Origin of the sequence: Tsukamurella sp. M9C (assembly GCF_020169415.1) — a bacterium.
Classification (GTDB): Bacteria; Actinomycetota; Actinomycetes; order Mycobacteriales; family Mycobacteriaceae; genus Tsukamurella.
Genome location: NZ_JAIULG010000015.1, coordinates 1 through 81340, shown reverse-complemented (window position 1 = coordinate 81340; position 81340 = coordinate 1). Strand labels below are relative to the sequence as shown.

70 protein-coding genes and 3 tRNA genes are annotated in these 81340 nt (G+C 71.3%); 26 read left to right on the top strand and 47 right to left on the bottom strand.

Annotation, left to right across the window (positions count from 1 at the left end; genetic code table 11):
* The first annotated feature begins 35 nt into the window (after positions 1-35).
* Positions 36-2171 carry an RNA degradosome polyphosphate kinase gene (locus LB823_RS09870; protein ID WP_224646825.1) on the top strand — a complete coding sequence of 712 codons (2136 nt, stop codon included), beginning with the start codon at positions 36-38 and terminating at the stop codon, positions 2169-2171.
* Positions 2168-3115, top strand: coding sequence for an NUDIX hydrolase (locus tag LB823_RS09865; protein ID WP_224646821.1), 948 nt, complete (start codon positions 2168-2170; stop codon positions 3113-3115). Before LB823_RS09870 ends, LB823_RS09865 begins: the two co-directional genes overlap by 4 nt.
* A 34-nt stretch (positions 3116-3149) precedes the next feature.
* Here LB823_RS09865 and LB823_RS09860 read toward each other — a convergent pair whose 3' ends face one another.
* From LB823_RS09860 to leuC, 3 genes are all read right to left on the bottom strand, one after another.
* Positions 3150-3869 carry an HU family DNA-binding protein gene (locus LB823_RS09860; RefSeq protein ID WP_224646820.1) on the bottom strand — a complete coding sequence of 240 codons (720 nt, stop codon included), beginning with the start codon at positions 3867-3869 and terminating at the stop codon, positions 3150-3152.
* A gap of 169 nt (positions 3870-4038) precedes the next feature.
* Positions 4039-4626 carry a 3-isopropylmalate dehydratase small subunit gene (leuD, locus tag LB823_RS09855; protein ID WP_224646818.1) on the bottom strand — a complete coding sequence of 196 codons (588 nt, stop codon included), beginning with the start codon at positions 4624-4626 and terminating at the stop codon, positions 4039-4041.
* 33 nt (positions 4627-4659) lie between these two features.
* Complete coding sequence (leuC, locus tag LB823_RS09850; protein WP_224646824.1) at positions 4660-6093, bottom strand: 3-isopropylmalate dehydratase large subunit; 1434 nt, start codon at positions 6091-6093, stop codon at positions 4660-4662.
* Positions 6094-6180: 87 nt separating this feature from the next.
* Here leuC and LB823_RS09845 point away from each other — a divergent pair, with 87 nt between their 5' ends.
* A complete protein-coding gene (locus LB823_RS09845; RefSeq protein WP_224646815.1) occupies positions 6181-6903 on the top strand; it encodes an IclR family transcriptional regulator in 723 nt (240 codons plus the stop codon).
* A 4-nt stretch (positions 6904-6907) separates the two neighbouring features.
* Here the strand turns inward: LB823_RS09845 and LB823_RS09840 are convergent, their stop codons facing one another.
* The 4 genes from LB823_RS09840 to LB823_RS09825 all read right to left on the bottom strand — a co-directional run bounded on the left by LB823_RS09840 (position 6908) and on the right by LB823_RS09825 (position 10275).
* The gene (locus tag LB823_RS09840; protein ID WP_224646814.1) at positions 6908-8047 is read right to left on the bottom strand and encodes an AAA family ATPase; all 1140 of its coding nucleotides are present in this window, start codon (positions 8045-8047) and stop codon (positions 6908-6910) included.
* Positions 8048-8050: 3 nt separating this feature from the next.
* The gene (locus LB823_RS09835; protein ID WP_068521441.1) at positions 8051-9088 is read right to left on the bottom strand and encodes an aliphatic amidase; all 1038 of its coding nucleotides are present in this window, start codon (positions 9086-9088) and stop codon (positions 8051-8053) included.
* 54 nt (positions 9089-9142) lie between these two features.
* Positions 9143-9790, bottom strand: coding sequence for an AmiS/UreI family transporter (locus LB823_RS09830; protein ID WP_224646813.1), 648 nt, complete (start codon positions 9788-9790; stop codon positions 9143-9145).
* A gap of 104 nt (positions 9791-9894) precedes the next feature.
* On the bottom strand, positions 9895-10275 hold the full coding sequence (locus LB823_RS09825; protein ID WP_224646812.1) for a MarR family transcriptional regulator: 381 nt from the start codon (positions 10273-10275) through the stop codon (positions 9895-9897).
* Positions 10276-10383: 108 nt separating this feature from the next.
* On the opposite strand from LB823_RS09825, the gene LB823_RS09820 reads away from it, so the two are divergent.
* On the top strand, positions 10384-11430 hold the full coding sequence (locus LB823_RS09820; protein WP_224646811.1) for a substrate-binding domain-containing protein: 1047 nt from the start codon (positions 10384-10386) through the stop codon (positions 11428-11430).
* On the opposite strand, the gene LB823_RS09815 is transcribed toward LB823_RS09820, so the two are convergent.
* Both LB823_RS09815 and LB823_RS09810 read right to left on the bottom strand, forming a co-directional pair.
* Positions 11417-12709, bottom strand: a complete 1293-nt coding sequence (locus tag LB823_RS09815; RefSeq protein ID WP_224646810.1) for a DUF2235 domain-containing protein — start codon at positions 12707-12709, stop codon at positions 11417-11419. The genes LB823_RS09820 and LB823_RS09815 overlap by 14 nt on opposite strands.
* 45 nt (positions 12710-12754) lie before the next feature.
* A complete protein-coding gene (locus tag LB823_RS09810; protein ID WP_224646809.1) occupies positions 12755-15379 on the bottom strand; it encodes a LuxR family transcriptional regulator in 2625 nt (874 codons plus the stop codon).
* 280 nt (positions 15380-15659) lie between these two features.
* Here LB823_RS09810 and LB823_RS09805 point away from each other — a divergent pair, with 280 nt between their 5' ends.
* Genes LB823_RS09805 through LB823_RS09795 form a run of 3 tightly spaced genes read left to right on the top strand, consistent with a single transcriptional unit; the run spans position 15660 to position 18486 of the window.
* Entirely contained in the window at positions 15660-16460 is an 801-nt protein-coding gene (locus tag LB823_RS09805; RefSeq protein WP_224646808.1) for a hypothetical protein, read from the top strand.
* On the top strand, positions 16457-18067 hold the full coding sequence (locus LB823_RS09800; RefSeq protein ID WP_224646807.1) for an N-acetylmuramoyl-L-alanine amidase: 1611 nt from the start codon (positions 16457-16459) through the stop codon (positions 18065-18067). The genes LB823_RS09805 and LB823_RS09800 overlap by 4 nt, the downstream gene beginning before the upstream one ends.
* A 20-nt stretch (positions 18068-18087) precedes the next feature.
* Positions 18088-18486 carry a hypothetical protein gene (locus LB823_RS09795; RefSeq protein ID WP_224646806.1) on the top strand — a complete coding sequence of 133 codons (399 nt, stop codon included), beginning with the start codon at positions 18088-18090 and terminating at the stop codon, positions 18484-18486.
* Positions 18487-18538: 52 nt separating this feature from the next.
* On the opposite strand, the gene LB823_RS09790 is transcribed toward LB823_RS09795, so the two are convergent.
* The 12 genes from LB823_RS09790 to iolC all read right to left on the bottom strand — a co-directional run bounded on the left by LB823_RS09790 (position 18539) and on the right by iolC (position 29846).
* Positions 18539-18611: transfer RNA gene (locus LB823_RS09790), tRNA-Glu, on the bottom strand.
* Positions 18612-18680: 69 nt separating this feature from the next.
* A tRNA-Glu gene (locus tag LB823_RS09785) sits at positions 18681-18753 on the bottom strand.
* Between the two features lie 38 nt (positions 18754-18791).
* Positions 18792-18863 (bottom strand) — tRNA-Gln (locus LB823_RS09780).
* A 92-nt stretch (positions 18864-18955) separates the two neighbouring features.
* Positions 18956-20482: a glutamate--tRNA ligase gene (gltX, locus tag LB823_RS09775; RefSeq protein WP_224646805.1), complete on the bottom strand. Its 1527-nt coding sequence runs from the start codon at positions 20480-20482 to the stop codon at positions 18956-18958.
* 36 nt (positions 20483-20518) lie between these two features.
* Positions 20519-21394: a sugar phosphate isomerase/epimerase gene (locus LB823_RS09770; protein WP_224646804.1), complete on the bottom strand. Its 876-nt coding sequence runs from the start codon at positions 21392-21394 to the stop codon at positions 20519-20521.
* A gap of 8 nt (positions 21395-21402) precedes the next feature.
* Positions 21403-22425, bottom strand: coding sequence for a Gfo/Idh/MocA family protein (locus LB823_RS09765; protein ID WP_224646802.1), 1023 nt, complete (start codon positions 22423-22425; stop codon positions 21403-21405).
* Between the two features lie 56 nt (positions 22426-22481).
* Positions 22482-23426 (bottom strand): sugar phosphate isomerase/epimerase, encoded by a 945-nt coding sequence (locus LB823_RS09760; protein ID WP_224646801.1) that lies wholly within the window; start codon positions 23424-23426, stop codon positions 22482-22484.
* 45 nt (positions 23427-23471) lie between these two features.
* A complete protein-coding gene (gene iolD, locus LB823_RS09755; RefSeq protein WP_224646800.1) occupies positions 23472-25421 on the bottom strand; it encodes a 3D-(3,5/4)-trihydroxycyclohexane-1,2-dione acylhydrolase (decyclizing) in 1950 nt (649 codons plus the stop codon).
* The gene (gene iolB / locus LB823_RS09750) at positions 25418-26362 is read right to left on the bottom strand and encodes a 5-deoxy-glucuronate isomerase (RefSeq protein ID WP_224646799.1); all 945 of its coding nucleotides are present in this window, start codon (positions 26360-26362) and stop codon (positions 25418-25420) included. The genes iolD and iolB overlap by 4 nt, the downstream gene beginning before the upstream one ends.
* 59 nt (positions 26363-26421) lie before the next feature.
* Positions 26422-27930: a CoA-acylating methylmalonate-semialdehyde dehydrogenase gene (locus tag LB823_RS09745; RefSeq protein ID WP_224646798.1), complete on the bottom strand. Its 1509-nt coding sequence runs from the start codon at positions 27928-27930 to the stop codon at positions 26422-26424.
* 34 nt (positions 27931-27964) lie between these two features.
* On the bottom strand, positions 27965-28876 hold the full coding sequence (locus tag LB823_RS09740; protein ID WP_224646797.1) for a deoxyribose-phosphate aldolase: 912 nt from the start codon (positions 28874-28876) through the stop codon (positions 27965-27967).
* Entirely contained in the window at positions 28869-29846 is a 978-nt protein-coding gene (gene iolC, locus LB823_RS09735) for a 5-dehydro-2-deoxygluconokinase (protein WP_224646796.1), read from the bottom strand. Before iolC ends, LB823_RS09740 begins: the two co-directional genes overlap by 8 nt.
* 279 nt (positions 29847-30125) lie before the next feature.
* Here iolC and LB823_RS09730 point away from each other — a divergent pair, with 279 nt between their 5' ends.
* Positions 30126-30866 (top strand): GntR family transcriptional regulator, encoded by a 741-nt coding sequence (locus LB823_RS09730; protein WP_224646795.1) that lies wholly within the window; start codon positions 30126-30128, stop codon positions 30864-30866.
* On the opposite strand, the gene LB823_RS09725 is transcribed toward LB823_RS09730, so the two are convergent.
* Positions 30863-31891, bottom strand: coding sequence for a LacI family DNA-binding transcriptional regulator (locus tag LB823_RS09725; protein WP_224646794.1), 1029 nt, complete (start codon positions 31889-31891; stop codon positions 30863-30865). The genes LB823_RS09730 and LB823_RS09725 overlap by 4 nt on opposite strands.
* Positions 31892-32024: 133 nt before the next feature.
* Here LB823_RS09725 and LB823_RS09720 point away from each other — a divergent pair, with 133 nt between their 5' ends.
* The 3 genes from LB823_RS09720 to LB823_RS09710 are packed head-to-tail and all read left to right on the top strand — an operon-like array spanning position 32025 to position 35453.
* Positions 32025-33215 (top strand): phytanoyl-CoA dioxygenase family protein, encoded by a 1191-nt coding sequence (locus tag LB823_RS09720; protein WP_224646793.1) that lies wholly within the window; start codon positions 32025-32027, stop codon positions 33213-33215.
* Complete coding sequence (locus tag LB823_RS09715; RefSeq protein WP_224646791.1) at positions 33212-34000, top strand: SDR family oxidoreductase; 789 nt, start codon at positions 33212-33214, stop codon at positions 33998-34000. The genes LB823_RS09720 and LB823_RS09715 overlap by 4 nt, the downstream gene beginning before the upstream one ends.
* Before the next feature lie 40 nt (positions 34001-34040).
* Complete coding sequence (locus tag LB823_RS09710; RefSeq protein WP_224646789.1) at positions 34041-35453, top strand: MFS transporter; 1413 nt, start codon at positions 34041-34043, stop codon at positions 35451-35453.
* Positions 35454-35486: 33 nt separating this feature from the next.
* Here the strand turns inward: LB823_RS09710 and LB823_RS09705 are convergent, their stop codons facing one another.
* The 9 genes from LB823_RS09705 to LB823_RS09665 all read right to left on the bottom strand — a co-directional run bounded on the left by LB823_RS09705 (position 35487) and on the right by LB823_RS09665 (position 44851).
* Entirely contained in the window at positions 35487-36503 is a 1017-nt protein-coding gene (locus LB823_RS09705) for a Gfo/Idh/MocA family protein (protein ID WP_224646787.1), read from the bottom strand.
* Positions 36500-37501 carry an inositol 2-dehydrogenase gene (gene iolG, locus LB823_RS09700; RefSeq protein ID WP_224646785.1) on the bottom strand — a complete coding sequence of 334 codons (1002 nt, stop codon included), beginning with the start codon at positions 37499-37501 and terminating at the stop codon, positions 36500-36502. The genes LB823_RS09705 and iolG overlap by 4 nt, the downstream gene beginning before the upstream one ends.
* Positions 37498-38448, bottom strand: a complete 951-nt coding sequence (locus LB823_RS09695) for a sugar phosphate isomerase/epimerase (protein WP_224646784.1) — start codon at positions 38446-38448, stop codon at positions 37498-37500. Before LB823_RS09695 ends, iolG begins: the two co-directional genes overlap by 4 nt.
* A 1-nt stretch (position 38449) precedes the next feature.
* The gene (locus LB823_RS09690) at positions 38450-39625 is read right to left on the bottom strand and encodes a Gfo/Idh/MocA family protein (RefSeq protein ID WP_224646782.1); all 1176 of its coding nucleotides are present in this window, start codon (positions 39623-39625) and stop codon (positions 38450-38452) included.
* Between the two features lie 27 nt (positions 39626-39652).
* Entirely contained in the window at positions 39653-40810 is a 1158-nt protein-coding gene (locus tag LB823_RS09685; protein ID WP_224646780.1) for a Gfo/Idh/MocA family protein, read from the bottom strand.
* Between the two features lie 4 nt (positions 40811-40814).
* Positions 40815-41627 carry an ATP-binding cassette domain-containing protein gene (locus LB823_RS09680; protein ID WP_224646779.1) on the bottom strand — a complete coding sequence of 271 codons (813 nt, stop codon included), beginning with the start codon at positions 41625-41627 and terminating at the stop codon, positions 40815-40817.
* A 4-nt stretch (positions 41628-41631) separates the two neighbouring features.
* Positions 41632-42690 (bottom strand): ABC transporter permease, encoded by a 1059-nt coding sequence (locus tag LB823_RS09675; RefSeq protein ID WP_224646778.1) that lies wholly within the window; start codon positions 42688-42690, stop codon positions 41632-41634.
* Positions 42690-43712 carry a substrate-binding domain-containing protein gene (locus LB823_RS09670; protein ID WP_224646777.1) on the bottom strand — a complete coding sequence of 341 codons (1023 nt, stop codon included), beginning with the start codon at positions 43710-43712 and terminating at the stop codon, positions 42690-42692. Before LB823_RS09670 ends, LB823_RS09675 begins: the two co-directional genes overlap by 1 nt.
* 119 nt (positions 43713-43831) lie before the next feature.
* On the bottom strand, positions 43832-44851 hold the full coding sequence (locus LB823_RS09665) for a LacI family DNA-binding transcriptional regulator (RefSeq protein ID WP_224646775.1): 1020 nt from the start codon (positions 44849-44851) through the stop codon (positions 43832-43834).
* Between the two features lie 110 nt (positions 44852-44961).
* On the opposite strand from LB823_RS09665, the gene LB823_RS09660 reads away from it, so the two are divergent.
* Complete coding sequence (locus LB823_RS09660; protein WP_224646773.1) at positions 44962-46176, top strand: Gfo/Idh/MocA family protein; 1215 nt, start codon at positions 44962-44964, stop codon at positions 46174-46176.
* Positions 46177-46211: 35 nt separating this feature from the next.
* A complete protein-coding gene (locus tag LB823_RS09655; RefSeq protein ID WP_224646771.1) occupies positions 46212-47240 on the top strand; it encodes a sugar phosphate isomerase/epimerase in 1029 nt (342 codons plus the stop codon).
* A gap of 47 nt (positions 47241-47287) precedes the next feature.
* Here the strand turns inward: LB823_RS09655 and LB823_RS09650 are convergent, their stop codons facing one another.
* Positions 47288-48463, bottom strand: coding sequence for a Gfo/Idh/MocA family protein (locus tag LB823_RS09650; protein WP_224646770.1), 1176 nt, complete (start codon positions 48461-48463; stop codon positions 47288-47290).
* A 161-nt stretch (positions 48464-48624) separates the two neighbouring features.
* Between LB823_RS09650 and LB823_RS09645 the strand changes: the two genes are divergently transcribed.
* Positions 48625-50079 (top strand): sugar porter family MFS transporter, encoded by a 1455-nt coding sequence (locus tag LB823_RS09645; protein WP_224646768.1) that lies wholly within the window; start codon positions 48625-48627, stop codon positions 50077-50079.
* A 28-nt stretch (positions 50080-50107) separates the two neighbouring features.
* Complete coding sequence (locus LB823_RS09640) at positions 50108-50461, top strand: universal stress protein (RefSeq protein ID WP_224646766.1); 354 nt, start codon at positions 50108-50110, stop codon at positions 50459-50461.
* A 21-nt stretch (positions 50462-50482) separates the two neighbouring features.
* On the opposite strand, the gene LB823_RS09635 is transcribed toward LB823_RS09640, so the two are convergent.
* Positions 50483-51256 (bottom strand): fumarylacetoacetate hydrolase family protein, encoded by a 774-nt coding sequence (locus LB823_RS09635; RefSeq protein WP_068521507.1) that lies wholly within the window; start codon positions 51254-51256, stop codon positions 50483-50485.
* 90 nt (positions 51257-51346) lie between these two features.
* Here LB823_RS09635 and LB823_RS09630 point away from each other — a divergent pair, with 90 nt between their 5' ends.
* Positions 51347-52576, top strand: coding sequence for an MFS transporter (locus LB823_RS09630; RefSeq protein WP_224646764.1), 1230 nt, complete (start codon positions 51347-51349; stop codon positions 52574-52576).
* A gap of 104 nt (positions 52577-52680) precedes the next feature.
* On the opposite strand, the gene LB823_RS09625 is transcribed toward LB823_RS09630, so the two are convergent.
* From LB823_RS09625 to LB823_RS09615, 3 genes are read right to left on the bottom strand one after another with little or no spacing between them, the layout of a single operon-like run.
* On the bottom strand, positions 52681-53700 hold the full coding sequence (locus tag LB823_RS09625) for a 3-isopropylmalate dehydrogenase (RefSeq protein ID WP_224646763.1): 1020 nt from the start codon (positions 53698-53700) through the stop codon (positions 52681-52683).
* Complete coding sequence (serA, locus tag LB823_RS09620; RefSeq protein WP_224646762.1) at positions 53697-55283, bottom strand: phosphoglycerate dehydrogenase; 1587 nt, start codon at positions 55281-55283, stop codon at positions 53697-53699. The genes LB823_RS09625 and serA overlap by 4 nt, the downstream gene beginning before the upstream one ends.
* A 13-nt stretch (positions 55284-55296) precedes the next feature.
* Positions 55297-56733 carry an MFS transporter gene (locus LB823_RS09615; protein WP_224646761.1) on the bottom strand — a complete coding sequence of 479 codons (1437 nt, stop codon included), beginning with the start codon at positions 56731-56733 and terminating at the stop codon, positions 55297-55299.
* A gap of 153 nt (positions 56734-56886) precedes the next feature.
* On the opposite strand from LB823_RS09615, the gene LB823_RS09610 reads away from it, so the two are divergent.
* Complete coding sequence (locus tag LB823_RS09610; RefSeq protein WP_224646760.1) at positions 56887-58107, top strand: LLM class flavin-dependent oxidoreductase; 1221 nt, start codon at positions 56887-56889, stop codon at positions 58105-58107.
* Positions 58108-58116: 9 nt separating this feature from the next.
* Entirely contained in the window at positions 58117-59481 is a 1365-nt protein-coding gene (locus tag LB823_RS09605; protein WP_224646758.1) for an NtaA/DmoA family FMN-dependent monooxygenase, read from the top strand.
* Here LB823_RS09605 and LB823_RS09600 read toward each other — a convergent pair.
* The gene (locus LB823_RS09600) at positions 59478-60698 is read right to left on the bottom strand and encodes a helix-turn-helix domain-containing protein (protein WP_224646756.1); all 1221 of its coding nucleotides are present in this window, start codon (positions 60696-60698) and stop codon (positions 59478-59480) included. The two genes, LB823_RS09605 and LB823_RS09600, sit on opposite strands and share 4 nt — an antisense overlap.
* Positions 60699-60846: 148 nt before the next feature.
* Between LB823_RS09600 and LB823_RS09595 the strand changes: the two genes are divergently transcribed.
* Genes LB823_RS09595 through LB823_RS09580 form a run of 4 tightly spaced genes read left to right on the top strand, consistent with a single transcriptional unit; the run spans position 60847 to position 65916 of the window.
* Complete coding sequence (locus LB823_RS09595) at positions 60847-62319, top strand: class I adenylate-forming enzyme family protein (protein WP_224646754.1); 1473 nt, start codon at positions 60847-60849, stop codon at positions 62317-62319.
* A gap of 27 nt (positions 62320-62346) precedes the next feature.
* Complete coding sequence (locus LB823_RS09590) at positions 62347-64131, top strand: DUF3556 domain-containing protein (RefSeq protein ID WP_224646751.1); 1785 nt, start codon at positions 62347-62349, stop codon at positions 64129-64131.
* The gene (locus LB823_RS09585; RefSeq protein WP_224646750.1) at positions 64128-65540 is read left to right on the top strand and encodes an NAD(P)/FAD-dependent oxidoreductase; all 1413 of its coding nucleotides are present in this window, start codon (positions 64128-64130) and stop codon (positions 65538-65540) included. The genes LB823_RS09590 and LB823_RS09585 overlap by 4 nt, the downstream gene beginning before the upstream one ends.
* 52 nt (positions 65541-65592) lie before the next feature.
* The gene (locus LB823_RS09580) at positions 65593-65916 is read left to right on the top strand and encodes a DUF4286 family protein (protein WP_224646748.1); all 324 of its coding nucleotides are present in this window, start codon (positions 65593-65595) and stop codon (positions 65914-65916) included.
* An 18-nt stretch (positions 65917-65934) separates the two neighbouring features.
* On the opposite strand, the gene LB823_RS09575 is transcribed toward LB823_RS09580, so the two are convergent.
* The 6 genes from LB823_RS09575 to LB823_RS09550 form a co-directional block, all read right to left on the bottom strand.
* Positions 65935-66942: a diiron oxygenase gene (locus LB823_RS09575; RefSeq protein ID WP_336672173.1), complete on the bottom strand. Its 1008-nt coding sequence runs from the start codon at positions 66940-66942 to the stop codon at positions 65935-65937.
* 98 nt (positions 66943-67040) lie between these two features.
* The gene (locus LB823_RS09570) at positions 67041-67409 is read right to left on the bottom strand and encodes a DoxX family protein (protein WP_224646744.1); all 369 of its coding nucleotides are present in this window, start codon (positions 67407-67409) and stop codon (positions 67041-67043) included.
* On the bottom strand, positions 67406-68005 hold the full coding sequence (locus tag LB823_RS09565; RefSeq protein WP_224646743.1) for a TetR/AcrR family transcriptional regulator: 600 nt from the start codon (positions 68003-68005) through the stop codon (positions 67406-67408). The genes LB823_RS09570 and LB823_RS09565 overlap by 4 nt, the downstream gene beginning before the upstream one ends.
* Before the next feature lie 90 nt (positions 68006-68095).
* Positions 68096-69142, bottom strand: coding sequence for a ketol-acid reductoisomerase (gene ilvC, locus LB823_RS09560; RefSeq protein ID WP_224646823.1), 1047 nt, complete (start codon positions 69140-69142; stop codon positions 68096-68098).
* Positions 69143-69150: 8 nt separating this feature from the next.
* A complete protein-coding gene (ilvN, locus tag LB823_RS09555; RefSeq protein ID WP_013127475.1) occupies positions 69151-69654 on the bottom strand; it encodes an acetolactate synthase small subunit in 504 nt (167 codons plus the stop codon).
* A complete protein-coding gene (locus tag LB823_RS09550; protein WP_224646741.1) occupies positions 69651-71603 on the bottom strand; it encodes an acetolactate synthase large subunit in 1953 nt (650 codons plus the stop codon). The genes ilvN and LB823_RS09550 overlap by 4 nt, the downstream gene beginning before the upstream one ends.
* 304 nt (positions 71604-71907) lie before the next feature.
* Here LB823_RS09550 and LB823_RS09545 point away from each other — a divergent pair, with 304 nt between their 5' ends.
* Positions 71908-72423, top strand: a complete 516-nt coding sequence (locus LB823_RS09545) for a PH domain-containing protein (protein WP_224646740.1) — start codon at positions 71908-71910, stop codon at positions 72421-72423.
* 85 nt (positions 72424-72508) lie between these two features.
* A complete protein-coding gene (gene ilvD / locus LB823_RS09540; RefSeq protein ID WP_224646738.1) occupies positions 72509-74350 on the top strand; it encodes a dihydroxy-acid dehydratase in 1842 nt (613 codons plus the stop codon).
* A 66-nt stretch (positions 74351-74416) separates the two neighbouring features.
* On the opposite strand, the gene LB823_RS24030 is transcribed toward ilvD, so the two are convergent.
* Positions 74417-75571 (bottom strand): DoxX family protein, encoded by a 1155-nt coding sequence (locus tag LB823_RS24030; protein ID WP_224646736.1) that lies wholly within the window; start codon positions 75569-75571, stop codon positions 74417-74419.
* A gap of 77 nt (positions 75572-75648) precedes the next feature.
* Between LB823_RS24030 and LB823_RS09530 the strand changes: the two genes are divergently transcribed.
* Together LB823_RS09530 and LB823_RS24025 are read left to right on the top strand one after the other, a co-directional pair.
* On the top strand, positions 75649-76770 hold the full coding sequence (locus LB823_RS09530) for a sorbosone dehydrogenase family protein (RefSeq protein ID WP_224646735.1): 1122 nt from the start codon (positions 75649-75651) through the stop codon (positions 76768-76770).
* A 90-nt stretch (positions 76771-76860) separates the two neighbouring features.
* Positions 76861-78066, top strand: a complete 1206-nt coding sequence (locus tag LB823_RS24025) for a diguanylate cyclase (protein ID WP_224646734.1) — start codon at positions 76861-76863, stop codon at positions 78064-78066.
* Here LB823_RS24025 and gatB read toward each other — a convergent pair.
* The 3 genes from gatB to LB823_RS09510 all read right to left on the bottom strand — a co-directional run.
* On the bottom strand, positions 78043-79554 hold the full coding sequence (gene gatB / locus LB823_RS09520) for an Asp-tRNA(Asn)/Glu-tRNA(Gln) amidotransferase subunit GatB (protein WP_224646733.1): 1512 nt from the start codon (positions 79552-79554) through the stop codon (positions 78043-78045). The genes LB823_RS24025 and gatB overlap by 24 nt on opposite strands.
* A gap of 23 nt (positions 79555-79577) precedes the next feature.
* Positions 79578-80798: a hypothetical protein gene (locus LB823_RS09515; RefSeq protein ID WP_224646731.1), complete on the bottom strand. Its 1221-nt coding sequence runs from the start codon at positions 80796-80798 to the stop codon at positions 79578-79580.
* A gap of 69 nt (positions 80799-80867) precedes the next feature.
* A partial coding sequence (locus tag LB823_RS09510) for a 6-phosphofructokinase (protein ID WP_224646729.1) occupies positions 80868-81340 on the bottom strand: 473 nt, incomplete at its 5' end.

The following is an 81340-nucleotide window of genomic DNA, read 5'->3' as shown; positions in this document are numbered from 1 at the left end:
CCTCCGCCGAACCGACCCCCGCCCCGAGCGCCGCGGTGGCCGAGCCGGCCGTTCCGCCGTCCGGACGGCCGACGGCGATCCCGACGGCGCCCCCCGCGGCACCGACCGAGGTGCCCAGCGACCTGCCCGCGGACCGCTACCTCAACCGGGAACTGAGCTGGCTCGACTTCAACGCCCGCGTGCTGGCGATGGCGGAGGACGCCTCGCTGCCGCTGCTGGACCGGGCGAAGTTCCTGGCGATCTTCGCCTCGAACCTGGACGAGTTCTTCATGGTCCGGGTGGCCGGGCTCAAGCGCCGCGACCAGATGGGCCTGTCGGTCCGATCGGCCGACGGCCTCACGCCCCGCGAGCAACTGCGACTGATCTCCCAGCGGACCCAGGAGCTCTCGCACAAGCACGCCCTCGTGTTCAGCGACGCCGTGCGCCCGGAGTTGGCGGCGCAGGGCATCTCGGTGGTCAGCTGGGCGGATCTCTCGCCGGCCGAACGCGAGGACCTCTCCGCGTACTTCCACACGCAGGTCTTCCCCGTGCTCACGCCGCTCGCCGTCGATCCCGCGCACCCCTTCCCGTACATCTCGGGCCTCTCGCTCAACCTCGCCGTGGCGGTGGTCGACACGGCCACGGGTGGCGAGCATTTCGCGCGCGTGAAGGTGCCGGACAACGTCGCTCGGATGGTCTCGGTCCGCAGCGAGCGGATGGACCACGCGGTGCTCCCCCTCGAGGACCTGATCTCCGCGCACCTCGACGTCCTCTTCCCGGGGATGACGGTGTCGGAGCATCACGTCTTCCGCATCACGCGCAACGCGGATTTCGAGGTCGAGGAGGACCGCGACGAGGATCTGCTGCAGGCCCTCGAGCGGGAGCTCGCGCGGCGCCGGTTCGGCTCACCGGTGCGCCTCGAAGTGGCGGAGGACATGTCCGAGCACATGCTCGAGCTGCTGCTGCGCGAGATGGACGTCGACCCGGCCGATGTCATCACCGTGCCCGGCCTGCTCGACCTGAACTGCATGTTCGAGCTGTACGGCGTGGACCGGCCCGACTTGAAGGAGAAGCCCTTCGTCCCCGTGACCCACCCCGCGTTCGGTGAGCGGGAGACGCCCAAGAGCGTCTTCTCCACACTCCGCGAGGGCGACGTCCTCGTCCACCACCCGTACGACTCCTTCTCGACCAGCGTGCAGCGGTTCATCGAGCAGGCGGCCGCGGATCCCCACGTCTTGGCGATCAAGCAGACCCTGTACCGCACGTCGGGCGATTCGCCGATCGTCGACGCGCTGATCGACGCCGCCGAGGCCGGCAAGCAGGTCGTGGCCCTGGTCGAGATCAAGGCCCGCTTCGACGAGCAGGCGAACATCAAGTGGGCCAGGAAGTTGGAGCAGGCCGGGGTGCACGTGGTCTACGGGCTGGTGGGCCTGAAGACCCACTGCAAGACCTGCCTGGTGGTCCGCCGCGAGGGCTCGACGATCCGCCGGTACTGCCACATCGGTACGGGCAACTACAACCCCAAGACCGCGCGCCTGTACGAGGACGTCGGCCTGTTCACCGCCGATCCCGATCTGGGCGCGGACCTGACGGATCTGTTCAACCGGCTCACGGGCTACTCCCGCAAGGAGGAGTACCGCAACCTGATGGTGGCGCCGCACGGCATCCGGTCGGGCATCGTGGAGCGGATCGATCGGGAGATCGAACTGCAGCGCGCGGGCAAGCCGGCCGGCGTGCAGCTCAAGGCGAACGCCGTGGTGGACGAGCAGATCATCGACGCGCTGTACCGCGCGAGCCAGGCGGGCGTGCCCGTCGAGGTCGTCGTCCGGGGCATCTGCGCGCTGCGGCCCGGCGTCCCGGGGGTGAGCGAGAACATCACCGTCCGATCGATTCTCGGGCAGTTCCTCGAGCACTCCCGGATCCTGCACTTCCGCGGCGCGGACGAGTTCTGGATCGGCAGCGCCGACATGATGCACCGCAACCTGGATCGCCGCGTCGAGGTGATGGCGCAGGTGAAGGACCCGCGCCTCGCGCGGCAGCTGGGCGAGATGTTCGACTCCGCACTCGATCCCGCCACCCGCTGCTGGGTGCTCGACGGTGACGGGAACTGGAACGCCTCCCCCGTCCCGGGCGAGGCCGTCCGGGATCACCAGCGGGAACTGATGCGCGCGCACCGCGCGAGCCTGCGGTGAGCGGCGGAGGCGAGGGCGCGGTCGTCCGCGCCTCCGGGGGCGTGCTCTGGCGCCCCACCCCGGACGGTCCGGAAGTGGCCGTGGTGCACCGGCCGCGGTACGACGACTGGTCGCTGCCCAAGGGGCATGTGGAGCCCGACGAGAACCCCGTCGTGGCCGGGCTGCGCGAGGTCGTCGAGGAGACGGGCTTCTCCGCCCGGTTCGTGCGCGCCGTCGGCCAGGTCTCGTACGACGTGCCCCGGCGCAAACGGCACGGCCCGGGTGGGTCGACGGTGCGCAAGCGCGTCGGATACTGGTCGGCCCTCGCGGGTTCCGGTGTCTTCGCGCCGAACGAGGAGACCGACGAGCTGCGCTGGCTGTCCGTGCGGGCCGCCACGGCCCTGCTGAGCTATCCGATCGACCGGCGGATCCTGCGGGCCTTCGGCAAGCAGCCGCGGTCCACGGCGACGATGCTGATCGTCCGGCACGCCAAGGCCGGTCGGAAGCAGGGCTATCAGGGCGACGACCTGGCGCGGCCCCTGGACCGGAACGGGCGGGCCCAGGCGGAGGCCCTCGTGGACCTCCTGGGGGCGTTCGGGCCCGGCCACCTGTTCTCGGCGCCGCCGGTGCGGTGCACGCAGACCCTGGAGCCGCTGGCGGCTGAGACGGGCCTGCCTCTGACGGAGGAGCCGACGATGTCGGAAACGGCCTACGCCCGCGATCCGGCGGCTGCCCGTCGCCGGATCCGCGAGATCGCGCGGATGGGCGAGGAATCGGGCACTGTGCCCGTGGTGTGCAGCCAGGGCGGCGTGATCCCCGACCTCACCGCGTGGTGGGCGGGGGCGGACGACGCGCGCCTGCCCGCGGCCCGCAACCGCAAGGCCAGCGTGTGGGTGCTCACCACCGAGGGCGGGCGCCTGCTGACCATGGACCACATCGACAGCCCGCTGCCCCTGGAGCACTGAGGCTCCAGGGGCAGCGGGGCTCGACGGGCGTCGTCTACTTCTTGGCGGCCTTCTTGGCGGGAGCCTTCTTGGCCGGGGCCTTCTTGGCGGGGGCCTTGGTCGCGGCCTTCTTGGCCGGGGTGGCCTTCGCCGGAGCCTTCTTGGCGGGGGCCTTGGTCGCGGCCTTCTTGGCCGGCGTGGCCTTCGCCGGAGCCTTCTTGGCGGGGGCCTTGGTCGCGGCCTTCTTGGCGGGAGCCTTGGTCGCGGCCTTCTTGGCGGGAGCCTTGGTCGCGGCCTTCTTGGCCGGCGTGGTCTTCGCCGGAGCCTTCTTCGCGGGGGCGGCCTTGGTCGCCTTCGCCGGGGCCTTCTTCGCGGCCGCCTTGGTGGCGGTCGCCTTGGCGGCCTTCGCCGGAGCCTTCTTCGCCGCCGCCTTCTTGGCGGGCGCGGCCGCCGTGGCCGAGCTGCGGCGGACGGCGGGACCCGAGGCCGGCAGCTTGGCCGAGCCGGAGATCACGGCCTTGAACTGCGCACCGGGACGGAACGCGGGCACGGACGTGGGCTTGACCTTGACGGTCTCGCCGGTGCGGGGGTTGCGGGCGACGCGAGCGGCGCGCTTGCGCTGCTCGAAGACGCCGAAGCCCGTGATGGTCACCGACTCACCGGAGTGGACGGCACGGACGATCGTGTCCACGATCGCCTCGACGGCGGCGCCGGCGGTCCGGCGGTCGGTGCCCAGCTTCTCGGTGAGCGCCTCGATCAGTTCTGCCTTGTTCATGGACGATCTTCCCTCTGTGGTCGGAGGCTCACCGCTGAGCCAACTAGGGACACCGTAAACGCAGAATTGCATTCAATCCAAGAGCCACGCCAGATTTGATCGAAGATGTGTCGGAATGACAAGTGGCGGCACCGGTTCGATCCGATGCCGCCACTGACGGGTTTTCGACCTACAGGGTCACGGGTTTGTATGCGGGCCTGCGGCTTTCAAACTCGGCGATGGCCTCGTCCTGCTGCAGAGTGATGCCGATGTCGTCCAGACCGGCCATCAAGCGGTATCGGACCGGGTCGTCGATCGTGAAGGGAACTACCAAGTCCCCGGCGGTCACCGTCTTGTCCTCGAGGTCGACGGTGATCTCCAGCCCGGGATCGTTCTCGAGGGCCTTCCAGAGCAGCTCGACGTTCTCCTGCTCGACCAGAGCGGCCACGAGACCCGCCTTGCCCGAATTGCCGCGGAAGATGTCCGCGAACCGCGACGAGATGACTACCCGGAAGCCGTAGTCCATGAGGGCCCACACGGCGTGCTCGCGGGAGCTGCCGGTGCCGAAGTCCGGTCCGGCGACGAGCACCGAGCCGCGGTCATAGGGCGGGGTGTTGAGGATGAAGTTCGGATCGCCGCGCCAGGCCGAGAACAGCCCGTCCTCGAATCCGGTGCGGGTCACGCGCTTGAGGTAGACGGCGGGGATGATCTGGTCGGTGTCGACGTTGGTGCGGCGCAGCGGCACGCCGATGCCGGTGTGGGTGACGATGGCTTCCATGCTCGTTCTCCTTGGACTGCGGACGGGCGGGCGCTACGCGCCGGCTACGGGGGCCAGATCGGCCGGGGCGGAGAGGGTGCCGCGGACGGCCGTCGCGGCGGCGACCGCCGGCGAGACCAGGTGCGTGCGGCTGCCCTTGCCCTGGCGCCCCTCGAAGTTGCGGTTCGACGTGGACGCGGAGCGCTCGCCGGCGGCGAGCTGATCCGGGTTCATGCCCAGGCACATCGAGCAGCCGGCCTGCCGCCACTCGGCGCCGGCGTCGAGGAAGACCTGCCCCAGGCCCTCCTCCTCGGCCTGGGCGCGCACGCGCATCGACCCGGGTACCACGAGCATGCGGACGCCCTCTGCCACCTTGCGGCCGCGGAGGATCTCGGCGACGGCGCGCAGATCCTCGATCCGGCCGTTGGTGCACGAGCCGACGAAGACGGCGTCGACGGCGATGTCGCGCAGCGGGGTGCCCGCCTCGAGGCCCATGTACTGCAGCGCCTTCGCGGCGGTCTCCTTCTCGCCGTCCGAGCCGAAGGACTCGGGATCGGGCACCGAGGCGCTCAGCGGCAGGCCCTGGCCGGGGTTCGTGCCCCAGGTGACGAAGGGAGTGAGCGCGCTGCCGTCGATGTCGACCTCGGCGTCGAAAACCGCGCCCTCGTCGGTGCGAAGGGCGTCCCAGGCCTCGATCGCGGCGTCCCAGTCGGCGCCCTTCGGCGCGTGGTCGCGCCCCTCGAGGTAGTCGTAGGTGATCCGGTCGGGCGCGATCAGGCCGGCGCGGGCGCCGGCCTCGATCGACATGTTGCAGATGGTCATCCGCGCCTCCATCGAGAGCTTCTCGATGGCGCTGCCGCGGTACTCGAGCACGTAGCCCTGGCCGCCGCCGGTGCCGATCTTGGCGATGATCGCCAGGATCAGGTCCTTGGAGGTGACGCCGGGCTGCAGCTCGCCGGAGACGTTGATGGCCATGGTCTTGAAGGGCTTGAGCGGCAGGGTCTGGGTGGCCAGCACGTGCTCGACCTCCGAGGTGCCGATGCCCATGGCGATGGCGCCGAAGGCTCCGTGCGTGGACGTGTGGCTGTCGCCGCAGACGACCGTCATGCCCGGCTGGGTGAGACCGAGCTGCGGTCCCATCACGTGGACGATGCCCTGCTCGCCGTCGCCCATGGAGTGCAGGCGGACGCCGAACTCGGCGCAGTTGCGGCGCAGGGTCTCCACCTGGGTGCGGGAGACCTCGTCGGCGATGGGTTGGACCAGCGTGTCGGTGGGCACGTTGTGGTCCTCGGTGGCGATGGTGAGGTCGGGGCGCCGCACCGGCCGGCCGGCCAGGCGCAGGCCGTCGAAGGCCTGCGGGCTCGTCACCTCGTGCACGAGGTGCAGGTCGATGTAGATGAGGTCGGGCTCGCGCGAGGCGCCCTCGCCCTCCCCCTTGACGACGACGTGCTGATCCCAGACCTTCTCGGCCATTGTGCGCGGCTGCATGCTTCCCACCTGCTCCATGATCTTCGCTCCGCCGGTGGACGCGGGCTGCGCGTTGAATCCCACCATGCGAGAGCCTAGTATCGAACTATGGGAAATGATACCGCACCGTCGGACACCCCCGAAAGCCTCACCCCGGTGAGCGGGATCGGCGTGCTCGACAAGTCGGTGGCCGTGCTGCGCGCGGCCGCGGAGGAGCCGGCGAGCCTCGCCGAGCTGTGCGGCCGCACCGGCCTGCCGCGGGCGACGGCGCACCGTCTGGCCGTCGGGCTGGAGCTGCACGGCCTGCTCACTCGGGACGGGGACGGCCTGTGGCGGCCCGGGTCCGCGCTGCGCGAGCTCGCGGCCAGCACCGCCGACGCGCTCGTCGACACGGCGGCGATGGTCCTGCCCCGGCTCCGCGAGATCACCGGGGAGTCGGTCCAGCTCTACCGCCGCGAGGGCGATCACCGGGTGTGCGTCGCCGCCGCCGAGCCGCCCTCGGGCCTGCGCGACACCGTACCGGTGGGATCCCGGCTCCCGATGACCGCCGGCTCGGGCGCGAAGGTGCTCGCGGCGTGGGCGGATCCCCGGACCGACTCCTTCTTCAGCGACCGCGCGCTCGCCGAGGTCCGCAAGCGCGGCTGGGCGCAGAGCGCCGGCGAGCGCGAGTCGGGCGTCGCCAGCGTCTCGGCGCCGGTCCGCAATCCGCGCGGCGAGGTGATCGCGGCGATCTCCGTGTCCGGCCCGACCGACCGCATGGGCCGGCGGCCCGGCGCCCGGTGGGCCGCCGACCTGTTGCAGGCGGCGGAGGCGCTGCAGCGCCGGATCTGAGCCGTTACGCCGCCGGACCGCCCACCCGGCAGCGCACCGCGGCACAGTCGACCACGAGGACCGCGGAGACGCGGCTCGTCGTGTCCGCCATGCGCGCCGCGCGGTGCGCGATCACGGCCTCGGCCACCATGGGCCAGACGTCGTGCCGGATCGCGCGCCGGACGGAGCGCGCCCCGTACACCGGGTCGAAGCCGGTCTCCACCAGATGGGCGGCGACCGCGTCGTCGATCGTCAGGTCCACGCCCCGCTTGCGGGCCCGGTCCGCGAACATCTCCAGCTCGTGCCGGGCCACCTCCACCGCGGTGTCCTGGGAGAGCTCCTCGAAGAGCGTCACCTCGTCGATCCGGTTGAGGAACTCGGGATCGAAGAACCGGGCGATCGATTGCTCCGAGATCCGGTCGAGGCGCCCCTCCAGGACGCGGTCCACCCGCTCCCCCGCCGGCGCGGGCAGCAGCCGGGAGACCGAGCGCCCGGCCCGGTGCCACGGACGCTCCTGCTCGGCGCGCAGCTCGCGGCTGCCGAGGTTGGAGGTCATGAACACCAGGCAGTTGCGGAAGTCGTAGCGCTGCTGCCCGTTCGCCAGGGTCAGCTGACCCCGGTCCAGCACGTGCAGCAGGGCCCGCAGCACCGTGGTGTGCGCCTTCTCGACCTCGTCGAAGAGCACGATCCCCGGCATGGAGACGGTGCCCTCGATGCGGTCGCGGTCGAAGACGCTGAGCCCCTCCTTGGAGCCGGAGTAGCCGGGCGGCGCCCCGGCGAAGGACGCGGCGTAGTGCTCCTGCGCCATGGCCGACATGTCCACCTGGCAGAAGTCGTCCGGCCCCGTCCGCAGCGCGGAGGCCAGCTGGCGGACGATCTCGGTCTTGCCGGTCCCGGTGGGGCCGACCAGCAGGTGACTGGCGAGCGGACGGGTCTTGTCCGTAAGGCCCGCCTGCACCACCGAAAGGGTCTTGAAGATCGACTCGATCGCGTGGTCCTGTCCGAAGACGTTGGCGCGCAGCTGCGCCAGGATCCGCGCCGCGTCGACCCGCCCGACCGCCGCCTTGGCGAACTCGGCGTCGGTGGGGCGGGACTCGGAGTGGCCGGACGCCTGGCCGCCGACGGCGACGCCCTCGGCGGCCAGGCGATCGGTGATGAAGGGCACGGTCTACGCCTCGCGGGTCTTCTCGGTGGGCAGGGTCCCGACGGGGCAGTCGGCGACGCCGATCGTGTCGCGCGTGAAGGATTCGACCTGCTCCCGCGCGGCCTCGGCGTCGGTGACCCACAGCTTGTAGAAGTCGAAGGGGCACTCGGCGACGCCCTTGTCGCCCTCGCCCGCGGCGTGGATGCCCGTGTAGCCGCGGTGGAGGATCTTGAAGAGGTGGTTCTGCGACTGGTCGTGCTTGCGGGCGTCGCGGATCGTCGAGACGGAGAGCTGCGCGTACTGGATGCCGTACTCCTCCTCGCCGGTCTCGCCGAGCGTGCGGCCGTCGAAGCCGATGATCGCCGAGTGGCCGAAGTAGGAGTAGACGCCGTCGAAGCCGGCGGCGTTGGCGACGGCGACGTAGACGTTGTTGGCCCAGGCCATGGCCTTGGCCATGAGCACCTGCTGATCCTTCGACGGGTACATGTAGCCCTGGCAGCGCACCACGAGCTCCGCGCCCTTCATGGCGCAGTCGCGCCAGATCTCCGGGTAATTGCCGTCGTCGCAGACGATGAGCGAGACCTTGAGCCCCTTGGGGCCGTCCACGACATAGGTGGAGCTGCCGGGGTACCAGCCCTCGATGGGGGCCCACGGGATGATCTTGCGGTACTTCTGGACGATCTCGCCCTGGTCGTTGATGAGGATCAGGGTGTTGTAGGGCGGCTTGTTCGGGTGGTCCTCGTGCTGCTCACCGGTGATGGAGAAGACGCCCCAGGTGCCGGCCTTGCGGCAGGCGTCGGAGAAGATCTTCGTCTCCTCACCGGGGATCGCGGCGGCGGTGGCGTACATCTCGTCGGGGTCGTACATGATGCCCTGCGTGGAGTACTCGGGGAAGACGACGAGGTCCATGCCCGGCAGGCCGGCCTTCATTCCGACGATCATCTCGGCGATCTTGTGACAGTTCTCGATGACCCCGGCACGGTCGTGCAGGCGCGGCATCTTGTAGTTGACGACGGCGACGCCGACGGTGTCCGGGCTGGAGGAGATGTCTCCGTGACGCATGGTGGGACCTTTCGTTGATTTCGTTGATGTCGTTGCAGGGCAGGGATTGCAGGATCAGGCGGCCTCGGGCGCGGCGGCCGCCGGCACGGACTGGAGCGCGGACGCCGGAGCCGGCAGCGACGGCAGCACCCGCGCCGCCACGGCGCTCAGCACCAGGAGCGCGACGGCGATCACCACCGCCCACAGGGCCGCCGACGTACTGGTGGGCCAGTTCCCCCGCCAGATCAGCAGCGCGGGGACCGTCGCGGTCAGGTGCGAGCCGACGAGGATCAGCCAGCCGGTGAAGGGCATGAGCGAGGTCTTCCCGACGGCCAGGATGAGGAAGAACAACAGCCACATCACGGCCCAGACGAACCAGATGACGCCGAAGACGGGGTCCGACGAGAAGGAGAAGACGCCGAAGACGATCGCCATGGCGGACACGAAGAGCGAGTACCAGCCGAGGCCGCGGCCGTCGTTGCCCATGAGGTTGTTGACGCCGACGTAGAGGTAGGTGAGGCCGAACAGGTAGCTCGACCCCGCCCCGAAGACCCCGCCGAGGTCACCGTCGGCGGCGACGACCGCGAGCGTCGGTAGGACGACCTGTATCGCCCCGACGAAGAGGTTGAAGACGCCCGCCTCGCGGGCGGAGATCGCCCCGAGGAACCAGGCCCCGTTGACGAACAGAACGGCTCCGACGAAGAGCAATCCGAGTGTGGTCATCGCGACTCCCGATTTATTACCGATTCGGCACTATCTCTGATCGGTAGTATTCGCGGACAGCTCGATGCGCGCAGCGGAATCGGTGAAAACGCAGGTAGGGGTTGCTACGACAGGCGCAGGACGAGCGACTCCCAGACCTCACGGCCGGTGTCGGAGAGCGTCAGCAGAACACTGCGCCGGTCGCCCGGAGCGGGTCGCCGGTACGCGAGGTTGCGCTCGACCAGGCGGTCGACCAGGCGGGTGGTGGACGACGGAGTGGTGCCGGTCCGGGCCGCCAGCTCACCGACGGTGGCACCTTCGACCGCGGCGAGCAGGCGCAGCGCGCGGAAGTGCTCGACGGTGAGGTCGTGCTCCGCGAGGGCCGGGGTGAGGACGTTCATGACGAGATCGTCGGCCTCGCAGACGGCCGCGAAAGCGGTGCGCGCCGGCGCCTCCCGCAGGTCCGCGCTCGCGTCCATGTCCGCCCCGATCCTCGACTGTGTCATCGCAATCCGCGACCACTGTATCGCGTTCTTCCCCGGCTGCGGGCGCGCTCCGCGTAGGCTCGTCTGTACACCGGTCCGTAGGGCAGGACTTCAGACGAGCGGACGTCCATGAGCGAGTACACCGTTGGGTTGTTGTACCCCCGACGTGGCCCCGCGGGCCTGTTCGGACCGTCGTGCCTCAGTTGCACGACGCTGGCCGCCGACGACATCAACACCCGGGGCGGGATCCTCGGGCGCGAGTTGACCGTGCGCCCCATCGACTCCGCCACCGGCGTGGCGAACGTGACGCGCGAGGTCGAATCCCTGCTGGCGGCGGGCGAGATCGACGCCATCGTCGGCTGGCACACCTCCGACGTGCGGCGCGCGCTCTCCGCGCGGCTCGACCTGCGAGTGCCCTACGTCTACACCGCGCTCTACGAGGGCGGCGAGTCGACGGCCGGCGTCTTCCTCACGGGCGAGACGCCCGAGGAGCAGATCCTCCCCGCCCTCGAATGGCTCCGCCGGGAACGCGGACTGCGCCGGTGGTGGATCGTCGGCAGCGACTACCTCTGGGCCCGCGACAGCGCGAAGGCGTGCGTGCGCTTCGCGCGCCGCCTCGGCGACGATCTCGTGGGCGCGCGCTTCGTCCCCGTCGGCACCGAGGACTTCTCGTCCGTCGTCACCGACATCGCGCGCTCCGACGCCGACGGCGTGCTCATGCTCCTCCTCGGGCAGGACGCGGTCGAGTTCAACCGGGCCTTCGCGGCGGCCGGCCTCGACGGTGCCTTCGTGCGCTATTCGCCGCTCATGGACGAGCACATGCTGATGGCCTCGGGCCCGGACGCCACGCGCGACCTGTTCGCCTCGGCGGGCTACTTCGACTCCGTGGTGACGTCCGAGTCGATGGAGTTCGGCGCCCGCTACTTCGGCCGCTTCGGCCCCGACGCCTGCACCCCGACGTCGATGGGCGAGTCCTGCTTCGAGGGCATGCTCCTGCTCGAGTCCCTGTTGTCGACGGTGCGCAGCACGGACGTCCGGGACATCATGGCGGGGGTCGGCGGCGTGCACTACGAAGGGGCCCGCGGCAACATGGCGCTCCGCGACGGCCACGCGCATCAGCGGATGTACCTGGCGCGCGCGGAGGGATGCGACTTCGACGTGATCAGCCAGCTCTGAGCGTCCCACTCGCGGGCGGCGCGCTGAGGGCCGCGAAGGTGGGGACCTCGGTGTAGAGATTGTCCAGCGCGTGCACGTCGGCCGGCCCGGTCGAGCCGTCGGGCTTCAGGCTGAGGGCGCCGCGCACCTCGGCCACCCAGATCGCCGTGTTCGGGTTGATCCCGCGCTGGGCGGCGCTGCGTTCGAGGTGGACGTCGTAGGCGCGGCCGTGCGGATCGTTCACGCTCGGCGCGGTCGGCGCCATGGTGCGCCACCCGCCGGCGAAGACCGGCACGACGCCGGGCCCGGGCCGGCGCCACAGGTCGCGGATCGCCGCGAGGGCGTTGGCGATCCGATATCCGAAGCCCAGCGAATCGTTCTCGACGGGGCCGGTGGAGCACAGGCCCGGCCCGAGCATGGACCAGTCGAAGCGCAGCCCCGGATAGTCGTCGTAGTCCTCCGGCCGGACGGCGGCCTTGGGCCGCACGGACTCCCGCAGCCGGCCGCGTTGCGCCACCTCGCCGACCATCCAGAGCAGGGACCGGTCCGAGTAGAAGGAGTTCTCGTACCCTCCGCCCACGTCGAGGTGGACGCCGTCGAACCACACCTGCCGGATGTCCCGGTGCGCGCCGCCCCACAGGCAGGGCGCGAAGGGCCGGCGGCGCTCGCCGAGCGCGAGGGCCTGTCGGGCGCGGTTCACCTTCGGGCTGAGCTCGACGTCGTGGAACCGGTACTTCTCGCGGGCGATGCCGGGGAGGCCCAGGGCGCCGACGGTGTCGAAGACGCCCAGATTGTCGATGGTGACGACGCCCTCGTCATAGCAGTACGGCTGCAGCCTCGCGAGGTCCGCGTCGTGCTTCGGGTCCTTCTTCTCGCCCGGCGGCCGCGTCCGGTACACGGACATCGCCTCGGGCAGCTTGTCCTGCGCGACGCCGTCCGGGGTCAGAAGGCCGACGTGGGAGATCATCCCGATGAGGCTTCGCGCCGTGTAGGCGCCGCGGCTGAAGCCGAACACCGAGATCCGGTCGCCCGGCTCGTAGTTGAGCGCCAGGAAGCAGTAGCAGTCGAGGATGTTCGCGTCGAGCCCGAACCCGAAGGCACCCGCGAGAACGCGCTCGATCCGGCTGCCGGCGGAGCCCACGCCGCGCTGGTAGTAGACGATCTGGGGCTCGCCGTCGTGCCCGACGGGGGCCACGCCGCGGGCGATCTTCTCCACGTTCGAGACGTGCTTGTTGTCGGGCTTCTGCCACGTGCCGTCGCAGCAGATCACCAGGGTCTTCGGCTTCCGGATGGCGTTCATGGTCCGACCGTACGAAGCGGGCGGACAGCGGTCACGAGTAGTGGGCTACTCGATTCGGGCCGCATCGCGGCGCCCCCGCACGAGCGCGGACGCAAGGCCCGCGCGATCGGTCGCGTCCACCTTGGCGCAGGCGCGGTAGATGTGCCCCTCGACCGTCCGGACCGACAGGAACAGCCGGTCCGCGATCTCCTTGTTCGTGAGTCCGGCGGCGATGAGATTCGCGATCTCCCGCTCCCGGGTGGTGAGCGGGAGCGGGTGGGCGGACTCCGCGAGTGCGGGCGTCCGCAGGCCGCCACAGGCCGCGGCCAGACGGTCCGCGGTGGCCGCGGAGGCGTGCATCGCGCTCCGTGCGTCCGCCAGTGCGTGCATGCTCGCCGCCGCAGCGGCCGCATCCGCTGCCGAGGGCAGGGCGCCGATCCGCTCGAACTCCGCCGCGCAGGCGTCGAGGCCCGCACCGTCCCGGTCGGCCAGCGCGCGGGCGTGCCGGGCGTACACCGGGACCAGCACGCCGTCCAGTCGTTCCGCGAGCGCATCGAGGCGGTCTGCGATCCCGGGCTCCGCGTCACCGAGCCGCGCGGCGGTGTGCAGCGCCTCCGCCTCGAGGGCGTGCTGCCCGCTCACCCCCGCGGCGTCGGCCGCCGCTCGGGAGGTGGCGATCGCCGCGGACGTGGTCCCCGCCGCCGCCTCCTGCCACGCCTGCGCGATCATGAGCTGGTGGCCGAACACCGCCACGTTGTCCCCGAAATGCCGGCGGGCGTCGAGCATCGCCGCGGCCGCCGCCTCCGCCTCGCCGAGCGCGGCGTACGCCTGCGCCAGCTGGAACCGCGCGGGGAAGACCCACGAGACGTCGGGGCGGTCGCGGACCGTCGCCAGGGTCTGCTCCGCCTGCTGGACGACCCGCGCGTAGTTCCCCTCCGCGAGGTCGACCGCGCTGACATGGATGCCGGAGAGCGCCCACGCGAGGAACTGCCCCGCGGAACGGAACTCGACGTAGCGCTGCGCCGCGGCGCGGGCGCGCTCGAAGGCCCCGGTGAGCGTCAGCGCGAGGATCTCCCCGTAGCCCGCGGGGAACCGCAGCACGCCGTCCGTGTGCGGTTCGGCCTCGCGGCCACGCACCGCGAGCGCCGCCACCTCGTCGCCGCGGCCGGCCAGCGCCCGCGCGAAACCGCCTGCGAAGACGGCCCATTCCACGGCCCAGGGCGTTGCCGCGGGCGACCCGATGACGCCGTCCGCCAGCTCCAGCGCCCGCGGCAGGTCGTCGGTGAACGCGGCGCACGCCGCCCCGATGCCCTGCACGATGAGTGCGAGGACGGGCGCCTCGACGCGCTCGGCCAGCAGCGCTAGCACCTCGTTCGCGGCGGCCACGTCGCCGACCGCCCAGAACAGGTTCCCGATCCGCTGCGCGCCCCACAGCACGAGCTCGACCTCGTCGAGATCGTCGGGGTCGAAGGCCCGGAGCACCCGGTCGGACTCGGCCGCCTCGCCCTGCCACATCAGCGCGCGCGCCAGGAGGCACGCGGCGGGCAGCCCGGCCCCGCCGTCCAGCGCGGCGCGGGCGAAGCGCTCCCCCATCGGGACGTTCGCGAGCATCAGGGCGTCGCGGGCGGCATCGCACAGGAGGCCCGGTTCGAGGTCGGCGTCGCTGTCGAGAGCCAGTCCCGCGAGCCGGATCCGGTCCGACGCCGAGGAGACCTCGCGCCGCCCCAGCGCCTCGACGAGGTGCCCGCGCAGCCGCCGCGACGCGGCGAATCCCAGCCGGCCCCGGATCACCTCGCCGAAGAGCGGATGCGCGTAGCGGACCGAGAGCGCGCGGCCCTCGCGGGCGATCCGGATCAGCCCCTCGGCCTCGGCCTTCTCCACGGCGTCGTCCCCACCGAGGTCGGCCAGCACGTCGAGGTCGATCGGCTCGCAAAGCGTCAGCAGCTTCAGCACGTGCAGCACGGCGTCGTCGAGGTGATCGACGCGCCCGTCGAGGAGCGAGGCCAACTCCGAGGTCACCGCCGCCCGTCCGCGCATCTGCCACACGCCGCCGACCTCGCGCAGCGCCCCCGATTCCAGCGCCCCCTGCACGAGGTGCTTGAGGTAGAGCGCGTTCCCACCGGAGGCCTCCCACATCAGGCGCGCGGACAGGCCCTCGAGGCGGCCGCCGACCGCCGCCTCGACCAGCTCGACGCTCTGTTCCAGCGTGAAGGGATCCAGCGCGATCCGGACGACGTGGCCGTCCTTCCACAGGCTGGTGATGGCGTCGGGCACCGCCTCGCCGCTGCGGACCGTCGCGATGAGGTGGACGGCGCGGTCGATGGCGAGTTGGTGCAGCAGGGTCGCCGAGAGCTCGTCGAGCAGATGCGCATCGTCCACGCCGACGACGAGGTGCCCGTCCGCGAGCAGCGATTCCCGCGCCGCCGACAGGTAGGTGACCGGATCGGTGGAGGTGGCCGGGCCGACGAGATGCGCGAACACCCCGAGGGGGATCCCGCGCGCGGATTCCGTTCCCGCGACCCACTGCACGTGCAGCTTCGAATCCGCCGCGACCGACCGCGCGAGCGTCGTCTTGCCGACGCCGGCGTCCCCCGTCACGATGACCCCACAGCCCGCGGACCCCGCATCGAGCGCCGCGCGGACGTCGTCGTACTCGCGCCCCCGCTCGACGATCCGCAACTGCTGTCGCATGAACACCTATTCTAGTCCCGGTGCGGCCCGACTGCGCAGGTCGAATCTCCCGGGTCTTCCTGCCCGGCACGTCGATTCGGGTACTAATGGTCGAAAATTCGATGTTTGCGATCCGCCGCGGCTGATCTCGCACCGCCGTCCACGGAGCCGGCGACAAATCAGGTAGTGCGCTACTCGTGTGCTCGGCGTCGCTGCTGCGCAGACTTTCCTTCAGATCGCCGTACGCACCAGCGGAATCCCTCTCCCGCCCCGGCGATCTCCGCACCGAAGGAGCGAGCGAATGTCCGTTTTCGTCTTCTGCGCCCGGGGCACCGGCGAACCCGTGTCGGGCAACATGCTGGACAACGTCACCCGGCAATTGCGCGAGGTCACCGTGGAACAGGTGATCTACAGCGCCGCGATCAGCCTCGACAACGCCGCCCGCGATCCGCTGGCACCGTCGGGCGACAACAGCGCGACGCAGGTGGTGGACTGGCTCCGCAGCCGGACCGCGGCGCTCCACCCCGGGGACCGTTACATCGTTCTCGGCTACTCGCTCGGCGCCGTCGGCGTGAACCGGTGGCTCAAGACGAGTGCTGACACGGCGGGTTGCCTGATGGTCGGCACCATCGCCGACCCCAGCCGGCGGGCGGGCGTCTCCTACGGGCTGCCGATCGCGCCGAACCGCTTCGGCATCTACGCGACGGGCGGCACCGGGACCGTGCCGAACGACCAGCGGTCGCCGGTGCCGTTGTTCGAGATCGCCAGTCCCGGCGACGTGATGACCTCCTGCCCCGCCGTATCGCCCCTGCACGCCTTCGCCGGTCCGGTGATGGCATTCACCCTGACCGACCCGAACCGCCTGATCGCGCAGCTCGTCGACGACGGGATCGAGGACGTCGTCTCCGATCTCGCGAACGTCGGGCACTGGTTCGACCCGGGGTGGTGGTCCTGGCCGGCAGATCTGTCGGGCTTCGCGAGCGGACAGCACACCACCGCGTACGGCCTCCCCATGTGGCGCGACAGCGCGAACCGGCCGGTCTCCGGGATCGACCTGCTCGCCCGTGTCTGCAGCTGGAAGAAGTCGGTAGTGCCGGTATGAGCGCGTACACCCGCGATGCGGTCGCCGCCGCGTTCATCGCGGAGGGGCGCCGGTCCGGCGTCTCCGAGCGCGGGATCGTGATCTGCCTGGCGACCGGCCTCGTCGAATCGAACCTCACCGTCTACGCCAACGCCGCCGACCCCGATTCCCTCAAGGAACCCCACGACGCCGTCGGCTCGGACGCGAACAGCGTCGGGCCCCTGCAACAGCGGGCGCCGTGGTGGGGCTCGAGCGCGCGGGAGCGCATGGACCCCACCCTGAGCTCGCGCCTGTTCTACACGGCACTCAAGGCGCAGCCCTTCGACTCGCCCGCCCACACGCCCGGCTGGTACGCCCAGCAGGTCCAGCGCTCGGCCTTCCCCGATCGCTACGACGAGCGGATGGCGCAGGCGCAGGCGATCTACGACCGCTTGGCCGCGGCCGCCCCGTCACCCTTTCCCGACGACGCGAACGGAGTCGCGATGTCCCCCGCACCCGCCTACACCGAACTCGACCGGATGGGCGGTTCCCGCTCGTCGCGCAACGGCGCGGTGATCCGGAACTTCCTCCTGCACACCGAGGAGGGGAACAGCACCGCCGAGCGCCTCGCCGCCTTCTGCAACGACGCGGCGCACGGCGCCAGCTACCACTACACCGTGCGGGACGGGGTCGTGTGCGACGTCGTCGACACCGACTTCGCCTCGTGGAGCGTGCTCAGCGCCAACCCGTACACGATCAATCTGTGCTTCGCGGGCAGTCACGCCGGGTGGTCGCGCGCCGATTGGCTCGAGCGCCGCGCCGACCTCACGATCGCGGCGTGGCTCGCGGTGGCGGACGCGCGCAAGTACGGCTTCGCCACGACCGTCGTCGCCCCGCCGTACCGGGTCACCGACGGCATCAGCGACCACCGGTACGTCACCCGCGCGCTGGGCATCGGCGACCACACCGACGTGGGCGACGGATTCCCCTGGGACGTCTTCGCCGCGGACGTCGCCGTGTTCAGCGGCGCGGCGGCTCCCGCGGACGCCGCCAAGGCCGACGCTGCCGCAGCGCCGGCCGCCGCGGGCCCGGTGCCCGTCCCCCCGCCGGTCGACGCCGCGGCACAGGCGGAGGCCGCTATCGGCGCCGTCGCGGCCCGGGCCGCCGACTGGCTCGGCCCGCGGAAGGACCTCGTCGCGGTCGCCTGTCCCGACGGGCGCGGCTGGTTCGCGGCCTTCCGGGGCGGCACCGTCTACTGGACCGCCCTCACCGGGGCGCACGCCGTGCCGACCCGGTTGCTGGAGTCCTACACGTCCTACCAGCGGGAGAACGGCCCCCTGGGCTACCCGGTGGTGGACCACACGGAGCTGCCGGACGGGCAGGTCGAGGCCTTCGAGCGCGGGGTGCTCTACCGGCGACGTGACGCCGCACAGGGCTTCTTCGTGGCGGGCACGATCGGCGCCCGCTGGGCCCGCGACGGCTACGAGAAGGGGCCGCTGGGGTGGCCCGTCTCGTCGGAGATGAGGCTCGCCGACGGCGGCGTGCGGCAGGACTTCGAACACGGGCGGCTGTACTGGTCGCCCGACGGAACCACGGTGGTCGGCGCGGCCGGCGCACCCGATGCGGCCGGCGCGGCGCCGGCCGCCTGACACCGGAAGAGGTGGAGATCATGGAGGAGAACAGGAGCCGGATCCTCCCGCGGAGGATCCCCGAATCGGTCCGGCGCGCGCTGTACGCCACCGCGGGCCCGCTCGTCACGCTGTTGGCCGCGGGCGGCCTCATCCCGGGGAACCAGGCCGCGGCCTGGACCTCGCTGGTGATCGCAGCCGTCACACTGCTCATCGCGGTGGTCAACTGCGAGTCCCGCTGGCGCAACGCCGTCTATCTGACCACCGCGGCACTCCAGGCCGTGCTGCAGGGCTACGGCATCGGCACGGACGCGACGTGGGCGGCGATCAGCGGCATCGTGGTGTCCCTGCTGGGGATCGGGCTGGCCGCGGCGTTCACGCCGTCGGGGCTGGCCGAGGAGAACCGCACCGCAGCGCCGCGCGCCGTGCCGGTGGGATAGCTCCGGGGAGGAACGACGAAGGCCCGGATCGCATGATCCGGGCCTTCCGTTGTACCCCCGATGGGATTCGAACCCACGCTACCGCCGTGAGAGGGCGGCGTCCTAGGCCGCTAGACGACGGGGGCCAGAACTATTGCCGATGCGCACGAGGCGCCTCGACGATGTCGATGAAGGTAGCACACCTGCATCGAACGTACCCCCGATGGGATTCGAACCCACGCTACCGCCGTGAGAGGGCGGCGTCCTAGGCCGCTAGACGACGGGGGCTAGGACTGCGCCCTCCGCACGCGGAGGGCGCTGTCACGCTGGCCTACCAGGACTCGAACCTAGAACAACTGAACCAGAATCAGCCGTGTTGCCAATTACACCATAGGCCACTGACTCAGTTCGAAGTCGTTTCCGACCTCGTTTTGAGCCGCGATCCAGCTTACCCAGCCGCACTGGGAACGCCAAATCGCCAGGTCATCCCCTACTGCGGGGCGGCACCGTCGGCGGGCACCAGGGCGCGGGCGGCCACGAGCCGGCTCAGCGTCCGCTCCCGCCCGAGGAGCTCCAGCGACTCGAACAGCGGCGGGCTGATCGGCGAGCCCGTGACGCCCACGCGGATCGGGGCGTAGGCCTTGCGCGGCTTGAGCTCGAGCTCGTCGATGAGCCGGCCCTTGAGAGCGCCCTCGATGGCGTCGGCGGTCCAGTCCGAGAGCCCGTCGAGCGCGGCGATGCTCTCGTCGAGCACCTGGCCGGCGTCGGCCTTGATGTTCTTCGCGGCGGCCGCGGGATCGACTTCGAAGTCGGCCTCGTCGACGTAGAGGAACTTCAGCAGATCCCAGGCGTCCGAGAGGACCACGATGCGGGTCTGCACGAGCTCGGCGGCGGTCGGGAACTCCGCGCCGAGGCGCGCACCGTCGACGAAGCCCCGGTCGACGAGGAAGGCCCGCAGGCGCGCCTCGAAGTCCTCGGAGGCGAGGAGGCGGATGTGCTCGGCGTTGATCGCGTCGGCCTTCTTCTGGTCGAAGCGCGCGGGGTTCGAGTTGACCCGGTGCACGTCGAAGGCGGCGATCATCTCGTCGAGGCTGAAGACGTCGTTGTCGGCCGAGATGCCCCAGCCGAGCAGCGCGAGGTAGTTGAGCAGCCCCTCCGGGATGAAGCCGCGGTCGCGGTGGTGGAAGAGGTTGGACTCGGGGTCGCGCTTGGAGAGCTTCTTGTTGCCCTCCCCCATCACGAACGGCAGGTGTCCGAATTCGGGGGTGCGCTCGGCGACGCCGATCGCCTCCAGCGCTTCGTACAGCGCGATCTGCCGCGGGGTGGAGCTGAGCAGGTCCTCGCCGCGCAGGACGTGCGTGATCTTCATCATCGCGTCGTCGACGGGGTTGACCAGGGTGTACAGCGGGTCGCCGTTCGCGCGCGTGAGGGCGAAGTCGGGGACGCTGCCCGCGGCGAAGGTGGTCTCGCCGCGCACCATGTCGTTCCAGGTGAAGTCGTGGTCGGGCATCTTCAGCCGCACGACGGGGCTGCGACCCTCGGCGACGTACGCGGCCTTCTGCTCGTCGGTGAGGTCGCGGTCGAAGTTGTCGTAGCCCAGCTTCGGGTTCCGGCCGGCGGCCACGTGCCGCGCCTCCACCTCCTCCGGGGTCGAGAAGGCCTCGTAGGCGTAGCCGCCCTCGACGAGGCGCCGCACGACGTCCAGGTGCAGGTCCTTGCGCTCGGACTGGCGGTAGGGGCCGTAGGGTCCGCCCACCTCGGGCCCCTCGTCCCAGTCGAGTCCGAGCCAGCGCAGCGACTCGAGGATCGCTGCGTAGCTCTCCTCGCTGTCGCGGGCGGCGTCGGTGTCCTCGATCCGGAAGACGAAGGTGCCCCCGGTGTGTCGCGCGTGGGCGAAGTTGAACAGCGCGGTGCGCACCATGCCGACGTGCGGCGTGCCGGTGGGCGACGGGCAGAAGCGCACGCGGACGGACCCGGGAGCGGCGGCGTTCGACGGTGCGGCGGAAGACTCAGTCACGACGTCCAGGGTAGTCGCCGCGCGCGGCACGCCCGCTCACGCGTGCGCCGCGACCAGCGACCGGATCTTCTCGAGTTGCAGCGCGGAGACCTCGTCGGCGCGCTCGTCCTCGGCGAAGACGTTGGAGCAGATGATCGCGTCCTCGCGGGCGAGGAACCCGGAAGCGCCGAGGTGGCTGAACAACTCGTCCCAATCCACATCGCCGTCACCGATCGCGAGGTGCTGGTGCACGCGGACCGCGTTGCCGGGCGGGTTGGTGATGTACCGCAGGCCGTGCGAGCGGCGGTGATCGAAGCTGTCCGCGGCGTACACGGCGCCGAGCCGCTCCCCCAGCTGCGGGATCAGCGCGGCCGCGCGGTCGCCGTAGTGGAAGGTGTGGCTGCCCACGTACACGAAGCCGACGGCCGGGGTGTCCAGCCCGCGGATGATCCGCCAGGCCTCGAGCCCGTCCTCGACGAAGTCGTCGGGGTGCGGGTCGATGTTGAGCGTGACCCCCTCCCCCTCGAGCAGCGGGACGAGCTCCTCCATGCTGCGGTAGAAGCCCGCCTCGGACTCCTCGGCGCGCTCGGGCCGGCCGCTGAACTCGGTGTTGATGACCGGGACTTCGAGCTCCGCGGCGATCGCGATGATGCGCCGGAAGTTCCGCACGGCCGCCTCGCGCTGCGGCTCGTCGGGCCACGAGATGCGCTGCACCGGGAGCAGCGACGTGATCCCGACGCCCGCGTCGGCGGCGCGCTTACGCACGCGCGCGAGCTGTGCCCGGTCCACGCGCGGGTGCGCGAAGAACGGGATGAAGTCGGCGTGCGGGGTCAGCTGGATCCACTCGTAGCCGGCCTTGGCGGCCACGTCGAAGAAGTCCTCGAAGTCGTGCGTCGAGTGGTACGGCGTGGGATCGAGGGCGATGCGGACCACGCTGCCCCCTAGGCGCGCTCGGCGTAGAACGCCGGCATCTCGGGGAGCTCGACGGGCACGGGGCCGGTCGTCTCCAGTGCCTTGACACCGGCGGCGCAGCACACGGCCACCTTGTAGCCGTCGAAGGCCGACGGTCCGGCGATGGCGCCCGCCTTCGCGGCGTCGACCCAGGCCTGCACCTGGCGGTCGTAGGCGTCCCGGAACCGGGTGGTGAAGTCGGCGTGGTCGGCGACCGAGAACCGGCCCTGCTGCCACATCTGCAGGCCCGCGGGCTCGCCGATGCGGGCGACGCCCTGCTCGAAGACGGCCTCGGTCTCGACCTGGTAGCCGAACTCGATGGAGACGTTCATCTCGACGTCGACGAGCACCCCGTTGTCGAGCTCCATCAGCACGAGGATCGGCTCGCGCAGGTGCTCCGGGCTCCGCGAATTGCGGCGCGGGTACTTCACCTCGACCGAAGTGACGACTCCGCCCGCCAGCCACGGCACGACGTCGAACTCGTGCACCACGGAGTCGTTGATGAGCATCGTCTGCACGTAGCTATCCGGCACCGAGGCGTTGCGGTGGCGGGCGTGCAGCATGACGAGCTCGCCGGCGGGTTTGGCGGCCACCACCTTCCGCAGCTCCTCGTACTCGCGATCGAAGCGGCGCATGAACCCGACCTGGATCAGCTGCCGGCCGCCGGCCATCTCGGCCTCGACGACGCGCCAGGAGGACTCGGGATCCTGGGTGAGCGGCTTCTCGCAGAGCACGGGCAGTCCTGCGGCGAGGACCTTCAGCAGCGCGTCCTCGTGGAACTGCCCGGGCGTGGCGACGAGCACGCCGTCGACGACGCCCGAGGCGAGCGCGGCGTCGAGGTCGGCGAAACCGGCGGCGCCGGGCGCTAGTCGGAGGGCGGCGGCCCGGCGGGCCTCGTCGGGCTCGACGACCGCGGAGACGGACGCCCCCGCGGTGGTGGTGGCGATGCGCTGCACGTGGTCGGCGCCCATCATGCCGGCGCCGACCACGGCGACGCGGAAGTCGTTGGTCATCTGTGGGTGTCTCCTTGCGGGGCTTCGGGGTCCGAGCTCGATGCCCGGGTTCGGGATCAGCGGGTGCGGGTGAGCGGGTGGCAGCCGAAGATGTGCTGCCGGGTGCGGGTGGCGATGCCCGCGGGGAGGTCGATGTCGCAGCCGGGCATGTCCTGCTCGACGATGGCGAACAGGTCCGGGTTGATGCGCAGCGCCGCCTCGATGACGGGGGCGAAGTCCGGGATCCCGTTGGGTGGCTCGACCATGATGGCGGAGGCGGCGTCGGCGAACGGGGTGTCGTTCTTGAGCACCTCCCAGATCAGGGCCGGGTCGATCTGCTTGAGGTGCAGGTAGCCGATGCGCTCGGGGTGGCGCTGCATGAGGGCCACGTTGTCGCCGCCGTAGTAGGCGAAGTGGCCGGTGTCGAGGCACAGGTTGACGTAGCGCGGGTCCGTCTCGGCGAGGAGGCGCTCCACCTCGCCGGTGGTGCCGACGTGGCTGTCGGCGTGGGAGTGGAACTGCTGCTTGATCCCGTACTCCTCCGCGAGCGCCTTGCCGAGCCGGTCGTGGCCGGCGGCGAGCGCCTTCCATTGCTCGTCGTCGAGGGTGCGGGACTCGAGGGCCTCGCCGGTGAGATCGGAGCGCCACAGGTCGGGGATGACGACGATGTGCTCGGCGCCCAGGGCACCGACGAGGGTGGCGACGTCGCTCACCTGCTTCCAGGCGCGGTCCCACTGGTCGGCGCCCTTGTGGAAGCCGGTGAAGATGGTGCCGCCGGACAGCTCGAGGTCGCGCTCGGCGAGCTCGTCGCGCAGGCGTTCGGGGTCGGTCGGCAGGTAGCCGTAGGGGCCGAGCTCGATGTAGTGGTAGCCGGCTTCGGCCACCTCGTCGAGGAAGCGGTCCCACGGGGTCTGGCGCGGGTGCTCGGCGAACCAGACGCCCCACGAGTCGGGGGCGGTGCCGATGCGCAGGCCCTCGGTGTGGGCGGCGGTGGAGGCGGTCGTGCCCAGGGTGTCGGTCATGACGGTGGTCCTTACGTCGGATCGTGGAAGTGATGGGGGCGGAGGTCAGCCGAGGAGCGGCCGCTGCGCCTTCTGCTGGTCGAGGTACTCGGCGCGCGCGGTGACGGTGCTGTCGATCGTCGACACCGCGGCGACCGGGACGTCCCACCAGCCGTTGCCCTCGGGGGCGTAGACCAACGGGTCGTTGTGGATCTGGATGACGGTGGGGCCGGTCGCCGCCTTGGCGGCGCGGACGGCCTCGGAGAGCTCCGCGACGGAGCCCGGTCCGGGCGCGATGTCGATGACCCGCGCGCCGTAGCTGCGGGCGTTGGCCGCCAGGTCGACGGGCAGGAACGCGCCGCGATCGAGTTCCGGTGCGGGGACGCCGCCCGACTCGTCCGCGGTGCGGTACCGAGTGCCGAAACGCTGCGAGCCGACGGTCTCGGAGAGGTGGCCGATCGAGGCGTAGCCCTGGTTCTCGACGATGACGACGATGAGCTTGATCCCCTCGGCGACGGCGGTGACGAGCTCGCTGTTGAGCATGAGGTAGGAGCCGTCGCCGACCATGACGACGACGTCGCGGTCGTCGCCGAGGGCGAGCAGCCCGCGCTTCGCGCCGAGCCCGCCCGCGATCTCGTATCCCATGCAGGAGAAGGCGTACTCCACGTGATAGCCGAGCGGGTCCCGCACGCGCCACAGCTTCTGCAAGTCGCCCGGGAGGGAGCCCGCGGCCTGGATGATCACGTCGGCCGGGTCCATCGCGGCGTGCACCGCGCCGATCACCTCGGGCTGGCCCGGCAGGTCGGCCCCGGTGGGCGCGAGGGCGACGTCGACGACCGCGTCCCAGTCCGCCTTGGCCGCAGCGGCCGCGGCGACGGACTCCGGCGGAACGCGGTGGTCGGCGAGCTCCGCGCGCAGCGCGGCGAGGCCCTCGCGGGCGTCGGCGATGAGCGGCAGCTGCGAGCCGTGCTTGTAGGCGTCGAACGAGGCGACGTTGAGGTTCACGAAGCGCACGCCCGCGTCCTGGAAGGCCGTGCGGCTGGCGGTGGTGAAATCGCTGTACCGGGTGCCGATCCCGATGATCACGTCGGCCTGCGCGGCGATGTCGTTCGCCGCCGCGGTGCCGGTGGCGCCCACGCCGCCGAGGTTCAGCGGGTGGTCCCAGGCCAGCGCGCCGCCGCCCGCCTGCGTGGTGCCGACGGGGATCGACGTGGCCTCCGCGAACCGGCGCAGCTCGTCCTCGGCGCCCGCGTAGAGGACGCCGCCGCCGGCGACGATGAAGGGGCGCTTCGCCTCCCGGATCGCCGCGACGGCGCGGGCCAGCGGGCCGCGCTCGGGCAGGGGCCGGCGGAGGTGCCACTCGCGGTCCGCGAGGAACTCCTCGGGGACGTCGACGGCCTCGGCCTGGACGTCCTCGGGCAGCGCGATGGTCACGGCACCGGTCTCCGCCGGGTCGGTCAGCACCCGCATCGCGGCCAGCGCGATGGAGAACAGCTGCTCCGGCCGCTGCACCCGGTCGAAGAACTTCGAGAGGGGCCGGAAGGCGTCGGAGACCTGCAGCCCGATGTCGTGCGGGTGCTCGAGCTGCTGCAGCACCGGATCCGCGACGCGGGTGGCGAAGGTGTCGGAGACCAGGAGCAGCGCGGGCAGCCGGTTGGCGGTCGCGAGCGCGGCGCCCGTCAGCATGTTGGCGGCGCCCGGGCCCACGGAGGCGGTGCACGCGTAGGTGCCGCGCCGGCGGTGCATGCGGGCGTAACCGACGGCCTGGTGCACCATGGCCTGCTCGTTACGGGCCTGGTGGTAGGGCATGAGCCCGGCATCGGTCGCCGCGTACTGCAGCAGGGCCTGGCCCACGCCGGCGACGTTGCCGTGGCCGAAGATGCCGAAGGTCGCGGGGACGGTGCGCTCGCGCACGGTGCTCACCGTGCCGTCGGCGAGGACGATCTCGTCCACGGTCCACTGGTGCGCCAGGAACTCGATGAGGGCCTGGCCCACGGTCATCCGCCGGGTGCTCATCGCTCGTCTCCTTCGGTCGGTGCGGCCGCGTAGGGCAGCCGCGGGTCGGTGGCCTGCGTGGGCCAGGTGTCCCGCAGCCAGGCCTGGCGCGGGTCGTCGCTGATCAGCCAGACCCGTTCGGGGTCGGGGCCCGCCATGACGTTGAGGTAGTAGAGGTCGTACTCGGGGGCGGCCATCGCGGGGCCGTGGTAGCCGAAGGGCACGAGGGCGATGTCGCCGGTGCGGACGAGGGCGTTGGTGTCGATCTCCCCCGCCGCGGACGAGTAGGTGACGAAACTCCCGAAGGCGTCGGTCGTCTCGGGCACGGTCCCTGCCGGTAGGCCGCGGGCGGGCGCCGCCTCGAAGTAGTAGATCTCCTCGAGCCGGGATTCGTGGCCGGCGATGTGCTCGTCGTGCTTGTGGGCGGGGTGACTGCTCCAGTTGCCGCCGGGGGTGATCACCTCGCACACGATGAGGGCGGCCGCGTCGAGCGCGCCGGGCGTGCCGAAGTTGTGCACCTGCCGGGTGTCCCGGCCGGCGCCGCGCACCTCGACGGGGACCTCCGTGGCGGGGATGTACCGCGTGGGGCGGCGCTGCGACGTGGGCGCCTCGGCGATGGCGATGCGCGCGGTTCCGCGCACGGTGAATCCCCCACCGGCGCCGACGTACAGGACGTCGGTGGGCCCGTCGAAGACCGACGCGCGGCCCGCGAGGGCCACGGACGGCGCACCGTCGAAGCTCGCGGCGGCGGCGCCGTCGAGCTCGACGTGGCACCCGCCCGAGAGCGGCACGACGATGCGCTCGATGTCACCGCCGGGCAGCACGACCGGCGCGTCGCCGAGGTCCGCGACGCGGATCCCGGTGTGCGCCCAGCCGGGCAGGGAGCCGTCGACCACCGATTCCCACCCGTCGCGCGCCAGCGCGCCTCGGGCGTGGAACCATTCGTTGGGCGTCGTCGCCATCGCCGTCCTCTCCTGTTTCCGTCCTCGCGGACGATGGTGCTGCCGGAATGAAGTCCGCGTCAGTCGTTCTGGGGGAATCCCAGGTCGACGCCGCCGTGGCTGGGGTCGAGCCATCGGCTCGTGATCGCCTTGAGCTGGGTGAAGAACTTCACGCCCTCGGCGCCGTGCGCCTTTGTGTCGCCGAACATCGAGTCCTTCCAGCCGCCGAAGCTGAAGGTGGCCACGGGGACCGGGATCGGCACGTTGATGCCGACCATGCCCACGCGGATGTCCTTCTGGAACCGGCGTGCGGCGCCGCCGTCGTTGGTGAAGATCGCGGTGCCGTTGCCGAAGGCGCCGGCGTTGATGAGATCGACCCCCTCCTCGTACGAGGCGACGCGCACGATCGCGAGCACGGGGCCGAAGATCTCCTCGGTGTACACCCGGGAGGTGGTGGGCACGCGGTCGATCAGGGTCGGACCGAGCCAGAAGCCCGCCGCATCGCCGTCCGGGGTCACGTCGCGACCGTCGACGACCACGCTCGCGCCGTCCGCGACGGCGACGTCGATGTAGGAGGCGACCTTGTCCCGGTGCGCCTGCGTGACGAGCGGCCCCATGTCGCAGCCGCGGCGGCCGTCGCCGATGCGCAGCCCGGCCATGCGATCGGTGATCTCCGCGATCAGCGCGTCCGCCACGGGCTCGACGGCGACGACGACCGAGATGGCCATGCACCGCTCGCCGGCCGAACCGAAGCCGGCGTTGATCGCGGCGTCGGCCGTCAGGGCGAGGTCGGCGTCGGGCAGCACCAGCATGTGGTTCTTGGCGCCGCCGAGGGCCTGGACCCGCTTGCCGTGCGCGGTGGCGGTCTCGTAGACGTACCGCGCGATGGGCGTCGAACCGACGAAGGAGACGGCGGCGACGTCCGGATGAGTCAGCAGGCCGTCGACGGCCTCCTTGTCGCCGTTGAGCACGGTGAACACGCCCTCGGGAAGGCCCGCCTCGCGCCACAGCTCCGCCATCCAGATCGCGGCCGACGGATCCTTCTCGCTGGGCTTGAGCACCACGGCGTTGCCCGCGGCGATCGCGATCGGGAAGAACCAGGCGGGCACCATGGCGGGGAAGTTGAACGGGCTGATCACCGCGACCACGCCGAGGGGCTGGCGGGTGGAGTATACGTCGATCCCCGAGGAGACCTGCTCGCTGTACTCACCCTTGAGGTGATGCGCCATGCCGCAGGCGAATTCGACGACCTCCTGGCCGCGGCTGATCTCGCCGAGGGCGTCGGAGAGGACCTTGCCGTGCTCACTGGTGATGATCTCGGCGAGCTCACCCTTGCGGGCGTTGAGCAGCTCGCGGAAGGCGAACAGCACCGACTGGCGCTTGGCGAGAGAGAGCTCCCCCCAGTTGTCCGAGGCCTTCTTGGCGGAGGCGACGGCGGCGTCGATCTCGGCGCGATCGGCGAGCGCGACCCGCTTGGTCACGACGCCGAGCGCGGGGTCGTAGACGTCGGCGGTGCGGCCGCTGGTGGACGGGTACTCGGCGCCGTCGATCCAGTGCGGGACGACGGTGAGGGTCTCGGTGGTGGTCATGGAGCGGCTCCTTCGCGGAGGTGGATGCGGGTGGTCAGGCGCCGTGCACGAGGCCGGCGGCGGTGTCGACGGCGGCGGTCACGTCGCCGTCGCGGGGATAGAGCAGGGTGCGGCCGACGACGAGGCCGTGCACGCCGGGCAGGGCGAGCGCCTTGGCCCACGAGGCGTAGACGGCAGCGGGGTCGCCGCCCGGGTCGCCGCCGAGGAGCAGCGTGGGCAGCGTGGTCGCCGCCATGACGCGTTCCATGTCGTCGACGACGGGGAGTTTGAGCCAGCTGTAGGCGGAGGTGTTGCCGAGGCCGGAGGCGATGGCGACCGAGTTGATGACGGCCTCCGTCGAGAGGTCGTTGCCGATCCTCCCGTCGGTGCGGCGGCTCATAAAGGGCTCCAGCATGATCGGCAGCTTCGCGGCCGCCGCGGCGTCGACGGCGCGGGCCGTGGCCTCGAGCGTGACGACGGTGCCGGGGTCCTCGAGGTCGACGCGCACGAGCAGCTTGCCGAAGTCCAGGCCGCCGCGCCGCATCGAGGGAACGTCGTAGGCGGTGTACCGGTCGTCCATCTCGAACGCCGCGCCGCGCAGGCCGCCGCGGTTCATGGAGCCGACCACGATCTTGTCGTCGAGTAGGCCCAGCAGCGCGAGGTCCTCGACGACGTCGGGGGTGCCGAGCACCCCGTCGACCCCGGGGCGGGAGAGGGCGAGCGCCATCCGCTGCAGCAGGTCGTACCGGTCGGCCATGGCCATCGCGTCGGAGCCGACGCCGAGCGCGCCGCGGGCGGGGTGGTCCGCCGCCACGATGAGCAGCCGGCGGTCGCCGCGGACGAGGGGGCGGCGGATCCGTGCGCCGAGCACATCGGCGATGGCGTCGGGGTTCTCGTGCCGGGCGGCGCGCAGCCGGTCGAAATCGCCCGCCGTGAGCGGGCCGGTGGTGCGGGCGATGTCAGACATGGTTGTTGTCCCGTTCCTCGATGACGGACTCCACCTCGTCGGTGGTGGGCATGGCGGTCGAGCATTCGCGGCGCGAGGCGACGATGGCCCCGGCGACGTTGGCGAAGCGCAGAACCCGCTCGAGCGGCCAGCCCGCGAGCAGGCCGTGGCAGACGGCGCCGCCGAAGCCGTCACCGGCGCCGAGACCGTTGATCACGTCGACGAAGTGCGGTGCGACCTCGACACTCTCGTCCCGGGTCTTCGCGAGGACGCCCTTGGGGCCCTGCTTCACCACGGCGAGCTCGACGCCGCGCTCCAGCAGGGCGTCGGCGGCGCGGCCGGGCTCGGTCTCGCCGACCGCGACCTCGCACTCCTCGCGGTTGCCGATGGCGACGGTGACGTGCTCGAGGGCCTTGCCCACCTCCTGGCTCGCGACCTCGGCGGACTCCCAGAACATGGGCCGGTAGTCGAGGTCGAGGACGGTCAGCGGGGCGCGGCCGCGGGCGTTCCACGCCGTGTGGTGCGCGGAGCGGCTGGGCTCGCGGGAGAGCCCGGTGACGGTGGCCCAGAAGATCTTCGCGGAGCGGATCGCGTCGAGGTCGAGCGCGTCGTCGTCCAGCATGAGGTCCGGCGCGATCGGGTCGCGGTAGAAGTAGAGCGGGAAGTCGTCCGGCGGGAAGATCTCGCAGAAGGTGACGGGGGTGTTCAGGCCGCGGATCTCGCCCACGTACCGGTCGTCGACGCCGAGGCGCACCAGCTCCTGATGAACGAAGCGCCCGAACGGATCCGCGCCGGTCGCCGTGATGACCGCGGACCGTCGGCCGTGACGGGCCGCGGCGACGGCGACGTTGGTCGCGCTGCCCCCGAGGTACTTGCCGAAGGTCTCGACGCGATCGAGTCCGACACCGTCCTGCAGGGGGTAGATGTCGACCCCGACCCGCCCGATGGTGATCAGGTCGAACGGGGCACCGTGGGTACCGGCGTCAGTCATGTGGGAGGCCCTCCTTAGCCTGGTCCCGGACGAGACGTGGATCACTCCCGCTCGTTTGTCCTGTCAATCTAACAGAAGGAGGCGACATTCTTCAATAGGCTCCTAGCTGCAGAGATCCACCCCATCGCAGCATCGCGGATCCGATAGAGCCGTCGGCGACCGGCTGACATGGGCGCCGTATGTGCGGACATAGACCTGATCGCGCCGCAAGGGGCAATTGTACGAACAAACGCTGATCAGCGCCCGCATTTCCCGCTTCGGTGCACTAGACTGCATCGCATGTCTCCCGCCCCGGTCTCGGTCGAACTGGACCGCACCAGCCCCGTGCCGCTGTACTACCAGCTGGCGCAGGCCCTCGAACGTTCCATCCTGAACGGCGAGCTGGTGCCCGGCGACCGGATCGAGAACGAGATCGACCTCGCCAAGCGGCTCACCCTGTCTCGTCCGACTGCGCGGCAGGCGATCCAGGCGCTCGTGGACAAGGGCCTCCTGGTGCGCAAGCGCGGCGTCGGCACCCAGGTGGTGCGCAACGAGGTGCACCGCGCGGTCGAGCTCACCAGCCTGTACGAGGACCTGATCGCCGCGGGCCAGACCCCGTCGACGGAGCTGCTCGACTACCGGCTCGGCCGGCCCGATGAGGAGATCGCGGACGAGCTGGGCATCGAGCACGACGCCCAGGTGGTGTCGATCCGGCGCCTGCGCAGCGCGGACGACGTGCCGCTGGCGATCCTCACCAACTACATCCCCGCCGAGCTCGCCCCCGCCCCCGACGAGCTGCAGAGCAAGGGCCTGTACCAGTGCCTGCGCGGGCGGGGCATCACGATCGCCCAGGCGCAGCAGCGGATCGGCGCCCGCATCTCCGACGACGAGGAGTCCCGGCTGCTCGACGAGCCCGCGGGCGGCGCCGTGCTCACCATGCAGCGCGTGGCCTTGAACGAGTCCGGCACGGCGATCGAGCTGGGCCGCCACGTGTACCGGGCGTCGCGGTACTTCTTCGACGTCTCGGTGTTCAGCCGCTAGCTGTCGACCCCGGCCAGGTTCGGCGGCACCACGATCTGGATCGCGGTGGGCCGCGGCCGGTGCGGACCGTCGATCGCGCCGTGGAAGGCCATGATCGCGTGGGCGGCGCCGCGCAGATCCGCCCGCAGGTCGTGGTGCAGCACCGCCGAGATCCGACCCGCCAGCAACAGTTCGCGGTTCGATTCGGCGAGATCGTGTGCGATGTAGCCGCGATACCTCCTCCCCGCCTCGTCGAACGCCGCGATGATCCCCCGGTTGCCGCCACCCGGCGAGTAGACCGCGGCGATGTCCGGGTCGCTCGCGAGCACCGCGGCGACCTCCCGGCGGCACACCGCGTCGAGGCCACCCGTATCGGCGACGCCGACGATCCGCCGCGCCGGATCAGACCGGTGGATCTCGCTGCGGAACCCCGTCTCCCGTTCCTCCTCGCCCCGGAAGAGCCGGCCGCTGGTGACGACGAGCAGGGCTCCGCGCGACTCACTGACCCACTGGGTGACGAGGTGCGCCGCGGTCACGCCCGCGGCGCGGTTGTCCATGCCCACGTACGCGATCCGGGCGCTCTGCGGAACGTCGGTGACCACGGTGACGACGGGGATGCGGCGCGCGGTCAGGCGCGCGATCGCCGCCGCGACTGCGGGCGTATCCGGAGCCTTGAGGACGACGCCGTGGCTACCGCGGCGCGCGATGCCGTCGAGCTCCGCGATCAGTTCCTCCGGCTCCCACGCCTCCCGCACGTGGTAGCGCGCGCGGAAGACCGCCGGGCGCAGAGTGGGGAGCTCGGCCTCCAGCGCGGCCCGGGTCAGGTCCGAGAAGCGGCGCGGAGTCTCCATGACGAGATCGACCATGAACCGGCGACCCGACAGCCGCAGTTGGGAGCGCTGCCGGTCGAGATCGGCGATCGCCTGCCGGACCTGTGCCGCCGTTCCCTCGCGCACCCCGACGCGGCCGTGGAGCACGCGGTCGACGGTGGCCTCGCTGACGCCCGCCTGCTGCGCGATCTCGCGGATCGGATGGGAGTGCGCCACCGCGGGCCTCCTCGTGCTGAGGGATTCTTGAGGGTTTTCCGGGCTACCCGGGACCTCGACAGCTTGCCACGATGAATGCGGGGACGGACACCGATTCCCCACTCCCGCTTCGCATCGACGTCAGGAAAGCGATATGCCCACCACCTTCTCGGCCCGGACCGGGGCGCCGGACCGCACGGGCCGGATCAGCGAGGCCGACTGCCGCCTCGAGGACTTCACGGCGCAGCTCGAGTTCGAGACCGACCTGACCAGGTACCCCTACGCGGATCGGGCGGTACGCGGGGTCCTGTTCTACGGCGCCGCGGCCACGGAGGCCGCGGCCGATCCGGACAGGCGCGGGCAGCTGTCCGACGAGCTGGCGCGGGCGCTCCTGACCGGCCCGGGCATCGTCGCCTTCGACGGTGCCTTCGACGACCGGCACGGCCTCGACGAGTCGACGGCGCTGTTCACCGCCATGATCGCCGAGCAGCGCGCGAACGGCTCCGGCGGCGGCGACCACTTCGCCGCGCCGGGCGCGAACGACCGGATCTGGAACGCCCTGAGCAAGCACGCGCTGCGCGATCCGGCATCGTTCGCCCGGTACTACGCCAATGACGTGCTCGCGCTGGTCGCGACCGCCTGGCTGGGGCCGATGTATCAGGTGACATCCGCGATCAACGTGGTGAACCCCGGCGGGACGGCGCAGTCCCCGCACCGCGACTACCACCTCGGCTTCATGGAGCCGGAGACGGCGCAGCGTTTCCCCCGGCACACGCACCTGCTCTCCCCCGCGCTCACGCTGCAGGGCGCCGTCGCACAGGTCGACATGCCCGTCTCATCGGGTCCCACCCTGTACCTGCCGTACTCCCAGCGGTACGAGCCCGGCTACCTCGCCTTCAACCTCCCCGACTTCCGGGACTACTTCGAGGCGAACCACGTTCAGCTCCCGCTGCGCGCCGGAGACGCCGTCTTCTTCAACCCGGCACTGTTCCACGCCGCGGGCTCGAATCGATCGGCGGGCATCCGCCGGATGGCGAACCTGCTGCAGATCAGTTCGGCGTTCGGACGCGCGATGGACGCGGTGGACCGGTCCGCGATCCTCCGCGCCGTCTACCCCGAGCTGCAGGGGCTCGCCGCCGCCGGAGACGCTCGCGCCGTGGAGAACCTCGTCGCCGCCTCGGCCGAGGGGTACGCGTTCCCGTCGAACCTGGACCGGGACCAGCCGCTCGGCGGCATGCACGGCGAGACCCAGGCGGACCTGACGCGCCGCGCGCTCGCGTCCGGCCTGGCTCCGGAGGCCTTCGCCGCCGAACTGGCCGCCCTCGACGAGCGGCACCGCCCGTGACCGGGCGGCCCGCCGATCTCGCGGACAGGGTCGTGTTCGTGTCGGGCGGCAGCCGGGGCGTGGGCGCCGCCGTCGTCCGCGCGGCCGCCGCGGCCGGAGCCCGCGTCGCCTTCTCCGGACGGGATGCCGCCGCCGGGGAGACGTTGCGGTCCGCCCTGGCGGCGGAGGGGACGGAGGCGCTGTTCGTTCGGGCCGACGTCGCCGATCCCGCGCAGGCGACGGGGTCGGTGGAGGCGGTGGTCGAGGCCCTCGGCCGGGTCGACTGCCTGTGCAACGCGGCGGGCCTCACGTCTCGTGGCACCCTCACCGAGACCACACCGGCGCTGTTCGACGAGCACGTCGCGATCAATCTCCGGGCGCCCTTCTTCACGATGGCCGCCGCGGTGCGTGACATGCGCGCACGGCGTGCCCCCGGAACCGTCGTCAACATCATCTCGATGTCGGCACACGGCGGACAGCCCTACCTGGCGCCGTACGTCGCCGCGAAGGCCGGGCTGATCGGGCTCACGAAGAACGCGGCCCACGCGCACCGGTTCGACCGGATCCGGATCAACGGCCTCAACATCGGCTGGACCGAGACGGAGGGCGAGGCCCTGGTGCAGAAGCGGTTCCACGACGCCCCTGACGACTGGGCCGAGCGCGCCGGGCGCGAGCTGCCCGCGGGCCGCCTCGCCTCCGCTGCGGACGCGGCTGCGGCGGTGGTGTTCCTGCTGTCGGATCGCAGTGGTGTGGTCACCGGCTCGATCATCGACTGGGACCAGCAGGTCTGCGGCGCCTACGACTGAAGACTTGCACCCTGAGCCCATTTTGACCGAACATAATGACATGTCGCGCATCGCTGCGCTGATCCGCAGGCGCGAGGCCGCGAGCTTCAGCCGACCGCTCGCGCTCCTCGTCGCGGGAGCACTGTTCCTCGAGAACCTCGACGGTGCGGTGCTGCAGACGGCAGCGCCGGCGGTGGCCCGCGACTTCGGGGTCGCCCCGGCGGCCGTGAGTCCGGCCATCGTCGGCTACCTCCTCGCGGTGGCGGTGGCCGTCCCCGTCGCGGGCTGGGTCGCGGAGCGGTACGGCACGCGACGCGTCTTCCTGTGGGCGGTCGCCGGTTTCACGATGGCGTCGGCCGCGTGCGCGCTGGCACCGGACCTCCTGTGGCTGTGCCTCTTCCGCATCGTCCAGGGCGCCGCCGGAGCCATGATGATCCCGGTGGGACGGATCGCTGTGCTGCGCTCGGTGCGGCCGGTCGACCTCCTCGCGGCGATGGCCTACCTGACCTGGCCGTCCCTCGTCGCGCCGGTGGTCGCTCCGTTCCTCGGCGGCGTCATCACCGACGTCGCGGGGTGGCGGTGGATCTTCGTGCTCAACGTTCCGATCGGCGTCGCACTGGCGATCGGCGGGGCACTCCTGATCCCGCGGAACGACACGAGCTTCCGAACGCCGCTCGACCGCTGGGGCTATCTGCTCACCGCGGGTGCGGTCGTCTGCCTCACGGGCGGCGTGGAACTGCTGCGGGGCGGACGGCCGTGGGTCGTGGCCGCGCTGCTGGTAGCTGCAACGCTCCTCGCCTGGGTGGCCGCACGAGGGATGGCGCATCGCCCCCACCCGCTGTTCGATCCGGCGGTCATGCGCATCCAGACCTTCCGCGTGGGCAACGTGAGCGGATCGATCTACCGCCTCGTGATCACGGGCGCGCCCTTCCTCTTCGTGCTGCTCTTCCAGGCCGGGTTCGGATGGAGCGCGGCCGCGGCGGGCGCGATGGTGACGGCGGTCTTCGTCGGCAACCTCGCGATCAAACCGCTGACCTCCCCGATCATCCGGGTGCTCGGGTTCCGACGCACCCTCGTCTGGTCGATCGTCGCGGGCGCGGCGACGCTGCTCGCCTTCGGGTGGGTGCACGCGTCGACGCCCGCGCCGGTGATCGCCGCGCTCCTGGTGTTCTCCGGGGTGGTCCGGTCCATCGGCTTCAGCGCCTACAACACCGTCATGTTCGCCGATGTCCCCCGCGACCTGCTCCCCGCCGCGAACGGTCTGTCCGCCACCCTGCAGCAGGTGGGCACCGCCCTCGGCATCGCAGCGGCCGCCGCAGCCGCGAGCCTCGGCACGTCATGGGCCGGGCCGGATCCGGTCGAACTGGGCTACCGGGTCGCGTTCGTCCCCTTCGCCGCGCTGCTCCTGCTCCCCCTCCTCGGAGCGCTGCGCCTCCCGGCGAACGCCGGCGGACACGCCACCGCCCGACGGTGACGGGCACCGTCGGGCGGGTGGTATCGGAGGCGGCTACAGGACTATCGTGACGCCCTCCGCGGCGGACCGCCGCGCGGCGGCGAGGGCACGGGCCTGCGCGATCGCGTCGTTCCGGCCGAAGGCCGGCTCCGCCCCGCCGGCGAAGGCGGCGCTCGCCGCCTCGAACTCGATCCGGTAGGCGTCCTCGTTGTCGGGCCCGGGTGGCGTCAGGCCGAAGGCGCCGCCCGGATCCGCCGGCAACCGCTCCGCCCGTTCCCCGCGGATCAGCTCGACGGCGCCGAACCGGCACAGCCACGGATCGTCGACGACGATCCGTCCCTCCGTACCGACGAGCTCGAGCTGGTCGCGCCGGTCCAGGTCCAGTCCGACGTCGATCAGCCCGAGGACGCCGCCCTCCAGTTCGAGGACCGCGGAGGCACGCAGATCGTGGCCCGCGCCGGTACCGGCCGGATCCGCGACCCGCACGGCGCGCACCGTCGCCGGTTCGCCGCCGAACAGCCGCACCGCGCTGACGCAGTACCCGCCGAGGTCCGCCAACGCGCCGCCGCCGAGATCGGTCGTGCGCCGGATGTCGCCGGCGGGGGCGCTCACGCTGAGCGCGGCGCGGACGAGCGCGAGCTCACCGATCGCGCCCTCCGCAAGCAGTCGACGGACCAGCAGCGTCTGCGGGTGCAGCCGCCACATGAAGCCCTCGATCGCGTGCCGCCCCGCGCGCTCCGCGGCGTCGAAGACGGCCGTCGCCTCGTCCGGGTCCAGGGTGAGCGGCTTCTCGCACAGCACGTGCTTCCCCGCCTCCAGCGCCCGGATCGCCCACTCACCGTGGAGCGTGATCGGCAGCGGCACGTAGACCGCGTCGATGCCGCTGTCGGCGAGCAGCTCCTCGTAACTCCCGTACGCGGCGGGCGATCCCACCTCGGCCGCGTAGGCGGCGGCGCGCCCCGTGTCACGACCCGCGACGGCGGCGAGCTCGGCGCCGCCGGCGGCGGCGATCGCGCGGGCGGCGACGCGACCGATCCCCGAGGTGGCGAGTAGGCCCCAACGCACCGTCACGCCCGGACCTCGACCACGGCTCCGGTGCGGAGGGACTCGGCGGCGGCGTCGGCGAGCACCAGGGCCGCGCGGCCGTCGACGAACCCGGGCGATGCCGCGCCGCCGGTCTCCGTCATCGTCACGAAGGCGTCGAGCTCGGCGCGATAGGCCGGGGTGTACCGATCCAGGAAGAAGTTCAGGACCGGCCCCGCGGCGCCGGTGTGAGCCGCGCCCGAGAAGGCCACCGACGTCGCGTGCTGGTTGGCGGCGGTGAGCGAACCCAACGCGCCGAAGGCCTCGAGCCGCTGGTCGTAACCGTAGGCGCAGCGCCGGGAGTTGGTGATGGTCGCCAGCTGCCCGCCGGCGCCGCGCAGCACGACCATGGCGCCGTCGATGTCGCCGGCCGCGCGGATCTCCGCGGAGACCAGGTTCGATCCCAGCGCCGACACCGCCACCACCTCGCCGAGGAAGAACCGGGCGAGATCGAGATCGTGGATCATCATGTCCCGGAACAGCCCGCCCGAAGAGGCGACGTAGTCCGCCGGCGGCGGCGCGGGATCGCGGCTGACGATGGTCAGCTGCTCCAGCGGGCCGATCTCGCCCGCGTCGACGCGACGGCGGACCTCGGCGAAGGAGGAGTCGAACCGGCGGTTGAAGCCGAGCATCACCCTGTCGGTGAGGTCGCCCAGATCGGCGCGGCAGGCGTCGACCCGGGCGATGTCGAGGTCGATGGGCTTCTCACACAGCACGGTCCGTCCCGTTCGCACGGCGCGGGTGAGCAGATCGACGTGCGTCGGCGTCGGCGAGGCGACCACGACGGCGTCCACGTCACGGGCCTCGAGGACCTCCTCGACGTCGGTCGTCCATGCGGCGCCGAAGCGCTCGCCGACCTCCGACGCCGCCGCCTCGATCGGGTCGAAGACCCATGCCAGCTCGGCGCGCTCGCTCACCGCGACCGAATCGGCGTGCACGCGCCCGATCCGGCCGCAACCCAGCACCGCGATCCTGATCCTGCTCATCGCACCTCCTCCAGGTTCTGCGCGGCGCGCAGCGTCTCGACGGCCGGGGCGACGGATTCGCGCTGGCCGAGCGTGTAGTCCTCGTTCTCGATGGACAGCGGGCCGTCGTACCCGGCGTGCCGGAGCGCGGCGATGAACCGCACCCAGAAGTCGACCCCGTCCGGGTGGCCGGTGCCGACCGCGACGTAGTTCCACGCCCGCTCGCCGGTACGCGGATTCGGGACGGTCTCGAGCCGCGAGGCGACCGCCGCCCGGTCCTCGATGCGGGTGTCCTTGGCGTGCACGTGATGGATCGCGCCGTCCAGGGCGCGGATCGCGGCGAGCGGGTCGGCGCCCATCCAGATGAGGTGGCTGGGATCGAAGTTCGCGCCCACCACATCACCCACGGTGGCGCGCAGCCGCAGGAGACCGGGCACGTTGTAGACGAGCTGGTTGGCGTGCATCTCGACGGCGATCCGTACGCCGCGAGCGCGAGCCTCGTCCGCGATCGGCCCCCACCAGCCGATGGCCCGTTCCCACTGGTAATCCAGGAGCTCCAGGTTCTCGGGCGGCCAGACCGTCGTGATCCACGGGGGCACGGTATCGCCCGGATAGCCGGGAAGGCCGGACATGGTGACGACCGTGCCGATCTCGAAATCCTCCGCGAGCCGCAGCGCGCCGCGCAGGACCGCGGCGTCGCGCTCCCCGTGCCGGGGATGGAGCGGATTCCCGGCGGCGTTGAAGGCCTCGAGCCGCAGCCCGCGCGATCCGATGTCCCGGGCCAGCGCGGCCCGGGCGGCACCGTCGTCCAGCAGTTCCGCCAGATCGGCGTGCGGGGCGGGCGACCACCCGCCGTGCACACCGCCCAGGCCGATCTCGACGGTCTCGACGCCGAGGTCCACGGCCGTGTCGAGGGCCTCGGCGCGGGTGAGCTCGGAGAGGCTGTCGGTGAGCAGTCCGATCTGCACGTCAGCCCTCGATCCCGGACGCCGCAGGCACCGTCAGACCGAACAGCCCACGACGACGGACGAAGGAGTCGTCGGGCACGCCGATCTCCGCGAGACCGGCGACCCCGGAGGTGAACAGAGCGCCGTCGAGTGGGAGCGGCACTGTCGCGCCGAGGGCGCCCGACGCGTACGCGGCCACGGTGATCTCGAGGATGTGCCGGGCCGTCGCGGCATCGACGGCGGGCGCACGGCCGCCGCCGATCGCATCGGCGAAGTCGAGCACCGTGTCGCGCATCGACGCGGCGATGAGGGACTCCAGTTCGGCGCCCGCCGGGAGGTCGACGGTGCGCGTCCCGGACTCCGTGGTGACGGTGAGGGATTCGAACGGCGCCCACGGCATCGTCCCGTCCGCGCGGTAGTGCGCGACGGCGCGGCCCCGGTCCCCCTCGACCGCGACACCGCCCTGGCCCATGCCCCACGCGATGTTCACCATCGCGACGCGGCGGCCGGCCTCGAGGCGGCACAATGCGATTCCGTCGACGGCGTCGCCGTCGCTCGCGCTGTCCACGAACGCGGAGACCCGCTCCGCGCGGGCGCCGAGGAGGGCCTCGGCGAGATACACCCCGTGCAGCATGTCGACCAGGACGCCCCCGCCCGCCTGCGCGGGATCGTGCCGCCACGTGGGCCGATAGCCCGCCGCGCCCGGCAGGTCCAGGACACCCAGCATGTCGACGCGCGCCGTGCGGATCTCGCCGAGCTCGCCCGAGTCGATGATCGCCGTGAGCGCCACCACCTCCGGGAAGAACAGGTAGTTGGCGACCACGGCGAGGACGGTTCCCGCCTCCTCGGCCGCGACGCGCATGGCCTCGGCGTCCGCGGGGACGGCGGCGATCGGCTTCTCGCACAGCACGTGCTTGCCGGCGCGGGCCGCGGCGATCGCGACGTCGCGATGCAGGTGCTGCGGGGTGCACAAGTCGAGCGCGTCGACGTCGTCGCGCGCCAGCAGGTCGGCAACGTCCGCATGTACCTGCTCCGGCGTGAGCCCGGCCGCGACGCGCCCCAGCTCGAGCCGTTCCGGTGTCGGATCGGCGATGCCGACGATGCGGAACCGGTCGTCCGCGGCGAGGTAGGCGGGGATGTGGAAACCCAGGGCGATGTTGCCGCAGCCCACGAGGGCCACGCGGATCGGCTCGGTCATGCGGTGCTCGATTCGGGTCGGTGGTGGTCAGGTGTCGACGGAGACGGGGCGACCGGCCTCGTCGGACCGGACGGCGGCCTCGACGACGGCGAGGGTGCGGACGCCGTCGGCGACGTCGGGGAGATCAACCAGGTACGGAACGGGGTCCTCGCCCAACGCATCGGCGAGCAGCGCACGAGCGAAGTCGCGGTAGAGGTTCGCGAAGGCGAGGGCGTACCCGTCGGGGTGGCCGGCGGTGAACCGGGACGCGGCGATCGCTGCCGGTGTCGCCGCGGGTCCGGCCTTGGTGAGCAGACGATCGGGCTCGCCGTCCGCACGCCACCACAGCGTCTCCGGGGTGTCGTGGTCCCAGGCCACGCTGCCGCGGTCGCCGTAGACGGTGACCGCGAGGCCGTGCGTGGCCCCGGCGGCCTGGGACGTGCTCCAGCAGCGGCCGCGGGCACCGCCCTCGAATCCGAGGCCGAGGTAGGCGTTGTCGAAGGCCACGTGCTCGGGGGCGACCCGTGCGAGGTCCGCGGCGACCGTCGTGATCCGCCTGCCGCCGACGAACTCCGCGAGGTGCAGCGCGTGCGTGCCGAGATCGGCGATCAGCGCGGTCACGCCGCCCTCCGTGCCGTCCACGCGCCACGAGCCGGGCGGTGTGTTCGCCGCGTACATCCCGCCCGCGAACCTGCTCTCGACCAGGGTGATCCGCCCGAGGTCGCCCCGGGCGACCATCTCCCGCGCCTGGCGCACCATGGGATAGCCGCTGTAACAGTGGGTCAGCATGAGCCGCCGGCCCGATCCGGCCACCGCCGCCGCGACCCGGCGGGCGTCGGCGGCGGTATCGGTGAGCGGCTTCTCGCAGATCACGTGGAAACCGGCTGCGAGGAGGTCGCAGGCGATCTCGGCGTGGCTCGACGGCCGGGTCGCGACGATCACCGCGTCGACGGGGTCCGCCCGCGCGGACTCCCCAGCGATGAGCGCGCGGTGATCCGCGTAGGTGCGGTCCGGTGGCACGAGCCACGACCGCCCGGTGGCCGCGTTCGTCGCCGGCGTGCGGGAGAAGGCTCCCGCCACGAGGTCCCACAGACCGTCGGTGCGGAGCGCGATGGCGTGGGTCTCGCCGATGTAGCTGCCGATCCCACCGCCGACCATCGCGACCCGCAGCCGGCGCCGGAAGCGTTCGAGGAGCGTCGCCGCCACCGGATCACCTGCGCAGTTCGTGGCTGAGGGTCTCGAGCTCGTCGCCGCCCGCCATCTGCGAGGTCAGCTCCTCCAGGCTGATCTCGTCGTACGTGCAGTCCAGCTTCTGCCGGCCGCGATTGAGCAGCACGAAGTGATCGCCGACCATGTACGCGTGGTGCGGGTTGTGCGTGATGAAGACGACGCCGAAGCCCTGGTCCCGGGCCGCGGTGATGTACCGCAGCACCATGCCGGACTGCTTGACGCCCAGCGCGGCCGTCGGCTCGTCGAGGATCAGCACGCGCGCCCCGAAGTAGATCGCCCGGGCGATCGCGACGCACTGCCGCTGGCCGCCCGACAACGAGCTGATCGGGGCGTCCACGTCCGGGAGGTCGATGCCCATCTTGAACAGCTCCTCCTTCGTCGTGGCGCGCATGGTCTGCACGTCGAGGCTCTTGAGGAAGCCCGAGCGCAGCTCCTGCCCGAGGAAGAAGTTGCGCCACACCGGCATCAGCCCCACGACCGCGAGGTCCTGGTAGACGGTGGCGACGCCCTTCTCGAGCGCGTCCTTGGGCGAGTCGAGGGTGGTGACCTCGCCGTCGACGAGGACCTCGCCCTCGCTGGGCTTGTGCAGCCCCGCCATCGTCTTGATCAGCGTCGACTTGCCCGCGCCGTTGTCGCCGAGCACGCAGGTGACCTCGCCGGGGAACACGCGGAGGTTGATCCCCTGGAGCGCGATGATGTTGCCGTACTGCTTGCCGACGTCCTTGAACTCGATCAGCGCGACCTTGTCGTCGCCGGTGTCGGGCGTCTCGGCCTGAATATCGTCCGTGGTCATCGGGTCACCTCTTCGCGGCGAAGTTGCGGAATGCGTTGTTGGCGATCACGGCGAACAGCAGCATGATGCCGAGGAAGAACTTGAACCAGTCGGGGTTCCAGCCGGCGTAGACGATGCACTGGTTGACCATGCCGAAGATGAAGGCGCCGATCATGGCCCCGACCGCGGTGCCGTAGCCGCCCGTGAGGAGGCAGCCGCCGATGACGGCGCCGATGATGTACAGGAACTCGTTGCCGACGCCTTGCCCGGACTGGACGGTGTCGTAGGCGTACAGCAGGTGCTGGCCGACGAACCAGGCGCAGAAGGCCACGAACATGAACAGGCCGATCTTGACCTTGGTGACCGGGACGCCCACGGCGCGTGCTGAATCCTGGTTGCCGCCGACGGCGAAGATCCAGTTGCCGACGCGGGTGCGCATGAGGACGTACGTGGCGACCGCGGTGAACAGGATCCACCACAGGACCGTCACCTTGAGGCCGACGCCGAAGATGTGGATCGTCGAGGAGAAGACGGCCTGCGCCGACGGGAAGCCCTCCATGTCCGCGATCGTGGGGGTGGCGACCTGACCGGTGACCATCTTGGTGACCGCGAGGTTGATGCCGGTGAGCATGAGGAACGTGGCCAGCGTGATGAGGAAGCTGGGGATCTTGGTGCGCATCACCATGTAGCCGTTGAAGGCGCCCACCACGAGCGACAGCCCCAGGGCGAGCAGGGATCCCACCCACGTGTTCAGGTGCAGGTTGTAGGCGAGCATCGACGCCGCGAGCGACGAGAAGGTCACGGCCACACCGGTCGACAGGTCGAACTCGCCGCCGATCATGAGCACGGCGACGCCGCAGGCCATGATGCCGATCGTAGAGCTGGCGTACAGCACGGTGGCGAAGGCCTCCGGGCTGCGGAAGGGCGGCGCCACGATCAGGAAGAAGATCAGGATCGCGATCGCGCCGATCAACGCACCCATCTCGGGGCGCAGGATCAACCGCTGCAGGGGCTTCTGCTTCTTGACCCGCTCGTCGGTGACGGGCGTGTGCGTACTCAGGTCGAGGGCCTCGTCGGTGGTCATCAGCGGGTCCCGCCCTTGGCGAGCTCGGCGACCTTGTCGACGTTGGTCTTGTCGATGAACGCCGGACCGGTGAACACGGCCTGGCCGCCGCCGATGGTGTTGCCGTTGATGATCTGCAGCCAGAGCGAGTCGATGGCGAGGTAGCCCTGGAGGTAAGGCTGCTGGTCGACGGCCCACGCGACCTTCCCGTTCTGGATCGCGCCGACCAGTGCCGCGTTGGTGTCGAAGGTGACGATGCGGGGTTTGCTCGCGGAGCCCTCCAGGGCCTTGCTCGCCGTCAGCGCGAACGGCGCACCCAGAGCCACGACGGTGTCGATGCTCGGATCCTGCTGCAGCTTGGCGTTGACCTTGGACTGCACATCGGTCATGTCCTCGCCGTTGACGTTGAGGTTCTCGACGGTGCCGCCCGCAAGGCCGGTCCGGACCCCCGCGCATCGCGACTCGAGCTGGACCTGGCCCTGCTGCTGGATGATGCAGATGGCCTTCTTCGCGCCCTCCTTGGAGAGGCGCTCGCCCACCGCGACGCCCGCGGTGGTCTCGTCCTGGCCGAAGTACTGCTGGATCCCCATGCGCGCGTAGTCGTTGTAGCCGGCGTTGAACGCGGAGACCGGGATCCCCGCCTTCTGCGCGTTCTGCACCACGGCCTGGAAGGCATTGGGTGTGGACAGCGTGAGCGCGATCCCGTCGACCTTGCTGTCGATCGCGGCCTGCACCAGGTTCGCCTGGTTGGGCGCCTGCGGGTCGTTGGAGTACCGGAGGGTGACGTTGTCCTTCTTCGCCGCCATCTCCGCGCCCTTGCGGATGAGATCCCAGAAGGTGTCGCCGGGCTGCTGGTGCGTGACCATGGCGATGGTCAGGCGCTTCGTGCCCGCCGAGCCGACGCCGGCACCACCGTCCCCGGTGTCGCGCGGAGCGCCGCCCGTGCTCGAGCAACCCACCACCGTGATGAGCGCCGCCGTGCCGGCCGCGGTCGCGGCGAGCAGGGTACGGAGCCTTCGCGGCCGCTGCGTGGTCTTCTTCATGCTGTGTCCCTTCGACCTCACCGAGTGAGACGACCCACTCGCTGAGCTGAATGTAGTACAGATCACAGCGCTTGCCTAGTGTTTGTTCAGACATACGCACATTGCCGCGATCTTGTGGCTCAACTGGGTGCTCCCGTGGTCCCCCGGACGACCAGTCGCGGTGCGAGAACATCCCTCTCGCTGTCGCGCGCCGACGACGATGCGCCGCCGTCCGCCCCCATCCGGTCGCGCAGGAGCGCACCCGCCCGGTTCCCCACGTCGAAGCTGCGGTCGTCGACCGTCGTCAGCCCCACCAACCGGGTCGACGCCAGCGAGGTGTCGTCGTAGCCGACGACGGAGAGATCGCGCGGAACGTCCCGCCCGTGTTCGCGCGCCGCTCCGAGCACGCCGACGGCCATCACGTCGTTCGCCGCGAACACCGCGGTGACCCCGGGATCGGCGGCGAACAGCTCGGCGGCGGCGCGGAACCCGGCCTCGTCCGACGCCTCGCCGCGCCAGGAGGCGTCCACCACGGTCGCGCCGAGGCGCGAGGCCTCGACGGAGAACGCCGCGCGCCGCACCTCACCCGCGCCGCCGCCGGCGCACACCTGACCGAGGGTGCGATGCCCCAGTTCGACGAGGTGCCGGGCGGCGAGGCGCGCCCCCTCGGCGTCGTCGTTGGCGACCGCGTCGAACCGCGCGTCGTGCGCCGCCCGCGTGCCCGCGACCACGACCGGCGGCAGCGCGGCACCGTCTCGGGCCAGCAGCGATTGCGGTGGATCCATGCCGAGCACGAGCCCGTCGACCCGCATGGCGAGCATGGACTCGACCGGATCCTCAGCCTGATCCGCGGTCGCGACGTCCACGACCGCCAGCCGGTAGCCGGCCGGGCCGAGCGCGGCGTGCAGGCCGCGCACGAGGTCGACGAACCACAGGTTCGTGTAGTCGTCGATCAGCACCCCGACGGTGCGCGTGCGCCGCGCGGCGAGGTTCGCCGCCGCCCGGCTGGGGCGGTACCCGAGGTCCGCGATCGCCTCCTCCACCGCCCGGCGAGACGCCTCGCCGACCCGCGGGGATCCCTGCAGGACCAGTGATACCAGGGATTTCGACACCCCCGCCCGCCTCGCGACGTCGTAGATCGTCGGTCGCTTACCTTCCATGCGCCACCCTCTTGACAGGACATACGAACATTGCTCATGCTTGTTGGAGCGCTCCAATTCATATCGACACTAGGTCGAGATGGAGCGCACAGCAACCTGAAGGAGGGAACATGAGCGGGAACAGCATCGGCGTCGCCGTGATCGGCGCCGGCATGGCGGGCAAGGCGCACGCCGCGGGCTATCGAGCCGCCACCGCCGTCTACGGCCCCGGACTGCCGGACGTGCGGCTGGTCTCCATCGCCGACGCGTACGAGCCGCTGGCGCACGACACCGCTCGCCGGTTCGGCTTCGTGCGGCACGACACCTCCTGGCAGGCGATCGTCGCCGCCGCCGACATCGACGTGGTGAGCGTCGTCGTGGCCAACGCGCTGCACCGCGAGATCGTCGAATCCCTTCTGGCCGCGGGCAAGCACGTGATCTGCGAGAAGCCGCTGTCCGACACCATCGACGACGCGCGCGCCATGGTGTCCGCCGCGGACACGGCGGCCGAGCGCGGCGTCCTGGGCCGGATCGGCCTCACCTACCTCCGCTCCCCCGGGATCGCCCTGCTCGGCGACCTGGTGCGCAGCGGCCGCCTCGGCCGGCTCATCAACTTCGACGGCGCGTACTGGACCGACTACGCCTGCGACCCCGACGGTCCCATCAGTTGGCGCTTCAAGGGCCCCGCGGGTTCGGGCGCGCTCGCCGACGTCGGCAGCCACCTCACCTACATCGCCGAGCTCTTCGGCGGCCCCGTCGCCACCGTGCGCGGCGCGACGCTGCACACCGCGTTCCCGACGCGGCCGAAGCCGTTGGGCCGCGTGATCGGTCACGAGCACGGCGCCGTCAGCGACGAGCGCGACACCGTCGAGAACGACGACGTGGCGGGCTTCTTCGTCGAATTCGCCGGCGGCGGGACCGGGGCGCTGCAGGTCTCCCGCGTCGCCGCGGGGCACCCCAACACCCTGAAGTTCGAGGTCTTCTGCGAGCGCGGATCGGCGGCGTTCGACTTCCGCAACCCGGGCCGGGTCCAGGTCCTGTTCACCGACGAGGGCCATGCGCTCGGCGGCCCGCGCACGGTGACGCTCGGCCCCGACCACCCGTACTGGCGAGGCGGCCTCGCGATGGACGCGCCCGGCGTGGGGATCGGCCAGAACGACGGCTTCGTCTTCCAGGCCCGCGCGATGCTCGAGGAGGTCGCGGGCCTACCTGTGGACGAATCGCTGCCGCGGAACGCCGACTTCGTCGACGGGCTGCACAACATGGAACTCATCGACGCCGTCGCCCGATCCGCCGTGGCGGGTGGCACGCCGGTCGACGTGCCGTCCCTCCTCCCCCAGTCCTGATCACCCCAGTCCCGACCAACTCCGACGGAGCCTCCATGAAACTCGGTCTGTACAACGCCATCTACCACGACCGCCCCCTGCCCGACGCGCTCCGCGCCATCGCCGCGGTGGGCCTCACCGGAATCGAGCTCAACACCGGTGGCTTCCTGCCGCCGGTGCACGTGCCGAACATCGCCGACATACTCGTCAGCGACACGGCCCGCGACGACTACCTCGGGATCTTCGAAGGCACCGGCGTCGCCATCGCCGGCCTCAACTGCAACGGCAACCCGCTGCATCCGAACCGCGCGATCGGCGGCAAGCACGCCGACGACGTCCGCCGCTCGATCCGGCTCGCGGCCCGCCTGGGCCAGGACCGCGTCGTCACCATGTCGGGCCTGCCCGGCGGTGACCCCGGTGCACTGCACCAGAACTGGGTGGTCAACGCCTGGAACTCCGCCGCGCTCGACGTCCTGGACCACCAGTGGGAGATCGCCACCGACTTCTGGCGCGAGACCGACCGCATCGCCCGCGACCACGGCGTCAAGGTCGCGCTCGAGCTGCACCCGCAGAACATCGTCTTCAACAGCGCGACCGTGCACGAGCTGGTCGAGCGCACCGGCTCGACACACCTCGGCGTGGAGCTCGACGCCTCGCACCTGTTCTGGCAGCAGATGGACCCGGTGGCGGTGGTCCGGCACCTCGGCGACCTGGTGGTGCACGCCGCAGCCAAGGACGTCCGCATCAACCCGGAGTACGCGGCGCTGAACGGGGTTCTGGACAACTCGTTCCGCCGCCTGGGCCCCGACGAGGCCCGCACCAACCTCGGCGGCGACGAGTGGGCCAACGAGTGGCCGACGGAGTCCGCCTGGGACTTCGTCGCGCTGGGCAAGGGCCACGACGTCGCGTACTGGACCGAGTTCCTGCGCGCCCTGCACGACGTGGATCCCGACATGCTCGTCAACATCGAGCACGAGGACACCGAGCTGGGACGGGAGGAGGGCGTCGCCGTCGCGGCGGAGGTCCTGCTCGCCGCCGACGCGGCCCTGACCGAGTCCTTGCTCGCGGAGTCCGCGAACGCATGACGGACGACGGTGCCGGCGGTCCGCCGGCACCGTCTCCCCGCGCGGGTTCACGCGAGCGTCACCCAGCGCCCCTCGTCGACCGAACGGGTCATGGCGTCCAGCGCTCGGGCGCTGCGCACGGCGTCCAGGGCCGTCGCACCCTCCGGGACGCCGGTGACGATGGAACGCAGGAAGTGCTGGGCCTCGATCACCTTGAGGTCGTCGTAGCCCATGGGATTCGCCGCGCCGGGCTGGAAGGCGGCGTAGTCGCCGCTGCCGGGCCCGACGTGCACCGTCGAAACCGGCTGGTCCTGGAAGGAATCGCCGAGCGACGCCTCGAGTTCGCCCATGCGCCGGTAGTCCCAGCGCACCATGCCGGACGTGCCGTGGATCTCGAAGCCGTAGGAGTTCTGCTCCCCCACCGCGACCCGGCTCGCCTCGAGAACGCAGCGCGCCCCGGACGTCAGGCGCAGCTGCGCCGACAGGTAGTCCTCGTTCTCGACGGGGCCCCGCACGCCCGAGGTGGCGAGCTGGTGTCCCGACGTGGCACCCGTCGGCTCCGACCGCTCGGGGATGAAGATCGCGGTGTCGGCGACCAGCGCGTCGATGTCGCCGAGCAGGTAGGAGACCAGGTCCACGCCGTGCGAGCCGAGGTCGCCGAGGACGCCGTTGCCGCCGCGGTCCCGCTGGTAGCGCCACGTGAGGGCACCGTCGGGATGGGCGGCGTAGTCGCTGAACAACCGGAACCGCGCGTGCGTGACGGTACCGAGCCGGCCGTCGGCGACCATGGCCCGGGCCGCCTGCACCGCGGGGGCGTTGCGGTAGTTGAAGCCGACGGCGGTGCGGCGATCATTGCGAGCGGCGGCCTCCGCGACCGCGGCCGCGTCGGCCTCGGTCAGGCCCACGGGCTTCTCGATCCACAGATGCTTGCCGGCGTCGAGCACCGCGACGCCGATCTCGCGGTGGAGGAAGTTGGGCACCGTCACCGAGACGGCGTCGATCGACGGATCGCCGAGGACGTCGCGCCAGTCGGTGTACGCGGAGGCCGCCCCGAACCGGGCGGCGAAGGTCTCCGCGCGCCCGGGGACGTCGTCCGCCACCGCGGCCAGGACGGGCACCGCGACGCCGTCCGGGTAGTGGTGCGGCACACGGGCGTACGCCTGGGCGTGCACCCGGCCCATCCAGCCCATGCCGATCACGGCCACCCGCACCGGGGTCGGATCCTGCTGCGTACCGTCGTGCATCGTGTGCCACCTCCGTCGTTTCCAGCCGTGCGAACGGTTTCAGGATGCCACACGCTCGATAGTCATGTCATGACATTCTTTCAATCTCGTCGAACGACTTGTCAAACACGCTCGAGGTCTGCTGTGATGTTCCTCACGCGGACAGCGGGAAGGACTCCAGAATGACGGACGGACGCACCAGCACGCCGGAGGGCCGAACAGCCCTGCCGGCCCTCAGACCCGGCCCCCACCAGCGGCGGATGGACCTGGTCGCGGTCGTCGCGACCTTCGGCGGGCTGCTCTTCGGCTACGACACCGGCGTGCTCAACGGCGCGCTGGAGCCGATGAAGCACGACCTGGGGCTGACCACGACGACCGAGGGCCTGGTGGTCAGCACCCTGCTCATCGGGGCCGCCGTCGGGGCGCTGGTCTGCGGCCGGCTCGCCGACGCCATCGGGCGCAGGAAGACCATGATCATCCTCGCGGTGGTCTTCTTCGTCGGCACGCTCGGCGCCGTCTTCGCGAACGACCTGGCGGTGATGCTGCCGGCCCGGTTCGTCCTCGGCCTCGCGGTCGGCGGCGCCTCGGTCGTCGTCCCCGTCTACCTGTCGGAACTGGCGCCCACGGAGCGACGCGGCACCCTCGGCGGCCGCAACGAGCTGGCCATCGTGATCGGCCAGCTGCTGGCCTTCGTGATCAACGCGATCATCGCCCGCGTGTGGCCCCCGCTCACCGACGCCAACCCCGACGGACATCCCGGGGTGTGGCGGATCATGCTCGCGGTGTGCGCCGTGCCCGCCGTCTTCCTGTTCCTCGGCATGCTGCGGATGCCGGAATCGCCCCGCTGGTACATCTCGAAGGGCCGCGACGACGAGGCGCTCGCCGTGCTCATGCAGGTCCGCACCGAGGACCGCGCGCGGGCCGAGATGGCGGAGGTCGAGGAGCTCGCCCGCGAGGAGGAGGCCGCGCAGACCGGCGGCTGGGCCGACCTGGCGATCCCGTGGGTCCGCCGCATCATGCTCGCCGCCGTGATCCTCGCGATCGCCCAGCAGCTCACCGGCATCAACTCGGTGATGTACTACGGGACCGAGATGCTCAAGACCGCCGGCTTCAGCGACAGCGCGGCGCCGATCGCGAACATCTTCATGGGCGTCTCCGCGGTCGTCGGCAGCGCGGTCTGCCTGTTCTTCCTCATCGACCGCGTCCCCCGTCGCACGCTCATCATCGCGGGCATGATCGGCGTGACCGTCTGCCACGGCCTCACCGTGCTGTCGGCGCTGATCCTGCCCGAGGGCAAGGTGCAGGCCTACGCCGTCCTGATCTTCGTCGCCCTGTTCGTGCTCGCCATGCAGACCGCGCTCAACGTGCCCGTGTGGGTGTGCCTGTCCGAGCTCTTCCCGCTGCGGCTGCGCGGTTTCGGCATGGGGCTGTCGGTGCTGGTCCTGTGGCTGACGAACGCCCTCGTCGGGCAACTCTTCCCCACCCTGATCAAGGTCGGTGGCATCGTCGGTACGTACGGCACGTTCTTCGTGGTGTGCGCCCTCTTCGGCGTCCTGATCTACAAGACCCTGCCCAACACCAGCGGCCGCTCACTGGAGGACTTGGAGGAGTCCTTCTCCCGCGGCGACTTCCGCTGACCGGATCGTTCTCGACACGAGGAGCATCATGACCATCATCGTCGCGGTCCCCGGCACCACCGAAGGCCCCGTCGCCCTGCGCGCCGGCATCGAGGAGGCGAGGTCCCTCGGCACCGATCTCGTGGCCGTCAACCTCGGCATCGCCAAGCTCGACGTCTCGGACGTCGACGGGGACGTCGCCATCACCGTCGTGGAGCGGACGGGGCGCGGCGACCGCGACCCCGTCGACGCCGTGCTCGACGAGATCGACGAGCGCGGCGCGACCCGCCTCGTGATCGCGGTCCGCCGCCGATCGCTGGTGAGCAAGGCTGTTCTCGGCAGCGTCAGTCAGCGGCTGATCCTGAACTCGCCGATCCCCGTGCTCGCCGTCAAGGCCGACTGAGTCAAGGCCGACTGAACGGCGTCAGCGGTCCTCGGCGAGGCTGGTCAGCGTGCCGATGCCCTCGACGGTGACGGCGACGTGCTGGCCGGCGGTGATGGGGCCGACGCCCTCCGGGGTCCCGGTGAGGATGACGTCGCCCGGCAGCAGAGTCATCACGGACGAGATCCACTCGACGATGTCGCCGATGGAGTGGATCATCAGCGACGTGCGCGAGTCCTGCTTGATCTGGCCGTCGAGCTCGGTGTAGATCCGCGCGTCCGACGGGTCGAACTCCGTCTCGATCCACGGGCCGAGCGGGCAGAAGGTGTCGTAGCCCTTACCGCGGGTCCACTGGCCGTCGTGGCGTTGCTGATCGCGGGCGGTCACGTCGTTCGCCACGGTGTAGCCGAGGATGACGTCCTTCGCGCGGGCGGCGGGGACGTCGCGGCAGGGCTGGCCGATGACCACGGCCAACTCGCCCTCGTAGTCCACCTGCTCGGAGCTGCGCGGCAGCTTGATCGGCGCCAGCGGGCCGATGATCGACGTGTTGGGCTTGATGAAGATCACGGGATCCTTGGGCGCCTCGCCGCCCATCTCCGCCGCGTGCGCCGCGTAGTTCTTGCCGATGCAGACCACCTTGCTGGCGAGGATCGGCGCCAGCAGGCGCACGTCGTCGAGCGCCCAACTGCGGCCGGTGAACTCCGGTGTGCCGAAAGGGTGCTCGGAGATCTCGCGGGCCCGGGCACCGTCCTCCGGGTCACCCTCGATGGCCGCGAACGCGACCCCGTCACTGCTGGCGATTCGTGCAAGGCGCATGTCGCGAGCCTACCGTTCGACTCCGATACTTCGATCCACTAGGCTTCGTCTCAAATAGTAAGCATGTCGTCTCACTAGTTGGGAGTAGCGATGGAGATGTCCGCCGCCCGCCGCTGGTGGATCCTGGTGGTCTCGATGACCGCCGCGATCACCACCACCGCCGCCGTGAACTGCACCGCGTTCCTCCTCCCCCAGCTCATCCAGGGCGGCCTGAGCCCGCAGCGCGCCGGGCTGTTCGCGGCCGCCGCGCCCGCCGGCCTGCTGCTCACCACGATCCTGTGGGGCGTCATGATCGACCGCTACGGCGAGCGCCGCGTCCTGCTGATCAGCATGGCCGGAGCCGTGGTCGGCCTGGCGGCGGCCGTCGCGGCGTTCGCGGCGCACGCCCCGTTGTACGTCGCGGCCGTCGCGCTCTTCGGCGCCTCCGCCATGGCGGCGAGCGGCAACGGAGCGAGCGGCCGCATCGTCGTCGGCTGGTTCCCGGCGTCCAGCCGAGGCACCGCCATGGGGATCCGGCAGACCTCGCAGCCCCTGGGCATCGCGCTGCTGTCGCTGACGATGCCACTGCTGGCGAGCCGTGCCGGAATCACCGCCGCGATGCTCGTCCCGCTCGTCATCGCGGTGGTCTCCGTGGTGCTGGTGTGGGCGTTCATCGTCGATCCGCCCCGGCCCGAGACCGGCCCCGCGGCCGCGGACGCCCGGTCGAACCCCTACCGCGAGGACTCCTTCCTCGTCCGCATCCACGCGGTCTCGCTGCTACTGGTGCTGCCGCAGGGCGCGATCTGGACCTGGGGCATCACGTGGCTGATCGTCGGCCTGCACTGGGCGCCGGCGACCGCGGGTCTCCTGATCTCCGCGAGCCAGCTGCTCGGTGCGGGCGGGCGGATCCTGGCGGGCGCGTGGTCGGACCGGCTGGGCTCGCGGACCGCGCCGATCAAGTGGATCGCCCTCGCCGCCGCGGCGTCGATGGCCGGGCTCGGCGCGCTCGCCGCGATCGGCTCGCCCGTCGCGGTCGTCGTCCTGCTCGTCGCCTCGGTGGTCACCGTCGCCGACAACGGCCTCGCCTTCACCGCGATCGCCGAGAAGGCGGGACCGTTCTACAGCGGGCGCGCCCTCGGGATCCAGAACACCGGGCAGTTCGTCGCCACGACCGCGGCCGGGCCGATCCTGGGCGCCCTCATCCACGCGACGAGCTTCGGCGCCGCCTTCGCCCTCGTGGCCCTGGCCCCTCTGCTCGCCTACCCGCTCGTCCCCTCCGACGCGAAGCGCGCGGACCAGCCGGAGAGTGCGGACGCGGCACCGTCGCTACCCCTGAAATGACTTAACAGCGTTAGCCCAGGGCGCTTCCTGGGGGAACGCCTGCTGCTAACGCTGTTAAGTCAGGGATGGGCCCGACGGTGCCCCGACAGAGGGCGGGCGACGGGTTACGTGCTGAGGGCGGCGGCGATGCGGTCGCCGACCTCGACGGTGCGGATCGGGGCGTCGCCGCGGGCGGCGAGGTCGGCCGTCACGGCGGCCTCGATGCGCTGCGCGCCGTCCTCGTTCCCGAGGTGCCGCAGGAGCATCGCGGCCGACAGGATGGCCGCGGTGGGATCCGCGACGCCCTGGCCGACGATGTCCGGGGCGCTGCCGTGCACGGGCTCGAACATCGACGGGTTGGTGCCCGTCGCGTCGACGTTGCCCGACGCCGCCAGGCCGATACCGCCGGAGATCGCGCCGGCCTCGTCGGTGAGGATGTCGCCGAAGAGGTTGTCGGTGACGATGACGTCGAACCGCGACGGGTCCGTGACCAGGTAGATCGTGGCGGCGTCGATGTGGCTGTAATCCACGGCGACGTCGGGGAACTCGGTCGCCACCTCGTCGACGGTGCGCTGCCACAGCGAGCCGCCGAAGACGAGCACGTTGGTCTTGTGCACCAGCGTCAGCTTCTTCCGCCGGGTGCGCGCCAGCTCGAAGGCGAAGCGCACCACGCGCTCCGCGCCGAACCGGGTGTTGACCGAGGTCTCGTTGGCGACCTCCTGCGGGGTGCCGACGCGGATCGCGCCGCCGTTACCGGTGTACGCGCCCTCGGTGCCTTCGCGGACCACGACGAAGTCGATCTCGCCCGGGTTCTTCAGCGGCGACTCGACGCCCGGGAAGAGCTTCGACGGGCGCAGGTTCACGTGGTGATCCAGCGCGAACCGCATCTTCAGCAGCAGGCCGCGCTCGAGCACGCCCGGCGGGACCTTGCGCGGGTCGCCGATGGCGCCGAGCAGGATCGCGTCGTGCTCGCGCAGCGACGCCAGGTCCTCGTCGGTGAGCAGCTCGCCGTTGCGCTCGTAGCGGCGCGCGCCCAGGTCGTAGTCGGTGGTCTCGATCTCGCCGACCACCGCGCGCAGCACCTTGAGCGCCTCCGCCGTCACCTCGGGGCCGATGCCGTCCCCGCCGATCACCGCGAGCTTCACGACAGGTCCACCTGCGCGATGGTGGTGGCGGCGACCGCGTCGCCGATGGCCTGCTGCACCTCGGCCGAGACGGGCTGACTGACGCGCAGCAGCACCGTCGCGCCCGCACCCTCGGCGTCCTGGCTCAGCGCCGCGGCCTGGATGTCGATGCCGGCGTCGCCGAGCAGCGTGCCGATCTTGCCCAGCGAGCCCGGCTGATCGCCGTAGGCGATGAACAGGTTCAGGCCCTCGGCGCGCAGGTCGAAGTTGCGGCCGTTGATGTTGGTGACCTTCTCGACGCGGCTCAGGCCCGAGAGCGTGCCCGCGACGTTCTGGACGGTGCCGTCGCCGTAGACGGCGCGCACGTCGACCAGGCTGCGGTGGTTGGGGCTCTCCGAGACCTTCTCCAGCTCGACGGTGACGCCGCGCTCCTCCGCGAGGGCGGGGGCGTTGACGAAGGTGACGGCGTCCTCGATGACGGCCGAGAACAGGCCGCGCAGCGCCGAGAGCTGCAGGATGTCGACGTTCTCGCTGGCCAGCTCGCCGCGGACGGTGACGCCGATCTTCTCCGGCAGCTGCCCGGGCAGGCCGCCCAGCAGCACGCCCAGCTTGCGGGTGAGCTCGAGCCAGGGCGCGACCTCCTCGTCGACGGCGCCGCCCTTGACGTTGACGGCGTCCGGGACGAACTCGCCGGCCAGGGCCAGGCGGACGCTCTTGGCGACGTCGGTGCCGGCGCGGTCCTGGGCCTCCGAGGTCGAGGCGCCGAGGTGCGGGGTCACGACGACCTGCGGCAGCTCGAACAGCGGGCTGTCGGTGCAGGGCTCGGTCTCGAAGACGTCGAGGCCGGCGCCGAAGACGTGACCCGAGGTGATGGCGTCCGCGAGGGCCTGCTCGTCGATGAGGCCGCCGCGGGCGGCGTTGACGATGACGACGCCCTTCTTGGTGCGGGCGAGCGCCTCACGGCCGATCAGGCCCTTGGTCTCGGGGGTCTTCGGGAGGTGCACCGAGATGAAGTCGGCGCGCTCGAGCAGCTCGTCGAGGGTGAGCAGCTCGATGCCGAGCTGCGCGGCGCGGGCCGGGCTGACGTAGGGGTCGTACGCCACGATCTTGGTCTCGAAGGCGGCGAGGCGCTGCGCGACGAGCTGGCCGATGCGGCCCATGCCGACGACGCCGACGGTCTTGCCGAGGATCTCGACGCCGTTGAAGGCGCTGCGCTTCCAGGTGTGCTCGCGCAGGGTCTTGTCCGCGGCGGGGATCTGGCGGGCGGTGGCGAGCATCAGCGCGACGGCGTGCTCGGCCGCGGTGTGGATGTTCGACGTGGGCGCGTTGACCACGAGGACGCCGCGCTCGGTGGCGGCGGGCACGTCCACGTTGTCGAGACCGACGCCCGCGCGGGCGACGATCTTGAGCTTGGTGGCGGCGGCGAGGACCTCCGCGTCGACGGTGGTCGCGGAGCGCACGAGCAGCGCGTCGGCCTCGGGGACCGCGGCGAGCAGCGCGGGGCGGTCGGGGCCGTCGACCCACTTCACCTCGACGTCGTCACCGAGCGCCTCCACTGTCGACGGTGCCAGCTTGTCGGCGATCAATACCACGGGACGGGTCACTTGCGCTCCTCATTCACGGTGCCGGTTGCACCGTCAGCTTAGTGACCTGGTGCTCGGCGGAACTCGGGCGGGTCGCGCGGCGCCGCGCATCGAGCACCGCGCAGCCCAGCCCCGCGACGAACATCGCGAGGCACAACGCCAGCGCGAGAACCAGTCCGCCCGCGTCGTGCGGGCGGGCCAGGTACAGGCCCGACGTCGCGGTGAGGGCCACCGTCGCCGACAGCCGCTGGACCAGCTGGAGGAAGCCCGCCGCCACGCCGTTCGCCGCGGGCGGGGCGTACTCCAGCGTCAGGGCCCGATTGGGGGCGTCGACGAGGCCCGACGCCACGCCCGAGGCGGTCGACAGGGCCGCGACCACGATCAGCACGCCCGGGCCGCTGAGCACGCCGACGGCGCTCACGTAGGCGACGACGATCACGGCCTCGGCGACCAGCGCCCAGACCACCGTCGCCCGGCCGAACCGCGCGGCGACCCGCCACCCGATCCCGGAGGACGCCGCCATGGCCAGACCGCCTCCCACCAGCACCAGGGCCGCCTGCAGCGCGCTGAGCCCCTCGCGCTCGATGAGGTACATGGTGAGGACGGTGTTCGCGGACAGCGCCGCACCGAAGTAGAAGGTCGCCACACCGGCACCGAGGGTGAAGCCGCGCGCGGCCAGCAGCTCGGGGACGAGCACCGGGGTACCGCCGCGGCGCGCGTAGCCGCGCTCCCAGCGCACGAGGAGCACGACGACCGCTCCGGCCGCGACGACGCAGGCGCCCGTTCCGGCCGCTCCGAGGCGGGCGACGAGCGGGATCAGCACCAGCAGCACCGCGGCGGCCAGCAGCGCGAGCCCGACGAGGTCGAACCGGGCCGCGCCGCGCGGCGCACCGTCGCGCCGCAGGAACACCGCGGCACCCACCAGCGCGAGCACCCCGAACGGGACGTTGAGCGCGAGCGCCCACCGCCAGCCGGCCTCCTCCCCCGCCAGGCCGAGCACCAGGCCCCCGGTCACCGGCCCGGCCACGCCCGCCAGCCCGATCGCCACGCCATAGGCGGCGAGCGCGCGGGCCCGGAGCACCCCGGTGAACCGATCGGCGATGATGCCCAGCACCTGCGAGCTGATGACGCCCGCGGCGATGCCCTGCAGCAGGCGCGCGGCCACGACCTGCCAGGCCCCGTCCGCGAGAGCGGAGACCAGCGCCGACGACGAGAACACCGCGACCCCGCCCAGGAACAGCCTGCGCCGGCCCAGCACGTCGCCGAGCCGGCCCGCAGGAACCAGTGCCAGCCCGAAACCCAAGGAGTAGGCGGCGAGCACCCATTGGGTCTGCCCGGGGGTGGCGTCGAGCTGCGCGCGCAGCGCGGGGAGGGAGACCGCCACCGCACCCGAATCGAGCAGCGTCGCGAACCCCGCGAGGCAGCACACCAGTACCTCCCACCGGGAGCGGCCCCGCGGCCTCGCCCGCACGGATCCCCCGTTTCGCAACGTCTCCACGACGGATGCAAACCCGTGGTGGCCGTGGACATTTCCCCCGGATCGGGATGATCCGAATCGTTGACGCCGGACGGGCACGGGACGAACGTGAGTGTCCAGATCCGATCACCACGAGACGGGAACCACATGGCGCAGAACGCATCCTCCTCCGCGGACCGGCCGACGGGAGGGGCGCCGGAGCTGCATCTCGGCGTCGCGCTGGACGGCGCCGGATGGCACCCGGCGGCCTGGCGCGAACCCGCCGCGCGGCCGCGGGAACTCGGCTCGGCGGGGTACTGGACCGACCTCGCGAGCGACGCCGAGACCGGGCTGCTCGACTTCGTCTCGATCGAGGACGCCCTGCGCGTGCCGTCGCACGACGTCGGCCGGGTCCGCAGCCGTGTCGACGCGCACCTCATCGCCGCGCTGATCGCCCCGTCGACCTCCCACATCGGCCTGATACCGACTGTGACGACCACGCACACCGAGCCCTTCCACGTCTCCACCGCGATCGCGACCCTCGACTACACCTCGCGCGGCCGCGCGGGCTGGCAGCCGCGCATCTCGCCGACCGCGGCCGAGGCGGCGCATTTCGGGCGCCGGACCATCGCGGACCCGACGCCCGCCGAACTCGCCGGATCGCAGCCGTCGCAGGCCCTCCTCGACCTGTTCGACGAGGCCGCCGACGCCGTCGAGGTCGCCCGCCGTCTCTGGGACAGCTGGGAGGACGACGCGGAGATCCGCGACGTCGCGACGCGCCGCTTCATCGACCGGGACAAGCTGCACCGCGCGGACTTCTCCGGGCGCTTCTTCTCGGTCCGCGGGCCGTCGATCACGCCGCGACCGCCCCAGGGGCAGCCGGTGGTGGCGGCGCTGGGACACGCTCCGGTTCCGTACGAGTTCGCCGCCCGCGCCGCCGATCTACTGTTCGTGACCCCCACCCTCGCGGACGGGCCCGCCCCCGTCCTCGCCCTGGTCGACGAGGCCGCCCGGCGCGTGGGGCGCGACGGGGAGCGGCTGCGGGTGTACGCCGATGTGGTCGTGTTCCTCGACAGCGGAACCGAATCCGGCACCGAGCGCCTGGCCCGGCTCGACGCGGCCGCCGGATCCCCGTTCACCTCCGACGCCGCGATCTTCGCCGGCTCCGCGGACGACCTCGCCGACCTGCTCCTCGACTGGTCGGACGCCGGCGTTGACGGGGTGCGCCTGCGCCCCGGCGCGCTGCCCGACGACCTCACCGCGATCACCCGCCGCCTGGTCCCCGCGCTGCAGGCCCGCGGCCGATTCCGCACGGAGTACCCCGACGGTCCGCTCCGCGCCCTGCTGGGCCTGCCGTCGACCGTCCCCAACCGCTACGCGACCGTCTGAGGAGACGCCATGAGCGAGAACAAGAAGCAGGCCATCCTGGGCGCCTACCTGGGCGGGGTGAACCACCACACGGCGTGGTGGCACCCGGACGCGGGAAGCCAGATCGACTTCAGCAGCTTCGAACACACGGCGCGCACCGCCGAGCGGGGCCGGTTCGACTTCTTCTTCCTCGCCGAGGGCCTGATCCTGCGCGAGCGCGCCGGGCAGGTCTTCGACCAGGACATCATCGGACGCCCCGACACCTTCACCGTGCTGGCGTCGCTGGCCGCCGTCACGCAGCACCTGGGCCTCGCCGGCACCGTCAACGCGACGTTCAACGAGCCCTACGAGCTGGCGCGCCGGTTCGCGAGCCTGGACCAGCTCTCCGGCGACCGCGCCGCGTGGAACGTGGTGACCTCCTTCGACGCATTCACCGGCCAGAACTTCCGGCGCGGCGGCTACCTGGACCCGGCCGACCGGTACGTGCGCGCCGAGGAGACCCTCGAGGCGGTCCGGGCGCTGTGGGACAGCTGGGGCGAGGCCGAGCCCCTGGCGGACAAGACCGGCGGCCGCTTCGTCGCCGATCCGGGCACCGGCGACTTCGGCATCCGCGGCGAGCAGTTCGACATCGAGGGCACGTTCACCGTGCCGCGCAGCCCGCAGGGCCGCCCGGTGGTCCTGCAGGCGGGCGTCTCGCCGCAGGGCCGGCAGTTCGCCGCCGCGAACGCCGACGCGATCTTCTCCCCCTACGGCAAGCTCCCCGAGGCCGCGGACTTCTACCGCGACATCAAGTCCCGCGCGGTGGCCGCGGGCCGCGGCGCCGACGACATCAAGATCCTGCCGTCCGCGAGCTTCGTCCTCGGCGACACCCCGGCGGACGCCGCCGAGAAGCACCGCGAGGTGGTGCACGGTCAGGTGACCGGGCAGACGGCCCTGATCCTGTTGGAGCAGATCTGGAACCGCGACCTGTCGGACGTCGACCCCGACGGCCCGGTCCCCGCCATCGATCCCGACCCGGAGGCGCCGCCGATCATCCAGGGGCGCGCCTTCGTGCACCAGGACCGGTTCGCGACCGCGCAGCGGCTGCGCGAGGTCGGCGAGGCGAAGAAGCTGTCGCTGCGCGAGGTGGTGATCGACCAGTTCGAGCGCGGGCCGCTGATCGGCACGCCGGAGCAGGTCGCCGCGCAGATCGACGATTTCGTCCAGCAGGACGGGTCCGACGGCTTCATCCTCGGCTCGCACCTGGTGCCGACCGGGCTCGACGAGTTCGTCGATCGCGTCGTGCCGCTGCTGCAGGACCGCGGGGTCCTGCGGGCCGACTACGCCGAGGCGAGCACGCTGCGCGACAACCTGGGGCTCCCGGTGCCGCACCGCCGAGTGCAGGCGCGCACCTAGCCCGCTCCGAAGATCCGGCGCACCGCGAGCGCCACCTCGACGTCGAGCCGGTCGTCGCCGATCTCGCGGCCCCGCCGCGCCACCGCGCGGCGCACCCGGTACTTCACCGAGTTGGCGTGCAGGAGCTGCTGTTCTGCGGTGGCCTTGAAACTGCCGCCGGTGCGCAGGAAGATCTCGAGCGTGCTGCGCAGCCGCTCGTCGGCGGCGGACACCCCGGTCAGCTCCCCGAGCACCCCGTCGGCCCAGGCCCGCGCCGCGGCGACGTCGTGCGCGACGAGGGCCGCCAGGCCCACCCCGGGATCCGTCGCGACCAGCAGCCGCGCGTCCGTCGCATCCGCCACCCGCCGCACCTCACGGGCCGCCCGGTTCGTCGCGCGGAAGCCCTCCAGTCCGTCCCGCGGCGGCCCGAACACCACCCGCGGCGCCTCCGAGTCGGCGGCGGCGAATTCCCGCGCGTCCGCGACCGCCGCGTCCCCGTCCGCGACCGGCAGCCACGCCCACGCGGTGAGCCGGTCGACCGCGACCGTGAGCGGCGGCGCGGCGGCGCCCGCCGCCGCCCCGAGCTCGCGGAGGAAGCGCTCGATCCGCTCGACCTCGTCGACGCCCTCGGCGTACCAGACGACCATCCCGATGTGGGTGGCGCGCAGGGGGTACCGGATGCTCGCGGACGCCGCGGCCACGCTCGGCACCTCGCCGTCGAGAACCTCGAGGACGCGCACCGTCCGCGCGCCGCTGCGGGCGTCCACCCACGCCGCGCGCTCGGTCTCGTACTCGTCGAGGACGCGGCGGGTGACGACGTCGTTGTAGTCGAAGGACCAGCCCACCAGCCAGCGCATCGCGGCCTCACGCAGGTCCTGCTCCACCCCGGCCTCCGCGTCGACGGCGTCGCCGATGAGGGCGATCATCGTCTGCTGGCCCAGGTAGTAGGCGCGGACGAGAGACGTCGCGGCCATGCCGCGCTGCGCCACGCGGCGCGGGTACTCGAGCGCGGCCAGCGGGACCTCGACCCGCTCCACCGGGACGTCGAGCACGATGGCGTGGGTCACGTTCTCGACGTTGGCCTCGACGCTCGCGGCCAACGCGCCGAGGATCGCGTCGTCGGCTCGCAGGTCGGGGAGGTCCGCGGCGATCCGCTCGGTCATGGCGTCCGACACCGCGCGCCGGGACGCCGCGCTCAGTAGCCGGGCGATCAGCCTGCGCGGCGCGTCGGGTTCCATCACCAAATCTTAGCGACGATTCCGGCCCGATCATCGACGAATTCGTCCTGCGAGGACGAATGCGAGGTCACATCTCGTCGCCGGTGGACGATGTGACCCCGGTCACGGGCGACCTACCGTGGATGCACCCACCGGACTAGGAGCCACCGTGACGTACGACTTCACCACCTTCGCCCACCTGCCCGCGGCGCGTGCCGCCGCGGCCCCGCACGCGCCCGCGGTCGCCGACGACGCCGTCGACCTCGACAACGCCGCCTTCGACGGTGCCGTGCGCAGCGCCGCCGCCGCCCTGCGCGCGGCGGGCGTCGGCCCCGGGGACGTGGTCGCGGTGAAGTTGCCGAACACGGCACTGCTCGTGGTCACCCTGTTCGCGTCCTGGCACCTGGGCGCGGCCGCGACCCCGATCAATCCGTACCTCGCACAGCCCGAGGTGGAGTACCAGGTGCAGGATGCGGGCGCGGCGGTCCTGGTCACCGAGGCCGGCGCGCCGGCGGGGGTCACGGTGATCGCCGCGGACGCGTTGCTCGGACACGCGCCCGACACTGCGGAGCCGGTCGCGGCACCGTCGGACCTCGCGCTGCTGATCTACACCTCCGGCACCACGGGGCGCCCGAAGGGCGTGATGCTCGACCACGCGAACCTGGTCGCGATGAGCGAGATGTCCTCCGCGGCCTTCGACTTCGACGCCGACGATCACAGCCTGCTGATCCTGCCGCTGTTCCACGTCAACGCCATCGTGGTCTCGACGCTCAATCCCCTACGCGGCGGCGGCCGCGTGACCATCGCGGGCCGATTCGACCCGCGCACCTTCTTCCAGGTTCTCGAGGAGACCGGCGCGACGTACTTCTCCGCGGTTCCCACGATCTACACGATGCTGGCGGGACTGCCGCCCGAGGTGCGGCCCGACCTGTCAAAGGTGCGCTTCGGCGTGTGCGGGGCCGCGCCCGCGAGCCGGGAACTGTTGGAGGGCTTCGAGGCCCGCTTCGCCTTCCCCCTGATCGAGGGCTACGGCCTGTCCGAGTGCACCTGCGCCGCGACGTGCAACCCGCTCGACGGGGTGCGCAAGGTGGGCAGCGTGGGGGTGGCGCTGCCCGGCCAGCGGGTCCGGATCGCCGGGCCCGACGGTGCCGACGTCCCCGTCGGCGAGCCGGGCGAGGTGCTGCTCGCGGGACCGAACATCATGCGCGGCTACCTCGGCCGGCCCGAGGAGACCGCGAAGACGATCGTCGACGGGTGGCTGCACACCGGCGACGTGGGCATCCTCGACGAGGACGGCTACCTCCGTCTCGTGGACCGCGCGAAGGACATGATCATCCGCGGCGGGGAGAACATCTACCCCAAGGAGATCGAGACCGCGGTGTACGGCGTGACCGGAGTCGCCGAGGCCGCGGTGATCGGCCGGCCGGACGCCAAGTACGGCGAGCTGCCCGTGCTCTACGTCTCGGCCGCGCCGGGCGTGCGGCTCGACGTCGACGCCCTCGCCGCGCACGCCCGCGAGCAGCTCGCGAAGTACAAGCAGCCCGTCGCGATCACCGTGCTCGACGCGCTGCCGAAGAACCCCGTCGGCAAGATCGACAAGCCCGCCCTGCGTCGCCTCGACGCCGCCGCCCCCACCGCCTGATCCGATTCCCCCGGAAGGACTTCTCTCATGGGATTCATGAAACCCGACCTCCCCGAGGTCGATCCGGCGGAGTTCATCACCCGCCCGCTCCAGGACCGCCTCCGCTTCGCCACCCAGCGCTGGGTGGACCACGGCTTCGGCACCCAGAAGGTCGCCTTCGTCATCTACGTCGTGAAGCTGCTGGTGCTGTACGCCTTCGGCGGCGTGCTCTTCGCCACCGCCACCTCGGGCCTGCACTTCTGGGAGGTCTCGACCTGGTGGAACCAGCCCATCGTGTACCAGAAGCTGGTGCTGTGGACCACCCTGCTCGAGGCCATCGGCGTCGCCGGCGCGTGGGGCCCGCTGACCTTCAAGATCAAGCCGATGACCGGTGGAATCCGGTTCTGGGCCCGCACCGGAACGATCCGGCTGCGCCCCTACACCTGGGTCCCGGGCACCACCGGGACGCGGCGCACCGCGCTCGACGTCGGCCTGTACTGGCTGCTGCTCGCCTCGCTGGTGCTGGGCATCGCGCTCCCCGGCGTGATCGTGACCGACTCGTCGCCGTACGAGCTGGTGGCGCCCTGGCTGATGATCGCCCCCGTCGCCCTGCTGGTCCTGATCGGCCTGCGGGACAAGACGATCTTCCTGGCCGCGCGCGGCGAGCAGTACATGCCCGCACTGATCATGTTCGGGCTGCTGCCGCTCCTGTCCTTCGCCACGATGATCGTCGGGCTCAAGCTGCTCATCGTGGTTGTCTGGGTTGGCGCCGGCATGTCGAAGATCGGCAAGCACTTCATCAACGTCATCCCCGTGATGGTGTCCAACTCGCCGTGCATGCCCTTCAAGGGCCTCCGGCGCGCCCACTACCGCAACGCCCCGCACGACCTGCTGCCGTCGCGCCTCGCCCGGTTCATGGCCGAGGGGTTGGGCACGTTCGTGGAGATCGTCGCGCCCCTCATCCTGCTGTTCTCCATGAACCGGACCGTCACCGTGGTGTGCGCCGTTTTCATGGTGTGCTACCACCTCTTCATCATCTCCACGTTCCCGCTGGCGGTCCCCCTGGAGTGGAACCTGCTGTTCGCGTACACCGCGTTGTTCCTGTTCGTCGGGTTCCCCGCGCAGGACGGCTATTCGGTGCTCGACATGTCTCCGTCGTGGCTGATCCTGGTCGTGCTCGCCGCACTCCTCTTCTTCCCCGTGCTGGGCAACATCCGGCCCGACAAGGTCTCCTTCCTGCCGTCGCTGCGCCAGTACGCCGGCAACTGGGCGACCGGCATGTGGGCTTTCGCGCCCGGCGCCGAGGAGAAGCTGAACCGGGTGCAGCGGCAGACGACGAACACCGTCGACCAGTTCGTCGCCACCGGCGTCTCCCGCGAGTGGGCCGAGACGCTCATGAACATGGGCCTCGGTTGGCGGGCGTTGCACAGCAACGGCCGCGGCCTGTTCTCGACCCTGTTGAGCCACGTGCCCGATGTCGAGCAGCGCACCCTCCGCGAGGGCGAGCTGGTGTGCAACACCATGATCGGCTTCAACTTCGGCGACGGCCACCTGCACGATGAGACTCTCATCGCCGCGGTGCAGGAGCAGGCGGGGTTCGAGCCCGGCGAGCTGATCGTGGTCTGGGCCGAGTCGCAACCGGTCACCCGGTTCAGCCAGGACTTCAAGATCATCGACGCGGCCCTGGGCGTGGTGGCGCGCGGCCGGTGGAGCGTCACGGAGTGCGTGACGACGCAGCCGTGGCTGCCGGACGGCCCCGTCGCGTGCGATATCACCTGGTCAGCAGACCACGCCCGCTTCCCGCTCGGCACCGGGCTAGGCTCGCGGGCATGACCACCGGCACCGTCGTCGGCGGCGGGCCCAACGGGCTCGCCGCCGCGATCACCCTCGCCCGCGCGGGCGTCGAGACGACCCTGCTGGAGGCCGCCGACACCGTCGGCGGCGGCCTGCGATCCTTCGAGGCGATCGTGCCCGGCCTGATCCACGACCACTGCGCGGCGATCCACCCCATGGCCGTCGGCTCCCCCTTCCTCGCCACGATCGACCTCGCCCGGCGCGGGCTGCGCTGGCGCTCCGCCGAACTCGAGTGCGTGCACCCGCTCGACGACGGGACGGCGGGGGTGCTGCGGCGCACCGTCGGGGACACGGCCGAAGGTTTGGGGCCCGACGGTGCCGCCTGGCGGGCCCTGTTCGGCCGGCCGGTGCGGAACTTCGACAAGATCGGCCCGTCGATGCTGGGGCCGCTGCTGCGGGTGCCGCGGCACCCGGTGGCGCTGGCCGGATTCGGTGCGCCCACTCCCCTGCCTGCCGCGGCGCTCGCCCGCGCCTTCCGCACCCCGCAGGCGCGGGGGCTGTGGGGCGGCGTGGCCGCGCACGCCTTCCGGCCCCTGCACGAGCCGATGAGCTCGGCGATCGGGAAGGGCATGCTCACGGCCGGCCACGCCTTCGGCTGGCAGGTGGCCGAGGGCGGCTCCGGAGCGATCGCCGCCGCCCTGCTCGCCGAGTTCGAGGACCTGGGCGGGCGCGTGGAGACCGGGGTGCGGGTGACCACGGCGAACCTCCCCGCCGCCGACGTCACGCTGTTCGACCTCGATCCGCGCCAGGTGGCGGCGGTCCTCGGCGACCGGCTCCCGACTCGGGTGCGCCGCGCCTTCGGGCGTTTCCGGTACGGGCCGGGCGCATTCAAGGTGGACTTCGCCGTCGAGGGCGGCGTGCCGTGGACCAACCCGGACGCTCGCCGCTCCAGCACCGTCCACCTGGGCGGCGAGTTCGCCGAGATCGCGGCCACGGAGAAGGCCATCAAGGCGGGACGTATGCCCGAGCGGCCCTTCGTCCTCGTCGGCCAGCAGTACCTCGCGGACCCCTCGCGGAGCGTCGGCGACGTCCACCCCGTCTGGTCCTACGCGCACGTGCCGAGCGGCTACGCCGGCGACGCCACCGAGGCGATCATCGCGCAGATCGAGCGGTTCGCCCCCGGCTTCCGCGACCGCATCGTCGGCACCGCCGTCTGCTCCACCACGGAGATGTCGCGCTACAACGCCAACTTCGTCGGTGGCGACATCAACACCGGATCGAAGGATCCGCTCCAGCTGATGTTCGGGCCGCGGATCACCCTGCAGCCCTACGACCTCGGCGTGCCCGGTATGTACATCTGCTCCGCCGCAACGCCGCCCGGACCCGCCGCGCACGGCATGTGCGGATTCCACGCCGCGACGCGAGCGCTCGACCGGCTGGGCCGGTGAGCGTCCCGAAGTCCCAACGATCGGGGCACCGTCGCCCCGGAACGGAGATCACATGACCGAGATCCTGCTGCTGGTGCGGTCCGCCGCCGCGTCGCCCGAGGTGGAGGACGAGTACAACGCCTGGTACGACGAGGTGCACGTACCCCAGATCCTCGAGCGCGTACCGGGCGTCCTGTCCGCGCGGCGCTACCGCCTCGCCGACGCGCAGCTCGCGCCGGCGGACATGCTCCCCGTCGCCTACCTGGCCGAGTACCGCATCGAGACCGACGATCCCGCGGCCGCGGCGGCCGCGCTCGGCGCGGCCCTCACCGACGGCACGCTCGACATGAGCCGGACCATCGCGCGGCCCGAGATCCTGTTCTACCGCCCGGTGTAGCGCTCCCCGGCGACCGGCCTACTGCGCGGCGTAGGCCGGCTCGCTGCGGAACCGAGAGATGCGGCCGTCGATGCCGCAGATCCGCCACATGAGCTTGCTCAGCGGGTTCATGAGGCCGCACTTCTCGGCCATCATCCGCACGTCGCCGAAGACGTCGCGCTTCATCTGCTGCGACTCGTCCGAGCGCCAGAAGATGTCCTTCTTCACGGACCGCGGCACGTCGAAGGTCTCCCAGAACTCCTTGGGCGGCATCATGATCATCGTGACCATCACGCGCATGGTGATCGGCAGCATGAGCGAGAGCACGAGCCGCGGGAAGGCGCCCCGGGTGGGGATGCGGTGCTCGAGCAGCTGGTGCGCGAAGCCGATGTGCCGGGCCTCCTCGGCCACGTGGATCTGCATGATCGAGCTCATCGCCGGGTGCTGCTCGGAGCCCGAGCGCAGGAACTGCTTCTGCAGGTGATCGATCGGCTCCTCGCCGCCGAGCACCATCATGTAGAAGTACAGCGGTGTCATGGTCGCGAAGAGCGGCACGATCGGCGAGATGCGGCGCAGGAACCAGCTTCCGCCGGGCACGTCCATGCCCACGCGGTTGACGAACTCCTGGAACATCAGCGTGTGCTGACATTCCTCCTTCGCCTCGTGCGTGGCGTAGCGGAACTCCGGCGAGTTGTTCGGCAGGGCCGCCGTGTACTGCATGATGCCGCGGATCAGCATGGACTCGAACTGCAGGCCCACCTTCGCGACATTCGCCTGGCGCCACATGCCGATCTCGATCTGCTTCGCCAGCGGCTGCGCCTGATACCAGGGGTGACGGCCGATCGGATCGAAGCGGGAGTCGCAGACCCACCGCGGATCATCCGGAACGATCGCCAGCTCCGGCGCGTCCCAGTCGATGTCGAGGTACGGGTCGAAGTTCCGGCGCACCGACGCCTCGGAGAGGTCCGTCAGCGCCTGCTCGTACTCGGCCTGGCCGGGGAACGGATCCCCCTGCGTGCGTCCCATGTGCGTGAGGGCCAGTCGCATCCACGTCTCACTTCCATCCGCAGCCATCGCCTTCGTGATAGCCGTTCGGGTCCACCCTATCACTATCAATCAGCAGTGCTGGTTTCTTCGGCGACGAACTAGGCGTAGGACAGGATCAGCACGCCCGTCGAGAAGGCGAGCATGCCGAGGCAGTTCACCCAGAAGGTGGAGCCGAGGAATCCCGCCTTCACGTGCGCGACCGCGGCGCACACGAAGTAGACGACCACGCCGGCGTTGGCGGCGACCCCGACGCCCGGGTAGGACAGGCCGGCGACCAGTCCTCCGACCGCGACCAGCTTGATCACGACGAGGGTCCACCACCAGTCCCGCGGGAACCGGACACCGTCGAGGCAGTCGCGGATGAAGGCGGGCGGACGCAGGGACATCAGCGCGTCGCCGAGCAGCACAACGGCGAGCGCGACGGTGAGCCACGGCCAGTGCGGGGTATCGATGAAACCGGTGGTCATTGCGGTACTCCTTCTCCCAGGATCTGTCCGATCGCCTCGACGAGGCGCTCCGCCGCGGCCTCCCGCGTGACCGCGCCACCCGAGGTGGCGAACAGCAGGCCGATGTAGACGAAGTAGAGGGAGCGGGCCGCCGCGGCGGGGTCGGAACACCCCGTCGCCGCGAAGACCTGCTCGAAGTCGGCCTGCAGTTCGTCGCCGAGGTCGCCGAAGGTGCGGGAGCGGTGCTTGCCCCGCGCGAGGACGGCGGCGTACTCGCGGGAGAGGTCACCGTCGGCGTTGAAGTAGGTGACGAACGGCCGGACGACCTCGACGAGGCGCACCGTCGCCTCCCCCGGCGTCAGCGGCGGCAGCTCCGCCGCCGGCTCACGGTCGGCGTGCACGGCCGCGATCCAGTCGTCGACGATGGCTATGAGCAGCGCGTCCTTGTCGCCCACCCCCATCACGGTCCCGACGCTCACGCCGGCATCGGCGGCGATGCCGCGCACCGTCGTGCCCGCGAAGCCGTGCGCGCGGAACGAACGATCGGCGGCGGCGAGCACCCGCGCCCGGGTGCCGGCCTTCGCCTCCGCCCTCGGCTGAACGTGTTCATTGAACATGTTCAGAAGCGTAACGCGGGACCTCCGGACATGCAAGAGCCCCGTCGGACTCGGGGTCCGACGGGGCTCTCGACGTGACGCGGGTGAGACCTAGGCGGTCTCGGTGATCGGGCGATCGACCCAGCTCATCAGGTCGCGCAGCTTCTTGCCGGTGACCTCGATCGGGTGCTCGGCGTTCTCCTTGCGGAGGGCCTCGAGCTCCTTGTTGCCGCCCTCGACGTTCGCGACGAGGCGCTTGACGAAGGTGCCGTCCTGGATGTCCGTGAGGATGTCCTGCATGCGCTTCTTGGTGTCGGCGTCGATGACGCGCGGGCCCGAGAGGTAGCCGCCGAACTCCGCGGTGTCGGACACCGAGTAGTTCATGCGGGCGATGCCGCCCTCGTACATGAGGTCCACGATGAGCTTGAGCTCGTGCAGGCACTCGAAGTAGGCCATCTCGGGGGCGTAGCCCGCCTCGACCAGCACCTCGAAGCCGACCTTGACGAGCTCCTCGGTGCCGCCGCAGAGCACGGCCTGCTCACCGAAGAGATCCGTCTCGGTCTCCTCCTTGAACGTGGTCTTGATGACGCCGGCGCGGGCGCCACCGATCGCGGCGGCGTAGCTCAGGGCGAGCGCCTGGCCGTTGCCGGTCGGATCCTGGTCCACGGCGATGAGGGCGGGGACGCCCTTGCCGTCGACGAACTGACGACGCACCAGGTGGCCGGGGCCCTTCGGGGCGACCATCGCGACGGTGACGTTGGCCGGGGCCTCGATCAGCTTGAAGTGGATGTTCAGGCCGTGGCCGAAGAACAGCGCGTCGCCGTCCTTGAGGTTCGGCTCGATGTCGGCCTTGAAGATCTCGGCCTGCGCGGTGTCGGGCGCGAGCAGCATGATCACGTCGGCCCACGCGGCGACCTCGGCGGGCGTGCCGACGGTCAGGCCCTGCTCCTCGGCCTTGGCGCGCGACTTCGAGCCCTCCTTGAGGCCGATCCGCACGTCGACGCCGGAGTCGCGCAGGCTCAGCGAGTGCGCGTGGCCCTGCGAGCCGTAGCCGATGACGGCGACCTTCTTGCCCTGGATGATGGAGAGGTCGGCGTCCTCGTCGTAGAACAGTTCGATTGCCACTGTGGTTCGGTGTCCCTTCTTGGTTTTCTGCAGTAGTGAAGTTAGCGGGTCGCGGTGATCGACTTCGGACCGCGTCCCAGCGCGATGACGCCGGACTGCGCGATCTCGCGGATCCCGAAGGGATCCAGGACGGCCAGCAGCGCGTCGAGCTTGTCCGGCGTGCCGGTGGCCTCGATGGTCACCGAGTCGGGCGAGACGTCCACGATCTTGGCACGGAACAGGTCGACGGTGTCGGTGACCTGGCCCCGCGAGGTGGCGTCCGCGCGCACCTTGATGAGCATGAGCTCGCGCGCCACGGAGGTCGTCGAATCCTGTTCGACGATCTTGAGCACGGAGACCAGCTTGTTCAGCTGCTTGGTGACCTGCTCGAGGGGCAGCTCGTCGACCGTGACCACGATCGTCATGCGGCTGACGCCCTTGAGCTCAGTGCCGCCCACCGCGAGCGACTCGATGTTGAAGCCGCGGCGGGAGAACAGCGACGAGACGCGGGCGAGCACGCCCGGGCGGTCCTCGACCAGGACGCTCAGCGTATGCGTGGTGCTCACTTCTGCTCCTCCGAACGCTCCATCGCGGCGTGGATGACGGCCGGCTCGTCGGCCGCGTCGTCCTCGTCGAACAGCGGACGGATGTCCCGCGCCGCCATGATCTCGTCGTTGCTGGTGCCGGCGGCCACCATCGGCCACACCTGGGCGTCGGCGCCCACGATGAAGTCGATGACCACCGGACGGTCGTTGATCTCCCGCGCCTGCGCGATGATCGCGTCGACGTCCTCGGCGCGCTCGCAGCGGAAGGACACGCAGCCCATCGCCTCACCGAGCTTGACGAAGTCCGGGATCCGCATCGAGTGCGTGGACAGGTCGGTGCTGGAGTAGCGCTGGTCGTAGAACAGCGTCTGCCACTGGCGGACCATGCCCAGGTTGCCGTTGTTGATGATGGCGACCTTGATCGGCGCGCCCTCGATCGCGGCGGTGGCGAGCTCCTGATTGGTCATCTGGAAGCAGCCGTCGCCGTCGATCGCCCAGACCTCCTTCTCGGGCGCGCCCATCTTGGCGCCGAGGGCCGCGGGGACCGCGTAGCCCATCGTGCCGAGACCGCCCGAGTTCAGCCAGGTGCGCGGCTTCTCGTACTTGACGAACTGCGCGGCCCACATCTGGTGCTGGCCGACGCCCGCGCAGTAGACCGCGTCCGGGCCCGCGGCGACGCCGAGGCGCTCGATCACGTACTCCGGGCTCAGCGCACCGTCGGACGGGGTGTTGTAGGCCAGCGGGTAGGTCGCGCGGATGCCGTTCAGGTACTCCCACCACGTGGTGAGGTCCGGGGCGGCGATGGTGGCGCGGTCCTCGGAGATCGCGGCGATGAGCTCGGCGATGACCTCCTTGCAGTCGCCCACGATCGGGACGTCCGCGAACCGGTTCTTGCCGATCTCCGCCGGGTCGATGTCGGCGTGGATGACCTTCGCGTCGGGCGCGAAGGAGTCCAGCTTGCCGGTCACGCGGTCGTCGAACCGCGCACCCAGGGTCACGAGCAGGTCGGAGCGCTGCAGCGCGGCGACGGCGCCGACGGTGCCGTGCATGCCGGGCATGCCCATGTGCTGCTGGTGGCTGTCGGGGAAGACGCCGCGCGCCATCAGGGTGGTGACGACGGGGATCCCGGTCAGCTCGGCCAGCTTGAGCAGCTCCTCCGAGGCCTCGGCCTTGAGCACGCCGCCGCCGACGTAGAGCACGGGTGAGGACGCCGCGGCGATGAGCCGGGCCGCCTCGCGGATCTGCTTGCCGTGCGGCTTGGTGACGGGGCGGTAGCCGGGCAGGTCGATCTGCGGCGGCCAGGAGAAGACGGTGTCCTCCTGCAGCACGTCCTTGGGGATGTCGACGAGGACGGCGCCCGGGCGGCCGCTCTGGGCCAGGTAGAAGGCCTCGGCGATGACGCGCGGGATGTCGGCGGCGTCGTAGACGAGGAAGTTGTGCTTGGTCACTGGCATCGTGATGCCCGAGATGTCGGCCTCCTGGAAGGCGTCGGTGCCGATCAGCGGGCGGCCGACCTGGCCGGTGATCGCGACGATCGGGACGGAGTCCATCTGCGCGTCGGCCAGGGGCGTGACCAGGTTGGTCGCGCCCGGGCCCGACGTCGCCATGCACACGCCGACCTTGCCGGTGGCCTGGGCGTAGCCGGTGGCGGCGTGGCCGGCACCCTGCTCGTGGCGCACCAGGACGTGGCGCACCTTCTTGGAGTCGAGGAGCGGGTCGTAGACCGGGAGGATGCAACCGCCGGGAATGCCGAAGACCGTGTCCACACCGATCTCCTCGAGCGACCGGACCACCGACTGCGCGCCGGTGACCCGCTCGGGGGCCACGACGCGGGCGCCCTCGAGGGCGCTGTGCGCGACGTCGGCGACGTGCTGCTTCGATGCGGCGGAATGCGGGCCGGGGATGCCGGCGCCGGGCTTGCGGGCCCCGGGCTTCTGCCCCGGGTGGGGCCGGGCTGTAGGTGCGCTCACGACGTGACCTTCTCGTGCTCTAGCGGTGCTCTACTCAATGGACATATCGACGTGCGTACGTCGTCCGAAGACTATCCGGGCAACAAAAAACCCCCGTCAGCGGTAGCTGAGCGAGGGTAGCGCGTCGATGCTGGTGCGAAACGGTGATAACCGGTTCAGGCGTTGACGCGCCGACCGATTACGAGAAGCTGGTTGCTGTGTTTCACACCAGTGAAACTAGGCCCCGGTGTGCATTCGCGTCAAACCAGTGAGCACCGCCGTCTCACAGGATGGGATTCTGCTGCCGCGTGCGACAATGCGTGTTATGAGCGAGAGCCCTGCGAAGCAGCCGAGCACGACGGGCACGACCCGCACCGTGACCACCGACCACACCTCGGACACCGCCGTGCCGATCGACGCCGGCGACCGGGTCGTCTTCAAGCATCCCCGCATCGCGCTGCTCGGCGTCGCCCTGTTCGCCGTGTGCCTCGCCCCCATCGTCGGCCCCTGGACCGTGGGCCGCTCCATCGACGGCAGCACCGCCGGCACCGGCGCCGCGATCCTCGGCTGGCTACTGTTGATCGTCCCGATCCTGCTCGCGCTGTGGATCCTGCGCGTGCGCACCGTCATCGGACCCGACGGCGTGCGCTCCGTGCGGGTCCTCAGTGCCACCACGATCCGCTGGGACGAACTGGCAGGCATTAGAATCGGACGCAACGGTGCGGTGTACGCAGTCCGCACCGACGGTTCCGAGGTGCGACTACCCGCCGTCACCATCAGCCAGCTCCCCCGCGTCGCAGTCGCCTCCGGCGGCCGGATCCCCGACGTCACGGCGGAATAAAACCCGCCGGACAGGCCTTTTCCTGTTCACGGGGAGCATGTCTCCCACCAGCCCGCACGATACGAAGATCCGAGGCGAGAAGCTCATGCCACCGCTCCGCTCACGCACCACCACCGTCGGCCGTAACGCCGCAGGCGCCCGCTCGCTCTGGCGCGCCACCGGCCTCACGGACAGCGACTTCGGCAAGCCGATCGTGGCCATCGCCAACTCCTACACGCAGTTCGTGCCCGGCCACGTGCACCTCAAGGACATGGGCGAGATCGTGGCCGAGTCCGTGCGCGCCGCCGGCGGCGTCGCCCGCGAGTTCCACACCATCGCCGTCGACGACGGCATCGCCATGGGCCACGGCGGCATGCTCTACAGCCTGCCCAGCCGCGAGATCATCGCCGACTCCGTGGAGTACATGGCGAACGCCCACACCGCCGACGCGCTGGTGTGCATCTCCAACTGCGACAAGATCACGCCCGGCATGCTCAACGCCGCGATGCGCCTGAACATCCCGACGGTGTTCGTCTCCGGCGGCCCGATGGAGGCCGGCAAGGCCGTCATCGTCGACGGGATCGCCAAGGCCCCGACCGACCTCATCACCGCGATCTCGGCGTCCGCGAACGACGCGATCGACGAGGCCGGCCTCAGCGAGGTCGAGCGCTCCGCGTGCCCCACCTGCGGCTCCTGTTCCGGCATGTTCACCGCCAACTCCATGAACTGCCTGACCGAGGCCCTGGGCCTCGCGCTGCCGGGCAACGGCTCGACGCTGGCGACCCACGCGGCGCGCCGCGCGCTCTTCGAGCGGGCCGGCACCGTCGTGGTCGAGGCCGCGCTGCGGTACTACCGCGACGGCGACGAGTCGGTGCTCCCCCGCAACGTCGCCACCCCCGCCGCGTTCCGCAACGCCATGGCGCTCGACGTGGCCATGGGCGGCTCCACGAACACCGTGCTGCACACGCTGGCCGCCGCGCAGGAGGGCGAGGTCGACTTCGACCTGTCCACCATCGACGCGATCAGCCGCAAGGTGCCCTGCCTGTCCAAGGTGTCGCCGAACAGCGACTACCACATGGAGGACGTGCACCGGGCCGGCGGAATCCCCGCCATCCTGGGCGAGCTGCGCCGCGGCGGCCTGCTGGAATCCGACGTGCACACCGTGCACGAGCAGTCCTTCGACAAGTGGCTCGACGACTGGGACATCCGCTCCGGCAAGGCCACCGACGAGGCGCTCGAGCTCTTCCACGCGGCCCCCGGCGGCGTCCGTACCACGGAGCCCTTCTCCACCAAGAACCAGTGGGAGAGCCTCGACACCGACCAGGCGGGCGGCTGCATCCGCGACATCGAGCACGCCTACACCGTGGAGGGCGGGCTCTGCGTGCTGCGCGGGAACATCGCCGTCGACGGCGCGATCCTCAAGACCGCGGGCATCGACGAGGAACTGTTCACCTTCGAGGGCCCGGCCGTGGTGGTCGAGTCCCAGGAGGACGCGGTCTCGAAGATCCTGGGCAAGCAGATCAAGGCCGGCGACGTGGTCGTCATCCGCTACGAGGGCCCCAAGGGCGGGCCGGGCATGCAGGAGATGCTGCATCCCACCTCGTTCCTCAAGGGCCGCGGCCTGGGCAAGGTGTGCGCCCTGATCACCGACGGCCGGTTCTCCGGCGGCACCTCGGGCCTGTCCATCGGCCACATCTCCCCCGAGGCCGCGGCCGGCGGCGCCATCGGCCTGATCGAGGACGGCGACCGGATCCGCATCGACGTGCACACGCGCGCCCTCGAGCTGCTCGTCGACGACGAGGAACTGGCGCGTCGTCGCGCGAAGATGGACGCCTCGGAGCGCCCGTGGCAGCCCGTGGACCGGCAGCGCACCGTCACTACGGCCCTGCGCGCCTATGCCGCGCTGGCGACCTCGGCCGACAAGGGCGCGGTCCGGTACGTGCCGTAAGGAGCACCGTCGAACGACGAACGCCCGGCACTCCCTCACGGGAGGCCGGGCGTTCGTCGTCTGCGACTACTGCTTGACCAGCGGGTTCGCGCCGTTGAGCAGGATCCATACGGTGATCGCGGCGGCGACCGCGATGATCAGCCACACGACCGAGCCGATGTGCGGGCGTCGCGCCCAGCCCCGGTTGAAGTCCAGCGAGAGCTTGCCCGGCCCGGTGAGGATGATCGCCACCGACGCGAACAGGAGCAGCAGCTCGAACTCGACGCCCTTGTCCTGGGCGAAGAAGACGAAGCCGTTGCCCGCGGTTGTCAGCTTGAACAGCGTGGCCGACAGCATCACGCCCACCGCGCCCGCCGCGGCGATCGGGGTCAGCAGGCCGAGGATCAGCATCGCGCCGCCGCCGAGCTCGACGACGCCCGTCGCGATGGCGATGATCTTGGTGAACCGCTCGAAGCCGAGCGACGGATCGCTGCCGTTCTGCAGGTAGGCGGCGAAACCGTCGATGCCGGGGCCACCCCAGATCCCGAAGAGCTTCTGGATGCCGTGCGCGACGAGGATCGCGCCGACGGCCACGCGCAGCACGAGCAGCCCGAGGTCGGTGGTGCCGCGGCGCGCGGCCTTGCGCGCCTCCTCCAGCTCTGCGGGAACGTCGGTGACGGGCTTGCCGAACCGGCGGCCGGGCGGCGGCGCGATCTCCTCGGTGGCCGCGGCCTCGATCGGGATGCCCTCGGCCTCCGCGCGTGCCTGCGCGGCGCGCTCGCGGCCCCGTCGGCGGTTGTAGCGCTTGCCGAACTCGTCCCGCTCGTCGCTCGAGAGGTCGGCGCGCTCCGTCGCCGCGTCCGGGGTCCCGGACGTGGAGATCGCCGCGGTGGCCGCGTTCGCGGCGGCGATCGCGGCCGCGAGATCGCTGGTGTCCGGCACGGAGGTGGTGGGCTCGTCGGCGCCCGACGGTGCCGGGGTCACCGCCGCGGTGGGCGCACTCGCCGCGGCGGCCGGGGCCTCCGCGGGCTCGGAGGCGGGCGTCGCGCCCGCCGGCTCGTCGCGGTAGCGCGGCAGCACCGGCCCGATGCCCGTGTCCGAATCGTCGTGGGGGTCCAGGATGAACCCTCCTGTGGGGTGCTTCTCACCGAACCGGGGCAGCTCGCCCGTCGGCCGGAAGTCGAAAGGGGATTCGCCCGCACCCTCGCTGGTCGCGTTCTCGGTTCCGTCCTTGTCACTCACGGAAACCACCCTAGAGTGCGAACGCGCCGCGGGCCGGGAGCGAACCGCGTCCGGGGCCCGATCGGTAGGGTGGCGGCATGAGTGTGGGGACCTGGCGCGCGCGTTCCGGCGCGCGTCGCGCCGTCGTGGTCGCGACCGCGGCGGCGCTGCTGGCGGGGTGCGCCGACTTCTCCGGCAGCGAGGCCGCGCCCTTCACCGGCCCGCCCACGGGCCAGGTCACGACGACCAAGCCCACCGGCCCCGCCCGGCCGAGCGCGGCGCCGAAGGCCCCGGGCCCGTGCATCGACCAGGACGCGAACGTGCTCGCCACGTGCCTCACCGAGCCCACCGACCTGATCCCCACCGACGAATTCGAGCACGCCTACGTCGCGGAGCGCGGCGGCGCGATCATGTACACCACCACGGACCTGCCGAACCGCGAGGTCGTGCGACTCGGCGTGGACGCCTCGGGCGACGGCGGCCTCACGGCGATCGCGCTGTCACCGTCGTACAACCAGGACCGGTTGTTCTACGCCTACGTGAGCACCCCCACCGACAACCGCGTGGTGCGGGTGACGCCCGGTGACGACCCGAAGGTGATCCTCTCCGGCATCCCCAAGGGCCCCACGGGCAACGCCGGCTCGCTGCTGTTCTCCGGCCGCGATCTCCTCGTGGCCACCGGCAACGCGGGCGATGCGAACGCCGCACGCGACCCGGGTTCGCTCGCCGGGAAGGTTCTGCTGCTGCCGTCGCCCGGCACCGTCTCGCCGGTCCGGCCCAAAGTGCTGGCCACTGACGGCGGCGTCCGGCAGTCGCTGTGCGGCGCCCCCGGAGGGCCGCTCTTCATCGCCGACCAGGGGCTCACCCAGGACCGCCTCCGCGTCCTCACCCCGAACTCGCCGGCGTCCGTGGTGTGGAGCTGGCCCGATCGTCCCGGCCTCGCCGGGTGCGCCGTGGTTCCCGGCGGCGTCTTCGTCAGCGAGTCACGTGCCGGCAAGGTCGAGATGGTCAAGCTCCCCGAGGGATCGACCAGCGCCGACGGCGAGCCGGTCCAGGTCCTGGACCGCGCGAAGTACGGCGTCTTCGGGCGTCTCGCGATCGGCCCGAAGGACGCGCCGCAGGGCGTGACGACCAATAAGCCGCAGCCGCAGGCTCCCACCGACGACCGGGTCGTGCTGATCCCGATGCCGAACGGCGAGTCGACCACCACCGACGACTGAGTCCCTGAGCGCCGCGAACGTCCGGTAACGAAAACCCCTGTTCCGCGATCACCCCTTCGGTATCGATCGTTCGGTCGGCAGGAGCACTGGGTGAAGACATCGCCGCCCCGCGGGGTGCGCACGGCTGTCGCCGTGCGGGATCTGGCCCGGTGGATCGCGTACGTCCGCGCGACGTGGTGGCGCTCCGGGCCCGACTACGACGACCGGATCGACTACTTCGCCAGTCGAAGCCTGCTCCGCGGCTTCCGCGTGGTCGTCAGTGTGTGCGCCGCGCTGCTCGGATCGATCTCCGCCGCCCTCCTCCTCAACGACCAGACCCGGGAGTTCGCTGCCTTTCCCGCGGCACCGGCGGCCATCCTCGTGACCGGCGCGGTCCTGGGCCTGTACTGGGCCGTCCGCTGGCAGCTCGGCGCAGCGCCGAGCGAGAATGCCGCACTCGCCTTCGTGCTCAGTTCCACGATCTCGATCGCCGCCGTCTCCTGGACCGATGCCGAGACCATGGCGGGCGCGGCCGGGCTCAGCGCCATCGTCCTGGTCGCCGTGTTCACAGCGTTCATGCTCTCGCCCGGGCACTTCGTCGCCCACTCGATCGTGTCCGCCGCGGCGATAGCGCTGTTCGTGCCGCCGATCGTCGCCGAGTACGGCTGGGTGATGGCCGTGGTCAAGGCGGTGATGCTCGCGGTCGTCACCGTCTGGGTGCCCGCCTGCGTGCAGATCGGCATCGCTTTCCTGTCCCAGGACGCCGCCGATTCGGACACCGACCCTCTGACGGGTGCACTGAACCGGCGGGGTTTCGGCCGCGCGAGCCGGCGGCGCGTCGTCGACCACGCGACGGGACGCGGCCCCGTCCCGATCGCCGTCATGCTGATCGATGTGGACGAGTTCAAGGTGGTCAACGACGAGCTCGGTCACGACACCGGCGACGCCGTCCTCGTCCGCGTCGCCGACGTCCTGCGCACTGTGTCCGACGGTGCGGTCGTCGCCCGGATCGGCGGCGACGAGTTCGCCGTCGCGGTGGTGGGCGGGACGGCCCCCGAGCACCGCGCGACGGCGGACCGCTTCCGGCGCGCGATCGAGGCGATACCCGTCACCGGGGGCGCCGTCGTGACCGCGAGCATCGGCGTCGCCACCGCGACGGTGACGGCCCACGACCGCACCGCGGTCGACGTGCTGCTCGCCCGGGCGGACGGGGCGATGTACACGGCGAAGCGCGCGATCGACCGGGGCGTCGTGATCAGCGACGCCGGCGCGATACGGCGAATCGGTTCGACGTCACTCGCAGGCGGCGAGGACTAGCTCCCGGACGCGGGCGGCGTCGGCCTGGCCGCGGGTCGCCTTCATGACGTCGCCGACGATCTTGCCGGCGGCCTGGACCTTGCCGGCCTTGATCTTGTCGACGATGTCGGGGTTGGCGGCGAGCGCCTCGTCGACGGCCTTCTGCAGCGCGCCGTCGTCGCGGACCACCTCGAGCCCGCGGGCGGCGACGACCTCGTCGGGCTCGCCCTCGCCGTCGAGCACGCCGACGATGACCTGCTGCGCCAGCTTGCTGGTGAGCTTGCCCTCGTCGACGAGCGCGATCACGCGGGCGACCTGCGCGGGCGAGATCGCCAGCGCCTCCAGCTCGACGTCGCGGGTGTTGGCCTGCTGCGGCAGGAAGCTGCCCCACCACGACCGCGCCGCGTCGGGGGTGGCCCCGGCATCGACGGTGGCGATGATCTTGTCGATGGCGCCGAGGTTGACCAGGTCGCGCATGACCTCGTCGGACAGGCCCCAATCGGACTGGATCCGGGCGCGGCGCAGCCACGGCAGCTCGGGGATCGTCGCCCGCAGTTCCTCGACGAGCTCCGCCGGCGGCGCGACGGGGCCGAGGTCCGGATCCGGGAAGTACCGGTAGTCGTCAGCGGTCTCCTTGGGCCGGCCGGCGGTGGTGGTGCCGTCGCCCTCCTGGAAGTGCCGCGTCTCGAGGACGACGGTGCCCCCGGCGTCGAGCACCGCGGCCTGGCGCCGCATCTCGTAGCGCACGGCCACCTCCACCGAGCGCAGCGAGTTGACGTTCTTGGTCTCGGTGCGGGTGCCGAACTCCGTGGCACCGACGGGCTTGAGCGAGACGTTCGAATCGCAGCGCATGGAGCCCTGATCCATGCGGACGTCGGAGACGTCGAGCGAGGCGAGCAGGTCGCGCAGCGCGCTCACGTAGGCCCGCGCGATCTCCGGCGCGCGCTCCCCCGCGCCCTCGATGGGGCGCGAGACGATCTCCACCAGCGGAACGCCGGCCCGGTTGAAGTCGAGGAGCGAGTGCGAGGCGCCGTGGATCCGGCCGGTCGCGGACCCGATGTGCGTCGACTTGCCGGTGTCCTCCTCCATGTGCGCGCGCTCGATCTCCACGCGCCAGACGGTGCCGTCCTCCAGCGGGACGTCGAGGTGGCCGTCGTACGCGATCGGGTCCTCGTACTGGCTGATCTGGTAGTTCTTCGGCTGGTCCGGGTAGAAGTAGTTCTTCCGCGCGAACACCGAGCTCGGCCGGATCGAGCAGTTCAGGGCCAGGCCGATGCGGATGGCCGAGCGCACCGCCTCGCTGTTGACCACGGGCAGCGCGCCCGGCATGCCGAGGCACGTGGGGCACACCTGGGTGTTCGGCTCCGCGCCGAACTCGGTGCGGCAGCCGCAGAACATCTTGGTGGCCGTGCCGAGCTCGACGTGGACCTCCATGCCCATGACGGGCTCGTAGCGGGCGACGACGTCCGCGTACTCGGGAAGGTCGATATCGGCAAGCTCGGCACTCATGCCCCCAGCCTAATGGGCGCCGGTCAGCGGACCGAGACGGCCACCGCGTCGGCGGTCACAGTGACGGTGCCCGAGACGTAGCCCGAATCGGATCCCCTGAGCGGCGCACCGTCGCGCCCGGTCGCCGTGAAGGTCCACGGACGGTTGTCGCGGAAAGAGACCTCCCCGTCGCGGACGGTGTCGCCGAGGTCGATGTCCTGGACGTTCGGCGCGGTCCAGGTGTAGGTGCCGTTCTCGCCGGAGAAGTCGGACTGCGGGCAACCGGACGGGTACCGGTCCTTCGAGGCGGCGCAGGCGGAGTACTTCGCCGCGATCTGCTCGCGCGCGGAGGTCTTGGCGGCGTCGCTCAGGCCGAAGGCGATGCTGAACGTGCTGCCCACGCTGTAGCGCGACAGGCCGTCGACCGGGGCCTGCCCCTTGTTGTCGCCGACGCTGATCTTCTCCTGCTGCGGCACCAGGTTCTTGTTGGCGGAGCCGAGGTCCAGCGCGCCGGGGAAGACGTAGACGACGCCCGAGGCGGGCAGGGGCTTGCCGAGAATGGTGACGTTCTTCTTGTCCGAGTCGTACGACGAGTAGGGCTTGAGCTGGACCGCCGCAGTCTGCAGCTTCCAGTCGTCGCCGACCTTCTCGAGGGTGAGGTTCTCGTCGTAGGACACTTCGCCGATGGTCACCGTCAGGTGGACGGAACCCATGAAACCGTCGGTCTCGCTGACGATCTTCACGTCCTTGATCGGCGCGAGTTCGCGCTGCTTGCGCAGCATGTCGTCGGTGAGCAGCTCGGTGGAAGCGGGTGCCTCCTTGCCGTAGCTCAGCGCCTTCTTGGCGTCGCCCGCCTGCAGGGCTGCGAAGTAGGCCTTGACGGTGCCGCCGGGCGAGCCGGTGTCGCCACCGCCGCTGACGCTCTTGGCGATGGCGATGCCCGCGATCAACACGATCACCAGGGCGATGGCGCCGCCACCGATGAGGGCGGGGATCAGCCAGGCCGGGCGCGGCTTCTTGGGCCCGCCGGGCGCTCCGGGTGCCGGCGGGAACGGGGGCACGCCACCCTGCGAGCCGGGGGCGGGGAAGCCCTGCGCCGCCGGGTACTGGGGGTACGACGGTGCGCCGCCCTGCTGCGGGTACGACGGCGCGCCGCCGATCGGAGCGTCCGGCTGCCAGGTGGGGCGCAGCTGGGTCTGCTCGTTCGGGTTCGACGGATCCTGGCCCGGGTAGCCGCCCGGGTTCGAGGGAGGATTCGGATTCATACCGGGAATCCTGTCCGACGCCTCTTAAGGATCGCTTCAGGGTGGCCAATCCTGTACACGGTTCGTCGGTCAGCCGAAGAATTCGGCGGCGTCGTCGTAGCGCTCCTGCGGGACCCGTTTGAGCTGCTTCACCGCCTCGGCGAGGGGAACGAGGCCGATCTGAGCGCCCCGCAACGAGACCATCTGTCCGAACTTTCCCGCGTGGGCGGCGTCGGCGGCGTTGACACCGAACCGGGTGGCGAGGACCCGGTCTGCCGGGGTCGGGGTGCCGCCGCGTTGGACGTGGCCGAGGACGGTGGTGCGGACCTCTTTGCTGATGCGTTTCTCGATCTCGACGCCCAACTGGTGGGCGACGCCGGTGAACCGTTCGTGGCCGAATTCGTCGGTGCCGCCGACCCGCAGTTCCATGGTGCCTTCGGCGGGTTTGGCGCCTTCGGCGACGACGACGATGAAGCTGGCGTGGCCGCGTTGGAAGCGGCGTTTGATCATGGTGCACAGTTCTTCGACGTCGAAGGGCACTTCGGGGATGAGGACGGCGTGGG

Excerpts from the sequence above, each read along its gene's own strand:
- LB823_RS09675 (WP_224646778.1), bottom strand. The coding sequence starts at position 42,690 with ATGACCACCGACGAGGCCCTCGACCTGAGTACGCACACGCCCGTCACC.
- LB823_RS09545 (WP_224646740.1), top strand. The coding sequence starts at position 71,908 with ATGAGCGAGAGCCCTGCGAAGCAGCCGAGCACGACGGGCACGACCCGC.
- iolD (WP_224646800.1), bottom strand. The coding sequence starts at position 25,421 with ATGAGCACCCGGCGGATGACCGTGGGCCAGGCCCTCATCGAGTTCCTG.
- iolG (WP_224646785.1), bottom strand. The coding sequence starts at position 37,501 with ATGAGCAGGATCAGGATCGCGGTGCTGGGTTGCGGCCGGATCGGGCGC.
- LB823_RS09765 (WP_224646802.1), bottom strand. The coding sequence starts at position 22,425 with ATGACCAACGACTTCCGCGTCGCCGTGGTCGGCGCCGGCATGATGGGC.
- LB823_RS09820 (WP_224646811.1), top strand. The coding sequence starts at position 10,384 with ATGAGCGAGTACACCGTTGGGTTGTTGTACCCCCGACGTGGCCCCGCG.
- LB823_RS09600 (WP_224646756.1), bottom strand. The coding sequence starts at position 60,698 with ATGGAACCCGACGCGCCGCGCAGGCTGATCGCCCGGCTACTGAGCGCG.
- LB823_RS09745 (WP_224646798.1), bottom strand. The coding sequence starts at position 27,930 with ATGACCACCACCGAGACCCTCACCGTCGTCCCGCACTGGATCGACGGC.
- iolC (WP_224646796.1), bottom strand. The coding sequence starts at position 29,846 with ATGACTGACGCCGGTACCCACGGTGCCCCGTTCGACCTGATCACCATC.
- LB823_RS09825 (WP_224646812.1), bottom strand. The coding sequence starts at position 10,275 with ATGACACAGTCGAGGATCGGGGCGGACATGGACGCGAGCGCGGACCTG.
- LB823_RS09630 (WP_224646764.1), top strand. The coding sequence starts at position 51,347 with ATGGAGATGTCCGCCGCCCGCCGCTGGTGGATCCTGGTGGTCTCGATG.
- LB823_RS09530 (WP_224646735.1), top strand. The coding sequence starts at position 75,649 with ATGAGTGTGGGGACCTGGCGCGCGCGTTCCGGCGCGCGTCGCGCCGTC.
- LB823_RS09720 (WP_224646793.1), top strand. The coding sequence starts at position 32,025 with ATGCCCACCACCTTCTCGGCCCGGACCGGGGCGCCGGACCGCACGGGC.
- LB823_RS09605 (WP_224646758.1), top strand. The coding sequence starts at position 58,117 with ATGAGCGAGAACAAGAAGCAGGCCATCCTGGGCGCCTACCTGGGCGGG.
- LB823_RS09650 (WP_224646770.1), bottom strand. The coding sequence starts at position 48,463 with ATGCACGACGGTACGCAGCAGGATCCGACCCCGGTGCGGGTGGCCGTG.
- LB823_RS09860 (WP_224646820.1), bottom strand. The coding sequence starts at position 3,869 with ATGAACAAGGCAGAACTGATCGAGGCGCTCACCGAGAAGCTGGGCACC.
- LB823_RS09760 (WP_224646801.1), bottom strand. The coding sequence starts at position 23,426 with ATGACCGACACCCTGGGCACGACCGCCTCCACCGCCGCCCACACCGAG.
- LB823_RS09815 (WP_224646810.1), bottom strand. The coding sequence starts at position 12,709 with ATGAACGCCATCCGGAAGCCGAAGACCCTGGTGATCTGCTGCGACGGC.
- LB823_RS09800 (WP_224646807.1), top strand. The coding sequence starts at position 16,457 with ATGAGCGCGTACACCCGCGATGCGGTCGCCGCCGCGTTCATCGCGGAG.
- LB823_RS09835 (WP_068521441.1), bottom strand. The coding sequence starts at position 9,088 with ATGCGTCACGGAGACATCTCCTCCAGCCCGGACACCGTCGGCGTCGCC.
- LB823_RS09660 (WP_224646773.1), top strand. The coding sequence starts at position 44,962 with ATGAGCGGGAACAGCATCGGCGTCGCCGTGATCGGCGCCGGCATGGCG.
- LB823_RS09645 (WP_224646768.1), top strand. The coding sequence starts at position 48,625 with ATGACGGACGGACGCACCAGCACGCCGGAGGGCCGAACAGCCCTGCCG.
- LB823_RS09810 (WP_224646809.1), bottom strand. The coding sequence starts at position 15,379 with ATGCGACAGCAGTTGCGGATCGTCGAGCGGGGGCGCGAGTACGACGAC.
- LB823_RS09640 (WP_224646766.1), top strand. The coding sequence starts at position 50,108 with ATGACCATCATCGTCGCGGTCCCCGGCACCACCGAAGGCCCCGTCGCC.
- LB823_RS09740 (WP_224646797.1), bottom strand. The coding sequence starts at position 28,876 with ATGTCTGACATCGCCCGCACCACCGGCCCGCTCACGGCGGGCGATTTC.
- iolB (WP_224646799.1), bottom strand. The coding sequence starts at position 26,362 with ATGGCGACGACGCCCAACGAATGGTTCCACGCCCGAGGCGCGCTGGCG.
- leuD (WP_224646818.1), bottom strand. The coding sequence starts at position 4,626 with ATGGAAGCCATCGTCACCCACACCGGCATCGGCGTGCCGCTGCGCCGC.
- LB823_RS09575 (WP_336672173.1), bottom strand. The coding sequence starts at position 66,942 with ATGCGACTGGCCCTCACGCACATGGGACGCACGCAGGGGGATCCGTTC.
- LB823_RS09515 (WP_224646731.1), bottom strand. The coding sequence starts at position 80,798 with ATGAATCCGAATCCTCCCTCGAACCCGGGCGGCTACCCGGGCCAGGAT.
- LB823_RS09710 (WP_224646789.1), top strand. The coding sequence starts at position 34,041 with ATGTCGCGCATCGCTGCGCTGATCCGCAGGCGCGAGGCCGCGAGCTTC.
- LB823_RS09730 (WP_224646795.1), top strand. The coding sequence starts at position 30,126 with ATGTCTCCCGCCCCGGTCTCGGTCGAACTGGACCGCACCAGCCCCGTG.
- LB823_RS09845 (WP_224646815.1), top strand. The coding sequence starts at position 6,181 with ATGGGAAATGATACCGCACCGTCGGACACCCCCGAAAGCCTCACCCCG.
- leuC (WP_224646824.1), bottom strand. The coding sequence starts at position 6,093 with ATGCAGCCGCGCACAATGGCCGAGAAGGTCTGGGATCAGCACGTCGTC.
- LB823_RS09655 (WP_224646771.1), top strand. The coding sequence starts at position 46,212 with ATGAAACTCGGTCTGTACAACGCCATCTACCACGACCGCCCCCTGCCC.
- LB823_RS09690 (WP_224646782.1), bottom strand. The coding sequence starts at position 39,625 with ATGACCGAGCCGATCCGCGTGGCCCTCGTGGGCTGCGGCAACATCGCC.
- LB823_RS09680 (WP_224646779.1), bottom strand. The coding sequence starts at position 41,627 with ATGACCACGGACGATATTCAGGCCGAGACGCCCGACACCGGCGACGAC.
- LB823_RS09805 (WP_224646808.1), top strand. The coding sequence starts at position 15,660 with ATGTCCGTTTTCGTCTTCTGCGCCCGGGGCACCGGCGAACCCGTGTCG.
- LB823_RS09635 (WP_068521507.1), bottom strand. The coding sequence starts at position 51,256 with ATGCGCCTTGCACGAATCGCCAGCAGTGACGGGGTCGCGTTCGCGGCC.
- LB823_RS09795 (WP_224646806.1), top strand. The coding sequence starts at position 18,088 with ATGGAGGAGAACAGGAGCCGGATCCTCCCGCGGAGGATCCCCGAATCG.
- gatB (WP_224646733.1), bottom strand. The coding sequence starts at position 79,554 with ATGAGTGCCGAGCTTGCCGATATCGACCTTCCCGAGTACGCGGACGTC.
- LB823_RS09670 (WP_224646777.1), bottom strand. The coding sequence starts at position 43,712 with ATGAAGAAGACCACGCAGCGGCCGCGAAGGCTCCGTACCCTGCTCGCC.
- LB823_RS09585 (WP_224646750.1), top strand. The coding sequence starts at position 64,128 with ATGACCACCGGCACCGTCGTCGGCGGCGGGCCCAACGGGCTCGCCGCC.
- LB823_RS09565 (WP_224646743.1), bottom strand. The coding sequence starts at position 68,005 with ATGTTCAATGAACACGTTCAGCCGAGGGCGGAGGCGAAGGCCGGCACC.
- LB823_RS09665 (WP_224646775.1), bottom strand. The coding sequence starts at position 44,851 with ATGGAAGGTAAGCGACCGACGATCTACGACGTCGCGAGGCGGGCGGGG.
- LB823_RS09580 (WP_224646748.1), top strand. The coding sequence starts at position 65,593 with ATGACCGAGATCCTGCTGCTGGTGCGGTCCGCCGCCGCGTCGCCCGAG.
- LB823_RS09610 (WP_224646760.1), top strand. The coding sequence starts at position 56,887 with ATGGCGCAGAACGCATCCTCCTCCGCGGACCGGCCGACGGGAGGGGCG.
- LB823_RS09590 (WP_224646751.1), top strand. The coding sequence starts at position 62,347 with ATGGGATTCATGAAACCCGACCTCCCCGAGGTCGATCCGGCGGAGTTC.
- LB823_RS09570 (WP_224646744.1), bottom strand. The coding sequence starts at position 67,409 with ATGACCACCGGTTTCATCGATACCCCGCACTGGCCGTGGCTCACCGTC.
- ilvD (WP_224646738.1), top strand. The coding sequence starts at position 72,509 with ATGCCACCGCTCCGCTCACGCACCACCACCGTCGGCCGTAACGCCGCA.
- LB823_RS09830 (WP_224646813.1), bottom strand. The coding sequence starts at position 9,790 with ATGACCACACTCGGATTGCTCTTCGTCGGAGCCGTTCTGTTCGTCAAC.